Raw genomic sequence first — 110805 nt, forward strand, 5'->3', positions numbered from 1 at the left:
CCGCACCGGCCAACTCAGGCACGGACTCGTGCTCGATCGTCATCTCACTCACTTGGCGTCTCCATGATCAACAGATCCGCCGTTTATTAGACACTCCCAGTCGAGGTCCTGCTGGAAGGTGTCGATCCTCCGGGGGCTTGGGGTGCGTGAGTGCGTGGCGAGTTGTTGAAGGTTGATGGCGATGGCGGTGAGGACCTGCTGAAGGTGGGTCTTCGCGTGTGGTGTAGGGGGCCATGGCGGGTGCGGAGCCCCAGGTGCGGGTGGGGTGGCCTCTCCGGCAGGGCAGGTGACGGTACGGGCGTCGAAGTCGATGGTGAAGTCGTCGCGGGCGAAGCCGGTAGCGGCCTTCTTCTGCCAGGCGCCCCTGGCTTCCACCGGACCGACAAGGTCGATGCCGAATACGCTGTGCGAGTCCTGGAGTTGTTCAACAGACAGGTAGCCGTCGTTGAGGTGCTCGACGGGCAGGAGGCCGCGTCGGCCGAGCCGGGTGTGGATACCCGGCAGGGCCTGGGTGTCACGGACCGGTCCCGTGGTGGCGATGTTCGTGATCAGATTGACGGACTCGTCGTCGCAGGTCTCGGTCACATGCACGAGGTAGCCCGCCCAGCGGGTGTTGCCCCGGATGACCCGGCGGGCGTCAGCGTAGTAGGGCGAGGCGAGGCGCCGGCCTCCTTTCGGCACCCCGTCCGCAGGGCGCCGGGGACGCATCCGGTTGGCGGAGTCGACGAGGAAGTTCTGCACCAGGATGCGCCGCCGGACGTCCGCACGGGCACCGAGAGGGCCGATCGCGGCAAGGCGTTCGAGGAGGCGGCGAGAGTCCTGACCGGCATCACCCAGCCTGCCCGCGGGACAGCTGGGCTGGGCCGGAAGTCTGACCGGACGACCGTAACGGGACGCCCAGTCCTGGACCACCAGGCCGTCTAGCACCTCGGGAGCGAGTACGGCGGCCTCCTCCGGGGCTGCCCGCACCGTTTCCAGCACCATCTCCAGCCGAGTCAGGTCACGTGCGGCGGACCACACGTGGGTGGAGTCGGTTCGCTGCCTGCCCCGCTCGATGAACAGCCGGGCGGATCGCAAGCGGGCCAGTGCCAACGACAACAGCGCGTCGGCACGATCGTCCTCGCCGAGCCGCTCACGGAAATCCGACAGCAATCTGTGGTGGAAGCCCGGATCGTCCAACTCCATGGCCAGGGCGTACTTGAAGTCGATCCTGCACCGCACCGCCTCGCCAGCCTGACGGACCGACAGATGCAGCAAGAACTGGAGCAACGACGCCGTCGCCAACCGAGCTGGCGAGAACCCCGGACTCGGATACCAGGTAGCGAGGTCCTCGTCCTGCCACAGACCGTCCAGGCAGTCCCGCACCCACATCGCCGTCGTCCCCGCCGGATTGCTCGCCCTCGCCACCCGAGCCGTCAACTCGGGCACCACCACAGCCGTACTAGGACGAACCGACATGCCACCGCCAACGGGAACGAGAAGCTCAACTCGTTCCATCTTGACGACCTCTGATCTGCTACGTCACGAGAACACCAAGATCCCCGACAGAGGCGCTCACGGCTGAGATCTGACGCTGCATGCAACGTGGCCCGCCGAAGAAGACCCTGCAACTGCCCGAGCCACCGATGGGCAGACAGAGCGTGCACAAACTTTCGCGGGGACACACGTGGAACAGGCGGCTCGAGCTGCGGATCTGGGCGGCATCACCGGTGTGCCGTCGGCCGCGCGTGGCCCGAAACCGGACTCGCCCGCAACCGGCGAGCGGTGCGGACGAGTTGTCATCGATCGCCGTGGCGGTTGATCGGATCGCGGCGAACGACCAGGTCAGCCGTTGACGGCACGCACCAGGAGATTAGTCAGAAGACGAACGTCATTGGGGGTGTTCTGCAGGCCGTTCCAGCGGCGCTGTTCTCCGTCGGCGAAGCGCCACATGCCGGACGTCCAGGCGGTGATAGGCATAAGACCGAGGATGGCGTTGCGTACCTGGGGGCAGTCGACGTCTTCGGCGGGCATACCCTCAGTGAGGGTGTCCATGACAAAACCCATGGCCTGGATGCCGACGCCATGGGTGAGGCGGGACTGGCGCGGCGGGAGTTTCCAAGCGTCGCTATAGGTTTCTTTCACGATGGTCCAGTAGGACCGCAGGTGCACGAGCATGCGGTCGACGTCGCCAGTGCCGTCTTCGGGGTTGCGGTACTGATAAAGGGCACCCTCGAAGAGACTGTGCTCCAGCATGCGCAGGACGGTGGTGTCTTTGATGTTGCCGTCAGGTGAAGTGGGACTGGCGATGCGGCCGTAGAAAGGACCCTGACCGTCTGTGTTGAGGCGGGTCATCAGTTGAGCCGGCAGGCGCTTGCGGGCGTAGGCGGGCGGGAGATGGCCGCTGGTTTCGGGAAGTAGTTCGTGGATGAGGCCCTTGGGTAGTGGCTTAGTCGAGTTGACCAGGATGAATTGGGAGCGCTGGTCTTCGTGGTTGTCGGCGATGAATCCGACTGCAGCGACGGGGAACTCGACTAGGTCCGCATCACGGATCGCCGCGCTGCGCTGCTGGCCGTCGACGATGAGGGCGGGCTTGTCTTCATCAGGCAGGGACTCGTCGACGGGGATGACCAGTTCCCCAGGGACGGAGTAGTCGACGCCTGAGACACGGCGTGCTGCGGTCTCGAACCTGACAGATTCGTCGAAAGCGAGGACCAGAGCGTTGGGGAGCATGGCGTTGTCGGACTCGAGGTAGCGGCGAATGCCTCGAATGTGGCTGAGGACTTCGGGCCGCTGGTAACCCTTCAGATTGCTGTTGTCGTCTCGACGGACGCGAGAGACGGCTGCGAAACTGTGGATTCTCTTCCCGTCGACGGCAAAGCAGTAGATCTTTCTGTCGCCCTGACGTACTTCGATTGCCGGGAGCCTGAGTTCGTATCGGTCGGCCATCGCATCTCCTAGCATGTTCAAAAAATAAGAGTGACGTGGTTAATTGAAGGCGAGAGAGCGCATTTTGGCCTCGAGGACCGTCAGGTTATGGAACCCTCGGCGCTTATTGCGCTCGGTTCCCCGGAATATCGCAATCTCAATACCGTGCGTGCCGCACAGGGCACAGGGGCAGGCCCGCCAGGGGGCGTCACTCAGTGTGCGTTCGTAGTAGCTGAGGTAACTTTTCTTTTTCGGCCCGAGGACGAGGGACTCGTAAGTCTCAAGGGCGGCGAGTACATCCTCGAGCGGCGTTCCTTCGTGATCGAATTCCCGTAGGGCGCGCAGGCAGGTTCGTTCGGCGGTGATGGCTTGAGCCTGGGAGACGCTGCCGGACAGAATGAGCCGTTTGAGGGCGGGGTTACCGTCGACCTGGGGGACTCTGATGGCCGTGTAGGAGTCGGTGGCGGTGTGATAGTTGTTGCGGTCGTCCATGAAGGCCTGGCGAAAGACCGAGGTGCTGTCGAAACTGGTCACGCCGTGGCGGGCGAACTGCTCCATGCTGTCGACTCTGTTGATGCCGAGCAGGTGCAACTGGGTGCCTGGGGCGCGGATGGCGTCGATAGCGCGAAGGCAGGCGAGGATTTCGTGTGATTTGAGGGGAACCATACCTCCCAGGGCGATACGCCGATAGCCCATCTTCTGCAGTTCCTGGACGCTGTGCGCGTAACTGCGCGGACCCCACCCTTGGGCTGCGCCGACCGGTTCGAAGCGCGCGCCCGACGCGGGGGCGGCGGTGATGAAATCTTCGGCAAGTTCGAGGGAAATCTGCTGGCGGTTGATCCACGCCTCTTCGGGTTCCGCGTCGGATTCTTCTGGAATGTAACCGAAGATGATGTGGTCGATGCTGATGCCCGCGTCGAATCCGCACCGGCCATAGAAGTCGAGGACTTCGTCTACCTCATAGGGGGGGCGTTCCTCATCGATGTAGTTGAAGGCGCCGCAGTCACCGATGGTAGAGCATGTCTCAGGGAGGCGGAAGAAATTCTTCACACCCAGGCGATAGAAACGCTCGCGCTGGGGGGCGGAATACTTTCCCGCACCGTTCATGGATCCGTCGACTACCGCTTTGCTGACGAGGATCCCGTCGTAGGGGATCGGTGTCACGACCTGGTGGGCGTAGACGTCATCACGCTGCCGTACTCGGTAGGGCGAGTACTCGTCGTTGATGAAGTCGTAAGTCGGGCTTACCAGATCCTGACTGTCAGGGAAATAGAATTTCACGCGGCTTTCGCCTTTTCCTGCACATAGATACGGAGGAGATAGTTCGACAGAGTACTGATGTGGCGAGGGTTGTTTTGGAGTTCGTTCCAGGGAATGTTCAGGTCGGGCCAGCGCCCTTTGGTCCAGTGGCAGTGCGGGGCGATTAGGGCGAGTTCGGCCCGTGCCTGTTCAAGGGCGTGGGGGGAGGCGGGGTCGATGGCCATCATCACGCGATCCATCAGGCGTCCCATGGAGCGGATGCCCACGCCGTGCATCAGCCGACTCCGTGTCGCGGGCAGTCCCCATGCTTCAGGGAAGGTGTCGCGCACAGCGCTCCAGTAGACGACCAGGATCTGACGGATAGTGGTCGTATCCACGGTGCCGCTGGACAGGTTCTTGTAAGGGAAGAAGGCGCCCGATGGGGAATTGAGGGATTCCTGGATGGCTGTGGTAAGGCTGTTGTCGGTGACGACAGCGTCCGCTTTTTGCTCGGCGGTGGTGGAGGGGCGGCGCACCAGTCCGCGAAAGGGCGAGTCCTTGTCCTGGTTGAGGGCTTCAACTAGGACGGACGGGAGTTTTCGGGCGGAGAGTTTGGTCGGCAGGGCCGTGCCGACCTCCGGGAGGAGCTCCGTGACGAGGTTGGTGGGCAGAGGGGAGACCGTGTTCACGCGCAAGAACTGGTCTCGTTGGGTTTCCAGGTCCTCGGCGACAAAGCCGGCGATAGTGACTGCCAGGCGAGTGTTGTGGGTGCGGGCCAGGGCGAGGCTCCGCTGCTGGCCGTCGACGATCCAGGCCGGCCGAGCGGCGTCGGGTGAATCAGGCAAGGGGATTTCCAGCGTGCCCGAGGTGCACAGGCCATCGCTGCTGCCCGGGCCGGGACTGGACTTGAACCGCACGGTGGAGGGCAGCGCCAGGATCAGACCGTTGGGGAAGAGGACCTCATCGCTGTCGAGGTACTGCAGGATCTGCCTCACGTGCTGTTTTTTCTCGGGGCGCTGATAGCCGATCAGCTTGCCGGCCTCGTCCCGGGAGATCCGTGCGACGTCGGCGACCTGAGCCACCTCCTCGGCCGCCAGCGTGAAGACATACAGCGGGATCGTGGGGTGCTGCTCGATCCGCAGTGCACGGCGCTTAAGCACAGTTGAAGTCATCAGCGGCCAATCGTTGCCATGTAAAGGTCCGCGAAGCGTTTTTGTTCGCAGGCCATCCCCTTGTCTCGCAGCAGGCGCAACAGACGGGTGCGGGAGGAGTCGGGGTGGAGGCGTTTCATCTCCTTGATGAAGGAGATCACCGTCTCGTCCGGCACTGGTGTGCGGGCGTAGCGTTCGCGGTGTGCCGCCTCGGCGGCCCAGGCGGTCCACCGCGCCTGCGCGGTGGGTGTGATGAGGTGGCCCGGTGTGCAGTGTTCCAACCAGGACGCTGCCGTGCGAACGTTCAGACTGGTCAAAGTGCCCCCCAGCGCGCGCCGCAGGGCGGCGTTGGCCGGCACTCGCAGTATCCCCTCCACCGCGCAGGCGCCCCCGATCAGCACTGTCTCGGCGCCGGTGGCGGCAAGGCGGTGCAAGTCGTGTTGCATGGCCTGGGCGTAGGTCTCCGACAACACCACCAGCGCCCGTCCGGCAGCGGCCGCGATATGGGACAGATCGCCGGTACCGTCCAACTGCTGTAGGTGGTCCCACCACTGGGTGGCTTCAGGGCTGGAGGAAGCCACGGAATCTGTGTGTCGTGGCAGGAAAGTCGCGGCATACGGAGGCGCGAGGCTAGAGACTGGCCGTAGGCCCAGGCCGGCCGAGGCGGCGTAGAGGCGGGGGATGAAGCCCGCGCGGGTTGCGGCTTCCGTGAGAGCGAGGGCGCGCCGCCACTGATCCCCTTGGTAGAGGTCCTGCAGCGCCGTGGGTCGGGTGCCGGCTGTCTGCAGGCGGCGTGCCCACTCTGCGGCTCGCTGCGGCAGGTCGCCGGTGGGCAGGGTGCGCGCCTGCAGGGCCGCGGAAGGCTGTGAGGTCTTTCGGTCCGTGCACGTGACCACGATGGGCAACTCGTTCACTGCGACTCGACCCCTGACTTCCGTAACTCGCGCGTTGTTGTGGTTACTGTAGCCGGTAGTTAGGGGGGTAGGCTGCATCTGTCTCGGATGAAGAAACTGGACTGCAGATAGGGGAGTGACAGCATGGACCGTCCCGCGATCGTGCTGCTGAGCGGCGGCCTGGACTCGACCACGGTGCTGGCCATAGCCAAGGACCAGGGATTCACCCCCTACGCCCTTAGCTTCCGCTACGGCCAGCGACACAGCATCGAGTTGGAGGCCGCCCAGCGAGTGGCGCAGGTCCAGGGTGTGGCTCGGCACGTCATTGCCGACATCGATCTTCGCGTCTTCGGCGGCTCGGCCCTGACATCCGACATCGAGGTGCCCAAGCACGAGGCGCTCGAAGATCTCCAGGACGGCGGGGTGCCGATCACATACGTGCCGGCCCGAAACACGATCTTCCTGTCCTTCGCGCTGGCGTTCGCCGAGACGGTTGGCGCCAGCGACATCTTCACCGGGGTCACGGCCGTGGACTACAGCGGCTACCCCGACTGCCGCCCCGAGTACATGGAGGCCTTCGCCACGATGGCCAACCTGGCCACCCGGGCAGGGGTGGAAGGAACCTCCAAGATGACCCTGCACTCCCCCTTGATCGCGCTGTCCAAAGCCGACATCGTCCGCGAGGGACTGCGCCTGGGGGTGGACTACTCCCTCACCTCCTCTTGCTACGACCCTGACGAGCAGGGACGAGCCTGCGGCAAGTGCGACACCTGCCTGCTGCGCCTGAAGGGCTTCGCTGAAGCAGGCGTGAAGGACCCCGTTCGATACCAGAGCGCCTGAGCATGACCTATCTGATCAAGGAGATTTTTTACACCCTGCAGGGCGAAGGTAGCCATGCAGGACGACCGGCAGTCTTTTGCCGCTTCTCCCGCTGCAACCTGTGGACGGGCCGCGAAGAGGACCGCTCTCGCGCCATCTGCCAGTTCTGCGACACAGATTTCGTCGGCACCGACGGCGAAGGCGGAGGCCGCTTTACCACCGCCGACGATCTGGCCGATGCGGTGGAGGCTGCCTGGCCCACCAACGATTCGGCCCACCGGTTCGTGGTGTGCACCGGCGGAGAGCCCCTGCTGCAGTTGGATGAGGATCTCATCGACGCCCTCCACGGCCGCGGCTTCGAGATCGCGGTGGAGACCAACGGCACCCGACCGGCCCCGCACGGAATCGACTGGCTGTGCGTCAGCCCGAAGATCGGCTCCACGCTGGTCCTCACCCGCGGCGATGAACTGAAGTTGGTCTATCCTCAAGCCGGCGGCGAGCCAGCGCAGTTCGAAGATCTCGACTTCCGCCACTTCAGACTGCAACCGCTGGATGACGCCCACCGCGAGAATCACACCCGCGCCGCTGTCGAATACTGCATGAAGAACCCGCGCTGGACGCTTTCTCTCCAGACGCACAAGTATCTGGGAATTCAGTAATGGAAATCTTTCGCGAGTTCACCTTCGAAGCAGCCCACCGCCTGCCCCGGGTGCCCGAGGGGCACAAATGCGCGCGTTTGCATGGCCACTCCTATAAGGTGATCGTGCATGTCGAAGCCCCGGTCGATACAGAATTCGGCTGGGTGATGGACTTCGGTGACGTAAAACGCGCATTCATGCCCATCGATGAACAACTCGATCACTATTACCTGAATGATATCCAAGGACTGGAAAATCCCACCAGTGAGAACCTGGCCCGCTGGATCTGGGACCAGATGATCACCGAATTCCCCATTCTGTCCGCGATCACCGTGCGCGAAACCTGCACCTCCGGCTGCACCTACCGAGGAGAGTAGGCCGTATGCACGACATTCAAAACGAACCTGACAACCGTGGCATTGCTATCGATGAGGTTGGCATCAGCGGCCTGCGCTACCCCATTACCTTCGACGACGGCCACATCCGCCAGCAAGGCATCGCCGACATCAGCGTCACCGTTGCCCTTCAAGCCGACCGGCGCGGCACTCACATGAGCCGCATGATCGCGCTCGTGCACGAGGAAGTCGCGACCCTTACTCCGCAGGAACTGCCCCTCGCCCTCAAGCGGGGCCTCAGCCTGCTGGACGCCCCAGTTCTGACGCTCACGCTTGTGCTGCCCCTCGCCACCTCGGTGACCGCTCCCGCTAGTCGGCAGGAATCCTGGCAGACCCACGACGTCACCATCAGCGGTCGCATCACCCCGGATGGCTGCACGGTCACCACATCGGTCACCACCGATGTCACCAGTCTGTGTCCCTGCTCCAAGGCCATCTCTGACTACGGCGCGCACAACCAGCGGAGCCAGATCACCCTCCAGGTCAGCGGCAGTGCCGACGCCCCCTACCCACTGCCCGTCCATGAGATCGTCGAGCTGCTTCGCGCCACTGGCTCCGCCCCCGTTATCCCCCTTATCAAACGGCCCGACGAACGTGTCGTCACCATGCAGGCCTACGACCATCCCGTGTTCGTCGAAGACATCATCCGCGAAATAAGCCTCGCTTGTCGCAGAAAGGGTCTCCCCCACGCCGTCAAGGCAAAGAACCTGGAGAGCATTCACAGTCACGACGCCATTGCCGCCCTGACCTACACCTCTTGAATCAGGGCCTGACCAGCGGCCAGTGCAACTCGGACGTCATCGCTGTTCGCCGAGGATGAGTATGCCGCCGATGGCGACGCAGAAGGCCCCCTTCGTATGCTACGGCACCCCGAAGGCGCCCCTGCAAAGCAAGACATGCCACTCGTCGCTCCGCCAGCAGGTCATGCCTGATCCGAAGACCAAGTCCTGCGGCAGGAATCCCAGCGGATCCCCGTGTACGCCACGAACAGGATCCCGCATATCACTTTGCGATGGTCAAGCGGTATTCGTCCGGGATATCGGAAGCACCGCTCCACCACCGGCAGCAGCGGTTCGATCCGTCTCCACAACCCGTCCTCGATATCTGCGGAGCGGTCGGGGGGCGACACGGACGGACGAGCTGAACTAGTGGGTGGGGGATTTGATGGCCTACTGGGAATCTTGCCGCTCTGCCCTCCCTGGCCAGCTATGCTCAGTATCAACGCGTTGAAGGAGACAAGTAGCGGCGGGATCCGCGAGCAGAGAGAGCTGCTGGCAGCTGTGAAGGCGGCCTCGCGCCCCACGTGAAGACCCTCCTGAGCGCGGGGAGGAACGGCCGGTCACCTGGCCCAATGCCCCGCCGGCCGGCCCCCGTGACCGGGCCTGAATGAGGCCGTCGCCGTCTGGTGGCGGCAAAGGCGTGGTGGCACCGCGAGTCCCCTTCTCGCCCACGCCCCCAAGGGATCATGACGATGCCCCTGGAGGGCCGAGATGATCCGCACGACCACCCGCGTATTGGTGTCCGACCTGCGAGAACACGTCGGCGAGACCGTTTCCGTCTGCGGCTGGGTGAACACCTTCCGGCTGCAGCGCAAGATGCAGTTCGTCATCGTCCGCGACCACACGGGCATGGTGCAGGTCACCCACAAACGCGGCGGCGAGGGCGACAGCACCGAAGCCGTTCTGGAGAGATTGACCACCGAGTCCGCAGTCAGGATCACCGGCCGCGTGGTCGACAACCCGATCGTCAACCTCGGCGGCCTGGAGCTCGTGCCCGAGCAGGTCGAGGTGCTGAACCGGGCCGAGACGCCCCTGCCGATCGACGAGAACACCGGCTTGGAGCACCGCCTCGACTGGCGGTTCCTTGACGTTCGGATGCGTCCGCAGACGCAGCTGCTGTTCGCCGTGCAGACCACCCTCGAACAAGGCATGCGCGAGTATGCGTACGGCCAGGGCTGCACCGAGATGCACACCCCGAAGCTGATGGGAACCGCGAGCGAGTCCGGGGCCGAGGTGTTCAAGCTCGGCTACTTCGACCGCTCCGCGTACCTGGCGCAGAGCCCGCAGTTCTACAAGCAGATGGCGATCTCGGCCGGCATCGACAAGGTCTTCGAGATCGGTCCCGTCTTCCGCGCCGAGCCGTCGTTCACATCGCGGCATGCCACGGAGTTCACCGGCGTCGACGTGGAGCTCGCCTGGATCAACGATGTCGAGGACGTCATGGTCTTCGAGGAGCAGATGCTCACCCACGCCATCGCCAAGGTCGCCGACATCCACGGTGAGGCGATCCGCGAGACCTTCGGCGTCGACGTCACGGTCCCCACGACGCCGTTTCCCCAGGTGACCATGGCCGAAGCCCAGAAGATCCTTCGGGCCGACGGCTGGGACCCTGCCGGCGAGAAGGAGGACCTGGACCCGGAGGGCGAGCGCGGCATCTCCGCGCACTTCAAAGAGAAGACCGGGCACGAGTGGGTGTTCATCACCCACTACCCGACAAGCATTCGCCCCTTTTACCACATGCGCCCCGAGGGCGACCCGGGCTCGACGCTGAGCTTCGACCTGCTCTGGAAGGGCCTGGAGGTCACCACCGGCGCCCAGCGTGAGCACCGGTACGACGTGCTGCTCAAGCAGGCCGCCGAGAAGGGCATGAGCACCGAGCCGCTGCAGGACTACCTGAACGCCTTCCGCTTCGGCTGCCCGCCGCACGGAGGTCTCGGCATGGGCCTGGGCCGGGTACTGATGGTCCTGCTCGGACTCGACTCCATCCGCGAGGCCGCGTTCCTGTTCCGCGGACCGAACCGCCTCACCCCGTAGAAGCCCTGCCGCTTCACGCGATCGGGGCGGCCGGCACTTCTGCCGACCGCCCCGAAGAGCAGCTGTCCGGATGGTCAGTAGCGGACGTTGCGGTGATCGTGCGTCCAGGCTTCGCCGGGATGATCGGGCTCGGGCGGACTGCTATTCATCTGGTGGCCACCACGTAGATGCTCGCCCACTCCCGCTTCGGGTTGGCGATCGTCGCGTCGAATGGCCACGGTTCGATATGGGTGAACCCGGCCTCGGCGAAGAGCTGGGTGAGCTTCTCGGCGTCGTAGGCCCAGTAGTGGGGGTTGTAGGTGGGGTCGTCGTCCTGGTCGCGGAAGACGTAGTTGATCAGGTCGAGGTAGGTGTTGATGTCCCCGCGGCAGGTGCGGTTGGCGTACCAGCGGTCGATCATCTCGGCGGCCTGGGTGGGAGGGGCCGGGTACTGGTTCAGGACGTGGGCGGCGTCGGGGACGCCGGTGATCACCTGTCCGCCCGGGGACAGGACGCGGTGGGCCTCGCGGGCGTAGTGCTTGGCCGAGTGCGGGTAGTCGATGTGCTCCAGGAAGTGCTCGGAGAAGAGGACCTGGACGGAGGCGTCGTGGAGGGGGATGCCCTCGCGGACGTCCCAGAGGAGGTCGGCCGGCGGGACGGCGTCGATGTTGAAGAAGCCGTCGATGTGGTGGGTGCCGCCGCCGATCTGGACGTGGGTGGGCGTCTCGTCGATGTGGCCGTTCGGCCACGCCTTCTGACTGGCCTGGTGATCGCGGGCGAGGGCGATCTCCTTCGCTGTGGCGCGGAGCGTGCGGGCGAGGCCGTGGGGGGTGGACGGGTCCGCCAGGAGGGCGGTGACGTGATCGGTGAAGGCGTCGAGCTGGGAACGCTGGTTTGCCTCGGAAACGGGCATGGCAGGGCTCCGTACATGGTGGGTGTGGGACGCGAAGGCAGGGCGCCGTCGCAGGTCGTGGGCGTTCTCGACGGAGGACGTCAGGCCGGAGTCGGCGTCGTTGAGGGCTGGGCCCACTTGTTGTTGCGCATGAGCGTGTACTTGATATCGACCAGTCGCGGGGCGATGGTCAGGTTCAGCTCTTCGGCGGGGTGGAGGTAGCCGGCGCCGTCGCGTTCGGCTCGCCAGACGCGGTACTGCAGGTCGGGGTAGGCGGGGTTGATGCCGACCTCGCCCTTCGGGAAGGTGCCATTGAAAGGAACCACGATGTCCATGTGGTTCCAGTAGTTCCAGGCCTGAAGCGCCTTGTGCTGGTCGTAGTAGAAGTAGAAGTCGGGGTAGCGGCCGAAGGTGCGCAGCTCGCGGTGGATCAGGTGGCCCAGGAGCGGGCCGAGCTCGTCGGCGAGGCTGTCGAACTCCCATCGCCGGTGGTGCCAGGCCGAGGGTGCTTTGCCCGGTGTGAACAGCCGGGCTGCGACGAGGTGGCTGATTCGCTCGGTGAGGTACGTGCGCGCGTGCTCCGGATCCGTGGTGTCGTCGATGCGGGTGAGCAGCGCGTCCAGTTCCGCAGGGGAGGGGCGGAACTTCGCCAGGTCGAAGCGGCCGGCCATGTGGGGGAAGGTCGCGAAGAGCATCTCCTTGTAGAGCCAGTTGTTGAACTCGCCGACGGCCGCTCTCTCGCGGGTGGGCGCGCTCGTCGAGTGCAGCATCAGGTACTCCGCCAGAGCCTCGAAGTAGACGTAGCCGAGGATGGGCAGGCGGGGGATGGCCTCGTCCAGCAGGCGCAGGAAGGGCTCGGGCTGCACGCGGGTGCCTTCGTAGGCGACGCTGGCGGCGAGCGCGAGGAAGGCCGTGGAGTTCTTGGCGCGGCTGACGACGGTCTCGCGCAGGCGGTGTCGCTCGGCCTTGGACAGCAGGTATTCGAGTCGGCTGTAGATCTGCAGGTGGATCGATCCGAGCCGCAGGTAGTCGATGCCGGCCAGACCGCGGTAGGCCTGTGCGGGGAGGGTCACCTCGAAGATGAGGGGGGTCGGCTTGTGCCCGGTCAGGTTCATCCGGGCGACGAAGGCCGGTGCCTCCTTGTCGAGCACGTAGGCGCCGAGGTTGTGCATGCGGAATCCGGTGCCCGACGCGGCGAGCGGGGCGCAGTAGATCGCTCCCACCAGGCAACCGCCCGAGGGATACAGAACACCGTGCTCGGTGATCTGTTCCAGTGCGTGGGTGACGTGGAGCAGGTGCAGGGTCTGGCCGCTGCTGAGGGAGTCGAAGAGGGCGTTGCCGCGCAGCAGCGCCCCGTTGGGAGTCGCCTGGGTCAGACGGTGTTCCCAGGCGCGGGTCTGCTCGGCGAGCGGATCGACCGAACGGAGCCCGGGGCCGGGTATGAGCGCGGTGTCGAAGAAGGCGTGCGCGTCGGCCCACTCCTCGTAGGTGTCGAGGAAGTCCATCAGGACAGCAGTCCCTTCTCGCGTAACGCCACCTCAACGGCCTCCGCGCCTCCCAGACCTTCCAGGTGCGCGTTTTCGGAACGCACGACGAGGTCGAAGACCGTCGCGCGGAATCCCTCGAAGCTGCCCAGGCGGACGTGTGCGGCGTCCGGCCACCAGCTGAGCTTCGGCAGGCGGTACCGGTCGAGGGCGTCGGCCGCCTTGACCATGTCGCAGAGCTGCTCCGCCTCCGCGTAGTCGGCCTCGTCGGCCGCGGAGAAGGAGGAGTACGGAACGTCGTGCAGCCGCACCGCGACGGCGGCCCGGTGCGTACGGGCCGTCGTCGCGGTCAGGCCGAAGTGCTGCCAGACGGTGTCCGCGTTCTGAGCGAGCCAGGAGGAAGCACGGGCGCCGTGGCCCCGGTCGTCCTGGTCATGGACTCTGCGGCAGTCGTGCACCGCGGCGGCCACGACGAGATCACCGGTCTCAGCCTCGTCCATGCCGGCATCCCGGGCCAGCAGCGCGGCGATCGCCACCGTACGCATCCCGTGCCGGATGCCGTGGATGGAACCGGTGACCTGGCTCTCGAGCCACCATCCCGCCGGAACCGCGGCCCGGTGAAGCAGCCGCTGGGACGCTTCCGGCAACGGCTCCACTGTGATCTCGCTCAGATCCGGCCGGTTGGCCGCGATCCAGCGCACGGTGTCACGGTCCATGTACTGGTGCCGCGGAAGCTGCTTGCGTGCGGCCAGCTCGACCAGACTCTCTGTCTGCGGCGTCGCGCCCATCACGCCTATCCCTCCCCCTCTGTGATTCCGGTGCGGTGGCCGCTCAGCGAGCGGTGGCTGGCTGAGCGCCTGCGGTTTTCCGTTCGCGCTCCGCCGCTTCGAAGGCCGCAGTGAAGTCGGCGAGCTCCTGCTCGCTCATCAGCGGCACGCTCAGTTCCTGGGCTACGGTCCGGATACGCTCCTCGGCCTCCTCGCGCTCCGCCACCGTCGGCTGGTCGCCGAGCAGGACCTCGAACTCGGCGTGGTGCCCCCACGCCTCGCTCCACTTCACGGCGATCTCGACGCCGCGGAAGCGGAAGTTGTGACGGCGGTTGAACGCCTCGTGCCTGACGTCGCCGAATCCGAGCGCGTTGAACACCCGCACCGCCGCGACCACGTCCTGCCGGGCGATCTGGATCTCCGTCTCGGGGAACGCGGATCCCTGGCCGATCCTGCTGTCCTTGAGCGTGATCTTCGCCGTGCCCGCGGCGGTGTTGTCGGTGACCTTCAGGAGCTTGTCGGGCAGCACGTAGAAGTGGATGAGCTTGTCGTCGCAGCCCAGGTCCTCGCCCTCGGCTTCGAGGCGGGAGACGAGCCGGTGGTGCGCTGCCTCGTCGAAGCGGGCTCGCATTTCGATCTCGATGGCCAACGGTCTGAGTCCTTTCGTGGACATGGGGGTGCCGGCCGAGACAGGTGAAGTGGTCCTCGGTTGGCCCGGATGCGGTGGTGCGGGATGGTGACAGGAGGGCTCGGTCGCTGCTCACCGCCCAGTGAGCAGCGACCGAACCGATGGCGGCGGGCAGCCGCCGGCGTGCGTCAGGCGAGCTGGCCGAAGCGGTCGCGGACGACCCCTTCGTGGAGGTAGTTGGGGAGCAGCACCCCGCCCACCGAAACGCGGGTGGTGGCGACCTGCTCCTCGGTCTCGCCGGGGAAGCCTTCGAGCAGACGCAGGCACTGCGCGACCCAGTCGCGGGACTGGTCCCAGTCGCCTGCGTCACGGGTCCGTACGGCCAGCGCGTATGCCGTCTCCGCGGCTGCCCAGCGGTCCGTGGCCAGCTCCCGCTGGAAGCTCGTCTCCAGCTCGGTGACGGAGGCAGCGCGGGTCGGGTTGGTCATCGTGCTCTCTCTCGTAGGTGGTGCCCCAGTAGTGATCAACGCGTCGACGCCGCGTTGGTGACGTCGCCCCGCCGTTCAGTAGGTGAAGATCTCCGCGAGCGTGCGGTAGTCGTGGAGCTCGTCCTCGGCGAACCACAGCTCGACTTCCTGGGCCGCTTCCTCCTTGTTGCCGGACGCGTGCACGAGGTTCGCGACGGCCTTGCCCGAGACGGTGCTCGCAGCGCGGCTGTAGTGCGAGAAGTCGCCCCGGATCGTCCCGGCCGGCGCCTCGTTCGGGTACGTGCTCCCGACGATCTTGCGGACGGTCGCGACCGCGTCGAAGCCCTCCAGGACCAACGCGATCACCGGCCCCTGCTGCATGAAGGTGGCGGTGAGGTTGTAGACCTCGGCGCCGAGGCGCTCCTCCAGGTCGAAGTAGTGCCGTCGCGTGAAGTCGGCGTCCATCTGCTTCATCTTGACGCCGATGATCTTGAGCGCGGCGTCCTCGAAGCGGGTGATGATCTTCCCGGCGAAACCGCGGACGACGGCGTCGGGCTTGAGAAGTACGAGGGTGCGCTCCACCGTCGGGTCCTGGTCCTGCGGCATGGTTTCCCTTTCAGCGTCCGGACAGGCAAAAATGACGAGCATTCAGCTTCTCGTTTCGCCCGAGGTTACCCGCGGCGGGAGGGGAGTCCGTGCACGAGACTTCCGGAGCGTGACTGCCCCGCCGGTCGGATCGCGCGCGCCCCGTGGACCTGCCCAGCTCAGCGCTCAGAACGCCCGGGTCGCGGCAGTTCCGACGACGGCGGAGCTATCCTTTCGGCGCCCACGGCACCACTCAAGGACTTCCAGAGGTCGTCGAGAGGACGCTGGGGGGTCGTGAGGCTCTGTGCCCGGCTACCGAGCCAGAAGGGCCGTCCGGCTCCTACGCTGCCGGTTACGCTGCCTTGCATGATTCGCGCTGTGGTGTTCGACGTCGGTGAGTGCCTGGTGGACGAGACCAGGGAGTACGGCACGTGGGCGGACTGGCTGGGGGTCCCCAGGCACACGTTCGCGGCGGTGTTCGGCGCGGTCATCGCGCAGGGACGGGACTACCGCGAGACCTTCCAGGTCTTCCGACCCGGCTTCGACCTCACCGCGGAACGCGAGCGCCGGGCGCAGGCCGGGAAGCCCGAATGGTTCGGAGAGGACGACCTGTACCCCGACGTTCGGCCGACGCTGTCGGCCCTGCGGGCGGCCGGGCTGTGGGTGGGGGTTGCCGGCAACCAGACGGTGCGCGCCGGCGGACTGCTCCGCGGGCTCGACCTGCCTGCCGACCTCATCGCGACCAGCGACGACTGGGGTGCCTCGAAGCCGGACGTCGCCTTCTTCGAGCACGTCATCCAGGCGACGCCGGCCCGCCCCAAGGAGATCCTCTATGTCGGTGACCGGCTGGACAACGACATCCGGCCGGCGGCGGAGGCGGGGCTGCTGACCGCACTCATCCGCCGCGGGCCGTGGGGAACCATCCAGCAGAACGACCCGGACGCGGACGCCGTCGCGACGATGCGCATCGACTCCCTCGCCGAGCTGCCGGACCTCATCGCCAAACTCAATGCTGAAGGGCGCTGACGGTCGTCCCCCACGCGTAGAGGCGGTCGTCGAGGTCGCGGACGCAGTCGTCGTTCTGCCACTTGGCCAGCCCGCGGCGGACCTCGCGCACCCGCTCCATGCCCGTGGCGTACCAGGTGAGGGCGAGCTGCTCCAAGGCGCGGATCGCGTACGCGCAGGCGGCCTGCGGGTCGCCGGCAGCGGCCTCGACGGCGGCCAGATCGCCGAGTAGGACGCTGCGCTGCTTCTCCGCCTCCGGGAGAAGGTCCTCAAGAGCCGCGCCGAGCGTGGACCGCGCCTGCGGCAGATGGCCGGCCTTCAGCTGGACGTTGCCCTTGAAGGCGGCCAACCGGGCCGGGCTGAACCAGTCCATCCACGGCGGTGTGGCGTTCTCGGAGCCGGTGGCGAGCACGTCCTCGGCGTGGGCGATGAGATTAAGCGCGGTCCGGGTGTCGCCGCAGCGGGTCTCGCACTCGGCCTCGACCGCGTCCAGCCACGCCACGAACTCCGCCGAGGCCGGGCCGCGGCGTGCGTACGTCCGTGCCGCGATCATCCGCTCGGCGGCGCCGTCGCGGTCCCCGGCCCATCCGGGGATGAAGGCTGTGTGGGCCAGGACCGCCGACCCGAGCAGCGGGTCGTCGGCCTCGCCGGCCGCTTGCAGCGCACGCAGCAGGGTCTCGCCGGCTCGGTCCGGCTGGCGGAGGTCGAAGAACTCGATACGGCCGGCGAGGAGGTAGGACTCGGCCAGGGCCGCCGCGAGAGTGCGCCGGGTCGGGTCCGCCAGAGCCGGAAGCAGGGCGATGCCCAGGCGGGCGTGTTCGAGGATGGCGGGGTGCAGGTCGGTTGGGGTGACCGACCAGTAGAGGTGGCGGTGGGCCCTTGTCACGGCCTCGAAGTCGCGGCCGACACTGGCGGGTTGTGTCCTGGCGATGGTCTGGTTCGGGACGTTCGCCAGCCGGGGGGCGGAAGAGGGGCCGATCGTCTGCGTGCGCGGTGCCGACTCGGCGGACCGCCCGCTCTCCTCCCATGGCGGAGTGAACCCCAGGTCCTCCATGGACTGGCCGAGCAGGTGGGTGAGGACGCGGTGGACGTCGGGCTGCGGCCACGGAGGTGTCGCGGACTCCCAGCGCCTGACCTGCCGGACCCCCACGGCCAGTCCGCGGATGCCGAACCTGGGCGCCGCGGCGGTGATGGCGTCCGCGAGCGCCTGCTGTGAGTTGTAACCGGCCGCGACACGGGCGGACTTCAACCGGGTGTTTCCTGCGGGACGCGACATCGCTGCCTCCGGAGTGAGAGCTCTGCCCTGAGCCTGCCAGCCATGTCCCCATCGCGGCGGGCCTTCACTCGTTTTAGGTCGACTGAGCCCTGTCTGCGACCTCTTGACGTCCTGTCGGAGTCCTCGAAACAGGACTCGCGTGTCGTCACTATGGCTGCTCCACTGCCCCCAACGGCAAGGAGCCGTTGCCATGTCCGTCGATGTCCTTCGGGTACCCGCGGTACAGAGCATCACCGGTTACCAGATCCAGGCGGCCGGGCACGGATGGGACGCCGTGCGGGTGCACGCGCCCATGGCCCGGACCGTGCTGCTCGCTTTGGGGGACCGCAGCGGAGCCGTCATCGAGGACTCACGCGAACCGGCGCTTTACTGGTTCGTCGCCGCCGGTGCCACGGCCGGTTGGGATGTCCCGGGGACCCGACCCCTCGGCCTGCACCAGCATCTGGTCGTCCCCGACAGCAGGCGTAGGCAGGGACCCGGGCCGTGGTGGCGTATCCGCCCGGAGGGCGGCGCGCTGCTGACGGACGCGGGCGCGTTGCTCCAGGCGCTGCGGATGGCGGCGGGCTCGTGCGCCGGTCGCGACGGAGGATCGCGATGAGGACGGGGCGGACGGGCTGCGACCTCGGGGACGGTGGGCACCGCGCCATCTGCGCATTCCGCGCGACGGATCGCGAACGCTTGCGGGGTTGCTGGTGAGCGCCCAGGCGTCGGAGTTCCGGCCCTCCTTCCACCCGGCGGCGCACGACGCTGCCCTGCGGAGGGCCGTGGAGGAAGTGCGCGTGGGCAGGTGGATGCCCATGCGTGACCTGCTCGCACGCACAGGAACCGCTTGGGCATTGCGCACGGCTCGCTCGCAGGTGCTTGGGGCTGCCGCCGCCCGGTCGCATGTCGTCAGGACGTGGCTGGCCGAAGAGCCGACGAGCCCGGACGCCCTGATGATGCGGGCCAGGGTGGACGTGGAGCGGGCCTTGCATGCCCACCAATCCGGCCACGAGTCGGTGTCCGGCCTGGCGGAAAGGGCGAGGGAGTCGGCGCACCTGGCGATGTGGGCAGCCCCTGCCGACCCGGTTCCGTGGGTGTGCCTCCTTGCCCTCGCGCAACTCGATCTGGAGCAGCGGCGGCCCGAACACCACCTCCGGGGGCCGGACCGGCTCCTGCCGCCGGGGCCGTGGGGCCTGCTCCGCGAGGTGCAGCGCCGCGATCCGTTCAACCGGGAGGGCCATCACCGCGTTCTCCGCACCCTCCTCGCGCAGCCGCTCGGTGGTCCGGCAGCCTCACTCCACTTCACGCACTGGGTGAAGTCGTGGGTGCCGTGGCAGTCCGGTTCGGCCCTGCTGGTGCTGCCGCTGTACGCGTACGCCCAGCACTACCGGGACAAGCGCCAGCGCGGGCGCTACGACGCCATCGGACGAGCCCAGTGGACCCGGGAGCCCGTCACCGATGACGTACAACGAGCCCTCAAGGGCTGGTTCGACCTTTCCCCGCCTCTCGAACGCTCTCCACTCGATCTGAACCACCTCGCGCACGCCCTGTGGGCCGGCCACCGGTACGTGGAAGCGGCGGGCGTCTTCACCGCCATCGGTCCCTTCGTGACCACCCAGCCGTGGGGCTTCGTGGCGTCCGAGCCCCGCGACCCGCAGTCCGGTGTCGACGAGTTCCTACGGGCGCGGGGCCAGTGCCTGGCCCTCGCCGGACCACCGCGGGCCCGCCCTGCTCAGAGCACCCGCTGACGATCACCGCAGCCCACCCGGCTGCCTGCCCACACTTTCCCTTCCTCTACAGAGCCCTGTGATGTCGCATGCCCACAACGAGGCCAAGCCATCGGCCCTGGACGACGACCAGCTCTTACGCGAACTGGGCTACGAGCCCGAGCTGAGCCGCCGGATGAACGGCTTCGGGAACTTCGCGATCAGCTTCTCGGTCATCTCCGTGCTGTCCGGCTGCATGACGCTGTACGGCTTCGGCCTGGCCACCGGCGGCCCCGCGGTCATGCTGTGGGGTTGGCTCGTGGTCGGGGCGATGGTGCTCTTCGTCGGCGCCGCCCTGGCCGAGGTCACCTCCGCGTACCCGACCTCCGGCGCGCTCTTCGACATGGCCAACCGGCTCGGCGGCCCGCGCTGGGGCTGGTACACCGGCTGGCTGAACCTGCTCGGCCTGCTCGGCGCGATCGCCGGCATCGACTACGGGGCCGCGCTCTTCGCCGGAGCCTTCGCCAACCTGCAGTGGGGCTTCCAGCCGACGCCCGGCCGCACGATGCTGATCTACCTCGGCATCCTCCTCCTGCACGCGGTCCTGAACCTCTTCGGGGTCCGCCTGGTCACCCTGCTCAACTCGGTGTCGGTGTGGTGGCACCTTGCCGGTGTCGCCGTCATCGTGGGCGCGCTCGTCCTGGTGCCCTCCCACCACCAGTCGCCGCACTTCATGTTCACCACCTTCGTCAACGACACCGGCTGGTCGCACAGCTGGTACGTGGTGCTCGTCGGACTGCTGCTGGCGCAGTACACCTTCTGCGGCTACGACGCCTCCGCCCACCTCAGCGAGGAGACCACCCGGGCCCAGGTCAGCGCACCGCGCGGCATCGTGCGCGCCATCGGATGGTCCTGGCTCGCCGGCTTCGTCCTGCTGGCCGGGCTGACGTACGCCATCCAGGACTACGCGGGCACGCAGGCCACCGCCACCGGTGTGCCCCCGGCCCAGATCTTCCTCGACGCCCTCGGCTCCGGCGGCGCGAAGGCGCTCCTGCTGGTGGTGATCGTCGCCCAGCTCTTCTGCGGCAACGCCGAGGTCGCCGCCTGCTCGCGGATGGTCTTCGCCTTCTCCCGCGACGGCGCCCTGCCCGGCTCGACCCTGTGGCGCCGGGTCTCCGGACGGACAGGAACACCGGTCCTCGCTGTATGGCTGGCGGTCGGTGTGGCGGCTGTCCTCGCGTTCCCGGCGTTGTACAGCACGGTCGCCTACGGTGCGGTCACCGCGATCAACGTCATCGGCATCACTCCGGCGTACGCCATCCCCATCTACCTGCGTCTGCGCGCCGGTCGGCGTTTCCAACGCGGGCCGTGGCACCTCGGCCGCTGGAGCACACTGGTGGGCTGGGTCGCGGTTGTCTGGGTCGGCTTCGTCACCGTCCTGTTCTGCCTGCCCCAGACCCGCCCCGAGCACCACCTGATCACCGTCGCCTCCTTCAACTACGCGCCAGCCGCCCTCGCGGTGGTGCTCGTGTTGGCCGCGATCTGGTGGCGTGTCGCAGGTCGCCGCACCTACGACGCGGCCCAGATCACCGGCGAGGCGGAACTGGCCCAGTACGCCGAGGGGATCGTGTGATGAGCGATATCGGCACGAAGGTCCCCGGCGGGCCGATCACACCAGCCGGACTGCGCAGGCTGGTCGAGACCGGTGAGGTCGACAAGGTGATGCTGGCCCTCGCGGACATGCACGGCCGTCTCGTCGGAAAACGCCACCACGCCCCCGGCTTCGTCCAGCAGCTCCTGGCCGGCGGCGGCACGGAGGCATGCGCGTACCTGCTGGCCACTGACACCCAAATGCGCCCGGTACCGGGCTTCGACCTCGCCTCGTGGGATAGCGGCTACGGGGATATCCGCCTCGTCCCGAACCTCCGCACCCTGCGCCGTATGCCGTGGCCCGGCGGCGGCGTACTCGTCCTCTCGGACGCCGAGCACGCGGACGGTCGCCCTGTGGCAGTCGCACCCCGGCAGGTCCTGTACGAGCAGGTATCCGCGCTGTCGGAGCTGGGCGTCAGCGCGAAGGTCGGGCTGGAGACGGAGTTCACCGTCTACCGCGGTGTCGGCGACGAGGCCCTGGGCCGGCTGCAGCCGTTGAGCACCCGGAACCTCGACTACGCCCTTGTCCACCCGCCCCGGGTGCGCGAGTACGTCCACGAGCTTGAGCAGGTCCTGGTCGGCGCGGGGTTGCCGCTGGAAGCGATGAAGACGGAGGCGGCCCCCGGCCAGATCGAAGCCACCTTCCGTTACGGCGACGCACTGAGCGCCGCGGACGAGCACGTCGTCTTCAAGCACATCGTCAAGACGGTCACGCCGTGGACGGACAGCACCGCGACCTTCATGGCCGCGCCGGACACCGGCATCGGCAACGGGATGCACATCCACGTGTCGCTGTGGCGGGAGGACGAGCCCGTATTTCCCTCCGAGGGCGGCGGCCTGTCGGCGGCCGGAGCACAGGCGGTCGCCGGGCTCCTCTACCTCCTGCCGGACGCCATGCCGCTGCTGCTGCCGACCCCCAACTCGTACAAGCGCCTGCGACCGGACTCCTTCGCGCCCACGCGGGTTGCCTGGGGCTGGGACAACCGGACCGCGGCCGTGCGGGTCACAGGCCACGGCGCCGGCCTGCACCTGGAGATTCGGATCCCCGGCGCCGACGCCAACCCGTACCTCGCGGTCGCGGCGGTGCTGGCCGCCTGCCGCCGGGGCATGGCGCAAGAGATGCAGCCGCCCTCCGCGGCCAACGGGAGCACCTATTCCCAGAGCGACCTGCCGCTGCTGCCGGCAGACCTGCCGACCGCTCTGTCTGCCTTCCAGGACAGCGCCGCCTGGTCCGACCTCCTCGGAAAGGACGTCGTCCGGCACTACGCCACGGCGGCACGAATCGAATGCGAGGTCGCGGCAACCGAGGTTACGGACGTCGAACGCATCAGGGGGTTCCACGATGCGTGATGACGGGGCACCGCTCCCGACCACCGAAGGCAGGTCACCCACGGTCGGGCGTCGGCTGGCCCCCGTCGAGGCCGCGACGTTGAGGCTCGTCGCCGCCGGGCTGACCACCAAGGAGATCGCGGGTCGTCGCGGGATCAGCGTGGACGGGGTGCGGTCGGCACTGCGCCGGTGCCAGGCCAAGATCGGCGTCATCGACTACGCCGCCCTGGTCCACAACGCCTACCGCACCAGACAGTTGCCCACCCCCCGGGGGTGGGCAACTGTCCGGCGTCCGGTTCTCAACGCGGAGCAGCAGCGTCTTCTGAGTCTTCTGTCCGTGGGCGCGACCGCCCGTCAGATCGCCTCTGCCGTCTACCGTTCGCGGTCGACTGTCCAAACGCGGCTGAGGTCTCTCCGCGCGGCATTGGGCGCCGCTACCTCGGCTCAGGCGGTTCACCTGGGCTGGCAGTACGGATACCTCGGCGACGAGCCGAATCAGTACCAAGGGACGGGAGGCGGGGACGCATGACCGGGCAGGGGCCGCCCATACTCGGGCGGCCCACCGACTGGTGCCCGTTCAACGGCTCGGATGGTGGTTGGTTGCGGCCGGGAGGTTCGGTTGGACGGGCGCTTGAGTAGGGGTGCCGTTATGCGTCTGCGACGGGGATGCACTGCGGGCGAGGGCGGCTTGGGTACGGGGGGTCGGGGCGGAGCGGAGAGAGAGGCGCTGGACGCGCCAGAGCAGGACCCTGGCAGGGGAGCGGGCATCGGTGAGGGCGCGGTGGTCTGCTGCCTTGTGGAGGAGGCGTGCCAGGGTGTGGCCGCTGGCCTGGGCATCGGTGAGGGTGGTGGCGAGTGCCGGCCAGGCTGGATCGGCGATGATCTGGTCGGCGTAGGCGGGGACGGCCTGGCGGATTGCCGCTTCGTGCTCGCGCAATGTCGTCGCAGATTGCGGGCGTGTGGCCAGGGCGGCCAGTGGAGCTGCGGCTGCTTGGTCGTAGGCGGTTTGCAGGTGGTTGAGGGTTCGGCGGGTGGCTTCGACTTGCTGGTCGAGGTGGCGGGTCGAGTACCAGCGGCGGATGGCGATGGCGGCCAGGACCGCAGCATCGAGGAGCATCGCAAGGGCGGCCCCATCACCGGTTGGGGGCTGTCGGGCGATGGCGCGGACGGCTCCCCGGAGGGCGCGGGCGTGCTGGTGGTCGGCTTGGATGCGGGAGCGACTGGCGCGTTCGAAGTCGAGGGCGGCTTGGCGGAGGAGAGGGCGTAGCTCCTGCGGCGCGGTGAGCGGGAGCACGTCCAGGGCTTCGGCGAAGACGGTGATGTAGGCCTGGGAGGAGGCGTCATCCCTCTGGTCGAGGTGGTGGGGGATGCGTTCCGTCGCAGCGGTGGCCTGGTGCCAGGGGTTGGTCTGTCGGGGTTCGAGGGCGGTCAGCCGTGCGCGGATCTTGGGGAAGGACAGGTCGGGGGCGAGGGTGGAGCCGGCGAACCAGACCGGCTCGCCCGCAGCGTTGGTATCGCCAGCGAGGGCGACTTTGTAGCCCCGGATGTCCCCGGAAGGCATGCGCAAGATCTCGGTCTTGATGCCGCTGGCAGCGAGGAGGCGGAGAAACTCCTCCGGGCTGGCGGCAGCAGCAACCGTGGTGCGTAGGGCGGTGCGGAGCTGCTCGCGCGCGGTGAGTGAGGAGCCGGTGCGGTGGGCCTTCTCGGTTTCGGCGCGGGTGGGGCGTTTGGCGGCGGTGCCGTCGCCAGCGGTGACGCGGCGCAGGCCGTAGTCGGCCTCGATCCGGCGGGCTTCGGTCTGGGCGCGCTTGTAGGAGTAGGAGTCGCGGGGCTTGGTCCCGTCCTGGCGGACCTTGGTGGCGAGGATGTGGATGTGGTCGTCGGCGTGCCGGACGGCGATCCACCGGCAGGCACCGTCGTCGCCTTCGGGCGCGATGCCGGTGGCGGCGACCATGCGTCGGGCGATGTCAGCCCACTGGTTGTCGGTCAGGATCGGGTCTTCCGGAGCGGCGCGGACTGAGCAGTGCCAGACGGGTTTGTCGGGGCGTTCCGCCGGATCGATGGCGTTGACGGGCAGGTCGAGGTAGGCGGCCAGTTGCTTGAAGGTCGCGTCGGGATTCCGGCCGGGGTCGGGAGCCAGGCCGTCGAGGGAGGCGACGAGGTGCGGGTCCGTGTGGGTCTCGTGGCCGCGGCCGGTTCGGTAGAGGTAGCCGATCGCACCGGCTGTGTTCGAGCCCGGTTTATGGATGGAGGGGATCACGCGCGTTCGGCCAGGACCTGTGCGGCCGCTTCGACGCGGGCGGCGGCGCGTCGTACGGCAACGAGCGTGGCCTCCGCACCGACCGGATCACCGCCAGCGTTGAGCGCTCGCGCGATCTGGTTGACGTTGTTGCCGATGCGGGCCAGTTCGGTGCGGGCGGCGACGAGTTCGCGGATGGTTCCGCGCAGGTCGAGGAGGTTCGCCGCGACGCGGTTGATGTCGTGGGCTGCAGCCAGGGACGCCTGGGCCATGAATTTGGCAAGGCTGGCACCGGTGTGGTCGGCGGCGGCTTTCACCTGAGCGCGCTCGGTGGTGCTGAGTCGGACGCTGACGGCGGCGCGCTGCTTGTTCTGACGCGTACGGGTACGGCGCTGCGGGCGCGTACGTGTCGTGCTTGTCCTTGGTGCGGGGCCGCCCTCGGCCCCGCAGCCTTCATCGGCCGCCCCCCGGCGGCCGGTGTCCTGCGCCACCCCCGGGGCGCAGGACCGCGTGCAGGACGCTCCCCCGACGGGGGAGTGTCCCAGCGCACAACTTGCTCCGCTGGGGGCTGGGGTCGTCTGTATGGGGTCGGAGTGGGTGGGGGCGGTGTGGCGTTGGTCGTGCACGGGTCGCGGTTCCGTTCGGAGGTGGGGCGTTGGTAGGGCGGGGTGTTGTCGGTGGTGTCGGTTACGGTGCGGGGTAGTGGGCCGGACGGAGATCGTGAGGGACTCGCGGCCATAGGGGGTGGGTGGGAAGGTCCCCGGCAGCCAGCTCGGGACTGGATTTAGGTATCCGTGACCCCACCCCCTTTTCCTCAGTCCGGTGATTCCGCGTGTGGACTGGTGGGTGTGTTTCGTGGGGTGGTCCGCGCTGGCTGCGGGGGTGACCGGAGGGGCGGACCAGGACGGGTGGTCCGCCCGTGGCCTGGGGTGACTTCCGGTCAGTGGCCGCTTTGGTCGCGGCGCAAGGTGGTCATGATCTGGGTGAGGCGGTCTTCCGCGATGGTGTGGCCGGCGGCGCGGATGTGGTCGCGGACCGCGTTCCGGGTGGGGTTTTCGTGCGCGGCGAAGGCGGGGCGGACCAGGGTGAGGAGTTCGTCGAGTTCGGCGCTGGGCGGGCGGCCGATCCGGCGGACCGGTTCGCCGGGCGCTCGGGTGGCGTGGTCCCGGACGCGGGCGTGTTCGGTGGGCGGTTCGGCGGGCGGCCGGTCTGCCTCGGGTATCGGGTCGTGCTCGGTCGCTTCGACGCTCGTGGGTTCTGCCGCCGGGGGCTGCGGGGTTTCGGGTGGGCGGATCACCGAGACGGGGGTGGTGGGTGTTTCGTGGCGGGTGATGAGGATGTGGAGGTGGACGGCTCCGGCGAGGGCGAGCGGGGCGATGGTGGACAGGGCACCGACGGTGGTGTCGCCGAGGTGCAGGCCGGAGGTCGGGGATTGCTGGTTGAGGCGGACGGCGTGGAGGGCGTTGGCCCAGATGCTGGCGGCCGTGGCGGTGGCGAAGAGGGTCCATACGTAGAGGCGGGCGCGGAAGGGCGCCGTGCGCAGGACGAGCAGGGCGCGGACGCCATAGGCGATGAAGCCGTCGATGACGGCGGGGAAGAGGTACGTCAGGGCCGGGCGGACGTGGATGGCGATGGCCATCTGCTGCAGCGCGTCGTATGAGAGCGCGCAGCCGGAGCCGCCGAGGACGGTGATGGCGGCGCGGTCCCACGCGGTCGCCCGGTGGGCGGTGGCAGGGGTGTTCGGGGGCATGCGGGAATCTCCGGTGTGGGTCTGCTTCCGCGCGCGGGCAGGCGTCGGCGGACGAGCAAGGTGAGGGGAACTGGGGTGGAAGGCGGCGGGTGGGCCCGGTTATCCGGCGGGGTGCCTTCTGCGGTCGTGGCCGGTGAGGATGACGCGGTCGGTCATCTCGGCGAGGCGGGAGGCGACGCGGTCGCCGACGGCGTCGCGGAGTTCGGCGACGGGCAGGTTGGTGGTGACCAGAGTCGGGAGGAGCTGGTTGTAGCGGTGGTTGACCAGGCGGTAGGTCAGCTCTTCCGTCCACGGGGACTGCTTGGCCGCGCCGAGGTCGTCCAGCAGCAGGAGCGGGCAGCGGGCCAGCGCCCAGAGCTGCCGTTCGGGGTCGTTGCCCTGCTGGGGGCGTTGTGCGGCGTACAGGTCGGCTGCGGTGGTGGCCTCCCAGCGCAGCCGCACACCGGCGGTGAGGAGGGCACGGACGGCCCCGTACGCCTGGTGGGTCTTGCCGGTGCCGGTGGGGCCGGCGATCAGCAGCGACGGGCCGGTGGCGATCCCGCGGGTGCCGCCGGGGCCGGGCCTGCCCGCGGCGGTCGTCTCGGCGACCCAGGCGGTGACGCGGGGGTGGCCGGCCACCGCGGCCCGGTAGCGGGGCGGGATGCGGGCGTCGGCCAGCTCCAGCGCGGTCACCTGTGCCGGGATCGGTGGTGCGGGAGCGGTGTCCGGGTCGATGCCGCGGGCGGTGAGGATCGCGGCGAGGCGGTTGACCGCGCCTGCGGCGGTGCTCGGTTCGCGGGTGGCGGTGGTCACAGGTCACCGCCGTAGGCGGCTTCGACGTCGGCGGGGTTGGTCCACGCGCGGTGCGGCGGCCGCGGGTTGTCCTTCGCAGGCGCGGCGTTCATGGCCTCGTTGACCAGGCTCGGCAGCACGCTCGGGCTCAGGCCTTTGACCCGGAGGCGTTCCAGGGCCGGGCGGAGGTAGTCCGGGGAGATGCCTTCGCCGAGGAGCTGGTTGACGGTCCGGCCCAGGCGTCCGAGGAACTGCCCCGGCGGGCGGTGCGCGCAGGCGGCGACGTACTCGTCGAGGAGCTGCTTCGCCGAGACGGAGGGGCCGGGCGCGGGGGCGTTCGCGCGCCCCGAAGGGACTGATCCTAGATCCACGATCCTAGGTCCTAGATCCGGACGACGAGGACTCGCCGAGGGTTCGGTGACTCCTCCGTGAGTCCTCGGTGAAGCCTCACTGAACGTGTCCTGACCTGGGATTTCGTGGTTCGGTGAGGGTTCGATGGTCTTTCGCGAGTCCTCGGTGTGGCCTCCGTGAGGGCTCACCGCACCCTCATAGAGGGCTCCCTGCGTGCGCGGTGAGGGCTCGCGGACACCGGTGGTGTCGTCGTGGTGGGGGCAGGCGGGGGCGCGGACGCCGCTGGGGCGGTTGATCTTCTGGTGGCGGTGCCAGGTGACGACGTGGAGGTAGCGCTTGCCGTCGTTGCCTTCGTAGCGGCAGATCAGGTCGGCGGTGGCGAGCTGGGTGAGGTCTTCCTCGACGCCGATCGGGCCGTGGTCGGGGCGCAGCGACCACAGCAGTCCGGCGATGACGGCGGGCTGGTCGCGGAAGCGGCCGTGGTCGTCGGCCTGGGTGAGCAGGCCGAAGAAGGTCCGCTCGGCCGACAGGGACACCGCGGCCAGGGACTCCGAGGCGAACGCCTCGGGCTTGATCGTGCGTATCCGGGCCATGCCTCAGCACCCCGCCTTCGCAACAGGCTGCGGGGACGAGGGTGCGGGAACGGCTGGCGAGGCCGTACGCTGGTTCACGGAAGTTCCTCTCCTGGCGGGCTTCGGGACGGCAATCCCGGGGCCGAATGCCGGTCATGGTCGTTCAGGGATGGGCGGTCGTTGAGGTTCTGCTTCAGCCCCCGGCGTGTCAGCGCCGGGGGTTTTGTCGTGTCCGGGGGTCGGTGGGCAGGGTGCGGGGATGGTAAGACGATACCACGCCTCTGCGGATCGCAGCAACTATTTGCAATCCGCATAACGGCGTGTATCCTAGTAGTCTTCCTGCGGATTGCAGCGAGGTACTACGAACGGAAGGACTGGTGGTGGGCGGCAACGAGGAGGACCTGCCGGGCCCGAGCATCAACCAGCTCGCCGGCGAGGAGAACGTCGCGGTCCGCATCAAGCTCGAACGGGACACCCGAGGCTGGAGCACCAACGCGCTGTCCGACCGCCTCAACGCCGCTGGCTACGAGATGAACCCCTCGGCGGTCTGGCGGATCGAGAACGGTCAGCGCCGGGTCACCGTCGATGACGCCCTCGGCTTCGCCGAGGTCTTCGGCATCTCCCTGGCCAACCTCGTCGGCCCCCCGAGGCTCGCCGCCCACGCTCGCGCGATGGAACTGGTCGAGGACATCAGACGTGCCTACCGGACCAGCCACTTGGCCAACCTCGCCGCCGCCGAGGCTCGGGACGTCCTCGACGCCTACCTCGACGAACACCCTGACGTCCGCGAAGAAGCCGAAGCCGCTGCCTCTCTCGCCGTCGCCGAAGAACTCACGGGCCTGCCTCAGCCCTACCAACTGCGCCGCCCTGCCGCCAACCAGAAGGACAGCGAATAACCCCGGTCCACCGAACAAGCACCGCACCGCCCATCCCTGAGCACCACACCGGCGAGCCCGTGGAGTTGCCGCTCCAAGCGCCCGCCAGAAGAGGACTTCCCGTGCGTCACCCCGCCATGCCCCCCACCCCTTCCGCCCGCGCCCTGGCGGAGGAGGTGGCCGCCCATGTCTGAACGTCCACACCGCGAAGCCCCCGTGCCGCGTCTCTACCGCCCCGAGGACATAGCCGACGTCCTCGGCTGCTCCGCCTGGTGGGTCCAGGACCGTGCCCGCCGACGCCTCATCCCCTTCACGCGGGTCGGCCGGGCGTACCGCTTCACCGCCGAACACCTCGCCGAGATCATTCGCCTCAACGAGGAGCGCCCGGCGCGGAAGCCGGAGCCCGGCGTGGCTGCTCCGAGGCCGGTTTCCCGGCGACCCGTGTGTCCTCCCGTTCAGCCCGAACGCCTTCGCGCGCGCTCTCCCCGTCGGCTACGCCGTGACCAGTTCGATACGGCCGCGTAGAGCGACACTGGAGAGGAGGACACATGGGTTTCGCGGAGAAGCGGGGAAGCTACTGGCGCGGCCGGTTCAAAACCGCTCCAGGCAAGCACAGCACTGTCGTTGACACGACAGGTGCGGTGATCAAGTACCCCAACCGCCGGGAAGCGAAGCGGGCCGCAGACGAGGCAGAGTTCGCGTTTCGGCGCGGCAAGTGGCACGACCCGGCGCTCGGCCAGGAGACGTTCGGCGAGTACGCCAGTCGCTGGTACGCCGCCCAGGACCTGGCTGCCTCGACCATGCAGAACTACCGGCGTCACATCGAGGAGCACCTGCTCCCCGACTTCGAGGACAAGGCACTCGGCGGCATCCTCCGGACCGACGTCGCCCTGTGGGAGAAGAAGGAGAAGGCGCTCTACGCCGCCACCAGCGTGAAGACCTGGCGGGCGGTGCTCCACCTCATCCTGGCCGACGCCGTCGATGAAGGCCTCATCGAAGCCAACCCGGCCACGACACGGCGCGGGCGGGGCAAGCGCGCTGGCCGCTCCCGCAACCGCGGGCCGGAGAAGGCCATCACCGATCCGCTCGGCGCCCTTCTCCTCGCCGAGCGGGCCGCCCTCCTGTCCGGGCGCGACGACGAGTTCGTCGCCGTGATCCTCATGGCCTTCACCGGCATGCGTTGGGGTGAAGTCGTCGGCCTGGAGACCAGCTTCGTACGCCCCGGTGCCATCCGCGTCGAATGGCAGCTGTACCAGCTCGACGACGGCGAAATGGTGCGCTGCCCGCCCAAGGACGACAGCTACCGCACCATCGACCTGCCACCCTGGCTGAGGGCACTACTGGCCGACCACATCGCCCGGACCAAGCCGACCCCGTGCTCCTGCCACGACAAGACGTACGTCTTCCGTGGGCAGCGCGCGGCACGCACCGGTGGCCACCACGGCGCGAAACTCGTCGACGTCGCCCGACGGGCCGGCACCTCAGCTGGCACCGTGTCCAACGTCCTCAACCACCCGGACCGCGTCACCGAGGCGACCCGCACCCGCGTGCAGAAGGCCATCGCCGACCTCGGCTTCGTACGGGGCGGCACCATCGTCGGGCACACCCCGCACTGGCGCCGCAGCAGCTTCGCCACGTGGCTGTTCGCCCCGGCCGTCTCGGGGTCGTACCCGGCGAGGGGTGGGTCCCGACCAGTGCCGCTCGTCGGCGAGCCGTGGCCCGGCATCCCGGTGCGGGGACGCAACTCCCAGGGCCGAGCCGATACCTGCTGGGCCCCGATTGCCAAGGGGCTCACCCCGCATGGCCTGCGGCACACCCACCGGACGGTGATGGAGGGCCTGGGCACGGAAAAGGTCCTCATGGACGACCGCATGGGCCACTTCGACGGCTCGGTCTCGGCCCGATATGCCCACGTCACCGCGAACATGCGCCAGCGCCTCGTGCTCGGGTTGACCGAGCGGTGGGAAGCAGCTCTCGACGACCGGCTGGCGATGTGCCCCACGTCGCCGGTGCGTGTGCTCAACGATCTCCTGCGCGCACGCAGGGAGGCGCGCAGCCTGGCGATGCCTGAATGAAGTGCGACACCTGTGTCCCACGCGATCTGCGCGGGGCACAGGTGCTTCCGCCGTGTAACGGCTACTTCGATTGCTGGGGATCAGACAGCGAAGGCTTGACCGCATACGAGGCAGTGATACGGGCCCGCACTGCCTTCAGGGACCTTCACCGGCTCGTATGAGTGGCATGGCGATGTCACGATGACCATGTCGTCGGGCTCGGTGAGCGGAGCCGGCACGTCCGGCGCGTCGGTGCCGCCTTTGAAGTCGAACCTCACGTGCCTGGTGCTGGCGCTCTTGAACGCGTCCCGCAGTCCTTGCTCGATCTCTCGCGTCGCTGCAGGAACAGCCACGCCTTGGGCGTATTCGAGTTGCTCCTGCGTCCACCAGGAGCCCATCCCAGCTGGCTGCCCGCACAGGGGGCAGTGATAGGCCGCCGGAGCGGGCTGCCCCTCTGCTTCCTCGTTCGCTGGACCGTGATGCCACTTGAACTGGCGTACGCAGTTCGGGCATTCCCGGCGGAGGAACCCATCGTGATCCAGAGGCAAGGTCACCTGGATGTCCATGTCACGCTCCGCTCACGAACTCGTCGATCTCGAGTGGTGTCCCATCGACCGTCTTGGCGGTGATGGTGATGTTGAAATATGAGTTCGAGCGTGACGCGAGAGAGTCCGACGACACGCGCCCCACGCGCACAGACTTGCCTTCAGGCAGCTTCGGGACGGGGAACTCATCGGCGTTTCGCGTGACGAGTCCAACCTTGGCATCCGCGTCTACGTTTAGCTCATACACGTCGCCGGGACCGTGGTTAGTGATCTCGACCGCGTCGATCTTGCCGCGCCCATTGTCGATGTACCGGGCCTTCAGCCGGGGTGCGCCCGATGCCTGCGATGACGGCAGTTTCCGGCCCATCGGGAGCCCGCCGCCTGGAGTAACGGGTGGGGTCAAGTCTCCAGCCTCGTGCCAGTCCGTTCCTGCCAGTCGGGTAGCGCACCCTGCGGTTTCTAGACGGGTCGCGAGTTCCTGCCGCTTCTTGACGCTGTTGTCGAGTCGGACGACATGCCGGCCGTGGATGTCGCTGAAGACCTTCACCTGCCCGAGTTCCACGATCACAGTGCGATCCGCGTCGCGGCCCATGGCCATGCCTGCCTCGAAGAGCACATTCGGGCGGGCCTGCATCTGCGGGTTGCACTCTGGGTCGCCTGGGTGAGTCAGGCTCTCGTGCAGATAGGTGACGTCGTCCGGGGTCTGTAGGACGACGACGGCCTGGGCATTGCCGAATGCCGCATCAAGGATCTCACCGATATACGGGGAGCCCTTTCCCGTCATGCGACCTGCTTCCGACCACTCGATCGGGTCCAGCCCGATGGCCCGCAGGAAGTCAAACAGTCCTCGGCGTGCACGCTCGTTGCGTCCGTGGATCACGAACACTCTGCGGCGGTCCACCCCACGCCCGTCTTCTGCTGCGGTCGGCATGCCTTGCTCCCTGCTGATGTACGAGAGACCTGCGCCACTCGACACTAGCGGCAGGGTCTGACAACAAACCCCGGTGGCGAGAGCGACGGTCGGTACGCGGGGTCGGCTCCCAATCGGCTCCCAAGACGGCCACGGGAACGACTCAGGGCCCCGATCCTTGGAAGGATCAAGGCCCTGACCTGCTGCTTTGGAGTCGGGGTGGCGGGATTTGAACCCACGGCCTCTTCGTCCCGAACGAAGCGCGCTACCAAGCTGCGCCACACCCCGGTGCAACGGGGTTAACTTTAGCGGACGCGGGGCTGAGGGCGAAATCCGGTTTCGGGGGTGGGGGTCAGGGTCAGGAGGGTGGCTTCGGGGGGGCAGGCGAAGCGGAGGGGGGTGTAGCGGTTGGTGCCGCAGCCTGCGGAGACGTGGAGGTAGGCGGTGGAGCCGGTCGCGGTGTGGGTGGAGAGGCCCTTCACGCGGTCGGTGTCGAGGTCGCAGTTGGTGACCAGGGCGCCGTAGAAGGGGATGCAGAGCTGGCCGCCGTGGGTGTGGCCCGCCAGGATGAGGGGGTAGCGGTCGGACGTGAAGGCGTCCAGGACGCGCAGGTAGGGGGCGTGGACCAGGGCCAGGGTGAAGTCGTCGGCCGGGTCGGGGCCGCCGGCCACCGCGGAGTAGCGGTCGCGCTTGATGTGCGGGTCGTCCAGGCCGGTCAGGCCCAGCACCGGGCCGCTTTCGAGCTTCACCTGGCCGCGGCTGTTGCTCAGGCCCACCCAGCCCGCCGCGTCGAAGGCGTCGCGCAGATCGCCCCAGGGGTTGCGGATCACGCCGTGCGCGCTGTGGCTCTTGCCGTTCAGGCCGTGCTGGCCGCGGGCCTTCTCGGCCAGGTAGCGCCCGGGGTTGCGGAACTTCGGGCCGTAGTAGTCGTTCGAGCCGAAGACGTACGCGCCCGGGAAGCGCAGCAGCGGGCCCAGTGCGTCCAGCACCTCCGGCACCGCAGTCGGGTCCGACAGGTTGTCGCCGGTGTTCACGACCAGGTCCGGGCGCAGACCCGCGAGGGACTGGAGCCAGCGGGCCTTCTTGCGCTGGCCGGACACCATGTGGATGTCGGAGAGCTGCAGGATGCGGATCGGCCGCATCCCCCGCGGGAGCACCGGCACCTCCACCCGGCGCAGCCGGAAGGACCTCACCTCGAAACCCGCCGCATAGGCCAGGCAGGCCGCGCCTGCCGCCGTCACACCCAGGGGTACTCCGTATCGCGCGCGCATGCCCCCATCGTGTCAGAGTCGCCGTGCCTCTTAATACGGGGCGGCGCCCGTCCCGGGGTGCGAAAATCGACGGCATGACCACGACCCTCAAGCAGCGGCTCAAGGACGACCTCACTTCGGCGATCAAGGGCCGTGACGAGCTGCGCTCCGCGACTCTCCGGCTCACCCTCACCGCCATCACCAAGGAGGAGGTCGCGGGCACCACCGCCCGCGAGCTCTCCGACGACGAGGTCCTGACGGTGATCGGCCGCGAGGCGAAGAAGCGGCGGGAGGCCGCGGAGGCGTTCGAGCAGGGCGGCCGCGCGGAGTCCGCGCAGCGCGAGCGGGCCGAGGGCGAGGTGCTCGCCGGGTATCTGCCGCAGCAGCTCACGGACGACGAGATCGCCGCCATCGTGCGGGACGCCATCGCCGAGTCCGGTGCGCAGGGGCCGAAGGGCATGGGCGCCGTCATGAAGCTCGTCAACCCCAAGGTCGCCAAGCGCGCGGAGGGCGGCCGCGTCGCCGCCGAGGTCAAGCGTCAGCTCGCCGGCTGAGCGGCTCCCGGGACGATCCGCCGAACGCTACCGATCGTCGGGCGGTAACGACTGCCGGACGGTAACGACTGCCGGACGGTAACGACTGCCGGACGGTAACGACCGTCGGACGGCACCGGTCCGCCGATCGTCGGGCGGTGACGATCGTCGGGCGGCCCCGGTCCGCCGGGTGCACCGGTCCGTCGAGCGATGCCCGCGGCGGTCCGCTGGGCTACACCGGTCCGCGGCCCGCCCCCGCCGCCCGCCGAGCGGCACCGTCCGCCGAGCCGCACCGGCCCGCCCGGCGATCCCCGCGGCCGCCCGCCGCGCTCCGCTCCGTACGCGTAAGGGGCGCCCTCCCAGGGAGGGCGCCCCTTACCTATGGCTCATTCACCCGTGTCACGGGCCGGTCCCGCCGGGGCCGCCCTTTCCTCCGCCGCCCTTGTTGTTGCCGCCGCCGTTGTTGAACGGCGGGAAGCTCAAGGTCGGGAAGGGGTTGGGCAGGCCGCCGCCGTTGGCCGGGGGCTGCTGGCCCTGGCCCTGGCCGGGGTTGCGGGGGGCCGAGCCGGGCAGCTGCACGGTCACGAAGTGCTCGTTGGGCGTGCCGTCCAGGGCGCCGGTCATCGCGTCCTTCCAGATCGGCGCGGGGCCGGTCGCACCCTCGACCTTTTGGAAGGTCTTCGGGCCGATCTTGACCGGTATCCCGCCGCGGCCGTCCTTGCCGCCGTTGTCGTCGGCGCCCGCGAACATCGACAGGCGCTTGCCGCCCTTGCCCTTGTTGAAGGGGTCGCCGAGCCACACCGCGGAGGCGAGCGAGGGGACGTAGCCGGCGAACCACGCGTCCTTGCGGTCGTCGGTCGTACCGGTCTTGCCGGCCGTGTCCCGGCCCTGCAGGTCGGCCGCCGTACCCGTACCGTCGTCGACGACGCCCTTGAGCATGCTGTTGATGGTGTCCGCGGTGTTCTGCGACATCGCGCGGCTGCACAGGCTCTTGGGCACCGCCATCCCCTTGCCGTCCGGGCCCTTCACGGCCTTGATCGCGATCGGGGTGCAGTAGACGCCCCGGTTGGCGAAGGCGGCGTAGGCCGAGGCGACGGCCAGCGGCGAGACCTCGTTCGTGCCCAGGGTGACCGACGCGCCCTCCCGCATCTTCGTACCGTCGGCGCGGACGATGCCCAGCTTGCCGGCCATGTTGAGGACCGGGCACAGGCCGACGTCGGCCTCCAGCGCCACGAAGTAGGTGTTGATCGAGTGCTTGAGCGCGTCGGGCATCGAGTACGGCCCGACCTCGGTCGGCATCTCGTTCTGCGTGCCCTCGTCCGCTCCGGCGTGGATGGTCTGGCCCGAACAGGTGGTGACGTCGGGGTAGCGGTCCATGTGGTACGGCGACGGGTACGTCTGGTCGGGCTTGAAACCGGCTTCCAGGGCCGCGGCGGCGGTTATCGGCTTGAAGGTCGAGCCCTGCTGGAAGCCGCCGCTGCTGCCCATGCTCTTGTCGACCGACAGGTTGATCTGGGTCTGGTTCTTGCCGACGCCGTAGGGCTTGCTCTGGCCCATGGCGACGATCTCGCCGGTGCCGGGGCGCACCATCGTGTCGGCGGCGACGAAGTTGTCACCCTGGTACACGTGCTCGCTGATCCCGTTGAGCAGCGACTTCTGCGCCTTGGGGTCGAGCGTCGTGGTGATGGTCAGACCGCCGGTGTCCCACGCCTTCTTCCGGTCGGTCTTGGTCTTGCCGAAGGCGGCGTTCGTCAGGAACGTGTTGCGCACGTAGTCGCAGAAGAATCCGGCGCCGTTGACGGCGGTGATGCATCCGTTCTTCGACGCCTTGTACTTCAGGCCGAGCGGCTGCTTCTGCGCGGCGGCCGCCTGCGCCGGGGTGATGTCCTTGAGCTGGGCCATCCGCATGAGCACCGTGTTGCGCCGGGCGAGGGCGGCCTCGGGGTTGCTGACCGGGTCGTAGACGCTGGGCGACTGCACCATGCCGGCCAGCATCGCGGCCTGCGGCAGGGTGAGCTTGCTCGCGGAGGTGCTGAAGTAGCGCTGGGAGGCGGCCTCGACGCCGTAGGCCTGCTCGCCGAAGAAGGTGATGTTGAGGTAGTTCTCCAGGATCTTCTTCTTGCCGAGCTCCTTCTCGACCTGGATCGCGTACTTCATCTCCTTGATCTTGCGGCCGATCGTCTGCTGCGTGGCCTGGGCGACCTTGTCCGGGTCGTCGCCGGCCTCCTCCACGAAGACGTTCTTGACGTACTGCTGGGTCAGCGTGGACGCGCCCTGCGTGCCGCCGTCGGAGGCGTTGTTGCTGAGGGCGCGCAGGATGCCCTTCAGGTCGAGCGCGCCGTGCTCGTAGAACCGCGCGTCCTCGATGTCGACGATGGCGTTCAGGATGTTCGGGCTCATCTTGTCGATCGGGACGACCGTGCGGTCACGCGAGTAGACGGTGGCGATGAGGCCGCCGTTGCGGTCGAGGATCTTGGACGCCTGGCTGAGCGGCGGTGCCTTCAGCTCTCCGGGCAGGTCGTCGAAGCCGCTCGCCGTGCCCTTGGCGGACAGGCCTATCGCGCCGACCGCGGGCAGTGCGATGCCCGCCAGGACGGCGCCGGCCAGAACACTGACGCCGAGGAACTTGGCGGCTTGCTGGGCCGCGGTCAGCCCCCCGCCCGAACGCTTGTGAGCCATGAAGGCAGCCTACGTGGCGAATCCCCGGACGTACGCCCAGGTGTTCGCCTAGTCTGTAACAGACAGGGTGCGAACGTCGGCGTGCCCATGTCCAGAGTTTGCCTTCCGTCCCCACTCTTGTGGGTGATGAGAGGTGCCCGAATTTCGTCATATGCCGGCGGGCGCCGCACAACGTCGTCCGCCCGGCCGGTGACGGCTGCCGACGTGCCGCCGGCGAGACTGTCGGCGTATGCATGCATATGGGGTAAGTAGTCCTGTATGCCTGGAACGCACCCCGCGGATCACTCCGTTGGGTGATCTGCCGCGCACACATAGTCCATTCGGGCCATGCAAGATTGGGCCTGAAAGGGCTGTTGCGCCGCGCCTACCTTCCGTAACGTCCTCATCTGGCAGCGGTGAATATGCCGCGTGCCGCCGTGGGGGAGCCTCGAATTCGGGAGAGGACGGCGCCAGCATGAGCAACTGGGTTACCGACTGGAGCACGCAGGCGGCTTGCAGGACGACAGACCCGGACGAACTCTTCGTCCAGGGCGCGGCGCAGAACCGGGCCAAGGCGGTGTGCACCGGATGCCCGGTACGCACCGAGTGCCTCGCCGACGCGCTCGACAACCGGGTCGAGTTCGGGGTGTGGGGGGGCATGACCGAGCGCGAGCGCCGGGCACTGCTGCGCCGCCGCCCGACCGTCACGTCCTGGCGCAGACTGCTGGAGACGGCGCGGACCGAGTACGAGCGCAGCACCGGCCTGCTGCCACTCGGCGACGAGGACGACTACGCCGCGGCGGGCTGACTTCCGCGGCTTCGCGGCCCCGGGGCTTCCTGTCTCTGCGTCCTCGCGCCTCCCGGGCCCCGTGAGCTGCCGGGCCCTCGTGAGCTGCCGGGCCGCGCCCGGTTACGCCGCGGCCGGGCCCTCCGCGAGTTCGTGTCCGATCGCCCGCAGGCCCTCCAGGTCGTGCACATCGCCCGGCAGGGCGGTGACCTCCACCATCGGCACCTCCGGATGGACGGACACGAAGCGGTCGCGGGTGCGTCGTTCCCGCGCGACCACCTGCATGCGTTCGGCATGGAGGCGCAGCAGACCCGCAGCGAGTCGTTCCGTACCAGTAGTCGCGGAGGCGTCGCTTGCGCCATCGGTCGCGCCGGCCGTACCGGCGTCGTCCGGTCGGTCCTGCCGGGAATCAGCATGCCCGGCCCCGTGATCCACAATGCGGCCGTCCGGATTTTTTTCGGTGAGAGCCACGTCACGCTCCCCCGTGTCCGGCCCCGCCGCGCTCCCCTCCGCGGCTTCCGCCGCCGCGTCCTCCAGCGCCTCCGCCGCCGCGAGCGCCCGCTCCGCCGTCAACTGGGCCGCGCCGCTGCCGTGCACCCGGTTGAGGACGAGCCCGGCGAGCGGCATGTCCTCGTCGGCGAGCCGCTCCACGAAATACGCCGCCTCGCGCAGCGCGTCCCGCTCCGGCGCCGCGACGACGAGGAAGGCCGTGCCGGGCGCCTGGAGCAGCCGGTACGTGGCGTCCGCGCGGGTGCGGAAGCCGCCGAACATGGTGTCCATCGCGGCCACGAAGGTCTGGATGTCGCGCAGCAGGTTCGCGCCCATGACCTTGCTGAGGGTGCCGGTCATCATCGACATCCCGATGTTCAGGAACTTCACCCCGGCCCGGCCGCCGACCTTCGCGGGCGCCATCAGCAGTTTGATGAAGCGGCCGTCGAGGAAGGAGCCGAGCCGCTTGGGGGCGTCCAGGAAGTCCAGCGCGCTGCGGCTCGGCGGGGTGTCGACGATGATCAGGTCCCAGGCGTCCTGCGCGCGCAGCTGGCCCAGCTTCTCCATCGCCATGTACTCCTGCGTACCGGCGAATCCGGCCGACAGCGACTGGTAGAACGGGTTCTCCAGGATGGCCCGGGCGCGCTCCGGATCGGAGTGCTGGACCACGACCTCGTCGAACGTCCGTTTCATGTCCAGCATCATCGCGTGCAGCGAGCCGCCGGCCGACCGATCGATTCCAGCCACCTCGCGCGGAGTGTTGTCCAGCTCGGTCAGCCCCATCGACTGCGCGAGCCGCCGCGCCGGGTCGATGGTCAGCACCACCGCCGTACGGCCGCGCTCGGCGGCCCGCACGCCCAGCGCCGCGGCGGTCGTGGTCTTGCCGACGCCGCCGGAGCCGCAGCACACCACGATCCGGGTCCTCCGGTCGTCGAGCAGCGGGTCGATCTCCAGCTCGGGGCTCTCCAGGCTCATGTCACCACTCGCTTCACGCGTCGTCGTCGGCCGTGGCGCCGTCGTCGTCCGGCACGCCCTCGGTTACGTCGTCGGTTACGTCCTCGGGTACGCCGCCGGCCGCGGGTACTCCGGGCACCGCCTGCTTGCGCAGGCTGTCGGCCAGCCGGTAGAGGCCGCCGAGGTCCACGCCGTCACCCATCAGCTCCAGCTCGCGCACCGGCAGGCCCAGCGCGGCGATCTCGGCGCGCTGCTCGCGCTCCAGCACCACTCGCTGGGCGTGCTCGTGGGCCTGCGCGAGCAGTGGGTCGACCAGCCGCTCGGCCACCCCGCCGCGCCGCGCGCCGCCCAGGCCCGCCTGCGACAGGGCCTTGGCCACGGCCGTGCGCCGCTTGCCCGCGGCCACCGAGCCGCTGTCGGCGGCGGCCTTGGCGATGTCGCCGTCGGCCAGCAGCACCGGCCGCACCATGTTGACGATCACCGCGCCGACCGGCAGCCCGGCGGCGCGCAGCTCGGCGACGCCGTCCATGGTCTCCTGGACCGGCATCTCCTCCAGCAGCGTCACCAGGTGGATCGCGGTCTGCGGGGACTTCAGCACCCGCATCACGGACTGCGCCTGGTTGTATATCGGGCCCATCCGCGCGAGCCCCGCGACCTCGTCGTTGACGTTCAGGAAGCGGGTGATGCGGCCGGTCGGCGGGGCGTCCAGCACCACGGCGTCGTAGACGGGCCAGCCCGCCTTGTCCTTGCGCCGCACCGCCTCGCACACCTTGCCGGTGAGCAGCACGTCCCGGATGCCGGGGGCCACCGTGGTGGCGAAGTCGATCGCCCCGAGCTTGCGCAGGGCGCGGCCCGCGCGGCCCAGCTTGTAGAACATGTCCAGGTAGTCGAGCATCGCCAGCTCGGCGTCGATGGCGAGGGCGTTGACCTCGCCGCCGCCGGACACCGAGGCGATCCTGCGCTCCTCGTACGGCAGCGCCTCCGTCTCGAAGAGCTGCGCGATGCCCTGCCGCTCCTCGACCTCCACCAGCAGCACCCGCCGGCCCTCCGCCGCGAGGGCGAGCGCCAGCGCGGCGGCGACCGTGGTCTTACCCGTGCCGCCCTTGCCCGTCACGATGTGGAGCCTGACGGCGGATGACTGTTGAGCGCTCACCTGGCGAGCCTAATTCCTTCCCCGCGGCAGGGTGGTGCTGGGTGAGATGCTCGTGGCGGTTTCGCGTGCGACGGACGTCACGTTTCCGGGGCGCCGCCCCGCCCCCGCCCCGGCGCCCGACCCGGCGGCGGGCGAGGCGATAAAGTCGCGCCATGGCGAAGAAGTGGGAATACGCGACCGTGCCGCTGCTCGTGCACGCGACGAAGCAGATCCTCGACACCTGGGGCGAGGACGGCTGGGAACTGGTCCAGGTCGTGCCCGGCCCCAACAACCCCGAGCAGCTCGTGGCCTACTTCAAGCGGGAGAAGGACGCGTGAGCGGCGCCGTCGCCACCCGGCTCGCCGAGCTGGGCCTGACGCTGCCCGAGGTCGTCCCGCCGCTGGCCTCGTACCAGCCGGCCGTACGGTCCGGGGCGTACGTGTACACGTCGGGCCAGCTGCCCATGGTGGACGGCAAGCTGCCGGCCACCGGCAAGGTCGGGGCCGAGGTCACGCCCGAGCAGGCGAAGGAGCTGGCGCGGACGTGCGCGCTCAACGCTCTCGCGGCGGTCAAGTCGGTCGTCGGCGACCTCGACCGCATCGCGCGGGTCGTCAAGGTCGTGGGCTTCGTCGCGTCCGCCCCCGCCTTCACCGGCCAGCCCGCCGTGGTCAACGGCGCGAGCGAGCTTCTGGGGGAGGTGCTCGGGGAGAAGGGCGTGCACGCGCGTAGTGCGGTGGGAGTCGCCGTCCTCCCGCTGGACGCGCCGGTAGAGGTCGAGATCCAGGTCGAGCTCATTCCCTGACGGGGTCTTGCCGGTAGGGGCTCGCCCTCCGCGGAGGGCGGTGCGCTTCTCCTGCGGAGGGCGGTGCGCGTTTTGCGCTGCTGCGCGGGGTGAGCGTTTCTCCTGCGGAGGGCGGTGGGCGTTTTCGCGGGTGCGGCTGCGCCGCCGGGCGGGCGTTTTCGGGCTGCGCCCGGCGGTGGGGGGCACGCGTTTTTGGGGCTGCGGCTGCGCCGCGGGGCGAGTGTTTTCGGGCTGCGCCCGGCGGTGGGGGGCACGCGTTTTTGGGGCTGCGGCTGCGCCGCCGGGCGGGCGTTTTCGGGCTGCGCCCGGCGGTGGGGGGGCACGCGTTTTTCAGGCTGCAGCTGGGCCGCCGGGCGAGCGTTTTCGGGCTGCGCCCGGCGCTGGGGGATGAGCGTTTTCAGGGGCGCGGGGAACTGCGCGGCCCGCCCCCACCGGGGCGCGGGTCGTCACCGGCCCGAAGGGGCAGTTCGGTTCGTACCGGACCACCGGCCGGTGGTCGGTTGCTCGCGCAGTTCCCCGCGCCCCTGAAGCACCCGGCGTGGCAGGCGCGCCCCTGAAGCACCCGGCGTGGCAGGCGCGGCCCTGAAGCACCCGGCGTGGCAGGCGCGGCCCTGGTGTGCCCGGCGTGGCAGGCGCGGCCTGGAACGCTCACCCAGCAGAGGGAAGGCTCACCCCGCAGCGCAGGCGGAGCCGGAAAAACGGTGGCCCGGCGCGGCAGGCGCAGCCTGAAACGCCCACCCGCGCGGCAGGCGCAGCCTGAAAACGCCCACCCCGCGCGGCAGCGCACAGCGCACCCTCGTACAAAGTGGCCCCGCCACGTAGAGTCCGGCTCATGACGGTGATGAGCGGCGGGGCGGGAGGTGCGGCGGGCCGGCCGCCGGGGTGGCCCGAGCGGGTGCGGGCCCTGGCCCGGGGTGAGCTGGCCCCCGTGACACCGCGCCGCGCGGCCACCGTGCTGCTGCTCAGGGACGACGCCTCCGGCGGGCCGCCCGCCGTGCACCTGCTGCGGCGGCGGACGTCGATGGCCTTCGCCGCCGGCGTGTACGCCTTCCCCGGCGGCGGCGTGGACCCGAGGGACGAGCGCCCGGTGCGCTGGGCCGGGCCGGACCTCACGGAGTGGTCCGCGCTGCTCGGCGTGGAGCCGGCCGCTGCCCAGGCGGTCGTGTGCGCGGCGGTGCGCGAGACGTTCGAGGAGTCCGGCGTGCTGCTCGCCGGCCCGGCGGACGGGACGGGCCTGGTCGAGGACACGACCGGCGCGGACTGGGAGGCCGACCGCAATGCCCTGGTCCGCCACGACGTGGCCTTCGCCGAGATCCTGGACCGCCGCGGACTCGCCCTGCGCAGCGACCTGCTGCGGCCGTGCGCCCGCTGGGTCACCCCGGAGTTCGAGGAGCGCCGGTACGACACCTGGTTCTTCCTCGCCGCCCTCCCCGCGGGCCAGCGCACGCGGGACGTGTCCGGAGAGGCGGACCGTACGGTGTGGCTCACGGCCCCCGACGCGGTCGCCGCGTTCGACCGGGGCGAGCTCACGATGCTGCCGCCGACGATCACGATGCTGCGCGACCTGCTGCCGTACGGACGAGCGGCGGACGCGCTCGCCGCGGCGGGCGGCCGGGACCTGGGCCCGGTCATGGCGACGGCCACCCTGGACGAGGCAGGCGCCGTGCTGCTGAGCTGGCCCGACCACGTACAGGCGCATCCGGAGCCAGGCCCCGTACCGGCGCGCCCGAAGGCGGAACGGTGAGCGCGGGTACCGCCCCGGGGGCGCCGCGGGCGGTCGTCGGCGGGTGGGCGACGCCCCGCGCGCTGTGCGTGCTCGCCCCGAACCCCTCGCCGATGACGCTGGACGGCACCAACACCTGGATCGTCGCCGAGCCGGACTCCGAGCTGGCCGTCGTCGTCGATCCGGGCCCGCTGGACGAGGGCCACCTCGCCGCGGTCGTCGCGGCCGCCGAGCAGGCCGGCAAGCGCGTCGCGCTGACGCTGCTCACGCACGGCCATCCGGACCACGCCGAGGGCGCCGCGCGCTTCGCCGAGCTGACCGGCACCGCGGTGCGGGCGCTGGACCCGGCGCTGCGGCTGGGCGACGAGGGCCTGGCCGAGGGCGACACGGTGACGACCGGCGGCCTCGAGCTGCGGGTCGTCGCGACCCCCGGGCACACCTCGGACTCACTGTCGTTCCTGCTGCCCGCCGACGCCGCCGTGCTCACCGGGGACACGGTGCTGGGCCGCGGTACGACGATGGTGGCGTATCCCGACGGGCGGCTCGGCGACTACCTCGACTCGCTGCGCCGCCTCCAGGCGCTCACCGTCGCGGGCGAGGCGGACACCGTGCTGCCGGGCCACGGGCCGGTGCTGGGCGACGCGCGCGGCGCGGTCGAGTTCTACCTCGCGCACCGCGCCCACCGGCTCGCCCAGGTCGAGACCGCCGTCGAGGCGGGCCTGCGCACGCCCGCGGACGTCGTCGCCCGCGTCTACGCCGACGTCGACCCGCTGCTGTGGCCCGCGGCCGAGCTGTCGGTGCGCGCCCAACTGGACTACCTGCGAGAGCACGGACTGATCGAACAGCCATGAGCACCTTCACCCCGACCGACGTCTTCACCCCGCGCGACCCCGACTTCGTCGCCGACCCCTATCCCGCCTACCAGGAGCTGCGCGCGGCCGGCCGCGCCCTGTGGTTCGAGCCGACCCGGCAGTGGCTGATCCCGAACCACGACGACGTCAGCGCCCTGCTGCGGGACCGCCGGCTGGGCCGTACGTATCTGCACCGCTACAGCCACGAGGACTTCGGCCGCACCCCGCCGCCGCCCGAGCTGGAGCCCTTCACCGTCCTCAACGACAACGGGCTGCTGGACCTGGAGGCGCCCGCGCACACCCGGATCCGGCGGCTCGTCGCCAAGGCCTTCACCCCGCGGCGGGTGGAGGAGCTGGCGCCGGTCGTGCAGCGGCTCGCGGACGAGCTGGTCGGCGCGCTGCGCGCGGAGGGCGGCGGCGATCTCCACGCGGCCGTGGCCGAGCCGCTGCCGGTGGCCGTCATCGCCGAGATGCTGGGCATACCGGCCGCCGACCGCCCGCTGCTGCGGCCCTGGTCGGCGGGTATGACGGCGATGTACGAGCTGAACCCCGGCCCGGACGCGGCCCGTGCGGCGGTGACGGCGAGCGAGGAGTTCTCCGCCTACCTGCGCGAGCTGATCGCGGCCCGCCGCACCGAACCCGGCGACGACCTGATCAGCGCCCTCATCGCGGTGCACGACGACGGCGACGTGCTGAGCGAGCAGGAGATGGTCTCCACCTGCGCGCTGCTGCTCAACGCCGGGCACGAGGCGACCGTCAACACCACCGCGCTGGGCTGGCTGCACCTCTTCCGGCACCCCGGCCAGCTGCGGCTGATGGCGCAGGCCGCGGCCGCGCCCTCGCCCGCGGGGCTCGCGGACGGCGTCGAGGAGATCCTGCGCTACGACACCCCGCTGCAGCTCTTCGAGCGATGGGTGCTGGACGACATCGAGGTCGGCGGCACGGTGATCCCGCGCGGCTCCGAGGTGGCCCTGCTCTTCGGCTCGGCCAACCGCGACCCGGCCCGCTTCGACGACCCCGAGCGCTTCGACGTCACCCGCCCGGCGGCCGGCAACAAGCACGTCAGCTTCGGCGCCGGCATCCACTACTGCCTGGGCGCCCCGCTGGCCCGCCTGGAACTCGCCGCCTCCTTCGGCGCCTTCCTGCGCGACGCCCCCGGGATGACGCTGGTGGCCGAGCCGTCCTGGCGCCCGAACTACGTCATCCGAGGGGTGCGCGAGCTGCTCGTCAGCTGGTGAGCCGGTCATCCGCCGAGGTCGCGGCGCCGCAGCCCCGCCAGGCCCGCGCCGACCGCGGCGGCGGCAGGCGGTGACGGACCTGTCGCCGTTCACCCATCTGCCCGACCTGCCCGACCTGCCCGATCTGCCCGACCTGCCCGACCTGCCCGGCGGCCACGCGAGCGCGGCCCCGTACAGCACGGTCGCCCCGCGCTCGCGGGCCTCGCGCACGCAGCCGCGGAAGACCTCCTCCATCAGCGGATCCAGGCCGGACGTCGGCTCGTCGAGGATCAGCAGCTCGGCGTCCTAGGCGAATGCGGCGACCAGGGTGACCTTGAACTGCACGGTTCATGCCTCGGTATCTACGTTGACTTCAGAAATTTGTGAAGTTCAAGAAAGAGTTAAACTTTCGTAGCGGAGCCCGAGCGGGAGGCGGACGGTGCAGCAGGAACCAGTACGGACTTTTGACGGCGCGCAGGACGCGGCAGATGCGGTGGGCCCGGTGGTGCCTCAGCGGGAGCAGCAGGAGGAGGCGGCGGGCGGCGCCGGGCTGGAGCCGGACGCCGCGGCCTTCGTGGAGCGTTTCGCGGGCCAGCTCGCCGACGCCGGGATGCCGCGTATGCCCGCCCGTATCTTCGCCGCCCTGCTGGCCTCGCCGGACGGCGCGCTCAGCTCGGCCGAGCTGTCCGACCGGCTGCTGGTCAGCCCGGCGGCCGTGTCCGGCGCGGTGCGCTACCTCGCGCAGACCGGGCTGATCGGGCGCGAGCGGCACCCCGGCTCGCGGCGCGAGCTCTACCGGCTGCACAGCGACCAGTGGTTCGAGACGTTCACCAGCCGCGAGCAGATGCTCGGCCGCTGGGAGACCACCCTGCGCTCGGGCGCCTTCAGCCTCGGCGAGCAGAGCCCGGCGGGCCGGCGGCTCGCCGAGACCGCCGACTTCTTCGTCTTCCTGCAGCGCGAACTCGTCGCCCTGCTGGACCGCTGGCACGAGCAGCACGAGCAGCGTCACGGGCCGCGCGACGACGCGTCCTGACGCCCGTTCCCGCCGCCCCCGCGGCCCCGCCGCTCAGTGTCTGGGCACCGTCAGCCGCCACGCCGCCGGCTCGACCGTCCAGGTGCGGGTGCGGACCGGGCCGGTCACGGCGGAGTCGGCGCGGTAGCGGAAGTCGCGGCCCGAGACGGTGACGGTGCGCGCCCGCGCCCGGACCGGCCCCGCGCCTTCCGGGCGGCGTACGCAGACCTCGGCGAGGCCGGCGGGCGCCGGGCGGACGGACACCTCCTGCACCGGCTGGTCCAGGTCGGCCAGCAGCACCCCGTCGGCCTCGACGCGCAGCCGCTGCCGCGGGTGGTGGCCGCCGGCGGGTATCGGCGCGGTCAGGGTGCGGACGAGCTGCCGCGCGGTCTTCTCGACGGGCGTCCACCAGCGCGCGGTGGTCTGCGGCAGCGGTGCGCCGCACGGGATGCTGAGGGCGCCCAGGACGATGCCGCCGCTCTCGTCGACCAGCAGGTCGAGCTCGCGGTGGGCGCCGTCCAGCACCGCGCGGGCCGCGGCCGGGACGTCGCCGGGCACGCCGAGGCCGCGGGCGAGCGACGAGATCTGGCCGATCGGCACCAGGCCGAGCGGCGCCTCGTGCAGCGTGCGGTCGCGGTGCAGGGCCCGTACCGTACGCAGCAGGGCCAGGTCGTCACCGAGCAGGACGGGGCGGCGCCGGCCGCGGTGGGCGAGGGCGCGCTCGGCCTCCTCGTCGGACTCCGGGAAGACGATCTTCACCGACCTGGCTCCCGCGCACAGGACATCCTTCGCAATTCGGACGGACTCGCCATCGGCTGCCCGTGCTGCCGGATCGACGACCAGCAGCAGGTCCGACCTCCGGACGGAGTCCGGCAGGGGATGCCCAGGAGGGTGAGCCGACACCTTGGTCCTTCCTCAGGTAAAATCTCGGTGCAAGAGCCCCTTGCGCCGTTGCGTCAGGGGCTTCGTCTATTCCGGGGCAGGTTTCGACGGCTCTGCACGTTGGACATGCCCCGCCCGGAAGGGGTGTACGCCTGTGCCCGCACTTGTGCTGCTCGGTGCTCAGTGGGGTGACGAGGGCAAGGGGAAGGCCACCGACCTGCTCGGCGGCTCCGTCGACTACGTAGTCCGCTACCAGGGCGGCAACAACGCAGGACACACCGTCGTCGTCGGCGACCAGAAATACGCACTGCATCTCCTCCCCTCCGGCATCCTCTCGCCCGGGTGCACCCCGGTGATCGGCAACGGAGTGGTCGTCGACCCGGCCGTCCTGCTCTCCGAGCTGAGCGGGCTCAACGAGCGCGGTGTCGACACCTCCAAACTGCTGATCAGCGGTAACGCCCATCTGATCACGCCCTATCACCAGACCATCGACAAGGTGACGGAGCGCTTCCTGGGCACGCGCAAGATCGGCACCACCGGGCGCGGCATCGGCCCGGCGTACGCGGACAAGATCAACCGCGTCGGCATCCGCGTGCAGGACCTGTTCGACGAATCGATCCTCCAGCAGAAGGTCGACGCGGCGCTCCAGGACAAGAACCAGATCCTGGTGAAGATCTTCAACCGGCGCGCGATCAGCACCGAGCAGGTCGTCGAGGAATACCTCGGCTACGCCGAACTGCTCAAGGACTACGTCGCGGACACCGCGCTGATCCTGAACCAGGCGCTCGACGAGGGCAAGGTCGTGCTCATGGAGGGCGGCCAGGGCACGCTCCTCGACGTCGACCACGGCACTTACCCCTTCGTCACCTCGTCCAACCCGACGTCCGGCGGCGCCTGCACCGGCAGCGGTGTGGGTCCGACGAAGATCACCCGGGTCATCGGCATCCTCAAGGCGTACACAACGCGTGTGGGCTCGGGACCGTTCCCCACGGAGCTGTTCGACGAGGACGGCGAGCGGCTGCGCACGGTGGGCCACGAGTTCGGCGTCACCACCGGACGCAACCGGCGCTGCGGCTGGTTCGACGCGGTGATCGCGCGCTACGCCACCCGCGTCAACGGCCTGACCGACTTCTTCCTCACCAAGCTGGACATCCTCACCGGCTGGGAGCAGATCCCGGTCTGCGTCGCCTACGAGATCGACGGCCGCCGTGTCGAGGAACTGCCCTACAGCCAGACCGACTTCCACCACGCCAAGCCGGTCTACGAGTACCTGCCGGGCTGGTCGGAGGACATCACCAAGGCGAAGACCTTCGCCGACCTGCCCAAGAACGCGCAGGGCTACGTCAAGGCGCTGGAGGAGATGTCCGGGGCGCCGATCTCCGCGATCGGTGTCGGCCCCGGCCGGACCGAGACGATCGAGATCAACTCGTTCCTGTGAGGGGCTCTCCCGTGAGCGGCTGACCCCCGCTCACGGACCCTTCCGGTAAGCCCCGCCCACCTGGTGAGCGGGGCTTACCGCTGCCCGGGGGCGGTCTACTCGTCCGGCTGCTTCTCGTAGACCGGCGGCTGCTTCTCGCCGGCGACGCCGACGCGCCTGAGGTGCGTGGCGTCGACCAGGACGAGGGTCGTGGCGCTGCCGGGGGAGCAGGAGGCGGCGGGCTTGCCGGACACCACCGACGACGGGCTCAGCCGGACCGGCGAGCCCGCGTCCGTCACCCACATCAGCCACTGGCACCGGTAGAGGGTGCGGGTGCCGTCCGTGCGGTCGCCGCTGAGCGTCACCGTGCCGTCCGGGCCGACGACCAGCGTGCGGTCGTCCGTCACGCCCGCCGCGGTGCCGTAGGACGTCTCCCACGTGCCGACCAGCTCCGCGGGCGGCTCGACGGGCGAGGGCGTGGCGTCCTTGCCGTCCTCCGCGGCCGTAGGCGCCGGGGGCTGCGTGCCGGTGGCGTCCGGCGCCGGGTCCTGTGACGCGCTCGGCGTGGCAGTGGGCGACGGCGTGGCAATGTGCGCCGCCGAAGACGTGCCGGCGGGCGGCGTGGCGGTCGCCGGCGGCGAGCCCTGCGAGCCGTGCCCGCTCTGCCGGACCAGGACGTACGCCGTGCCGCCGCCCGCGGCGACCGCGAGCAGCGCCAGGGCGGCCACCAGCGCGCCGCGGCTGCCCCGCCGCCGCACGGGCCCGGGCGGCGGGGCCTGTGCCGTGGTCGGGGCCACGGCGGGCGGTACGGGGGGCTGCGCCGTGGTCGGGGCCACGGCGGGCGGTACGGGGGGCTGCGCCGCCTCCGGCTCCTCCGCGGGCCGCGGGTCCTGCGGCGCCGGCGTCCGCGCCGCACCGGCCCCGCCCGTACGCCCCGCGCCGCCGCTCTCCGTCGTCGTGGCGCCCGGGTCCGCCGCCCCGGACTCCGCCTCGGCCTCCAGCTCCAGCAGCTGGACGGCGTGCCGCCCGAGCTGCGCGACGATCGCGCCCGGCAGCCACGGCTCGGCCCTTCCCACGTCGGCCTCCTGCGCCGCCGCCCCGCCCCGTATGCCGTCGATCAGGTCCAAAACCTCGGTGAGGGAGGGGCGTTCCGCCGGGTCCTTGGTCAGGCAGGCGGCGACCAGGCCGCGCAGGCCCCCCGGGACGGCGTCCAGGTCCGGCGGCTCCTGCACGATGCGGAACATCTGGGCGTGCACCCCGCTGCTCGCCGCCCCGAAGGGCTGCAGCCCGGTCGCCGCGTAGGCCAGGACGGAGCCGAGGCAGAAGACGTCGCAGGCCGGGGTGACGCGGTCGCCGCGCACCTGCTCGGGCGACATGAAGGCGGGGGAGCCCACCATGGCGCCGGTGTGGGTGATCGAGCCGCTGCCGTCGGCGACGGTCTCCAGGGCGCGGGCGATGCCGAAGTCGATGACCCGGGGGCCGTCGATCGTGATCATCACGTTGGAGGGCTTGAGGTCGCGGTGCACCAGACCCGCGGTGTGGATGTCGGTCAGCGCGTGCGCGAGCCCCGCGGCCAGGACCGCGACCGAGCGCTCCGGCAGCGGCCCGTAGTCCTTGACGACCTGCTGGAGCGAGGGACCCGGCACATAGCCGGTGGCCACCCAGGGGATCTCCGCCTCGGTGTCCGCGTCCAGCACCGGCGCGGTCCACTTGCCGCCGACCCGCAGCGCCGCGCGCACCTCGCGGCGGAATCGGCCGCGGAATTCCTCCTGCGCGGCCAGTTCCGCGCGCACGAGCTTCACCGCGACCGTGCGGCCGCGCTCCGAGCGCGCGAGGAAGACCCGGCCCATGCCGCCGGTGCCCAGCCTGCCGAGCAGCCGGTAGGCCCCGATCCGCTGCGGATCCTCCGCTCTGAGCTGCTCGAGCATGCGTACTCCCCCGTCCCCGCGCCCGTGACGGGCGCGCCGCCCCCTGCCAGAGCGAAGAATATGCGTACGAAACTTCGTACGGAGGTCCGGAGGCCGGGCGCACCACCCCCGGACCTCGCCTATCGTGTCCGGCGGCGGGATTCCACCCTCCCCGCCGCGAAACGGAACGAGCACGGCGCGCGGCCAGTGAGGAGGCGGGGATGCCGGAGACCGGCGGCCCGGCCGCACCGGTACGGCGCAGCAGCCTGCGCCAGCAGATCGCCGACGCCCTGCGCGACGAGGTCCTCACCGGCCGCCTGCAGGCCGGGCGGCACTTCACCGTCAAGGAGATCGCCGAGCTGTACGGGGTCTCCGCGACCCCGGTGCGCGAGGCGCTCGTCGACCTGGCCGCGCAGGGCCTGCTCGACGTCGAGCAGCACCGCGGCTTCCAGGTGCGGCAGTTCAGCGCCGCCGACTTCCGCTCCCTCACCGAGGCCCACGCCTTCGTCGTCGAGGCCTTCTTCCGCGAACTGGCCGGCCAGGGCCGCGGCATGGGCCAGGTCCCCGCCGACGTCCTGGCCTCCGTACGCCGCCGCGCCGAGGCCGCCGCGCACGCCGCCCGGGCCGGCAGCCTCGACGTCCTGGTGGGCTGCGACCTGCGCTTCTGGCGCGAGCTGTCCGCGATCCGCGGCAACCCGCACATCTGCGACTTCCTCGACCGCATCCGCACCCAGACGTGGATCTACGCCGTCCCCCACCTGCGCGCCCTGGCCGACCCCTCGGGCGTCTGCTGGTCCGGCCACGTCGCGCTCGTCGACGCCGTAGCCGAGGGCGACACCGCCGCCGCCCACGCCCTCACCGCCGAGTCCACCGCCCACACCCGCGCCCTGCTCGAAAAGCTGGCCCCCGCACGCTCCTGACGCGACCGGCGCGGGCGACTTAGGCTGTACGCCCCCGACCGGATGGAGTTCGTACGTGGCCTGCGACCTGTGGCTGGTGCCGCTGGTGGACGTCCTCTGCCACAGCCCGGAAAACCCCTTCTCCGAGGAACTCGCCCGCTACGACAAGGCGCTCGGCGACGCCGGGCAGCCGCCCGTACCCGTCTACGCCTACATGCCCGGACTGTCCGGGGACGTCGCCCCCATCGCCTGCTTCGACTACGACGCCCTGCACTTCCTGCGCCGCGCCTACCTGCTGAGCCTGCAAGGCCTCGAAGTCTCGCCCGTCGACGAACTCGGCGGGGACTACGAGCAGCTGCTGGAGATGTTCGAAAGCACCGCGCAGGCCTCCCACCTGGTGTGGCACTACGACCACGCGGGCGCGTACGTGCCGCTGGACTTCCCGCACCCGGTCGTCAACGACGAGCTGCTGGAGAGCGGCGGCCCGCTGGGCTCCAGCCACGGGCTGCTGCGCGAGCTGGAGTTCGTCGCGCCCGCCATCGGCATCGATCCCGCCAACCCGCCGCAGGCCCCGGCTCCGCCCGACCGCCACACCACCCTCGAAGAGCCCGCCCTCCCCGCCACGGACCCGCCGGCCGGCCCCTTCGCGCGCGAGCACCACGTCTGGCGCGGCCTGCACGCTGCGGCGACGCGCTCGCTGGGCCAGGGCTCGATGATCGTCTTCAGCTGAGCGGTTGGTCGTACCGGCTCGGCAATATGCCGGGCCGGTACGGCCGTGCGGCTAGGGGCGCGGATTTTCCGGGGGTCGCTGGCGCGGCATGTTCGGGCGGGCGCTCGGGTGGGGGACGCGCGGGGGCGGCGGAGGCTCGGTACGGGCCGGGGTCCACGCGGGGAACTGCATACGCAGCGGCGTCCCGGCCGAGCCGGGGCCGAAGTCCACCATCCAGTCCGCCGTCTCCATGCGGACCAGGTCCGCGACGTCGTCGCAGAAGCGCCGCAGGATCGCCAGGCAGCGCTCGGCGGCCTCCCCCGCGGTGCCCTCCGCCGGGCCCAGCACCTCCCGCACGTTCTCCGACGCCCAGTCGAAGCGCAGCTGCTCAAGACGCCGCTCCACACCCTGCGCGGTGCCCACGTCCCGCATCCAACCCGCCGTCAGCCCGAGCACGCGGTCCGCGGCCACGCACACCGTGGCCAGCAGCAGCGCCAGATAGCCCCACGCCACCGGAGAGCCGCCCGCACCCGCAAGCTCCGCGAGCGGCAGCGCGGCGCCCACCGCCGCGAACGCCGCCGCTCCGCAGCGCAGCGTGCGCGCCCCGCGGCGCTTCCACACCCGATCCCGCAGATACCAGTCCGCGGTGCGCAGCGCCCCGCACTCCGCCCACCGGTACAGCTCGTCCAGCCGCTGCGCGGGCTCGCCCCAGTCGCCGTGCGGGAAGGGCAGCGCCCGCAGATCCGCCCGCCCCGCCCGCCCGGGGCCGGCCGACGGCCCGTACGGCGCGCCGTCCGCCGCGTCGTACGACTCCTCGTGCCGCTGGTCGCACGGCTCCTCGGACGGCCGGTCCTGCTGTCGGCCGTGCTGCTCGTGCCGGGGGTGCAGCGCCCGCCGCTCAGGCTCCTCCCGAGGGGATTCCTCGGGAAAACTGTCCTGCTGGCCCACCGCACGCTCCCTCGCTCCGCTCCGTGACCTGAAGTGACGAAGTTCTCTTCTTAGCGCCCCACCGCGGGGCCCGGCGGGGGTGATCCGGGCTTTCCGCCCGCACCGGCCGCGTGATCAGGTGTGGGACACGGACGGCGGTCGCCCGAAAGAGTGAGGTCGGCGGTGCCGGTGCGGGCCACTACCCTGGTGCGCGTGAAGGTCCTTGTCATCGGCGGCGGCGCCCGCGAACACGCCCTGTGCCGTTCCCTGTCCCTCGACCCCGACGTGACGTCGCTGCACTGCGCCCCCGGCAACGCGGGCATCGCGGACGTGGCGGAGCTGCACCCGGTCGACGTCCTCGACGGCGCCGCCGTCGCCGCACTCGCCGTGAACCTCGGCGCCGACTTCGTCGTCGTCGGCCCCGAGGCGCCGCTCGTCGCCGGTGTCGCCGACGCGGTCCGCGCCCGCGGCATCGACTGCTTCGGCCCCTCCGGGGACGCCGCGCAGCTCGAAGGGTCCAAGGCCTTCGCCAAGGACGTCATGGCCGCGGCCGGCGTGCCCACCGCGCGCTCGTACGTCTGCGCCACCGCCGAGGAGATCGACCGGGCGCTCGACGCGTTCGGCGCGCCCTACGTCGTCAAGGACGACGGGCTCGCCGCCGGCAAGGGCGTCGTCGTCACCGACGACGCCACCGCCGCGCGCGAGCACGCGCTCGCCTGCGTGGCCGCGCCCTCCGGGCGGGTCGTCATCGAGGAATACCTCGACGGTCCCGAGGTCTCGCTCTTCGCCGTCACCGACGGCCACACCGTCGTCCCCCTCCAGCCCGCGCAGGACTTCAAGCGCGCCCTCGACGGCGACGAAGGCCCCAACACCGGCGGCATGGGCGCCTACTCGCCGCTGCCGTGGGCCGACCCCAAGCTCGTCGACGAGGTCGAGCGGACCGTCCTCCAGCCGACCGTCGACGAGATGCGCCGCCGCGGCACGCCCTTCGCCGGCCTCCTCTACGCGGGCCTCGCGATCACCTCCCGCGGGGTGCGGGTCATCGAGTTCAACGCGCGCTTCGGCGACCCCGAGACACAGGTCGTCCTCGCCCGCCTCCGCAGCCCCCTCGCCGGACTCCTCCGCGCCGCCGCCACCGGCCAGCTCGCCGCGTACCCCGCACTCCGCTGGAGCGACGACGCGGCCGTGACCGTCGTCGTCGCCTCCCACAACTACCCCGGCACGCCCCGCACCGGCGACCCCATCACCGGCCTCGCCGAGGCCACGAGCGACTCCGCGTACGTCCTGCACGCCGGGACCCGCCTCGACGAGGCCGGCCGCGTCGTCAGCGCGGGCGGCCGCGTCCTCTCGGTGACCGCGACCGGCACCGACCTCGCCGCCGCGCGCACCGCCGCGTACGCGGCTCTCGCCGCGATCCGTCTCGACGGCGCCCACCACCGCTCCGACATCGCCGCGACCGCCGCGGGTCGCTCCGCGGGCTGAGCCCTGGGGGGTGCCGCTTGCGGCGGGGCTGCGGCTTTCCCACCGCGGGTCGCTCCGCGGGCTGGGGGCTTGGGGTGCTGCTTGCGGCTTCCCGCCGCGGGGGGTGCCCGCGCCTGCGGCGCGGGGTTGTTTCCCACCCCCACCACCCGTGCGGGTGGGACGTCGGCTTTCTGTCCGCCTGCGGGGGTGACCCGCTGTCGGGGGCTGCCCGCCGTGCGCGGCTGCCGTCCCAGCGGCGGTGGCCCCGTGCGGGTGGGGCGTCGGCTTTCTGTCCACCTGTGGGGGTGACCTGCCGTCGGGGGCTGCCCGCTGTGCGCGGCTGGCGCCCCAGCGGCGGTGGCCCCGTGCGGGTGGGACGTCGGCATTCTGTCCACCTGCGGGGTGAGCGCTGTCAGGGGCTGATCCGCGGTCCCTCGCACGCTCACCCCCACCGGCGGGCAGCCGCCGACGAGACGCCGGGAGGGGGACGATCCGGGGGTGCCCCCGCAGGAATGCGCTTGCCAGTCCGGCACCGGACACGGGTGAGGGTGAACGCGCATTCCGAGGAGGTACCCCCGGAGTGGCCCCCGACCCCACCCCCGCACGGAGTGCGCGATGCCCCGCCGGGCAACACCAGGGGGCTGCGTGGGGGCACCCCCAGGCGGAGCCCTGGGGGAGAACGGCGCGACCAGCCCCCACGGCGGGAAGATCGCGCAGCTAACCGCAAGCCCCGCTTCGGAGCGAAGAAAGTTCGGGGGAAGCCACTCCAAGGAGTGATGGGTCGGCCGTATGGCTGACCCGCTCCGGAGGGGCGAACTAGGGTGCCGCGGAGGCGCACCGCAGGACATTGCGGCAAACAGCGGTACGGCCATTGCGATGTCGGTGGGCGGTGCGACAGTGGGGGGAGGCCGTCACCGGGGCGGTCGCCGACGCGCAGGGGGTGAGCCGCCCGATGGCCGGAGAAGCAGGCGAGGCATTCGCGCGGGCCCGCGCCCTCGCGGTCCTGCGGGTGCGCGGCGCCGCGCTCACCGCGGCCCTGCTCCCCGCAGCCGCCGCCGTGCTGCTGCACGCCGCCGCGGCGACGGGCCGCCTCACCGGCGACGGGTGGGAGGCCGCCCGCTGGGGCGTGACGGGCGCCGCGCTCGCCGTGCTGGCGGTGTCCGCGGCCGTGGCCGCGGTGATCGCCCGGGCGAGGCCCGCCGTGAGCCCGGCCGTCCCCGTTCCGGAGGCCGCCGCTCCGGACCTGCACCGTATGGTCGCCGACCTGGCGGAGACGCTCCAGGTGCCGGCCCCGTCCGGCATAGAGCTGACGCCGGACTGCGACAGTTGGCTGGAGGATCGCAGGCCCGTCCCCGGCGCGGTGGAGCGGCGCCCCGCTCCCGTGCTGGTGATCGGCTCGCCGTTCCTGTGGTGGATGCGGGTCGCCGAGCTGCGCGCGCTGCTCGCGCCGGTGGTCGCGGGCACGGGCGCGGCGGCCGACCCGGAGATATTCGCCGCCCGGCGCTTCGTCCGCGGCCTGGACGCTGCCCTCGCGGTCGCCACGCAGGGCCGCCGCGAGCGGTCGGTGCTGCTGCGGCCCGCGTACGGCGTGCTCGGCTGGTCCGCGCGGCTGCTGCTGCGCGGGTGCCGCGCGCACGTCGCGGAGATGGAGCGCGGGGTGGCCGCGGGCGCGTCCGAGCGGGCGCAGGCCGTGGACTACGGCCTGCGGATCGTCGCCCAGGAGCAGGTCGGGCTCGCGTACGCGGGCTGGGACCGGCTGCTGACCCGGGTCGCGCTGCCCGCGTGGCGGATGGGCCGCTGGCCCTCCCGGCTGGACGCCGGGGTGGTCGCCGCCCTCACCGACCTCTCCCGCCGGGACCGGCTCGCCGACGGCTTCGAGAGCAGGCTCGGCGAGCGGCCCGCGTGCGATCTGCTGGAGGAGCCCGGCGTGGTGGACGAGGCGGTGTCGCTCCTCGCGGCCCGGCTCTTCCACGGCGGCGCGCGGTGCGCAGGCCCCGACTGGGCGCCGGTGAGCTGGGCGCGGTACCCCGACGAGGTCGTCGACCGCATCTGGCGGGCGGAGGCTGCGCGGCTGATACGGGTGCTGGACGAGGTGCGGCCGGGGCGGAGGGCGGCGCCCGCCGCCGCGCCGGAGTACGGGCCTTCGGCCCGGGGGCGCGGGGTGCTCCTCGATGCGGAGCCGGGCAATGCGACGCTGGCCCGCGTGATCGACCGGCTCGCCGCCGGGGGCAGTGAGGAGCTGGCCGCGCGGATCGGGGCGCTCGTGGCCGCGGACGAGCGGCCCGCGGAGCCCGCCGGTCCCGGGGCCGCGGCCGTGTACGAGCTGATGCCGCCGCGGACGGGGCGGGAGCTCTTGACGGAGCACGTCACGGCGATCGTGTGCTGTGCCGCGGTGGATACGGCGGGGGCCGGGGCGGGGCTGGACTGGCTCGACGGGCCGGCGCTCGTGGTCGACGGGGCTCGCCGGGGCGATCTGGGGTGGCCGGTTCTTCGCCTCGTGGAGAACGGTGACGCCGCCCCCCTCCGGGCGTGGCTCTCGGCGCTTGGGGTTCGGCCGGAGGAGTCTTTGCGTCTGACGTGACGCTCCGGGGTGGGGCTTGCGGTTGTTTTCGCGACCTTCCCTTGGTGGGGGTTGTTCGCGCCGTTCTCCCCCAGGGCTCCGCCTGGGAGGTGCCCCCACGCGCCCCTGGTGTCACCCGGCGGGGCATCGCGCTGTCCGTGCGGTGGGTGGGGTCGGGTGCCACTCCGGGGGTACCTCCTCGGAATGCGCGTCTGACGTCATGACGTGTCCGGTGCCGGACGGGGTGCGCATTCCTGCGGGGGCTGCGCAGAGAGCTGACGTCCCACCCGCACGGCCCCCTCGCCGCTGCGACGGCAGCGCGCACGGCAGGTCAGCCCCCGACGGCGGGTCACCCCCGCAGGTGCGCAGAGAGCTGACGTCCCACCCGCACGGCCCCCTCGCCGCTGCGACGGCAGCCGCGCACAGCGGGCAGCCCCTGACAGCGCTCACCCCGCAGGTGCGCAGAGAGCTGACGTCCCACCCGCACGGCCCCCTCGCCGCTGCGACGGCAGCCGCGCACAGCGGGCAGCCCCCGACGGCGGGTCACCCCCCAGGCGGACAGAATGCCGACGCCCCACCCGTACGGGCCCTCGCCGCTGGGGCGCCAGCCGCGCACGGCGGGCAGCCCCCGACGGCGCTCACCCCCACAGGTGCGCAGAAAACTGACGTCCCACCCCCGCACCGCAGGCGCGGGCACCCCCCGCGGCGGGAAAGTCGCCGATGTACGGCAAGGGGGTGCGGGGAGGTGCGCGGTCAGCCCCCGCCGGGGGCAAGTGCGCTGAGCCCCCGCCGGGAGAAGGCCGCGGTCCTACCGCGTGAGGCACGACGAGTGCGTACCCCGGAGAGCGAAATTCAGCACGAAACGTGACCGCAGCACCGCATTCTGTGATGTGCTGGTCAGAGCACACCGCACCATTGCCCCAGCCTCCGCATGGGGTGGGGAGCGCGGGGAGGACGGGATGCCCGGCGGAGGAGAGGGCGACCGGCGGGGACGGAGGGTCGGGTATGGGGGCGGATCGGATCAGGCGGTGGGAGTCGGGGGCGCTGGCGCACGGGGTGTCGGACCCCTTCGGGCAGGGGCCGCTGCCGTGGTTGCGCGGGGAGTCGGAGTACGCGGACGGTGGGGAGGGCGGCGAGCCGTCGGTGCCGTGGTACGTGGATCTGGCCGCGAGCAGCGGGGAGGCGCCGCGGCGGCCGCATCTGCCGGGGCCGCGGATGGCGGACGACGTGCGGCGGCAGATCAAGGGCTTCGCGTCGCCGGGGGGAGTGGCGCCGGGCGGGGCGATCGACTTCCGGATCACGGTGGATCCGCCGCAGGAGTTCACCGTGGACGTCTACCGGATCGGCCACTACGGCGGTGACGGCGCCGCGCTGGTGAGCGCGAGCCCGCGGCTGTCGGGGATCGTGCAGCCCGCGCCGCTCGCGGCGGGGCGGACGGTGTCGTGCCACCACTGGTGGCAGTCGTGGCGGCTGCAGGTCCCGCCGAGCTGGCGGACGGGCGCGTATGTCGCCGTCCTCACGACCGCGGACGGCTATCGCAGCCATGTGCCGTTCACGGTGCGGGATCCCGCGGCCGCCGCGGATCTGCTGCTGCTGCTCCCGGACGTGACGTGGCAGGCGTACAACCTGTATCCGGAGGACGGCCGGACGGGCGCGAGCCTCTACCACGCGTGGGACGGCGAGGGCCGGCTGCTGGGGGAGGCGGACGCGGCCGGGACGGTGTCCTTCGACCGCCCCTACGCCGGTGCGGGCCTGCCGCTGCACATCGGGCACGCCTACGACTTCGTGCGCTTCGCGGAGCGGCACGGCTACGACCTGGCGTACGCGGACGCCCGCGACCTGCACGCCGGCCGGGTGGACCCGGCGCTCTACCGGGGGCTGGTCTTCCCGGGGCACGACGAGTACTGGTCGGCGCCGATGCGGCGGGCCGTCGAGCGCGCGCGGGACATGGGCACGTCGCTGGTCTTCCTGTCGGCGAACACCATGTACTGGCAGGTGGAGCTGTCCGCGTCGGCGTCCGGCGAGCCGGACCGGCTGCTGAGCTGCCGCAAGCACCGCGGGGAGGGGCGCGGCGGCAAGGTCAGCCTGTGGCGGGAGCTGGGCGAGCCGGAGCAGCTGGTGCTCGGGGTGCAGTACGCGGGCCGGGTGCCGCAGCCGTCGCCGCTGGTGGTGCGGAACGCCTCGCACTGGCTGTGGGAGGCGACCGGCGCGGGCGAGGGCGACGCGATCGAGGGCCTCGTCGCGGGCGAGGCGGACCGTTACTTCCCGCGCACCGCACTGCCGGAGTCGACCGAGCGCATCCTCCTCGCGCACTCCCCGTACGAGTCGGCGGACGGGCGGCGGCAGCACCAGGAGACGTCCCTCTACCGGGCGCCCAGCGGCGCGTACGTCTTCGCGTCGGGCACCTTCGCGTGGTCGCCGGCGCTGGACCGGCCGGGCCATGTGGACGCGCGCGTCCAGCGCGCGACGGCCAATCTGCTGGACCGTATCTGCAAGCGGGAGTGACACCCGGCGTGCCGCGTCCTTCCAGGTAGGCGAGAATCGGGGGCTGAACCACCTATTTGGGGAGGACGACCGATGCCCGGATTCGTCGACAAGCCGGAGCCCGTGCAGGTGCCCGGACTGGTCCATCTGCACACCGGGAAGGTGCGCGAGCTGTACCGGGACGCCGACGGGAATCTGGTGATGGTCGCCAGCGACCGCACCTCGGCGTACGACTGGGTGCTGCCCACCGACATCCCGGACAAGGGGCGGGTGCTGACCCAGCTGTCCCTGTGGTGGTTCGACCAGCTCGCCGACCTGGTGCCCAACCATGTGATCTCCACCGACCTGCCCGCGGGCGCGCCCGCGGAGTGGGAGGGGCGGACGATGGTGTGCCGCGCGCTGGACATGGTGCCGGTCGAGGCGGTCGCCCGCGGGTATCTGACGGGGTCGGGTCTGCGCGAGTACGCCGAGCACCGCACGGTGTGCGGACTGGCCCTGCCCGAGGGCCTGGTGGACGGCTCGGAGCTGCCCGCGCCGATCTTCACCCCGGCGACCAAGGCCGAGGTCGGCGAGCACGACGAGAACGTGTCGTACGAGGAGGTCGCCCGCCAGGTCGGTGCCGAGACGGCGGCCCGGATGCGGCAGACCACCCTCGCGGTCTACGGCCGCGCGCGCGACATCGCCAGGGAGCGCGGACTGATCCTGGCCGACACGAAGTTCGAGTTCGGGTACGCGGCGGGCGCGGACGACCACGACCTCGTCATCGCCGACGAGGTCCTGACCCCGGACTCCTCCCGCTACTGGCCGGCCGACCTGTGGGAGCCGGGCCACCCGCAGCCGTCCTTCGACAAGCAGTTCATCCGCGACTGGCTGACCTCGCCCGCGTCCGGCTGGGACCACACGGGCCACACCCCGCCGCCGCAGCTCCCGGCCGAGGTGGTCGAGCAGTCCCGGGCCCGTTACGTCGAGGCGTACGAGCGGCTGACCGGCACCCCCTGGACGTAGCAGCAGGGCATGCAGAAGGCCCCGGTCGTGGTGACCGGGGCCTTCGCTTCACTGGAGCGGACGACGAGATTCGAACTCGCGACCCTCACCTTGGCAAGGTGATGCTCTACCAACTGAGCCACGTCCGCAGGTCGTGCAGATACTGTACCCGATCGGTCCAGCGGACCGGAAACGCCTTTCCGCCGGACCCCGGGCGGGCATGCAGAAGGCCCCGGTCATGGTGACCGGGGCCTTCGCCTGACTGGAGCGGACGACGAGATTCGAACTCGCGACCCTCACCTTGGCAAGGTGATGCTCTACCAACTGAGCCACGTCCGCAGGTCGTGCAGATCACTCTACCCGATGGCCCGGTAGGCGATCCGAGCGGGCGACAGGAATTGCACACTGCCCCTCCCCCCTGGAAGGGGGGCGCTCTACTGCTGAGCTACACCCGCATGATGTCCGCTGACCTGGGCTTTTCCGGCCCCGCCCTCGGCGTGATCTACACACTAGCGGAAGGGTGGGGGTGGATGTCCAATCAGTGGTGCCCGGCCGCGTCGCCGCCGCGGGCCGGGCACCCCGATCCCGGCGGAGCCTCAGCTCGCTTTGCTGAACGCCTCGTAGACCTTCTTCGGGATGCGCCCGCGCGCCGGCACCTCGAAACCGTTCGACTGCGCCCAGGCCCGGACGGTGGCCGGGGTGGGCGCGATCGGCGTGCGCTTGTAGGCGCGGCCGGAGAGCGTGCGGCGGCGGCCGGCCTCCACGTACGGGGCGAGGTCGGTGCGCAGTTTGTCGGCGTTCGCCGCCGAAAGGTCGATCTCGTACCACTGCCCGTCGACGCCGAATGCGATCGTTTCCGCGGCCTCGCCTCCGTCGAGATCGTCGGCGAGGGTGACCAGTACGCGTTGCGCCATAGGAATCGGTCCTTTCGTGCGGCGTCGGCGTGCGGCAACGGGTCCGCGCCGCTGGGGCCTTGGGCGGTCCGCGCGGCGGCGGGCCGCGGACCGGCCCCGCCGGTGCGGGCACACCGACGCGCAGGGTGTCGACAAATGTGCATTCGGGGCGGTGCTGTGCGGTGTCACGGAATGGGCGGTGCTGGGACGGCAGATGTTACTGATAATTCCCGGCCCTGTGTCATCCCAAGCCTGTTCGTCATCGGGACCCTATGTTTTTCCGCCGGGTTTCCCCAGGCATTTCGGCAGCCGATACATAAACGTGATGCATGATCAGCGGCTCATCCGAAGGCAGCGGAGCGGCAACCCTCATATCTACTCGCGTAGAATTTCTCACCGGGTACGCTGGGGGACACCTCACGTACCACACCACCGGGAGTGCCAGTGGCACGCGTCGTAGTCGACGTCATGCTCAAGCCGGAGATCCTCGACCCGCAGGGCCAGGCTGTGCAGCGCGCGCTGCCCAGGCTCGGCTTCGCCGGGATCTCCGACGTCCGTCAGGGAAAGCGCTTTGAACTCGAGGTGGAGGGGCCGGTCGACGACGCCGCGCTCGCCCGCATTCGGGAGATGGCGGAAACCTTTCTCGCCAACACCGTGATCGAGGACTTCGACGTAAAGGTCGAGTCGTGACTGCCCGCATTGGTGTCGTCACATTCCCCGGCACGCTCGACGACCGCGACACCCAGCGCGCGGTCACCCTCGCGGGCGCCGAAGCCGTACCGCTGTGGCACCGCGACAAGGATGTCGGGCAGGTCGACGCGGTCGTTCTGCCGGGCGGCTTCTCCTACGGCGACTATCTGCGGGCCGGCGCGATCTCCCGCTTCTCGCCGGTGATGGCGACGGTTATCGAACAGGCGCACGCGGGAATGCCGGTGCTTGGCATCTGCAACGGATTCCAGGTGCTGTGCGAGGCGCACCTGCTGCCGGGCGCGATGCTCCGCAACACCGGGCTGCACTTCGTGTGCCGCGACCAGAAGCTGCGCGTCGAGACCTCCGCGACCGCCTGGACGGCCGATTACGCCGCCGGCGAGGAGATCTCCATCCCGCTCAAGAACATCGACGGCCGCTACACCGCCGACGAGCGCACCCTCGACGAGCTGGAGGCCGAGGGCCGGGTGGTCTTCCGCTACCTGGCCGACGGCGAAGCCGCCGAGGGATACGGCAACCCGAACGGCTCGCTGCGGGACATCGCCGGCATCAGCAACGCCGCCGGGAACGTCGTCGGCCTCATGCCGCACCCCGAGCACGCCGTGGAGCCGCTCATCGGCACCGGGCGCACCGACGGGCTGGCGTTCTTCACCTCGGTCATCAAGAAGTTGGTCAGCGCATGAGCCTCGACACCGTCAAGCACGCGGCTGAGACGCCGGACGCGGCGCAGCCCTGGAAGGAGCTCGGCCTCAAGGAGGACGAGTACGAGCGCATCCGGGAGATCCTGGACCGCCGCCCGACCGGCGCCGAGCTGGCCATGTACTCGGTCATGTGGTCCGAGCACTGCTCGTACAAGTCGAGCAAGGTGCACCTGAAGCAGTTCGGCGAGAAGGCCCCGCAGACGGACGCGCTGCTCGTCGGCATCGGCGAGAACGCCGGTGTGGTGGACGTCGGGCAGGGCTACGCCGTGACGTTCAAGATCGAGTCGCACAACCACCCGTCGTACATCGAGCCCTACCAGGGCGCGGCCACCGGCGTCGGCGGCATCGTCCGCGACATCCTCGCGATGGGCGCGCGGCCGGTCGCCGTCATGGACCCGCTGCGCTTCGGCGCCGCCGACCACCCCGACACCAAGCGCGTGCTCCCGGGCGTCGTCGCGGGCGTCGGCGGCTACGGCAACTGCCTGGGCCTGCCCAACATCGGCGGCGAGGTCGTCTTCGACCCCTGCTACCAGGGCAACCCGCTGGTCAACGCGCTGTGCGTGGGCGTCATGAAGCACGAGGACATCCACCTGGCCAAGGCGTCCGGCGCCGGCAACAAGGTGATCCTGTACGGCGCCCGGACCGGCGGCGACGGCATCGGCGGCGTGTCCGTGCTGGCCAGTGAGACCTTCGACGCCACCGGCCCCTCCCGGCGCCCCGCCGTCCAGGTCGGCGACCCCTTCCAGGAGAAGCTGCTCATCGAGTGCACCCTGAAGCTCTTCGCGGAGAAGCTGGTCACGGGCATCCAGGACCTCGGCGGCGCGGGCCTGTCCTGCGCGACCTCCGAACTGGCCTCGGCCGGCTCCGGCGGGATGCGCGTCGAGCTGGACACCGTGCCGCTGCGCGACGCGACGCTCTCGCCGGAGGAGATCCTCATGAGCGAGTCGCAGGAGCGCATGTGCGCGATCGTCGAGCCGGACAAGGTCGACCGCTTCCTGGAGATCTGCGAGAAGTGGGACGTCATCGCGACCGTCATCGGTGAGGTGACGGAGGGCACGCGGCTGGAGATCTTCTGGCACGGCGAGCAGATCGTGGACGTCCCCCCGCGGTCGGTCGCGCACGAGGGCCCGACGTACCACCGCCCGTACGCCCGCCCCGACTGGCAGGACGCGCTCCAGGCCGACAGCGCCGACAAGCTGGCGCGGCCGGCGGACGGCGACGAGCTGCGCGCACAGGTGCTGCGGGTCGTGTCCTCGCCCAACCAGGCGTCCAAGGCGTGGGTCACCGACCAGTACGACCGCTTCGTGCAGGGCAACACGGTGCTGGCGCAGCCGGAGGACTCCGGCGTCGTCCGCATCGACCCCGGGACCAACCTCGGTGTCGCCCTCGCCACCGACGGCAACGGCCGCTTCGCGAAGCTCGACCCGTACACGGGCGCGCAGCTCGCGCTCGCGGAGGCGTACCGCAACGTGGCCGCGACCGGTGCGAAGCCGCTCGCCGTCTCGGACTGCCTCAACTTCGGCTCGCCCGAGGACCCGGCGGTCATGTGGCAGTTCGCCGAGGCCACCCGCGGTCTCGCGGACGGCTGCCTGGCGCTCGGCACGCCGGTGACCGGTGGCAACGTCTCCCTCTACAACCAGACCGGGGACGCTGCGATCCACCCGACGCCGGTCGTCGCCGTGCTCGGCGTGATCGACGACGTCACGCGCCGCACGCCCATGGCGTTCGCGGAGCAGGGGCAGCTCCTGCTGCTGCTCGGCGACACCCGTCCGGAGTTCGGCGGCTCGGCGTGGTCGCAGGTCGTCCACGACCACCTCGGCGGGCTGCCGCCCGTGGTGGACCTGGAGCGCGAGCGGCTGCTCGCCGAGATCCTGATCTCCGGCTCGCGGGACGGCATGATCGACGCCGCCCACGACCTGTCGGACGGCGGCCTCGTCCAGGCCGTCACCGAGTCCTGCCTGCGCGGCGGCCACGGTGCCCGGCTCGTCGTGCCGGACGGCCTGGACGCCTTCACCTTCCTCTTCTCCGAGTCCGCGGGCCGCGCGGTCGTCGCCGTCCCGCGCTCGGAGGAGCTGCGCTTCACCGACATGTGCGGCGCGCGCGGCCTGCCCGTGGCGCGTATCGGCGTCGTCGACGGCGACGCGGTCGAGGTGCAGGGCGAGTTCGCGATCCCGCTGGCCGAGCTGCGGGCCGGGTACGAGGGGACGATCCCCGGCCTGCTCGCCTGAGCCTGCGCACGTCACGCGGCGGTGTGCCCCTCACGGGGGTGCGCCGCCGCGTTTCGTACGCCCCCGGTCCCCCGGGAGGGTTCGGCGCTGCCCGCCGTCCGGGTGGCGGGCGGCCTGCCTGCGACGATCCGGCTCTCTCAGGGACAAGTCTCTGCTGCCCGGCCGGTCGGCGAAGAGGAGACTCACATGGCAGGGATCCAGCAGCAGCGCGCGGGGAGCGAGCAGGACCGGCCCGGGACACCCGGGGACCGGTCCGGGACGCCCCGGGCCCGGCCCACCGTGTGCCTGTGCATGATCGTCAGGAACGAGGCGAAGGTCATCGAGCGGTGCCTTGCGGCGGCGCGCCCGCTCATCGACTCGTGGGTCATCGACGACACCGGCTCCACCGACGGCACCCAGGACCTCGTCCGCCGCGCCCTCCACGGCATCCCCGGCGAGCTCCACGCCTCCGAGTGGCAGGACTTCGGCCACAACCGCACCCGCAACATCCGCCGCGCCCTCGGCCGCGCGGACTTCCTGCTGCTCCTCGACGCGGACATGGTCGTACGCGTCGAGCCCGCGGGCGGCGCCCAGGCCGCGTTCGACGCGAGCGGACTCACCGCCGACGCGTACATGCTCCGGCACGCGGGCGACGTCGAGTACCGCATCAAGCGGCTGGTGCGCGGCGCGCTGCCGTGGCGGTACGAGGGCGCCACGCACGAGTACCTGACCGCCGACGTGCACCACACCGTCGCCGACCTCGACACGCTCGTGATCGACCACCACGCGGACGGGGGCTCGCGGGCCGACAAGTTCACCCGCGACGCCGCCCTGCTGCGCGCGGACCTCGCCCGCGACCCCGGCAACCCGCGCACCGTCTTCTACCTCGCCCAGACCCTCCGCGACCTCGGCGAGACGCAGGAGGCGATCACCCTCTACGAGCGGCGCGCGACGATGGGCGGCTGGGAGGAGGAGGTCTACTACGCCCTCCTCCAGGCCGGCGTCCTGCGCGCCGCCACCGGCGCCTGGCCGCTCGCCATGGACACCCTGGTCCGCGCCTGGCAGTCCCGCCCGCAACGCCTGGAGGCCGTCTACGAACTGGTGACCCGCCTGCGCGGCATGGGCCACCACGCCGCCGCCCACGCCTTCGCCACCGCCGCCCTCGACCGCCCCGCCCCCGCGGACTGGCTCTTCGTCCAGCCCTGGATCTACCGCTGGGGCCTGCTCTTCGAATACTCGATCACCGCCTACTGGACGGGTGACCTGCCCGCTTCCCTCCACGCCTGCGACCGCCTGCTGGCCCTGCCCGACCTCCCGCCCCGCTACCGCGAGCAGACGGCCCGCAACCGGGAGTTCGCGGCGCGGGGGGCGGTGGGGGTCGGCTGACCTCAGCCCCGACCGGCGACCTTCGCGAGCTTGGCGGCCTGGGCGGTGACGACGGCCGTCGGGACCTCGGGGGTGGCGACGTCGGCGGGGATCGTCTCGCCGAAGGACGCGACCGTCGTGCCGCAGCGCACGACCACGATGTGGGCGGGGTTGAGCATGGGGTTCGCGGGGTCGCCGAGGTCCGCGGCGCGCGGGGTCTTGGTGATCCGGTAGGCGAGCGCGTCGTCCCCCGCCGCCGGGTCGGCAAACTGCCGGGCGGCGCCGAACTTCATCCGCGGCTCGCGCGGGGAGTCGAACTCCTGCCGGCAGGCGGCCAGCGAGGTCCGCAGATCCGTCACGACCCGCTCGGCGCCGGCGGCGGTGGCGTAGGACCGCAGGTTGAGCAGTACCAGGTGTATGCCGAGATCCGGCGCGTCCGCCCGCAGCCACTCCGCCGCGACCCCCGTGAACGGCTCCCGGCCGCCCAGCAGCCCGTCCGACATCGCGTACAGCGGCTGGCACGCGCCGGGCGTCGCCTGCGGCATCGTGGCCGGGTCGTGCACGACGGGCGCCTGCCCGCCCTTCCCGATCACGGCCTCCGTCGTCCACCCCGGCAATTCCGCGGCCCCCACCTCGGCGTTCTCCAGCTGCGCCTGCGTGAGCGTCGGCGCGTCCACGACGGGGCGGGCGCTGCGCGTGGCCGGGGCTTTCCCCTTCGCAGGCGCAGCCTTTCCGCCCCCGCCCCCGCCTCCGCAGCCCGCCGTCACGACCAGCGCGGCCGTGATCGCGGCCGCTGCCGCGGCTTTCGACGCCGTGGCGCCCATGGTGCCCCCCTTGTGCCTTGCACGTGCTGTGCGGGGGCCATGAAAACACGCGGGGGATCGTGAGGTGACCTTCGTCTTCGGGGACACCGTCGCGGTCGGTCCGTGGAAGCTCGACACGAAAGTGCTGCTCCCGTACGGGTCCGGCGTGGTCGTCGACGACGAGGAAGCGGGCGCCGCCGACGCTGCCAGCGCCTAGCCACCCGAAGAAAACCGCTGGCCCGGGGGTCCGGGGGGCTGGTTGGGTGCGGGGATGGGAAATGGTGAACTTCCGGGCGGGTACGAGATATCCGCCGACCCCGCGCGGATCGATGCCGCGCGCGTGCACGCGTGGCTGTCGGAGGATACGTACTGGGCGCGCGGGCGGACGCGCGAGAAGCAGGACGCGGCGATCGCCGGGTCGCTGAACTTCGGGGTGTACGACAGCGCGTCCGGTGAGCAGTGCGCGTACGCGCGGGTCATCACGGACAAGACCACCTTCGCGTGGCTCTGCGACGTCTACGTGGCCCCCGCCGCCCGCGGCAAGGGCCTCGGCACCGCCCTGGTCGCCGCGATCCGCGACCACCTCGCCCCGCACGGCCTGCGCCGCATCCTCCTGGCCACGGCCGACGCGCAGGGCGTCTACGCGAAGGTCGGCTTCACGCCGATCGAGAAGCCGGAGCAGTGGATGGTCCTCGGCCTCCAGATGTAGCGGCCTGCCGCTGTCACCCCTCCTCGGCGGCCCAGCCCAGCAGCTGCTGGGTGTCCAGCTCGAACCCCACGGGCTCGGGGAGGGGGACCGCCTTGCCGAAGGGGACGGTCAACCGCAGGGCGTACGCGCCCTCTTCGGGCCTGCTGTGGACGGTGACCTCGCGGGTGTCGCGGTCGACGAGCAGGTAGACGGGGATCTCCGACTCGGCGTACGCACGCGGCTTCTCGACGCGGTCGCGCTGCGTCTCGGCGGTTGCCGGGTCCCCTCTCAGTGCGCGGCACGCGACGTCTCGCGGGACCAGGTCGCCAGCAGGCGGAGGGCCGTCGCGGAGGGGGAGTCCGCCTCCGCGGTGTGGATGACGAGGGCCTGGTCGGGGGCGTCGGGGAGGCGGAAGGTCTCGAAGGCGAGGTCGAGGGGGCCGACGAGCGGGTGGTGGTAGCGGTAGCCGCCGTGGGTCTTGTCGCGGAGGCGGTGTTCGGCCCAGACCTCGCGGAAGTCGGGGCCGGACGCGTCGAGTTCGGCGAGGAGGGCGGCGAGGGCGGGGTCGTCGGGGTGGCGGGCCGCGTCGAGGCGGAGGTAGGCGGCGACGTCGTGGGCCTTCGCGCGCCAGTCGGCGTAGAGGCTGCGCGTCGCGTCGTCGAGGAAGACCAGGCGGGCCATGTTGCGCTCGCGCGGCGGGAGCGCGCCGAAGTCGGTGAGCAGGGCGGCGGCGAGCGCGTTCCAGGCCAGCACCTGCGTGCCGCGGCCGATGACGTACGCGGGGACGTCGGCGGCGGAGTCCAGCAGGCGGCGCAGGCCGGGGCGTACGTCGTCCGGGTACGGGGACGGGTCGGAGGCCGGCGCGGGGCGGGCCAGGCGGTAGAGGTGCTCGCGCTCGACCGCGTCGAGCCGCAGCGCGCGGGCGACCGCGTCGAGGACGGCCTCCGAGAAGTGCAGGGTGCGGCCCTGCTCCAGCCGGACGTAGTGGTCGACGCTCACCCCGGCGAGCTGCGCCAACTCCTCCCGGCGCAGGCCGGGTACGCGGCGCAGGCCGCCGTGCCGGGGCAGGCCGAGGTCCTCGGGGCGCAGCCGGGCGCGGCGCGAGCGCAGGAAGTCGCCCAGTTCGGTCCGTCTGTCCATCGGCATACGCCAAGTATCGCGGGCCGTACGGGAGATGGGCGGACGGTGCCTGGTCACGCCGTGCCCAGGCACGGGAGGGCCGTGGCTGCGCGGGGCGTGCCGGGTGAGGGTGGAGGCACCGGAAGGGTTCCGGGGCCCGGCGCCGACCGGGCCGCGTACACGGGGAGTTCACCGTCATGAGCACCACGGACACCGTCCCGCTCGGCCGCACCGGTCTGCACATCTCCCGCCTGGGCTTCGGCTCCTGGGCGGTCTCCGGCTCCAACTGGTCCTACGGGTGGGGCGACACGGACGACACCGAGTCGGTCGAGGCGATACGGCACGCGGTGCGCTCGGGCGTCAACTGGATCGACACCGCCGCGGTGTACGGCCACGGCCACTCCGAGGAGCTGGTCGGCAAGGCGGTCGCGGGCCTCGCCGCGGACGAACGCCCGTACCTCTTCACGAAGGTGGGCCTGGTGTGGGACCCGGCCGACCCCTCGGCCGCGCCCCTGCGGACGATGCGGCCGGACAGCGTACGGCGCGAGGTCGAGGACTCGCTGCGGCGGCTCGGCGCCGAGCACATCGACCTCTACCAGGTGCACTGGCCCGACACCGGAGAGGTGCTGGGCGGTGTCGGGGACGCGGGCGGCGGGGTGTCGCCGGACGCGACGCCGCTGGAGGTCTACTGGCAGGTCATGGCCGACCTGAAGGCCGAGGGCAAGGTGCGCGCGATCGGCCTGTCCAACCACACGCCCGAACTGCTGGACGCGGCCGAGCAGATCGCGCACGTGGACGTGATCCAGCCGCCCTTCTCGGCGATCACCCGCTCCGCGGCGGACGAGGTCGCCTGGGCCCGCGCCCACGGCACCGGCGTGATCGCGTACTCGCCGCTCCAGTCCGGCCTGCTGACCGGCACGTTCTCCGCGGAGCGGGTGGCGGGTCTGCCGGACGGCGACTGGCGCCGCTCCCACCCGGACTTCACCACCGCCCTCCCCGCCAACCTCGCCCTCGCCGACGCCCTGCGCCCGATCGCCGCCCGCCACGCCGTGAGCGTCACCGAGGTCGCCCTCGCCTGGGTCCTCGCCTGGCCCGGCGTGACCGGCGCGATCGTCGGAGCCCGCACCCCCGCCCAGGTCGACGGCTGGCGCGACGCGGCCGCGCTGGCGCTGACCCCGGAGGACCTGGAGGAGGTGGCCGCCGCGATCGCCGCCACGGGCGCGGGTACGGGGCCGGCCCGGCCGTGAGAGGCCCAGTTGTCGGTGGCCGCTGTTAGCGTCCGGCCGTCAGCACAGGACCGAGGGGGAGGACGCCGTGGGCGCGTCGGGCTGGGAATACTCCGTGCCGTACCGGGAGGACCTCGCGGGGGCCTTCGAAGCACTGAAGCGCAAGGTCTTCGAGGAGCGGGACTACTACTGGGGTCCGGGCGCCGACTGGCGGCCGGAGGAGGAGCGGCTGCCGTGGCCGCGGACCGTCGAGGAGCTGTGGGAGGACGAGTACGTCCGGGAGTGCGGGACGCATTCGATCCTCGACATCTTCCGGATCGTCGGCCCGGACGAGGAGCGGGACTACTTCACGATGCAGCCGGTGTCCGAGGACGAGGCGCTGCACGTCCTGGGCACGCGCAGGCCCACCAGGGCCCACATGCCGGAGTTCGAGAACTTCCCGCACTCGCGCTGGCAGGGCCGGTGCGTCGTGCTCCACGACGACGCGGGAGAGCCCCGGGAGCTCCACTTCTTCGGCTACTCCGGCGACTGAGCCGTACCCGGGGCGGGGACGCCCGCGAGGTCGGGGGCCAGGTCCAGGACGAACCACACGACCTTGCCGACGTGGCGGCGCGGGTACGTGCCCCAGTGCGCGGACAGCGCCTCCACCAGCAGCAGGCCGCGGCCGCCCTCCGCGTCGGGGGCCTCCGCCGGGCGGGGCACCGGCGGGGCCGAGCAGGCGTCGGCGACCTCGACGCGGAGGAGCCGCCCCGGGGCCAGCTCGACGTCCACCGCGACGAGGCGGCCGGTCGGGCGGATGGCGTGGCGTACGGCGTTGGTGACCAGCTCGCTCAGCAGCAGCTCGGCGGTGGCGCTCACCGCGCCGTCCACGCCCCACTCCGCGAGCTGCTGCACCAGCAGCCGCCGCGCCCGCTTCGGGGACCTCGCGCTCCGGGTGAACGTCCACCCCGTGCACACGCCCGGGCCCTGCATCGTGCTCATGCCTTCCCCACCACTTTCCGTCACGCCGGACATCACCGTCTGTCCTCCAAGCGTCGCGGTGTGCAGCTAGGCTCGACAACTGACGCGAACTCAGCTCTTGCGCTGTCAGGAAAGGCCGGTCCGCCATGGTGCAACCCAAGGACCTCAACCCGTTCGAATCCCCCCAGGCCTTCTACGGCTCCGAACTCCGCCGCCTGCGCGAGGCCGCGCTCCTCTCGCAGGAGGGCCTGGGCGATCTGGTCTTCTGCTCCGGCGCGTACGTGGGGCAGCTCGAATCCGCCAACCGCCGACCGCAGATCGACCTCTCGCAGCGCTTCGACGCGGTCCTGAAGTCGGACGGCCACCTGGAGCGGCTGTGCAAGATGGTCCTCAAGGCGACCAAGCACGCCGAATACTTCGCGGGTGTCATCGACTTGATGACAAGCGCCCTGACCATCGGCCAGGTTTCGTCGGTACTCATTCCGGGCCTGTTCCAGACCGAGGCGTATGCCCGCGCGCTGTTCGAGTCGGCGGACCCGTCGCGCCCCGCGGACAAGGTGGCGGAGATGGTCGCCGCCAGGGTGGCCCGCAGGTGGCTGCTGGACGACCCAACAACGCCCAAGTTCTGGGTCGTTCTGCACGAAAACGTCCTGCGGATGCCCGTCTGCGACAGCGAAGGGATGTACGAGCAGCTCACGTACATTGCGCAGATCGCCCGTTCCCGGCGTGTGACGTTCCAGGTCGTGCCGCTGTCGGTGGGTGCGCACCCGCTGATGGGCAGCGAAGTCACCTTGATGACCTTCCCCGAGGCCCCGCCAGCCGTTTACGTCGAAGTTGCCCGGTCAGGGCACTTGTTGGATTCGCCGGAGATGGTTAGTGGCTATGTCGAGGCATACGATTTCGTGCGAGCGGTCGCCCTCTCGCCGACCGCGTCCCTGCACATGATCGAGTCAGTGGCCAAGGAGTACAGCGCGCAATGAGCACAGCAGGAGACCTCGGCACGGCGCAGTGGCGTAAGTCGTCGTACAGCAACTCAGACGGCGGCGAATGCGTCGAGGTCGCCGACGGGGTCACCGGCCTCGTGCCCGTCCGCGACTCGAAGGACCCCGAGGGCCCCGCCCTTCTCTTCGGCGCCGACGCGTGGGTCGCCTTCGTCGGGGCCGTCAAGGCGGGGGAGTTCGCGGGCTGACGTCTCAGCTTCCCGATACGAGTCGCCGGGAAAGCTGCTACGGGGCGCCCGTGGGCGCCCCGCCCGCAGGCAACGGTGCCTCGCGCGGCTCATGGCCCATGTCCGCAAGCTGGGCAGGCCGCGGGGCAATCACGACCTGATCACCGCGGCTACCCCGCCGCGACGGCACGGGAAAACGCGACCCACGACGGCAGGGCCTCATTCGCCGGGCTTCCCGGCGTGTGTGTGGTCGAGGTGTGCGGGCGGGGCCTGTGGACGGCGAGGTGCGGGCTGTGCCTTGGGGAGGCCGACGCAGCCGGGAGGGCATGGGTCCCTCTCTCGGTCGGTCAGCAGGATGTCCAGCGGTGAGAGTGCGCCGGTGGCGTCCCGGACCGGCACGCGGTCGAGGTCGGCGGTCGTTGCGGCCACGAGGCGGATCTGCCCCCGGGCCACGAGGTGCGCGTAGCGCTCGGAGTGGGGTGCGGCAGTACGCACGGTGCCTCCTCGGTTGTGCGGCGGAGCCGTTCCGCCTCGCGCGCCATTGGAGCAGAGCCACGAACGGGTCCGGAGGCTACGCTCGGAATCCGAGCGTGGGGGCACAACAAACGTCGAGTGTGATCATCCGGTCACGTTACGTTCCGCTGAGCCGATAGGGTGAGGGCGGAGCGTGAAGATCCGGGCACAGGGAGGTACGGGTGACCGCTGTGGACGACCGGCCGCAGGCGCAGGATCACGCGCAGATGGAGACGGAGGACTTCGAGAGCCTGGCGTCCGACGCGGCGCGCCGGTCCGAAGGCCTCCGCCTGGAACTCATCGGCGGAAGGATGGGGGTCAAAGCTGTGCCCGACGTGATCCACACGGCGATGACGATGTGGCTGGTGCGGCAGTGCATGCAGCAGAAGCCGCAGTGGGACCTTCACGTCGGGCAGGGCCTGAAGGTGGAGAGCTACCGCAGGGGGCGGGCGATCCCGGACGGTGTTCTCGCCCCGGTCGGCCACCTCGTCGAGACCTCGACGGGCGAGTGGGCCGAGACGGACGGGGTGCTGATGACGGTCGAGATCACCTCGTTCGACCGTGACACCACACAGCGCGACCGCGTCGACAAGCCCCGTGCCTATGCCGAGTCGGGCATCCCGGTCTACCTGCTGATCGACCGGGACACCCGGGAGGTCACCGTCTTCAGCGAGCCGGAGCACGGGTCGTACCAGCAGCGCGTGACGGTTTCCTTCGGCAAGGAGGTCGGCCTCCCCGCCCCTGTCGGTATCCAGCTCGACACGCAGCAGCTGCTGGCCTGGGTGAATGCCGAAGATGCCTGAGATGCCTGAGCGTCCCGCGCCCGCAGGCAACGGTGCCGCGCTCGACGGCGTACTCGCCGTTCACCGGCCGGACGATCGTTTCGCCCGCGACGTCCAGGAGGTGCGGGACCTCCTCACCGTGGACAGGCCCGAGCCGACGGTGCCAGCATCGGGACGGTGACCGTCGAGGGGAAGAGCCTGCTCAGGCATCGGAATTTCGTGCTGCTGTGGGCCGGGCAGACCGTCAGCGAGGTCGGGTCGCAGGTGTCCGTGCTCGCGCTGCCGCTCGTGGCGGTCGTCGTGCTCGGGGCGAGTGCGTGGCAGGTGGGGCTGCTGTCGGCGGCCGGGACGTGCGCGTACCTGCTGGTCGCGCTGCCCGCGGGGGCGGTCGTGGACCGGGTGCGGAAGCGGCCGCTCATGCTGGGGTGCAACCTCGGGCTGCTGGCCGTGATGGGGTCGGTACCGGTCGCGCACGCGCTGGGGGTGCTCACGCTCGGACAGCTCTACGCCGTCGAGTTCGTCGACGGCGTGCTGTCCGTCTTCTTCGTCGTCGCCTACCAGAGCCTGCTGCCGCACCTGCTGCGCGACGAGCAGCTCATGGACGGCAACGGCAAGCTCGCCGCGTCGCAGTCGGGCGCACAGATCGCCGGGCCGGGGCTCGGGGCCGGCCTCGTCTCGGCCTTCGGGGCCGCGGCCGCGGTCCTCGCCGACGCGGCCTCCTTCGCCGTCTCCGCCCTCACCCTCGCCGGGATCCGCACGAAGGAGCCCGAGCCGGTGAAGGCGGCGGGCGGGCCCTCGCTGCGTGCCCAGATCGCCGAAGGCCTGCGGCACGTGCTGCGGGACCCGATCCTGCGCAACTCCGTCGCCTTCAACGGCACCGCCAACTTCTTCGTCGTCATGGTCGAGACCCTCGGCCCCGTCTTCCTCATCCGCACCCGGCACGTCGACCCCGGCCTGGTCGGACTGCTGCTCGCGCTCGGCGCGGTCGGCGGGGTCGCGGGCGGCGCGGCGGCGAAGGCGCTTTCCCGGCGGGTGGGGTCGGCGCGCATCAGCTGGATCGCGATGACCGTGCTCGCCCTGCCGGGGCTGCTCATCCCGCTCGCGGGCAGCGGGCCGCGGGCGGTGCTCTACGGGGTCGGGTGGAGCGCCTGGACCTTCTCCGCCGTCGTCACCGGCATCTCGCTGACCAGCTACCGGCAGGCGACCTGCCCGCCGGGCATGATCGGCCGGGTGAGCGCCGCCGCCCGCTGGATCACCTGGGGCACGCTGCCGCTCGGCGGGCTCGCGGGGGGCGCGCTCGCGAGCGTGCTGGGGGTGCGGGCCACGCTGTGGATAGCCGTCGTCGGGGGCTGCTCCTCGGGGCTGTGGCTCTTCTTCTCGCCGCTGCGCCGGATGCGCGACATCCCGCTGGGCGCGGTGCCGGTGGGGGCCTGACCCGGCAGCGGCCAAGGCCCCTGACACCGCGCGGCTGTTCGTGGTTGGCTGGGCCGGTCACGTGCGCCGCGCACGACGCAACCGAGCCGGACCGAGCCGAAGGCAGAGCATGTACGAGTACAAGGTCGTCACCTTCCGCGAGTCGTTGATAGGCGACGCGCTCGACAGCGACAAGCTGGAGAAGACCCTCAACAAGCACGCCGAGGAGGGCTGGGCGCTGAAGGACATCACGTCCGGTGATGTGAAGGGGCGGGTCGGGCCCGGGGCCGTCGAGGGGCTGCTGCTGACGTTCGAGCGGCCTCGCCAGGGCTGAGCTTCGCCCTCCCGGCGGGGCCGCGCCTTGCGCGCCGGGGTGCCTTTTGCGGTGGCCCGCGCGAGCTTCCGCCGGTGGGTGGGCTGGGCGCGCGGTTCCCCGCGCCCGTTGGCGCTTCGGGGTGCCTTTTGCGGTGGCCCGCGCGAGCTTCCGCCGGTGGGTGGGCTGGGCGCGCGGTTCCCCGCGCCCGTTGGCGCTTCGGGGTGCCGCTTGCGGTGGTCGCGCAGCCGTCCCGCCGTGGGGGTTGAGCGCGCGGTTCCCCCCCAGGGCTTCGCCCGGGAGGCACCCCTCCGCGCCCCTGGTTTGTTGCCCCGCGCCGCAGGCGTGAGCCCCCCCGCGCCCGTGGTTTGTCGCCCTGCGCCGCAGGCGTGAGCCCCGGGGGGCTTGGCCACGCCCCTGGGGTGTGCCCTGCGGGGCAGACGCAGGCCCCGTGCTGTCGTACCCCCGGGCTACGCTCGGCGCATGCCGACCGCCAGCCGACGACGCGCCCGTACGTACGATCCGGACCGCACGTGGAGTGCGCTGCTCGCGCAGAGCGGGCTCGTGGCGGACGCGGTGCGGGGGCTCTCCGCGGAGGCGTACGCGCTGCCCTCCGGGCTGCCGGGGTGGGACGTGCGGCTGCTGGTCGCGCACGTCGTGCGGCAGATCGACGCGCTCGGGGAGCTGCTCGCCGCCCCGGAGCCGGTGGGCGGCGGGCGGCTGACCGGGCTGGACGCCTGGACGCAGGCCACCGGGCCGGTCGCGGCGCAGCTGGACGCCGGGACGAAGGAGACGGCCGCCGCGATGGGCGATCCGGTCGCCGCGGTCGAGGCGGCCGTGGAGCGGCTGCCGGGGCTGCGCGCGGAGGCGCTGCGGCCGGGGCGGCTGCTGCCCGAGCCGTTCGGCGGGATGCGGGCGCTGGAATTCACGGTGACGCGGCTGGTGGAGCTGGTCGTGCACACCGACGACCTGGCCCGCGCCACGGGCGCCGAGCCCGCGTTCGACCGGCAGGCGCTGGCCGCCGTCGTGCGGGTGCTCGCGGACGGGCTCGCCGCGAAGGCGCCGGGCAACGCGGTGGAGGTGCGGGTGCCGCCGTACGCGGCGGTGCAGTGCGTCGAGGGGCCCCGGCACACCCGCGGCACCCCGCCCAACGTCGTCGAGACCGACCCGCTGACCTGGCTGCGGCTGGCGACCGGCCGTACGGCGTGGGCCGCGGCGGTCGAAGCGGCCGCCGTCTCCGCGAGCGGCGAGCGCGCGGACCTGGCCGCGTACCTCCCGGTGATGCGCTGAGGCACTCTCCCGAGGCATCCGCCCCCGGACGGCGTACGCCCGGCGTACGACACGGCCCGTGACGGTCAGCCGCTGACATCCGAGTCACCCCATGGCGCGCCCGTCATGCACTGCCATATCCGTATCGTCCTGGAATCCACCCCGGCCGAGGTGGCGTAATTACGCCGCCAGTCAGGTGTTCCCTAGGTGCGGTCCGGCTCGCGCTCCTACTATCGACCCGGCGAGACCGGCCGCTGAGAACGATTTCCGGCCGGGATCGCCCCGGAAGACGCGCCCGCCGGAACCCCCGTACCGGCGGGCGTTTCCGTGCCCGGACGCCGCCCGCGGCCCGCAAGATCATCCCGGCCGTCGTACCGATGGGTTCCGGCCACGGGGAGCGGGAGCTTCACGCGCGTTTCCCGATACGCCCCCGGGGTGAACACCTGAGCCCTATGATGCGGGCGCAGTCTCGTCGGCCGTGTGAGGACCCCATGAGCGGTCGGCGGCCCGCCTTGGGGGGTACGTCACACCCCCGTGCCCCCCAAGGCGCTACGCGCATAGAAGCCCTGCTCGGCAGCACTCCGTGACCGTCCCCCGTTCGGACGACGGGCGATCCTGCCCTAGACTCGACAACGTGCCACGTGGTGACGGACGACTCAGCCACGACCTGCTCCCCGGCGAGAAGGGCCCCCAGGACGCGTGTGGCGTCTTCGGTGTCTGGGCCCCCGGCGAAGAGGTCGCGAAGCTCACCTATTTCGGGCTGTACGCCCTGCAGCACCGCGGACAGGAGTCCGCGGGCATCGCAGTGAGCAACGGCTCGCAGATCCTGGTCTTCAAGGACATGGGCCTGGTCTCCCAGGTCTTCGACGAGACCTCTCTCGGCTCGCTGACCGGCCATATCGCCGTCGGCCACGCCCGCTACTCGACCACCGGCGCCTCGGTGTGGGAGAACGCGCAGCCGACCTTCCGGGCCACCAGCAACGGCTCGATCGCGCTCGGCCACAACGGCAACCTGGTCAACACCGCCGAGCTGGCCGAGATGGTCGCCGAGCTGCCGCAGGCCCCGGGCCGGGCCACCAAGGTCGCCGCGACCAACGACACCGACCTGGTCACGGCCCTGCTCGCCGGGCAGAGCGACGCCGAGGGCAACCCGCTGTCGGTGGAGGACGCCGCCCCGCAGGTGCTGCCGAAGATCAAGGGCGCCTTCAGCCTCGTCTACATGGACGAGCACACCCTCTACGCCGCCCGCGACCCGCAGGGCATCCGCCCGCTGGTGCTGGGCCGGCTGGAGCGCGGCTGGGTCGTCGCGTCCGAGACCGCGGCCCTCGACATCTGCGGTGCGAGCTTCGTCCGCGAGATCGAGCCCGGTGAGCTGGTCGCGATCGACGAGCAGGGCGTGCGCACCTCGCGCTTCGCGCCCGCCCGCCCCAAGGGCTGCGTGTTCGAATACGTCTACCTGGCGCGCCCCGACACCGAGATCGCCGGCCGCAGCGTCTACCTCTCGCGCGTCGAGATGGGCCGCAAGCTCGCCGCCGAGTCGCCCGTCGAGGCCGACCTGGTCATAGCCACGCCGGAGTCGGGTACGCCCGCCGCGATCGGCTACGCCGAGGCCAGCGGCATCCCGTACGGCTCCGGCCTGGTCAAGAACTCCTACGTCGGCCGGACGTTCATCCAGCCCTCGCAGACCATCCGGCAGCTCGGCATCCGGCTCAAGCTCAACCCGCTCAAGGAGGTCGTCCGCGGCAAGCGGCTCGTGGTGGTGGACGACTCGATCGTCCGCGGCAACACCCAGCGGGCCCTGGTGCGGATGCTGCGCGAGGCGGGCGCGGCCGAGGTCCACGTGCGGATCTCGTCGCCGCCGGTGAAGTGGCCGTGCTTCTTCGGCATCGACTTCGCCACCCGCGCCGAGCTGATCGCCAACGGCATGAGCGTCGACGAGATCGGCGCCTCGCTGGGCGCGGACTCGCTCGCGTACATCTCGCTGGACGCGATGGTCGAGGCGACCACGATCGCCAAGCCGAACCTGTGCCGTGCGTGCTTCGACGGCGAGTACCCCATGGAGCTGCCCGACCCCGAGCTGCTGGGCAAGCAGCTGCTGGAGGTCGAGCTGGCGGGCGGCGCGGACGCCGCCGACGCCCTGCGCAGGCCGTGAGCCCGGCCGCTTCCGCGATCCCCCGACACGAAAGTGCCTGCAATGCCTGAGACAAACGGTGCGAGCTACGCCGCCGCCGGCGTCGACATCGAGGCCGGCGACCGGGCCGTCACGCTCATGAAGGAGTGGGTGCGCAAGGCGTCCCGCCCGGAGGTCGTCGGCAGCATCGGCGGCTTCGCCGGACTCTTCGACGCCTCCGCCCTCAAGCGCTACGAGCGCCCGCTGCTGGCCTCGGCGACCGACGGCGTCGGCACCAAGGTCGACATCGCCCGCCGGATGGGCGTCTACGACACCATCGGCCACGACCTGGTCGGCATGGTCGTCGACGACCTGGTGGTGTGCGGCGCCGAGCCGCTGTTCATGACCGACTACATCTGCGTCGGCAAGGTCCACCCCGAGCGGGTCGCGGCCATCGTCAAGGGCATCGCCGAGGGCTGCGTCCTGGCCGGCTGCGCGCTGGTCGGCGGCGAGACCGCCGAGCACCCTGGGCTGCTGGGCGCCGACGACTTCGACGTGGCGGGCGCCGGCACCGGCGTCGTCGAGGCGGACGCGATCCTCGGCGCGGACCGCATCCGTACGGGTGACGCGGTGCTCGCGATCGAGTCCTCCGGACTTCACTCGAACGGGTACAGCCTGGTACGCCATGTGCTGAGCGAGGCGAACGGCTGGGCGCTGGACCGCGAGGTCGCCGAGCTGGGCCGCACCCTCGGCGAGGAGCTGCTGGAGCCGACGAAGATCTACGCGCTGGACTGCCTGGCCCTCACCCGTACGACCGAGGTGCACGCCTTCGCGCACATCACCGGCGGCGGGCTCGCGAACAACCTGGCCCGGGTCGTCCCGGACGGGCTGAACGCCACCGTCGACCGCTCCACCTGGGTGCCCGCGCCGATCTTCGGCCTGGTCGGGGTGGAGGGCCGGGTCGAGCGGTCGGAGCTGGAGCGCACCCTCAACATGGGCGTCGGCATGATCGCGGTCCTGCCGCAGACCGGCGTCGAGGTCGCGCTGAGCGTGCTGGCCGACCGCGGGGTGGACGCCTGGGTCGCCGGCGAGGTCGGCGAGCGGGAGGACGGCGACGGGGCCGTGCGGATGATCGGCGACTACGCGGGGTGACGGCCTAGGCCGCGGGTACGACGAAACCCGGTCGGAGGCTGACCGCCCCTGACCGGGTCACCGCAGGTGGTGTCGTTGCGGGTGTCGTTATCGCGTCAAGCGCGACGGCGTTGCGACGACGCGGATGACGAACCCGAGGACTCGTCGCCCTCGCCCTCGTCGTCATCGTTGTAGAGATCCGCGTACTGAGCGTACGGATCGTCGTCGTCCAGCTCGTCGTCATCATCGTCGACAGACTCCGGATTCACCGGCCTCGACGACGATGCGCCCAGCTCGTCAGCCAGACGGGCAAGATCAGTGCCGCCAGAGTTGTACTTCAACTGGCGGGCGACCTTCGTCTGCTTGGCCTTGGCCCGGCCGCGCCCCATGGCTCGACCCCCTTAACGGCGGGGCTCATCGGCCCCGAGTCTTGACACGCGTTCATGATGCGGAAGGCCTCCTGCACGGAGAACCTGCCCGTAGGGCCTCAACGGTACCTGCTTCCGACGCCGCACGGTACGTCGCCCGCACGACGCGCGTCGGAACAGGGGCCTTTCAAGGCCCTGTCCTGCCTGGTCAGGCCCGATTTTACCTTCTTCTAGCACCAACTTGCTATCGGGTCGTGCATTCGGTCACGTGCGTCACTCCCGGCTACTGGCGAATACTCGCGAGTACCCCGGGCGCGTTCACGGACGCAGCCACTCCTCGGCCGGGGTCCGCTCCGCCATCCGCTGCTCGGCGAGCCGGTCGGCGGCGACCGCGGGCGGCACCCCGTCGGCGCTCGCGCGCTCGAAAATGGCCAGCGTCGTGTCGTAGATCCGCGTCGCCTTGGCCTTGGCCCGGTCGAAATCGAAACCGTGCAGTTCGTCCGCGACCTGGATGACGCCCCCGGCGTTCACCACGTAGTCGGGCGCGTACAGGATGCCGCGGTCGGCCAGGTCCTTCTCGACGCCCGGGTGGGCGAGCTGGTTGTTGGCCGCGCCGCACACCACGCTCGCCGTCAGGGCGGCCACCGTCTTGTCGTCGAGCGCGCCGCCGAGGGCGCAGGGCGCGTACACGTCCAGCGGGGTGCGGACCAGCACCTCCGCGTCGCTCACGACCGAGACCTCGGGGTGCCGGGCGGTGACCGCGGCGACCGCGGCGTCCCGCACGTCGGTCAGCACGACCTCGGCGCCGTCCTCCAGCAGGTGCTCGACGAGGTGCTTGCCGACCTTGCCGACGCCCGCGATGCCGACCCGGCGGCCGCTCAGCGAGGCCGCGCCCCACTGCACGCGGGCGGCGGCGCGCATGCCCTGGTAGACGCCCCACGCGGTGAGTACCGAGGAGTCGCCCGCCCCGCCGTTCTCCGGGGAGCGGCCGGTGGTCCAGCGGTTCTCGCGCGCGACCACGTCCATGTCGGCGACGTAGGTGCCGACGTCGCACGCCGTCACGTACCGGCCGCCGAGCGAGGCGACCGCGCGCCCGTAGGCGAGCAGCAGGGCCTCGGTCTTGTCGGTGTCCGGGTCGCCGATGATCACGGCCTTGCCGCCGCCGTGGTCGAGGCCGGCCAGCGCGTTCTTGTACGACATGCCGCGGGCGAGGTTCAGCGCGTCGGCGACGGCCTCCTCGTCGGAGGCGTAGGGGAAGAAGCGGGTTCCGCCCAGGCCGGGGCCCAGCGCGGTGGAGTGGAGCGCGATCACGGCCTTGAGGCCGGATGCGCGGTCCTGGCAGAGAACGACCTGCTCGTGCCCGCCCTGCTCCGATCGGAACAGCGTGGCGATGACACTCCCGGTGTCGGTTACGTCGGTCACGGTGGTGACTCCCATAGTCCGGTGTCCCAGTGCTGCGGATGGCTCTCGCCCCCGTGCGGGTGGCGGAGGCGCGATGCTGCGCACAGCGTAGGCCCTCCCGGCGGACGAGGGGTGGTGCCGGGCCCCCACACCACCCCCTACGGGCGCGTCGCCCGTGGGCGTGACCAGTGGCCGGGATCACGTCCCGGGGGTGCGGGCGCGTGGGACGATCGACGGGGACGCCGCGGACGGCCGACGGGGACGACGTGGCGGCACGGCGGCGCGAGGGAGCGGGCGTGAGCGGTTCACCGGTAGTGGTCCCGTACGCGGCTTATTTGCGCGTCTACGAGCCGCTGGCGGCCTTTCCCGAGCCCGAACGCACCCACTGGTACCGCTATGCCGCGTCCGGCACCTGCCGGACCGCACAGGACGAGCTGCGGCAGTCGCTCGCGGGCCTCGTGCCCGTCCCGCCGATCGCCGTGCCCGTGCACGAGAGCGCCGACGCCTTCGTCGCCGACATCGGCGGGGTCACCCACATCTGCCCCTGGCGCACCCGGCTGCGCGGCTGGCTCGCGCTGGAGACCTTCGGGCAGCAGCTGCCGCCGCCGGTGCTGGACGCGATGCTGCCGCCGGTCGTCCGCCGGCAGGCCGCCGCCGACCACGACTCCTGGCGCGAGCGCAACCCGGACGCGCGGCCCTGGATCCGTACCGCGACGTGGCACGTGCCCGTGCGCTGGTTCGTCCTCGTCGGCGACGACGAGCGGGAGTACGAGCCGGCGGGTGAGGGGGAGCGCAAGGAGCCGCTGCTGCGCTACCGCACCCCGATGGTGCAGGCCCGCCGCCGGGTGGCGCGGGGCCTGCGGGTGCTCAAGGACGCGCTGGACGACGGCGGCCCGCTGATCGACGGGCTCGTCGACGTCGGCCGCTGGCTGGAGGAATTCCACCCGCGCTCGCTCGTCGAGCTGGACTACGGGGGCCTGGTGCACATCATGGGCCCCGAGCGGCTGGCCGAGGACCGCTCGGCCGCGGACGTCGCCGAGGGGCTCGCCTCGCTGCGGGAGGGCGACTCGGCGGCGGCGAGCGTCGCGTACGAGCGGCTGACCGACCGCTGGCGGGCGGTGCGGGAGCTCCAGTTCTCGAACTGATCTTCCGGTCCGGACACGGGGGCAACCTCCTTGCGGGCGGGGACGTTTCAGGCGTCCGACCGGGGGGCGATTCGGATTTTCGGGTCAAGCGTGATGGAGAGCACGTACCTGGAGTCTTGCCTGGATCACCATCTGTCATGCCAAAATGGGACAACGGGTCCGCCTCGGGCTCGATTCGAAGGTGGGGATGTTGCAGTTGATCGTCCTGTGACTGATCGTCACGCTCGCGTGACTGTCCGTTATGACACGGTCCATCGGCTTCCGCCGAGCTTGAACACCTGAGAGGGCAAATCCATCGGTTTGGCCGACGCGGCTGGACGGATGGTGTAGTTGTAGTGCCGAGGACAAGCCGTTCGTCCTATTACCGACTCGGCCCGCGCCTGCCATTTCGGGCAACGCGGGTCAAGGTGCAGAATTCAGAGGAAAGAACCGCGCTGGTTCGGTTCTCTCAAGGAGGCCGCTCATGACCGCTCGCACCCCTGATGCCGAGCCGTTGCTCACCCCTGCCGAGGTCGCGACCATGTTCCGCGTCGACCCCAAGACGGTCACGCGCTGGGCCAAGGCAGGCAAGCTCACGTCCATCCGCACGCTGGGCGGCCACCGCCGCTACCGCGAGGCGGAGGTACGTGCGCTGCTCGCGGGCATTCCGCAGCAGCGCAGCGAGGCCTGACCGGCACTTTTGGACGCCGTCCCCCTTGGCGGCGCCCGGTTCCGGCGGATCGCCTGCCCCCATCAGGCATCCGAAGGGACCCAGCTCCACCGGCTCCGTCAGCAGTGCCTCGGCAGTTGTTCCGTATGACGGGGATCCCGCCGGATCCGCGTCGGGAGCACAGCAGGACCACAGCAGCACCACAGCTTCACCGTGATCGCATCGGACTCCGCCGGGTCCGGTGCGATCCGTTTTTGTGCCGTGTTCGTGCCCTCTTTCGTGCCTTGGCACCACGTCTTGGACGTAGTGCCATTGCACATATTAAATCGACGGCCCTGCGGAGGGCGTCAGGTTCCGTGATTCCGGAACGAGTTCACGTGACTCCCGTCACATGCCGCGGGCTTGTGGATCTTGTGCGCGGTGCGGTAGGGAACTCCCGCGCCGGAAGGGAGTGTCGGGAGAAGTGCGTGCGTGACCGGTGGCACACCCCGTCGCCTGCCCCGCAAATGGGCGGCGCGAACACGAAGAGCCCCGGCTCCTTGCGGAACCGGGTCTTCGGGCTGAACGCGTGTGGTCCTGACGGGTTTTGCTGTGTCCGATCGCGGCCGGCGCCGCGGGCGCGGCCTCGACAGGGCCGGCGGCCGGACATGGCGAAGGCCCGCTCCCGGAGGGATGCGGGCCTTCGCCAACTTGTGCGGTCCTGACGGGATTTGAACCCGCGGCCTCCACCTTGACAGGGTGGCGAGCACTCCAAACTGCTCCACAGGACCTCGCTGCGGAACAGACTCTACAGCAGGTCAGGGGGTGCGGTCGAACTCGAACGCGAAGGGGGCCGCGGTCAGGCCCAGGCGGCGTCCAGGGCCTTGAAGACGCGCTTGTCGGAGACGGGGAAAGCCGTGCCCAGGGCGTGGGCGAAGTAGCTCACGCGCAGCTCCTCGATCATCCAGCGGATGTCGCGGACGGACGCCGGGACGGGGCGGCCCGCGGGCTGGGCGGCCAGCAGCTCGGCGTACTCGGCCTGGATCTCGCGGACCTTCTCCATGCGGGTGGCGTCGCGCTGCGCGCCCGTCGGCATCTGCTGGAGGCGGCGGTCGGCGGCGACCAGGTAGCGCATGACGTCGGGGAGCCGCTTGAGGCCCGCCTCCGTCACGAAGCCCGGGCGGACGAGGGCGGCGAGCTGTTCGCGGACGTCGGCGGTGTTGGCCAGCAGCGCGGGGCTCGTGGTGTCCTTCAGACGGCGCTCGCAGGAGTGCCAGGCGGCCAGCACCTGCTGGACCTGGCGAACCGTGCGGACGGTCAGCTCGACCAGGTCCGCGCGCACCGCGTCGTAGAGCTTGCGGTAGCCCTCCTCGTCCCACGCCGGGCCGCCGTGGTCGGCGATCAGGCGGTCGGCGGCGGCCGTGGCGCAGTCCTCGAAGAGGGCCTGGATGCTGCCGTGCGGGTTGCGGGACAGGTTCAGCTTCTGCTGGTTGGAGAGCTGGTCGGCGACGAACTTCGCGGGGTTGACCGGGACGTTCAGCAGGATCAGCCGGCGGGTGCCGCGCCACATCGCGGCGGCCTGCTCCGGCTCGGTGTCGAAGAGCTTCACCGCCACCGAGGCGCCCTCGTCCACGAGCGCCGGATACGCCTTGACCGGCTGCCCGGCCCGCCTGGTCTCGAAGGTGCGGGGGAGCGCGCCGACCGTCCAGTCCTTCAGGCCCGTGCGCTGCTCCACGGAGGCCAGGGCGGGGTCCGAGGCGCTCTCGAAGGCCTTGGTGATGGCCGCGCGCGTCCGGGGCTTCAGACGCAGCTTGAGCGCTTCCAGGTCCTTGTCCTCGGCGACGGTGCGGCGCCGCTCGTCGACGACCCGGAAGGTGACCTTGAGGTGGTCCGGCACCTTCGCCAGGTCGAAGTCCTCGGCGGCGACGGGCACGCCCACCATCCGCTGCAGCTCCCTCGCCAGCACGGACGGCAGGGGATCGGGCCCGGCCACCGCGCGGTCCAGGAACGCCTTCGCGTAGTTCGGCGCGGGCACGTAATGCCGGCGGATCGGCTTCGGCAGCGAGCGGATCAGCTCGGTGACGACCTGCTCGCGCAGGCCCGGGATCTGCCAGTCGAAGCCGTCCGGCACCGCCTGGTTGAGGACCTGGAGCGGGACGTGGACGGTCACGCCGTCGGCGTCCGCGCCCGGCTCGAACTGGTACGTGACGCGGAACTTGAGCGAGCCCTGCCGCCACGAGTCCGGGTAGTCGGCCTTGGTGACCGCCTCCGCGTTCTCGTTGATCAGCATCGAGTGCTCGAACGTCAGCAGTTCCGGCTCGTCGCGCCGCCGGTGCTTCCACCAGGAGTCGAAGTGCGCGCCGGACACGACGTGTTCGGGGATGCGGGTGTCGTAGAAGTCGTAGAGCGTCTCGTCGTCGACGAGGATGTCGCGGCGCCGGGCGCGGTGTTCGAGTTCCTCGACCTCGCCGAGCAGCTTGCGGTTGTCGTGGAAGAACTGGTGGTGGGTGCGCCAGTCGCCCTCGACCAGGGCGTTGCGGATGAACAGCTCGCGGGAGACCTCGGGGTCGATGCGCCCGTAGTTGACCTTGCGCTGCGCGACGAGCGGGACGCCGTACAGCGTCACCTTCTCGTACGCCATCACCGCCGCCTGGTCCTTCTCCCAGTGCGGCTCGCTGTAGCTGCGCTTGACCAGGTGCTCGGCGAGCGGCTCGACCCACTCCGGCTCGATCTTCGCGTTGACCCGCGCCCACAGCCGGGACGTCTCCACCAGCTCCGCCGACATGATCCACCGCGGCGGCTTCTTGAACAGCGCCGAGCCCGGGAAGACCGCGAACTTCGCGCTGCGGGCGCCCAGGTACTCGTTCTTCGCGTCGGTGTCCTTGAGCCCGATGTGCGACAGCAGCCCCGCCAGCAGCGACTGGTGGACACGCACCGGATCGGCCGCGTCGTCGTCCGACTTCGGCTCGGCCACGGTGATGCCCATGGACTTCGCGACCTGCTTCAACTGGCTGTAGATGTCCTGCCATTCGCGGATGCGCAGGTAGTTCAGGAACTCCCCGCGGCACATCCGGCGGAAGGCCGACGACGACAACTCCCGCTGCCGGCCGCGGATGTACGTCCACAGATGCAGGAAGGACAGGAAGTCGCTGCCCTCGTCGCGGAAGCGGGCGTGGCTCTGGTCGGACTGCTGCTGCTTGTCCGCGGGCCGCTCGCGCGGGTCCTGGATCGACAGCGCCGCCGCGATCACCATCACCTCGCGCACGCAGCCGTTGCGCTCCGCCTCCAGCACCATGCGGGCCAGCCGCGGGTCCACGGGAAGCTGCGCGAGCTTGCGGCCGGTCTGCGTGAGCCGCTTGCGCGGGTCCTTCTGGGCGGCGTCCAGCGCGCCCAGCTCCTCCAGCAGCTGGACGCCGTCCTTGATGTTGCGGCTGTCCGGCGGGTCGATGAAGGGGAAACGCGCGATGTCGCCGAGCCCGGCCGCGGTCATCTGCAGGATGACTGAGGCCAGGTTCGTCCGCAGGATCTCGGCGTCGGTGAACTCCGGGCGGGAGAGGAAGTCCTCCTCGTCGTACAGCCGGATGCAGATGCCGTCCGACGTACGGCCGCAGCGCCCCTTGCGCTGGTTGGCGCTCGCCTGGCTGACCGGCTCGATCGGCAGCCGCTGCACCTTCGTGCGGTGGCTGTAGCGCGAGATGCGGGCCGTGCCCGGGTCGATCACGTACCGGATGCCGGGGACGGTCAGCGAGGTCTCCGCGACGTTCGTCGCCAGCACCACCCGGCGCCCCGCGTGCTGCTGGAAGACCCGGTGCTGCTCCGCCGACGACAGCCGCGCGTACAGCGGCAGCACCTCGGTGTGCCGCAGGTTCTTCTTGCCCAGCGCGTCCGCCGTGTCGCGGATCTCCCGTTCGCCGGACAGGAAGACCAGGATGTCGCCCGGGCCCTCCGCCTGCAGCTCGTCCACCGCGTCGCAGATCGCCGTGATCTGGTCGCGGTCCGCGTCCTCGCCACCCTCTTCGAGCAGCGGGCGGTACCGCACCTCCACCGGGTACGTCCGGCCGCTGACCTCGACGATCGGGGCGTTCCCGAAATGCCGCGAGAAGCGCTCCGGGTCGATCGTCGCCGACGTGATGACGACCTTCAGGTCCGGGCGGCGGGGCAGGAGCTGGGCCAGGTAGCCGAGGATGAAGTCGATGTTGAGGCTGCGCTCGTGCGCCTCGTCGATGATGATCGTGTCGTACGCGCGCAGCTCGCGGTCCGTCTGGATCTCCGCGAGCATGATGCCGTCCGTCATCAGCTTGACCAGGGTCTGCTCGCCGACCTGGTCGGTGAAGCGGACCTTCCAGCCGACCGCTTCGCCCAGCGGCGTCCGCAGCTCCTCCGCCACGCGCTCGGCGACCGTGCGGGCCGCGATGCGGCGGGGCTGCGTGTGCCCGATCAGGCCGCGCACACCGCGGCCCAGCTCCAGGCAGATCTTCGGGATCTGCGTCGTCTTGCCCGAGCCCGTCTCGCCCGCGACGATCACCACCTGGTGGTCGCGGATCGCCGCCAGGATCTCGTCGCGCTTCTGGCTCACCGGAAGCGCCGCCGGATACGTGATCTCCGGCACATTCGCCCTGCGGGCCGCTATACGCTGCTCCCCGCGGTCGACCTCCCGGCCGATCTCGGCGAGCACGGCGTCGCGCGCCTCGGCCTTCCTGATCCGCCGGACGCCTTCCAGCCGCCGCCCGAGCCGCTGCTCGTCGCGCAGCGAAAGCGCCGGGAGGCGGCGGGCCAGGTCGTTGGTTGCGTAAGTAGACATACGGTCCTCATGCTCGCACCTGCGGCGGGCCGGGGGCGAACCCATTTCGCCGGGCGGCGGGCAACGAGCTTGCGGCTGCGCCGCGGGGTACGCGTTTTCAGGGGCGCGGCCCCGAGGCGACGGTCGCCCGGTGGGCGTATCAGCGGGGGCGCGGTGCCGGGCCGCGGGCTAGCGTGCGGGTATGAGGGCGAGGGCGGCGGCGGGGTGGAGGCGGCTGCGGCACTCACCCTTCTGGCCCGCCTGCGTGCTGGTCGTACTGATCGCCGCCGCGGCGGGGCTGTTCGCCGGGTCGTACACATACGCCATGGCGAATCCGACCCCGCGGGAGATTCCGACGGCCGTCACCGGGATCCCGACCTCGCAGGTCAAGAGGGCGGAGTTCGTCGCGGGGATGGAGGAGGCGCTGGGCGCGTCGCTGGAGCTGCACCACTACGACACCTTCGCGCAGGCGAAGGGCGCGGTCGAGGAGCAGCGGGTCTTCGCGATCCTGCGCGAGCCGGGGCCCGCCGTCGTGGGGGAGGCGATGGGCACGCCGCGGCTGTACGTGTCGTCGGCGTCCGGCGCGAGCGTCGCCGAACTGCTCGCGCGGACCGCGCCCGCGGTGGGCGGCTCGATCGGCGTACCGGTGACCGTCAGCGACATCAACCCGCTGCAGAAGGGCGACCCGCGCGGCCTGGCGATCTTCTACATCTCGCTGGCCGCCGTGATCCTCGGCTTCGTCGGCGCGATCCAGCTCAGCGTGCACGCCCGCGCCCTCAACCCCGCGGAGCGGATCGCCTTCATCGTCGCGTACGCGATGCTCGGCGGCTTCGCGATCGCCGCGGTCGTCGACTGGGGGCTCGGCGCGCTGCGGCTGCCCTTCGCGGAGTCGTGGGCGATCCTGGCGTTCACGATGTTCACGTCCGGCATGGTCTTCACGATGTTCAACACGCTGGTCGGGCGGTGGGCGATGCTGCCGACGTGGGGTCTGATGGTGCTGCTCGGCAACCCCTCGTCCGGCGGCGCGGTGTCATGGCCGCTGCTGCCCTCGCTGCTGGGGCGGATCGGGCGGTGGCTGCCGCCGGGCGGATCGGTGAACGCGCAGCACACCGCCGTCTACTTCGGGGGACATCAGCACGCCTTCCCGTTCCTGGTGCTCGCGGGGTGGGCGGCGGTGTCGACCGCGGTCTTCGTGGGGTGGCGGCACCGGCACCCGGGCGGGCGCTGACACGTACGGCGGGAAAACGGTGGAGGCCCCGCTCCACAAGGGAACGGGGCCTCCACCGTGCGGTGGCTGGGGCCGGGGTCGAACCGGCGACCTACCGCTTTTCAGGCGGTCGCTCGTACCAACTGAGCTACCCAGCCGCAGCGGTCCTGACGGGATTTGAACCCGCGGCCTCCACCTTGACAGGGTGGCGAGCACTCCAAACTGCTCCACAGGACCTTGCTGTACTGCATTTACTGCTCTGCACTGCTTCGTACTGCTTGCGTGCGGGACAATTCTGACACATCAGATGCCATGCTCTCGCACTGGTTTTTTGCGACCCTCCGGAGGACCTTGCCCTCTGTGACCGCCCTCCGTAACCGGCCGGGCACCGCCCGCAGGCCGTTGTCGCTGGATCAGCGTATCAGACCTGCGAGGGCCTCCCGAAACGCGCGCCGCGCCCGCCGCGCGAGGCTGGTTCCCACCGTCCGCCCGGGCGGTGCCGGGTGCACGATGGGAAGGACGGGGCGACAGGTGGCGGGGGTGCTGCGGATGTTCGACGTGGTTCTGGACAGTGCGGATCTGCCGGCCGCCGACCGCTTCGAGTGGTGGCTCGACGTGACGGCGAGCACGCTCACCCCGACCGTCCTCACCTGCGACGACACCGACGACTTCCGGGCCGGCATCCGCGCGCTCCGCCTCGGTGACGTACAGGTCGCCTCGGTGACCTACTCGTCGCTGCGCTCGCGCCGCACCCCGGCCCTGGTGCGGCGGGCGGACGCCGAGACGTACTACCTGGCCGTCACCCTGAAGGGCGCGCAGAGCATCAGCCAGGTCCGGCGCGACGCGACCCTGGAGGCGGGCGAACTGCTGCTCTACGACAGCTCCCACCCCTTCGACGCGCACGCCCACCGCGGGGCAGCCGGCGACGGGGTCGAGGCGATCATCGTGAGCGTGGCCCGGACCGTCCTGCCGCTCCCCGCGGCGCGGGCCGAGCGGCTGCTCGCGGTGCCGCTGCCCGGGGGCGCCGGGATGGGGCGGCTGCTGCGGGAGTTCCTGACCGGTGTCGTCTCGGAGCCTGCGTGCAGCGGTGAGCAGGACGCGTTACGGCTGGGCACCGCGGCGGTGGACCTCGTCACCGCCTGCCTCGCCCACTACGCGGACGCCGCCGACGCCGTGCCGCCGGAGAGCCGCACCCACGCGCTCACCGCCGGCATCCACGCCTTCATCGAGCACAACCTGGGCGACCGGCAGCTGTCGCCCACCGCGGTCGCCGCCGCGCACCACATCTCGCTGCGCTACCTGCACCTGCTCTTCCAGCGGCAGGGCACGTCCGTGGCGGCCTGGATCAAGCAGCGCCGGCTGGACCGCTGCCGCCGCGACCTCGGCGACCCGAGCCTGGCGCACGTACCCATCGCAGCCATCGCCTCCCGCTGGGGACTGACGCTGCCCGCGGAGTTCAGCCGGGCCTTCCGCGCGGCCTACGGCATGACGCCGAGCGACTACCGGTACGCCGCCCGGCGGTAGTGCGCGCAGCCACAACGGCACTGCGCTCAGCCCCAACGACCGCGCCGCCGCCCGCTGCGAAAGTCGGACGCGTCAACTCGGCGGGCCGGCGGGACGCGCCACCGGCGCCACGCCCGCCCGCACATCAGCCGTCGGCCGCACCCCGGGGGAGAGCGGCCGGCCGGACGGGAGAGGCGGTTCCGCACATGAGGATGTCCGGGAAGAGCGCGGCGCAGGGCGGTACGTCCCGCGCAGGCGGCCGGCGCGCACGCACAGTGGCCCTGCTCGCGGGGGCGGGGACGCTGGCGGCGGTGACGGTGCTGGGGGCGCAGACCGCGTCGGCCGACAGCAGCACGAACATCACCGGCGGCGGCGCGAGTTACCAGTCGTACGGGGAGGTGTTCACCGTCCACGACTACTCCGCGGACGGCTACGCCGTGGTCGGCTACCTCTACAGCTACGACGACGGGCTCACGCACACCTGCCTGAACACCAACGGCGAGGCCGGGGCGGCGAAGGTGTGCAACTACTCCTTCGCGGAGGGCACCGCGGTCGAGTGGCAGGTGTGCCGGCGCAAGAGCGGGGTCGACTACAACTGCAGCGCCGTGCGCCTCGACTACTCCTGACGCCATCCGTGCCCGCCGGCGACCGCGGCCGCCGGCGGGCACGTCCGACCGGGACGGGGGCCGGGGGTCAGCCCGCCCCGTAGTACGCCTCGACGGGCGCGCGGGCCTCGTCGAAGAGGGCGGGGCCGCCCAGCGGGACGGTCGGCCAGGCGCCCGACTCCGGGTGGAGCGAGACGAGCTGGCCGGTGGACAGGGCGTACACGACGCGGCCGAGCCCCGAGCGCATGATCGCGCCCGCGCACATCGAGCAGGGCTGGCAGCTGGTGTACATGGTCGTGCGGCCGGCCTCCTCCGCGCCCAGCTCGCGGGCGGCCCAGCGGGCGAGCTTCAGCTCCGGGTGGGCGGTGATGTCGCCGTCCCGCCGTACGGTGTTGTGCTCCTCGGCGAGCACGGTGCCGTCCGGGCCGGCCAGGAGGGAGCCGAAGGGCGCGTCGCCGATCTCGACGGCACGGGCCGCGAGCGCGATGGCCCGGCGGAGCAGCGCCTCGTCGGCGGGGGTGAGCGCGGTGCCGGTGCCGGGGTCGGAGCCCGTGCCGGGGTCCTGGGCGGACGAGGGGTCCGGGGTGGGTGCGGGCTGCTGGGCGGGCGAGGGGTCGGTCACGGTGCGGTCCTCCGGTGGGCGGCGAGGGCGGCGAGGGCCTGCCAGGCCGGTTCGGGCGTGCGGGTCTGCTGCGGGTCCCCTTGGTAGGGGTCGAGGACGACTGCGGCGGCGCCGAGGCGTTCCAGCTCGGCGAGGTCGCCGGCTATCTGGTCGAGCGTGCCGACGCCGGCGGGGCGGTCGGGGCCGGTCGCGGGGGTGCCGGTGACGTCGAGGGCGATGCGCGGCGCGAACGCGGGCAGGTCGTCGTGCGCGGCGAGGGTCGCGCGCAGCCAGGGCAGGGTGGCGCGCAGCGGGTGCCACGCGTCGCCGTGCCGGACGGCCCGCCGGATCGCCGCCCGGCTGCTGCCGCCCACCCACAGGGGCACGGGCGTCTCCCCGCCGGGCCGTGCGCCGTGCAGCGCGGCCAGGTGCTCGTCGGTGAGCCGGCCGCGGTCGGCGAAGGGCACACCCAGGGCGTCGAACTCCTGGCGGGACCAGCCCGCCCCGACGCCGAGCACGAACCGCCCGCCGCTGAGCTGCTGCAGCCCCTCCGCCATACGGGCGACCAGCAGCGGGTGGCGGTAGGGCAGGACGGTCACGGTGGTGCCGAGCCGTACGGTGCGGGTGAGGCCGGCCAGCCACGCGAGGGTGGTGAAGGGCTCGTAGAACGGCTCGGGGTAGCGCTCCGCGACGTCCGGGGTGACGGTCACGTGGTCGGACATCATGAGCAGGTCGTAGCCCAGCTCCTCGATCCGGCTCGCCCATTCGCGCAGCACGCCCGGGTCGGTGCCCGGCCCGAAGTTCGGGACGTTGACGCCTAGTTGCATGGCGTCGAGGCTATCCCGGCGAATGCGGCGCAATGAAGGGACTTCTCCCCGTGACGAGCGCCTGTTGCGGTGAATCTGCCGGTAGTATCGCCGTATGGCCGTGAATCCCGATGAACTGGACGACGTCGACTGGGCGATCATCGGGCAGCTGCAGCAGGAGGCGCGGATCTCGCTCAGCGAGCTGGGGCGGCGGGTCGGGCTGAGCGCCTCGGCCACCACCGAGCGGGTGCGGCAGCTCGAGTCGCTCGGCGTCGTCACCGGCTACCACGCGGCGGTGGACCTCGCGAAGGTCGGCTACCCGGTGCTCGCCGTGGTCCGCCTCAAATATCCCGGCAATCGCCACCAGCCGCTGCACCGGCTGCTCGCCGACCGCCGGGAGATCCTGGAGTGCCTGCGCATGACGGGCGACGACTGCTACACGCTCAAGGTCGCGGCGACGTCGATGGAGCATCTGGAGACGCTCGTGGACGAGCTCGCCGGGTTCGGCAGCACGTCCACGAGCGTCGTCTACCGGCAGACGCTGCCCTTCCGCGGCCCGGCGCGGCCGTCGTCCCGGGGACTGTTCTGAGTTCGGATCATGTGACGGGCGGCCCGGCGAAGGAGCTTCCGCTCGCGCTCTCGCTCAGGTATCTCGGCGAGGCCCCGCCGCCGGAGCCCGACGAGATCGCCCGGGTGATCGCCCGTGTGACGCCGGCCAGGGTGAACAGCTTCTCGGTCCAGGGTTCGGTATCACGCCGTCCGGCCGGGATGCGCCCATCTCGTCACCGTCGTGCCGATCGGCCGATGCCCATCACTCGGTCGGATCCGAAGAACGCTGCTGCTGAGTCGGGCGTGGAGACTGCGGCGGCTGAGGAGACTCGATACCCGGGTTCTGCGGGGTCTGTGGCAACTGCTGTGTCGGCTGCTGGGTGCGGGCGATGTCCTCGCCGATGAGGGCGGCGAGGTCGAAGTAGGCTTTGCGGGTCTTGGGCCGCATCATGTCGAGGTCCACCTCTGCGCCCGCGGCGAGGTGCTCGTCGAAGGGGATCACGACGACGCCCCGGCAGCGGGTCTCGAAGTGCGCGACGAGGTCCTCCACCTTGATCATCCTGCCCGTCTCGCGGACACCGGAGATCACGGTGACCGATCGCTGCGCGAGATCGGCGAAGCCGTGCGCCGACAGCCAGTCGAGCGTGGTCGAGGCACTGCTCGCAACGTCCACCGACGGGGTTGAGACGATGATCAACTGGTCGGCCAGTGTGAGGACCCCGGGCCTCGCGCTGGAGAGCAGGTCGGCGCCCGAGTCGGTGAGGATGATCGGGTACTGGCGGCCCAGCACGTCGATCGCGCGCCGGTAGTCCTCGTCGTTGACGTCCGTGGAGTCGGCTGGGCCCACGTCGTTGGCGAGGATCTCCAGACCGGAGGGCGCCTGCGAGGTGAAGCGGCGGAGGTCCGTGTACGACGAGTTGAGGTACGGGATCGCCTGGACCAGGTCGCGGATGGTTGCGGTGGTCTCAAGGTGCACCCGGCGGCCGAGCGCGCCAGGAGCCGGGTCGGCGTCGATCGCCAGGATCTTGTCCTGGCGCTCGGTGGCGAGCGTGGCACCCAAAGACACCGTCGTCGTCGTCCTGCCGGTACCGCCCGTGAGGCTGATGACCGCAATCCGGTAGCAGGACGTCACCGGCGTGCGGATCAGACCCAGCTTCCGCTCCCGCTCCATCGACTCCTTCGCGGCGGCGAGCTTGAAGCGCGACGCGCCCTGGTTCTTCTCGAGCCCCTTCGGCTGGTTGCGGAGCAGCCGGTCGGAAAAGAGCTCGACGGCGGCCGGGTAGCCGTGCGCTGTGGCGGCGGCATTGCCTCGGTATCCGGGGACCGGCGGCACAAAATGGCTTCCCGTCGCCCCCCGGGACTTGCCCGGTCGCGGATCCGCCCGCCCAGGCGCCGTAGACGCGGCAGGCATCACGGGCGGCTCGACGCCAGGCGCTTTGGGCAGTGTCACCCCCAAGAGCCCCGCAAGGACACGACGGGTCAGCGAGTGGGAAGTATCGACCGGCTCGCGGTCAGGCAGGGCAGGCGGGGTGAGCAGACCGGTGAGAACGCGGTAGCGCAGCGGGCGGGGCATCAAGAGACCGCCTCCTGGCCAGGCTGGCCCGCGGAGGAAGCCTGCACACCTCCGGGCGCGACGGGGGTGCCTGGCGGCGCTTCCGACGAGGAAGACGGCAGACCGATCACCGCCGTGGACACCTGCGGGATGCTTCCCAATCGGGCAAGCATGGAGGGCGCCGAAAAGCCTAGAACGACGGCCGCATAGGCGCCGCTGATCTGCCCACTGGCCCCAAAAAGGGTGGCCACAGCAGCGCCAAGCCCACTGCGGAAGACAGCGATCCATGCGTGGGCGGGGACGTCGATGAAGTTGCGCAAAGGTGGGCGATTGACCCGTACGCGACCGGTACGCGTAGTGCGGGCCGCCTGCCAAGCCGTACACCGCCCGAAGAGCGCGAGGACTTCCACTGACAGGCCTCCTCCAGCGCCCAGTAACGCGAACTGCCACCACGACACGGGACATCCCCTACCAGTAGTTCACCCAGCACCACCCAGTGTCGCTTCACCGAGGTCCAGGCGGAAGTGCAACCATGGCCGGCGCCCGCCGACAAGCCGTCTCAGCGGCGGGTGTTGCCGGCCGTGGCCCTGTACGTTCCTGGCCGATGCGCGCTGCGGCGGCCGAGCGGCGCCTGGACGACGTCGGCGATCGGCGTCTTGCCCGCCCCGGGCTGACTGCCACCACCACCACCACGACCACCACGACCACCGGCCGCCGCCGGCGCACCGCCCCGCGTGTCGCCGTCGGCGCCAGTTCCTCTAGCCGGTGGAGCCGTGGCGAGATGGAGTCGGACCCGGACCGGGCCGCCTTGGCGCAGGCGTTGACCGTGCTGCAGGGGGTCGAGCAGGTGGCCCGGGGTACCGGCGGTGCGCGCTGGCAATGCCGGCCCGCATCCCGGAAGCCGAAGTCGAGGCGGAGCGGGCAAACGCGACCGAGCTGCGCCGCCGTTGGCTCCGCGCCAACCCCGAAGCGGCGCGTCCTGGCCAGCGGTGCGGCGCGACATCCACGCCGCTGTCGCGCCGGAGCTCGCCTGCCACGTGGCGGCGGTGGCGTTCGACGCAGGGGGGCGACGCCTCGCCGGTCAGTGGCGACCGCCGGCACAGGGGCGACCGGCCGTACCTGTCCGAGGCCCTGGTCTCTCCCGGGGAGCGGTGTGGTTGTCGGTGGTGGCGACTACGTTCGCCGGTGTGACACATAAGCTTCGGGAAGCGTTGACCCCCTTTCGTACGCGAGCCGTTGAGGTGGGGAGTCCGTACGAACCCAAGGGCCCGATACCGGCCGAGGAGGTGGACCGGTGGATCGGCCACGTCCGTCCTTGCGCGGTCCTCAGGCCTGACGGAGAGGGGCCGGTCGCGGGGAGGTTCGGCGGGCCACTGCTGCTGCCCGCCGAGGTCCCGGACCCCTGGCACCCGTACGTCGGGTATGTCGACTTCGCCGCGTTGCCGAAGGACTCGACGGACCTCCCTCTGCCGCCGGACGGACGCCTGCTGCTCTTCGCCGGGATCTGGGAGCTGTGGGACGGCTGCAACCGCGGCCGTGCCGTCTATGTCCCGGCCGACGCCCCGGTGGCAGAGCGCGACAGCCTTACCTGGACGGCCTACGAGGGCAACGGCATCGACGAGTTCCGGGAGATCTTCGACCATTTCCCGCAGGGCGAGTTGAGAGTGGCAGCCGAACCGGACCTGCCGGGCGAATCACCCGGAGGTTTCCCGCACGGCGACAGGCTCCAGGCCGTCTGGGGAGACGTCGTGCGCAGGAGGCGGCACCTGCAGATCGGCGGATACCCGGCGAACTCGGAGCTGCAGATGGAGACCATCGCGAGTTGCGCCGTGGAGGAGGCCGAGCAGGGGCGGTGGGGTGGCGGTGAGCCGGTGTCGGGCGCCGGTGAGGACTGGGTCATGCTGGCCTTCTGGGACGCGGATGTCGCAGACCGGGAAGGCACGGAAATGCAGTGGTCCATCCAGCGCGCGGACCTGGAGGCCCGTCGCTTCGACCGCACCTACGTGACCGGCTACTACAACCCCTGACCCCGTCGGGCGAACTGGCCACCCGCCACGGCAAACACCGTCGCACTACCGGGGCTTCCTCAGCGGCGGGCGGTCACCGTCATGGCGGCGTAGCCGACGATGTGGCCCGACATGGTGAACGTGGTGACGGTGGCGGGCGTCCCGGCGGGCAGCTCCAGGCTCGGCACGTCCAGCGCGTAGACGGTGATCCGGTAGTGGTGCGCGACGTCGCCGGCCGGCGGGCACGGCCCCAGATAGCCCTTCGCCCCCGCGTCGTTGGTGCCGACGACGCTGCCCGCGGGCGGGGTCGCGCCCAGGGCGCGGGCGGACGCGGGGATGTCCCAGGTCTCCCAGTGCCAGAAGCCGGCACCCGAGGGCGCGTCCGGGTCGTACATCGTGACGGCGTAGCTGCGGGTGCCCGCGGGCGCGCCGTGCCAGGCCAGCCGGACCTGCTTGTTGCCGCCCGCGCAGCCGAAGGCGTTCGCCCAGGTGCCGGCGGGGAAGGTGCCGTGGTCGCGGACGTCGGGGCTGGTGACGGCGAAGCGCGCCGCGCCCTGCGGGATGCCCGAGCGGATCTGCTGGTGGCCGTACGCCGGCTGCTGCGGGGCGCTGCCCCGCGCGGTGACGGCGCCGGCCGCGGTCGCCGCGAAGGCGACGGCGGCCGCCGCGACGGCGGTGGCGGCGCGGGGGGTGGTCCTGGTCCTCATGGCGTCCTCCGGTGTCCTCGTAGGGGGTGGGCTCCACGATCGGGCGGCGGGGGAAGGGCGGGGAAGGCCGTGCGGAACCTGGCATCCGCAGTGCCAGGTTCCCGGGCGTATCCCGGTGGACGGGCGCTGGCGGTGCCGCCGATCATGGGCTGCATGGGCACGGGCGTGGGCAGTACGGCGGAGGGTGCGCGGCGGCGGGGCGCGGGTGGCGGCCCGCGGCGGCCCGAACTGGCGCAATTCCTGCGGGCGATGCGGGCCCGGCTCGCCCCGCGGGACGTGGGCCTGCCGGCCGGCGGCCGGCGCCGTACCCCCGGGCTGCGGCGGCAGGAGGTCGCGCAGCTCGCCGCCGTCAGCATCGACTGGTACATCCGGCTGGAGCAGGGCCGGGTGGGCGTGCCGGGCACCGCCGTGCTGGACGCCCTCGCCGAGGCGCTGCGGCTGTCGCCCAGCGAGCGCCAGCACCTGCACCTGGTGGCGCGGGGCGAGGCGCCGCCGATCGCGTACGCGCCCGTGCCCGTCGCCGACTCGCTGCGGGTCCTGCTGGACGGCATGCCGCTGTGGCCCGCGTACGTCGTCGACTTCAGGATGGACGTCCTCGCGTGGAACGCCGCCGCAGTGGCCCTCTTCGGCGAGGACTTCGGCACGGGTGAGGCCGCGAACACCGCGTGGCTGCTCTTCGCGCCGGGTTCGCGGCTGCGCGCCGCGCAGCTCGACTGGAAGCGCGTGGCCCGCGAGACGGTGGGCAACCTGCGGGCCCAGTCCGCGCGCCACCCCGACGACCCGCGCCTGGCGGCGCTGGTGGCCGAACTGCACGGTGTCAGCGCGGAGTTCGCCGCCTGGTGGGACGACCACACCGTCCGCACCCGCAGCCACGGCACGAAGCGTCTGCGGCACGCGGCGGCCGGTGACCTGACCGTCCGCTACGACGTGCTGGCGACGTGCGACGGCTCCGAGCAGTACCTCGTCGCGCTCACCCCGGGCGACCAGGCCACCGAACGCGGCCTGCGCCGCCTGCTGTCCGGCCGCGGGGAGCTGCACGGGGCGTCCAACGTGCGGGCGATCGGGGCGTAGGGCATACCGGGGGTGCGCCGGGGGGCACTGGGGCGCACGCGCACCACCCGTGCGGCCGGCCGCGGCTGCGTCGCCCCGGGTGGTGCGGGTCGGCTCTCGGGTGTGGCCTTCGGCCCGGGTGGCGAGTTGCCGCCGGGCAGGGCTGGTTGCGGCGTTGCGCGCCGAACCCGGCAGCGGGCGGCGGCAGTTCGCGACCGCGAGCCGGGCAGGGTCTCAAGGCCTGACCGAGTCCCCGCCGGGCGGCGCCGTGTGAGCTACCCCTTGCGGGCGGCGAGCAGCGCGGCCATCTGGCGCAGCGGTTCGGGGCCGAAGACGCGGAGGATGACGGTCTCGGCGCCCGCCTCCACCAACTCGTCGACGCGCGCGGCAGCTTGCGCGGCCGTACCGGAGACGCTGAACAGCTCGTCCGGGGTCCGGCCCAGCCAGGAGGCCTGGCCCGCCAGGAAGTCCCGCAGTGCGGCAGCCGCGCGGGCGGGGTCGTCGTCGATCGCGCCCGCCGCGTACGCGATGACGCCGAAGCCGTCCCCGGCGCCACCCTTGCGGGCCAGCTCCCACGCCGTACGGACGGCGTCCGGGCCGTGCCCCTCGGCGAGCAGCGTGCCGTCCGCGACCCGCCCCGCCAGCTCCAGCGACCGCGGCTGCACCACCCCGGCCACGACCGGCGGCGCGACCTCCGGCGGGTGCACCAACTGCACCCCGTCCAGCCGCACCTCGCGCCCGTCCAGTTTCACCTTCTCGCCGCGCAGCAGCGCACGCACCGCTGTGACCGTCTCGTCCAGCATCGCCAGCGGCGACCGCGGGGCGACACCCACCTGCGCCATCCAGTTCGACGCGCCGTGCCCGATCCCGGCGACCAGCCGACCCGGGAACGCACGCTCCAGCGTGGCCAGTTCCATCGCCAGCAGGGCGGGGCTGCGCAGCGGGGCGGGCGCGATCCCGATCCCGACCCGCAGCCGCGTCGTCGCGCCGAGCGCGATCGCGGCGGCGGAGACACCGCCGTTCCAGCCCAGGTCCTCGACGACCCACAGGTCGTCGAGCCCGGTCTCCTCCGCCTGCCGCGCGAAGCCGGCGAGCCCGGCCGGATCCCAGTCGCGGTCGTACATCACGCCGATGCGTACGTTCGTCATGCCCGGAACCTACGTCCCGACTCCGCCCGCGATCAACGCCTTTCGCGGAGCAGCCGGGCAAGCGGTTCGCGCACGTCGGCGGGGTACAGGCCGAGCGCCTCGAAGTCGCCGGGCTCGGCCCAGAGCAGCTCGAAGCGGTTCTCCGCGCAGTCCTCCTCGGCCTCCGGCCCGGACAGGACGGGCTCGCCGGTGACGTCCGCCATGAGGAAGTAGGAAGCGGGCCGCCCGTTGTGCAGCCCCGCCCGGAGCAGCTCTCCCGCCCGGGCCCGCAGTGTCGTCTCCTCCGCCAACTCCCGTACGGCGGCGTCCTCGTGCCTCTCCCCGTCCTCCACGTGCCCGCCGGGCAGCACGGCGTAGTGGTGCCCCGGACACTGCGGCCCCTCGGCCCCGGTGCCCGCGCACATGGCGCATTCGTCCGCGAACTCCCGCAGCAGATACCGCTTGATGACCAACACGCGGCCGTCACGTACGACGACGGCAACTCCCCGCGGGATCGGCTTCGTCACGCCGCCACACTAAGCTCTGGCCGACTGCCGGCAGCAGCAAACGGGGGACGGGGACGGCGCCATGGCGGGAACGGGCAGAGGACGCGGCAATCTGTCGGGCGGGTGGATCGCGGTCCTGGTGGCGGTGACGCTGGTCGTCTTCGCCGTCGCCATCTACGCGACCCGCGACGACAAGCCGCCCGCGGGCTGCCACTACGACGGCCCGATCCACCGCTGCACCCCGCCGGCGAACACGGACCCGGAAGCGTCGGACTCCGACGGCTCCTGACTCAGCCCGCCGCGGGCGTGACGTCCCCCGCGGGCACGTACAACTGCACGTCCCGCTCCGTGGTGAGCGGCATGACCCGCCCGAGCCCGACCTCCCGGAAGTGCTCCGACGCCCGGTGCGCCGCGAAGGCGGCCGCATCCACGTACCGCTCGATGCTCACGAACCGCCCGGGCGTCCCGTCGGACCGCAGCACCTCGAACGACAGGCACCCGTCCTCCTCCCGGCAGGCGGCCCCGAACTCGCCGAGGACCCGCGCGAAGTCGTCCGCGTCCTCGGGCTCGCAGACCATCGTGGCGACGAGAAGCACATGCGCGTCCATGCCCTCACCCTAGCCCGCGCCCCTGCCTGCGGCCCCGGCGGATCAGTAGCCGGGGTGCGCGGCGTACGCGGTGGGGTCGCCCTGCTTGGGGTCCAGCCCGTAGGCGTTCCGTCTGCGGTCGCCCTCGGTGGTCATGAGGGCCAGCATGATGACGGTCCCGATCAGCGGGATGAAGCCGAGCAGGACGAACCAGCCCGATTTGCCGATGTCGTGAAGGCGCCGGCAGGTCACCGCGAGGGACGGCGTCAAGACCGCGAGCAGATAGGCGTAGTAGGGGATTTCGGTGCCCGCCTTGAACTTGACGTACTCGACCAGCGCGAAACCGATGAACGTGAACAGGAAGTACATCCAGTACTCCTTGCGACGCGCCCGCCCGCCGAAGTCGGCGTACCGTCTGAGCGCACGGATGTACCACCGCACCGTTCGTCCCCCCAAGGACCCGTTGCCCGCCCGGCCGCCCGGTCCACGCCGGTCCCGGCGGGGCCAGCAGACACTAGGCGTGACCAGGGGCGACGGTCAAGATCCTGCCCCCGTCCCGCCCGAGTAGCCGGTCACTCCCCCCGCGCCGACCCCGCACCCCGGCCGCCCCCTTCCTCACCCCCGACCCGCAGCCCGGCGACAACAGCTTTGCCGCACACCGGCCGCGGGACGACACCCCACGCGGCGGCGTAGGCGTCCACGAGCAGCAGCCCGCGTCCGCTCTCCGCGCCCGGCGCGGGGCGGACGGCGATGGGGACGCTGTGTCCCGGGTCGGAGACGGCGAGCCAGTAGTGCCCGTCGGCGGACCACAGCACTACTTCGACGACCTCGTCGGCGCGCGGGTCGGCGCCGTGCCGGACGGCGTTGGTGCCAGCTCGCTGGTCACGAGCCCGAGGTCGCACCGCAGCTGCGACGTCAGGCTGGCCGGGAGGGCCTCTGCGACCGCGCGACGGGCGCGGGGGACGGAGGCCGGTTCGGCGGGGAAGCGCCATAGGCGCGGGACGGCGGGGATGTCGGGCATGGCCAACTCCGTTGGGCTGAGGGTGGATTACCGCAGACGGATGGTGAGCCGGTGGCATGCCGCCCTGGTCGCGGGCGCACCCTCCCCAGGGCAGGAGGGCGCGCTCACGCGGTGCGCTTCCGGAGTTGCGGTGCGTCGCCTGCGCGTAACGCAACGCTAGCGAAGTTCGGGGCACCGCGCCATCAAGTCTGTGGCAAATTGCCTCAGAAGGTTGGACCGGCAGTGGTGCAGCACGGCAGACTGAGGCGGAAAACCGGCGAAAGGACGGCAACGGCGATGCGCGAACCCACCGCGCGGCAGCAGCGGCTCGGCGCGGAGCTGCGCAAGCTCCGTCTCGCGGCGGGGCAGAGCACCGAGTACGCGGCCCGGCTGCTCGGTCTGGACAGAGCCAAGATCTCCAACATGGAGGCGGGTACACGTGCGGCCAGCCCTGAGCGGGTCCGCACGCTGGCCAGCAATTACGACTGCGTCGACACTGTCTACATCGAAGCTCTCGCGGAGATGGCCGAGCCCGAGGAACGCGGCTGGTGGGAGGAATACCGTGGAAAGCTCCCCTCGGGCATCCTCGACATCGCGGAGCTCGAATGGCACGCCACCCGCCTGCTGACCGGCCAGATCGTCCATGTGCCCGGGCTGCTGCACACCGAGGACTACGCTCGCGCGGTATTCAACGCCGGGCTTCCGCCGATGTCCCGCCTCGAAGTCGAACTGCGCGTCCAACACCGCCTCGAACGCCAGCGCGTGCTGGAAGCACCGCGGTCCGTCCCGTACGTGGGATACGTTCACGAGGCCGCATTGCGCATGCGCTTCGGCGGCCGCAAGACCGCGCAACAGCAACTCGACCACCTGAGCGCAATGTCCGAACACCGTCACATCACTGTGCGCGTCATCCCGGTGACCAGCGACGGCTTCCCCGGCGCGGGACACGCACTGCTCTACGCAGAAGGTCCTGCACCGCAGCTCGACACCGTGCAACTCGACTCCACGCACGGAGCGGAGTTCGCCCACGCCGAAGCGCAACTGGCCAAGTACCGCGCCCACCTGGCGTGGATGGACGAGCACTCGCTGAGCCCCGGGAAGTCCCGCGACCTCATCCACGCCATCGCCCGCGAGCTGTAGGGAAAGTCATGCCTCACATCACCTGGGAAGCCCCCTTCTGCGCGGAGGGCAACAACTGCTTCCGCCTCGGCACGGACGCCGCCGGGAACGGCTACATCGCTGTGGCCGGCGCCGAGGACCGGCCCATCACCGATTCCGTGGCCGCCTTGCGGGCCCTGATCCTGGAGATCAAGGCCGGCAAGGCCGACCACCTGCTCTAGCCGCAGATCACGTGGCCGGGGGCGGGACCACGAAGCCGCGCGCCGGGCCGGGAGGGCGCCCGCCGTCGGGGAAGCGGGTGGCGAGCGACGCAAGGGCGTCGGGCGTGATGTCGCGGCGGGTGGCGGGGGCGGCGGAGTCGTAGACGCGCCACGGGCCTTCCGGTCGTACCGGGTCCTCGGGGGCGACGACGCCGGGGATGCCCAGGCGTCGCAGCAAGTCTTCGACCCTGCGGGCCTGTTCGGCGTTCATGCGTACCCTCCTCGCTTGCCTGACGGCGACCGCCAGACTACTCACCGTCCCCTCCTCCGCCCGAGCAGTGAGACGCGCAGTTGCCGGGATTGATCGGCCCGCAGCCGCCCGGCTTCGGGGTGTGCGAGCAGTTCGCGGCCACGGGAACCAGCGTGCCGGACGGCCCGGTCCACAGGGCGCTGTCCACCGTGTGGCCGGCTTCTTCGATCACCTCGATGGTGCGGGTAAGGGCCTGGGAGTCGTGGCGTCCGGCGTCGGGCCGCTCAGGCCAGTGGTGCACGAAGCGTCCCAGTCGGCCGCACAGTGCCTCGTAGAGGTTGGTGTGCAGGATCAGGGCGTGCCATCCCTCGTCCACGACGTTGGACGGGGTGATCCGCGTGTTCGGGAACTGCGCGGCCGCGTCCACGAACTTGAGCGCTTCCGTGACGATGCGCTCCGCGGTGCCCTCCTCCATGCCGTCGTTGTTGCCGATAACGGTTGCCACGACACCCTGGAACGCTGCCGGGGTGAGTAACGTGTGGACATCTGTCATGGCTGACCTCCAGATTTCGCCTCGCGAACGGTGGGCGTACCGATGGTCCATCGATTTGCGGGTGGCATCGACGACGATTCGCGTTCTCGACTAAAGATCAGCTTCGGCATTCCCCTGCCCAGGCGGCAAGGTGCTCCCGGGCCAGGTCGCCGAAGAGTGCGTGGGATTCATAGCCGGTGAAGCGGCGGATCAATTCCTCGACATCCCTCCTGTCGCGGAACACGATCGCGCCAAGATCCAGTTCCGCGGTGGCCAGCGACTCGTCGTAAACGGTGAAGGTGTTCAGTGCGCCGGACGTGTAATGGGTGCCTGAAGGAATGACGCCGATCCGAATGTTCGGCTGATGGGACAGAGAGGCGAGTCTGTCGATCTGGAGGGCGAGCAGGTCCGGCGGCACGAGCGGGTAGCGGACCGCGTGCTCGGTCAGCAGGAACGTGAACCGTTTGGAGCGGTCGAAGAGTACGTGCTGCCGCTCAAGTTTCATGGCCACCGCCTTGGCCTGCTGCTCGGCAGGGGCCTGGGAGAGGCTGGCGCGAACGTATTCGGGTGTCGCCAGCAGGCCTGTGGTCATGGAGAGCATGAAATACCGGAACGTCGAGGAGGAGGCTTCGAGCGCCGCAAGCTGCAGTTGCTTCTTGTCGATTCCCTTTCGGCGCAGTGCCCTCCCGTCCTGCCACTCCGTCTGAGTGACGCGGGCCAGCTCCATCACTCTGGCGGCGACCTCGGCGGGCGCGTCCAGCCCGCGCAACAGCTGCTCGACGTCCACGAGGGACGGGCGGCTCTTGTTCCCCTCGATCCGGCTGATCTTTGACTGGGACATGTTGCAGCGCACGGCGAGCCGGACTCCGGAGAGCCCGGCTTGCTTGCGGAGCTGCTTGAGCGTGGCGGCCAGTTCGCGCCCCGACCGGTCCAGATGCTCAGGCTCGATGGCCACCGTTCACGTACTCCTGGAAGGGCACCGACTCCGCGACCGCGATGCGCTGGTATTCGAGGTAGGGCTCCGGGTCGGCGTCGATCAGCTCGCGGTCGATCTGCGTGCCGTCCGCCGCGTAGTTCATGAGGACGACGTGCTGCCCGTCGAAGATCCAGAAATCCTGTACGCCGTCGAGCGGGTTTTCGCGGTCGGTCACGTCGAGAATCCGGATGTCGTCACCGGCACGCGAATGGGCCTCGTAGTACATGAACTCGAAGCGGAGGTAGTTCGTGAGGGGGCGAGTGACGACGTGGACTCGGCCCTTCGTCTTTCCGGCTGCCCGGACCCTCGCCAGGCCGTCGGTGTAGGGGGAGGAGTAGGTGAGCGGATCGATGCGGTGTCCCGTTAGGAAGTCCCGGAGGTCTCCGTCCTCGCTGGGGACCCGGTAGAAAGGCAGCGTTTCGAGACGCCACGCCTCGCTCGTGAAATCCCGGACCATGGACCTCCAGGATTCACCATCCAAGAGCACGGACGGCCTCCCTCAGCACGCTCTCCGGGATCTCGACCAGACCCTCGCCTTCCGGCAGAACGAACGCCGAGGACGCCTCTCCCTGGAAGAGGAACGAGCCGCTCGCCGTCCGGTAGACATTCGGGCAGTCGTCGTTGTTGCAGTTGCCACTTCCGTTGCCGGTGAGGCGGGTCAATTGCTCACGGGTCATAGGGGCCACCTTCTGTGCCGGGTTTCACCGCTGGCGGCACGACGTTACGGCGTCGCCGTCCCGACCGTCCATGCCGGAACGCGACTATGCGCGTCTTTGCATAAGCACGCTCGGGCGGCCGTGTCGAGGTAGCAACGGAGTCAGAGGGGCGCCGCGTACCGGTCGATGACGTGGTCCGCGCGGGGCATGGTGGCTGCGGGTGGGGCTACTTGCAGAGCTGGTTCTCCAGCTGCGCCTGGTAGACCTCCATCGTGCTGTCGGGGGTCGGAGGCCCGTAGAAGCTGTTCTCGGTCTGGGATTCGAGGGGCTCGAGGCTGGCGATCAGGGTGTCCATGGCCTTGCGGAGCTCGGGGGTGATGTCCTTCGCTTCCAACTCGGACGTGTGCAGGCGCCATTGGTTGACGTCGGCGTGGACCTGTGCGATGTACGTGGCCTGCATGGGGTCGGTGAAGGGCCCGCTCCTGCTGTTGAGCGGGCGGGCCAGTTCGAGGTTGGAGCGGATGTCCGGGACGTAGCGCTGGGCGTCGAGGGTGGCGTCCAGGCAGACCTGGATCTGGTCGGCGGGCTTGTCCTTGCCGCTGGAACCGCCGGAACCGCCGCCGCATGCGGTCAGGCCGGCCGTGGTGACGAGCAGGGCGGCGATGGCCGCGGGTGCAGCGCGCATGGTGGATTCCCCCGTGTCCCCCGAGATTTCGGGGACAGTATGGCCGAACGGGCGGTGCGGCGGGGGGCGAACGCGTCAGGCGGAGAGGAAGGTCGGGGGCGATCTCCGGTACGTGGGCGCGGAGTTGGCGCAGGGCCCCGGCGGGGGTGCGCGTCGTACGGGGATGCTGTCAACCGCTGGGTGGGGCGCGGGCCAAGGGCCGGCTCAGCAGGTTCGCCGCGGCCGCCCGCGCCTCCGGACAACGCACCCCGCGCGGGGACCGGCGCACCGCCCCGGCGTGGGTCGGGGCGGTGCGCCGGCCGGTCAGGAGGACCCGGGAGAGTCCTGGCGGAGGATCGCCGTGCCGCCCGGGGGGAGGGTGAGGCCGGCCGGGGGGATGGCGCGGGCGGTCAGGAGGTCGTGGCCCGAGGCGGGGACGGTGATCGGGGCGGCGGTGTGGTTGATCAGGAAGAGCCAGCTGCGGTCGCCGGACGGGGCGTGGCGGCGGACCGCCTCGACGCCCGGGGGGACGGCGGTCTCCGGGCGGACGCCGGATTCGGTGAGCAGCCGGGCGACGAGGGCCGCGTACGAGGGGTCGTCGAGGCGGGTGGAGTCGTACCAGGCCGTGCCGGAGCCGTACGCGTGGCGGGTCAGCGCGGGCTCGCCCGCGAGCGCGCCCTCGGTGTAGGAGGCGACGGCGTCGGCCGGGTCGGTGAGGCGGAGCAGCTCGCTCCATTCGGTGGCGTGCGAGCCGTCGGAAAGAGGTGTGGTCAACTCCGCGTCCAGCGGGCGGTATTCCTCGACCCGCACACCCAGCGCGACGCGCAGCGGCTCCGCCGGGTAGCCGCCGAGCCGCGCGTGGTGGCGCTCGTCGACAACGCCCGCGAAGTGCTGGACGAGGAGCGTGCCGCCGCCGTGGACGTACGCCCGCAGGCGCTCGGCGGCGGCGTCGGAGAGCAGGAACAGCGCGGGGGCGACGAGGAGTCGGTAGCGCCCGAGGTCCGGGTCGTCCGGGTGGGCGAAGTCCGCGGTGACCCCGGCGTCCCACAACGCGCGGTGCGCCCGGCGCAGTTCGCGGTGGTAGTCAAGTGACGCGGACGGCAGCCCCTGCCCGTCGAGCGCCCACCAGCTGTCGGAGTCGTGCAGCACCGCAACGCGCGCCCGTACGACAGAGCCGGCCAGCTCGCCGAGCCGGGCCACCACCGTGCCGGCGTCGGTCACTTCGCGGAAGACCCGGGAGTCGGGCCCGGCGTGCGGGACCATCGCGGAGTGCCAGATCTCGGCTCCGGCGCGGGACTGGCGCCACTGGAAGAAGAGTGCGCCCTCCGAGCCGCGGGCAATGTGCGCGAGGGTGAGGCGCAGCAGATCGCCGGGCTCCTTGGGCAGCGTGCGGTCCGCGGTGTAGACGGTGTTGGCGCCCTGCTCGATCAGCAGCCACGGCTTGCCGCCGCCGAAGGAGCGGGCGCGGTCGGCGCCGAAGGCGGTGTCGGCGGCGGCGTCGATCCCGGGCGCGACGGGGTAGTGGTCGATGCCGACGACGTCGACCTCGCGGCCGAACGCCCACAGGTCCAGCACCTGGTAGCCGGGCACCATCAGGTTGGTGGTGACGGGGCGGTCCGGCGTGGTGTGCGCGCGGATCGCGTCGCGCTGCTCGCGGTACGCGTCGAGCGCGAGGTCGGACCAGAACCGCCGGTAGTCCAGGGCGAGTCCGGGGTTGCGGTGCCATTGGGTGGCGCGCGGCGGCAGGATCTGCTCCCAGGAGCCGTAGCGCTGGCTCCAGAAGGCCGTGCCCCAGGCGTCGTTGAGCGCGTCGAGGGTGCCGTGCCGGGCGCGCAGCCAGACCCGGAAGGCCGCGGCGGCGTGGTCGCAGTGGCAGACGGTGGCGTATTCGTTGTGGACGTGCCACATCGCCACGGCCGGGTGGTCGCCGTACCGCTCCGCCAGCGCGGTGGCGATCCGCACGCAGGCCTGCCGGTAGGCGGGCGCGGCCAGGCAGTAGGTGTCCCGGCTGCCGTGCGTGAGGCGTACGCCCTCCGGGGTGACGGGCATCGCGTCGGGGTGCGCGAGGGTGAACCACGGCGGCGGCGAAGCGGTGGGCGTGGCGAGGTCGACGCTGACGCCCCCGGCGTGCAGCCGGTCCAGGTGGGCGTCGAGCCAGCCGAAGTCGTAGCGGCCCTCCTCCGGTTCGATCAGCGCCCAGGAGAAGACGCCGACCGTGGCGAGGTTGACGTGCGCCCAGCGCATCAGGAGGTCGTCCTCCTTCCACACGGCCTCGTCCCACTGCTCGGGGTTGTAGTCGCCGCCGAAGGCCAGCCGCCCGCCGAGCCGCCGCACCACGCCGCCCATTCCGCCGGAGGCCAGGTCGGAGGTCCCGCGCCCGGTCCCGCCGCCGGTTCCCCGCCCGGCTGCGCCGGAGGTCCCGCCGGAGGTCCCGCCGCCGGTTCCCCGCCCGGCTGCGCCGGAGGTCCCGCCGGAGGTCCCGTCGTTCGTCCCGTTGCTGGTCATGACGTCGACTCCGGTTCTCCGAGGGCGGGTTCCGCGCCGGGGCGGCGGAAAGTGGGCATGGCGAGGCCTTTCGGGGACGTGGGGAGCACCGGAGTCGTAGGAAGGGACTTCAGCGCACGGGCGCCGGGCCCGTGCTCTCGCGCGGGGTGAGCACCGGGGTGAGCAGGCTGACCTCGGCGGTGGACCGGTCCTCCAGCCGGTTCATCACCAACTGCACCGCCTGCCGCCCGAGCTCGTGCGCGGGCCCGGTCACCGCGGTGAGCCGCGGCGAGTACTGCTCGGCCAGCGGCTCGGGGCACAGCGCCACGACCGACGCGTCCTCCGGCACGACCCGGCCGCTGGTGCGCAGCAGGCTCAGCAGCGGACCGATGGCGCCCTCGTTCTGCACCACGAAGCCCGTGGTGTCGGGCCGGTCGGCGAGGATGCGGGACAGCGCTCCCGCGGTGCTCTCGTAACTTCCCTCGCAGGGGCGGTGCAGCACCCGCAGCCCGCGTTCGGCCGCGCGCTCGCGGAAGCCGCTGAGGGTGCGCTCGGCGTATCCGGCGTGCCGCTGGTAGACGCCGGGGGCGTAGCCGATGAAGGCGATGTCCTGGTGCCCGAGGTCGGCGAGGTGCTCGGCGCACAGTGCGCCCGCTCCCGCGAAGTCGTGGTCCACGCAGGCCAGTCCGGTGGTGTCGGCGGGCAGCCCGATGAGGGCGGCGTGCGTGCCGGTCTCGCGCAGGACGGGGATGCGGGCGTCGTCGAGTTCGACGTCCATCAGGATCACCCCGTCGGCGAGCCCGCTCGCGGCGACCCGGCGCAGCCCCTCCGGGCCCTCGTCGTTGGTGATGAGCAGCACGTCGTAGCCGAAGCTGCGGGCCGCGACCGTCACGGAGATCGCTATCTCCATCATCACCGGTACGTAGACGTCGGTACGCAGCGGCACGACCAGCGCGATGATGTGCGAGCGCTTCCCGGCCAGCGCGCGGGCACCCGCGTTGGGGTGGTACCCCAGGTCGCTGATCGCCTTCTCCACGCGCTGCCTGGTCGGGCCGGAGATGGAGCGCTTGCCGCTGAGGACGTAGCTGACGGTGCTCGCGGAGACGCCCGCGTGCTTGGCCACCTCGGCCAAAGTCACCATGCTGGTGAACCCTTCGTGTCGTGCCGCTGGTTGTCCATGGTGTCGCCCGGGGGCCGGTCCCGTCACGCAGCGGGGGAGGGGCGCGCGGGACCGGCCCTGTCTGGGGTGGGCGGCATCAGCCCTTGATCGCTCCGGTGAGCATGCCCTTGGCGAAGTGCTTCTGCATGAAGGGGAAGACGACGGTGATGGGGAGCAGGGTGAGGACCACGACCGCCATCTGCAGCGACAGCGGTGCCGTCTGGGAGTGGCCGGCGACGCCGAAGCCGCTGTTCACCTGGCCCGGCATGTTCATACCCCGGTTGACGTACTCGTAGAGCACCATCTGCAGCGGCCACTTCTCGTGGTCGGCCGGCATGTAGAGCATGGCGTTGAAGAAGGTGTTCCAGTAACCGACCGCGTAGAAGAGGGAGATGACGGCGGTGACCGCCCGGGAGGTGGGCAGCACCACCGACCACAGGATGCGCCACTCGTTCGCGCCGTCCATCCGCGCCGCGTCGATGAGTTCGCCCGCGGTGTTGGAGTAGAAGCTGCGCAGCACCAGGATGTTGAAGACGCTCACCGCGCTCGGCAGGATCAGCGCCCAGTACTGCCCGAGGCCCCCGAGCCCGTTGACCACCAGGAAGGTCGGGATCAGGCCGCCGTTGACGAACATCGTGACGACGAGCAGCAGCAGCAGGAAGCGGTGGCCGAGCGAGCGCGCGCGGGACAGGCCGTACGCGCACAGGATCGACACGACCATCGAGATCGCGGTGCCGACGACGGTGATGCCCAGCGTCACGACCAGCGACTGGCGGACGGTGCTGTCGCGCAGCATCGTGGTGTACGCGTCGAGGGTCAGCCCGTCGGGCACGATGACCAGGCCGCCGGCCCGGTTGATCGCGCCCGGCGTGGAGAAGCTGGTGAGGATCACGCAGTAGAGCGGCAGCAGGATGAGCAGGACCACGGCGCCCAGGGTGAGGCCCTTGACGCCCTGGCC

The 110805-nt window shown here is 71.2% G+C and carries 109 protein-coding genes, 7 tRNA genes and 3 pseudogenes (1 of these 119 only partly in view); 57 read left to right on the plus strand and 62 right to left on the minus strand.

The window, feature by feature from the left end:
• Positions 1-48: 48 nt before the first annotated feature.
• The 5 genes from IH54_RS0113900 to IH54_RS46790 form a co-directional block, all read right to left on the minus strand.
• Entirely contained in the window at positions 49-1428 is a 1380-nt protein-coding gene (locus IH54_RS0113900; protein WP_159011822.1) for a transposase, read from the minus strand.
• Positions 1429-1824: 396 nt separating this feature from the next.
• Complete coding sequence (gene dbpB / locus IH54_RS0113905) at positions 1825-2928, minus strand: DGQHR domain-containing protein DpdB (RefSeq protein ID WP_031516509.1); 1104 nt, start codon at positions 2926-2928, stop codon at positions 1825-1827.
• 39 nt (positions 2929-2967) lie between these two features.
• Positions 2968-4188, minus strand: a complete 1221-nt coding sequence (gene dpdA / locus IH54_RS0113910) for a tRNA-guanine transglycosylase DpdA (RefSeq protein ID WP_031516510.1) — start codon at positions 4186-4188, stop codon at positions 2968-2970.
• The gene (gene dbpB / locus IH54_RS0113915; protein ID WP_031516511.1) at positions 4185-5318 is read right to left on the minus strand and encodes a DGQHR domain-containing protein DpdB; all 1134 of its coding nucleotides are present in this window, start codon (positions 5316-5318) and stop codon (positions 4185-4187) included. Before dbpB (IH54_RS0113915) ends, dpdA begins: the two co-directional genes overlap by 4 nt.
• Complete coding sequence (locus IH54_RS46790) at positions 5318-5878, minus strand: hypothetical protein (RefSeq protein WP_234343513.1); 561 nt, start codon at positions 5876-5878, stop codon at positions 5318-5320. The genes dbpB (IH54_RS0113915) and IH54_RS46790 overlap by 1 nt, the downstream gene beginning before the upstream one ends.
• 456 nt (positions 5879-6334) lie before the next feature.
• Here IH54_RS46790 and queC point away from each other — a divergent pair, with 456 nt between their 5' ends.
• From queC to IH54_RS0113940, 4 genes are read left to right on the plus strand one after another with little or no spacing between them, the layout of a single operon-like run.
• Positions 6335-7030, plus strand: a complete 696-nt coding sequence (queC, locus tag IH54_RS0113925; protein WP_031516513.1) for a 7-cyano-7-deazaguanine synthase QueC — start codon at positions 6335-6337, stop codon at positions 7028-7030.
• Positions 7031-7032: 2 nt separating this feature from the next.
• The gene (queE, locus tag IH54_RS0113930; protein ID WP_031516514.1) at positions 7033-7668 is read left to right on the plus strand and encodes a 7-carboxy-7-deazaguanine synthase; all 636 of its coding nucleotides are present in this window, start codon (positions 7033-7035) and stop codon (positions 7666-7668) included.
• On the plus strand, positions 7668-8024 hold the full coding sequence (gene queD / locus IH54_RS0113935) for a 6-carboxytetrahydropterin synthase QueD (protein WP_031516515.1): 357 nt from the start codon (positions 7668-7670) through the stop codon (positions 8022-8024). The genes queE and queD overlap by 1 nt, the downstream gene beginning before the upstream one ends.
• A gap of 5 nt (positions 8025-8029) precedes the next feature.
• On the plus strand, positions 8030-8803 hold the full coding sequence (locus tag IH54_RS0113940) for a GTP cyclohydrolase I FolE2 (protein WP_031516516.1): 774 nt from the start codon (positions 8030-8032) through the stop codon (positions 8801-8803).
• A 138-nt stretch (positions 8804-8941) separates the two neighbouring features.
• Here the strand turns inward: IH54_RS0113940 and IH54_RS45485 are convergent.
• Positions 8942-9171 (minus strand): annotated as a pseudogene (locus IH54_RS45485) (transposase); the annotation flags it as partial.
• 361 nt (positions 9172-9532) lie between these two features.
• Between IH54_RS45485 and aspS the strand changes: the two are divergent.
• Positions 9533-10855 carry an aspartate--tRNA(Asn) ligase gene (gene aspS / locus IH54_RS0113945; RefSeq protein ID WP_031516517.1) on the plus strand — a complete coding sequence of 441 codons (1323 nt, stop codon included), beginning with the start codon at positions 9533-9535 and terminating at the stop codon, positions 10853-10855.
• 145 nt (positions 10856-11000) lie between these two features.
• On the opposite strand, the gene IH54_RS0113950 is transcribed toward aspS, so the two are convergent.
• From IH54_RS0113950 to IH54_RS0113975, 6 genes are all read right to left on the minus strand, one after another.
• Positions 11001-11747: a class I SAM-dependent methyltransferase gene (locus IH54_RS0113950; protein ID WP_031516518.1), complete on the minus strand. Its 747-nt coding sequence runs from the start codon at positions 11745-11747 to the stop codon at positions 11001-11003.
• An 80-nt stretch (positions 11748-11827) separates the two neighbouring features.
• Positions 11828-13231: a hypothetical protein gene (locus IH54_RS0113955; RefSeq protein WP_031516519.1), complete on the minus strand. Its 1404-nt coding sequence runs from the start codon at positions 13229-13231 to the stop codon at positions 11828-11830.
• Positions 13231-13998 carry a hypothetical protein gene (locus IH54_RS0113960; protein WP_031516520.1) on the minus strand — a complete coding sequence of 256 codons (768 nt, stop codon included), beginning with the start codon at positions 13996-13998 and terminating at the stop codon, positions 13231-13233. The genes IH54_RS0113955 and IH54_RS0113960 overlap by 1 nt, the downstream gene beginning before the upstream one ends.
• 43 nt (positions 13999-14041) lie before the next feature.
• Entirely contained in the window at positions 14042-14626 is a 585-nt protein-coding gene (locus IH54_RS0113965) for a hypothetical protein (protein ID WP_031516521.1), read from the minus strand.
• Between the two features lie 167 nt (positions 14627-14793).
• Positions 14794-15093, minus strand: a complete 300-nt coding sequence (locus IH54_RS0113970) for a hypothetical protein (protein WP_031516522.1) — start codon at positions 15091-15093, stop codon at positions 14794-14796.
• A gap of 75 nt (positions 15094-15168) precedes the next feature.
• Complete coding sequence (locus IH54_RS0113975; RefSeq protein ID WP_031516523.1) at positions 15169-15678, minus strand: nucleoside-diphosphate kinase; 510 nt, start codon at positions 15676-15678, stop codon at positions 15169-15171.
• Positions 15679-16023: 345 nt separating this feature from the next.
• Here IH54_RS0113975 and IH54_RS0113980 point away from each other — a divergent pair, with 345 nt between their 5' ends.
• Positions 16024-16683, plus strand: a complete 660-nt coding sequence (locus IH54_RS0113980) for an HAD family hydrolase (protein ID WP_031516524.1) — start codon at positions 16024-16026, stop codon at positions 16681-16683.
• On the opposite strand, the gene IH54_RS0113985 is transcribed toward IH54_RS0113980, so the two are convergent.
• On the minus strand, positions 16664-17938 hold the full coding sequence (locus tag IH54_RS0113985) for a hypothetical protein (protein WP_031516525.1): 1275 nt from the start codon (positions 17936-17938) through the stop codon (positions 16664-16666). The genes IH54_RS0113980 and IH54_RS0113985 overlap by 20 nt on opposite strands.
• Positions 17939-18128: 190 nt before the next feature.
• Here IH54_RS0113985 and IH54_RS0113990 point away from each other — a divergent pair, with 190 nt between their 5' ends.
• From IH54_RS0113990 to IH54_RS41575, 5 genes are all read left to right on the plus strand, one after another.
• Complete coding sequence (locus IH54_RS0113990) at positions 18129-18536, plus strand: hypothetical protein (RefSeq protein WP_063762295.1); 408 nt, start codon at positions 18129-18131, stop codon at positions 18534-18536.
• A gap of 238 nt (positions 18537-18774) precedes the next feature.
• Entirely contained in the window at positions 18775-19668 is an 894-nt protein-coding gene (locus IH54_RS0113995) for a hypothetical protein (protein ID WP_234343515.1), read from the plus strand.
• A 61-nt stretch (positions 19669-19729) separates the two neighbouring features.
• On the plus strand, positions 19730-21259 hold the full coding sequence (locus IH54_RS0114000; RefSeq protein WP_031516528.1) for an amino acid permease: 1530 nt from the start codon (positions 19730-19732) through the stop codon (positions 21257-21259).
• Positions 21259-22626 carry a glutamine synthetase family protein gene (locus IH54_RS0114005; protein ID WP_031516529.1) on the plus strand — a complete coding sequence of 456 codons (1368 nt, stop codon included), beginning with the start codon at positions 21259-21261 and terminating at the stop codon, positions 22624-22626. Before IH54_RS0114000 ends, IH54_RS0114005 begins: the two co-directional genes overlap by 1 nt.
• A complete protein-coding gene (locus tag IH54_RS41575; protein WP_031516530.1) occupies positions 22619-23134 on the plus strand; it encodes a LuxR C-terminal-related transcriptional regulator in 516 nt (171 codons plus the stop codon). The genes IH54_RS0114005 and IH54_RS41575 overlap by 8 nt, the downstream gene beginning before the upstream one ends.
• 48 nt (positions 23135-23182) lie before the next feature.
• Here the strand turns inward: IH54_RS41575 and IH54_RS0114015 are convergent, their stop codons facing one another.
• The 5 genes from IH54_RS0114015 to IH54_RS0114035 form a co-directional block, all read right to left on the minus strand.
• Positions 23183-24865 (minus strand): relaxase/mobilization nuclease domain-containing protein, encoded by a 1683-nt coding sequence (locus tag IH54_RS0114015; RefSeq protein WP_031516531.1) that lies wholly within the window; start codon positions 24863-24865, stop codon positions 23183-23185.
• Positions 24862-25335: a plasmid mobilization protein gene (locus tag IH54_RS45490; protein WP_031516532.1), complete on the minus strand. Its 474-nt coding sequence runs from the start codon at positions 25333-25335 to the stop codon at positions 24862-24864. The genes IH54_RS0114015 and IH54_RS45490 overlap by 4 nt, the downstream gene beginning before the upstream one ends.
• Before the next feature lie 449 nt (positions 25336-25784).
• Complete coding sequence (locus IH54_RS45495) at positions 25785-26594, minus strand: DUF2637 domain-containing protein (protein WP_031516533.1); 810 nt, start codon at positions 26592-26594, stop codon at positions 25785-25787.
• 99 nt (positions 26595-26693) lie between these two features.
• Complete coding sequence (locus IH54_RS0114030) at positions 26694-27386, minus strand: ATP-binding protein (protein ID WP_031516534.1); 693 nt, start codon at positions 27384-27386, stop codon at positions 26694-26696.
• Entirely contained in the window at positions 27383-28309 is a 927-nt protein-coding gene (locus tag IH54_RS0114035; RefSeq protein WP_031516535.1) for a hypothetical protein, read from the minus strand. Before IH54_RS0114035 ends, IH54_RS0114030 begins: the two co-directional genes overlap by 4 nt.
• 359 nt (positions 28310-28668) lie before the next feature.
• Between IH54_RS0114035 and IH54_RS0114040 the strand changes: the two genes are divergently transcribed.
• The 3 genes from IH54_RS0114040 to IH54_RS0114045 all read left to right on the plus strand — a co-directional run bounded on the left by IH54_RS0114040 (position 28669) and on the right by IH54_RS0114045 (position 31238).
• Complete coding sequence (locus IH54_RS0114040; protein ID WP_052397451.1) at positions 28669-29184, plus strand: helix-turn-helix domain-containing protein; 516 nt, start codon at positions 28669-28671, stop codon at positions 29182-29184.
• Positions 29185-29349: 165 nt separating this feature from the next.
• Positions 29350-29688, plus strand: a complete 339-nt coding sequence (locus tag IH54_RS46795; RefSeq protein WP_078862194.1) for a helix-turn-helix domain-containing protein — start codon at positions 29350-29352, stop codon at positions 29686-29688.
• A gap of 23 nt (positions 29689-29711) precedes the next feature.
• Positions 29712-31238, plus strand: a complete 1527-nt coding sequence (locus tag IH54_RS0114045; protein WP_031516537.1) for a LacI family DNA-binding transcriptional regulator — start codon at positions 29712-29714, stop codon at positions 31236-31238.
• 80 nt (positions 31239-31318) lie between these two features.
• Here IH54_RS0114045 and IH54_RS0114050 read toward each other — a convergent pair whose 3' ends face one another.
• The 4 genes from IH54_RS0114050 to IH54_RS0114065 all read right to left on the minus strand — a co-directional run bounded on the left by IH54_RS0114050 (position 31319) and on the right by IH54_RS0114065 (position 33943).
• Positions 31319-31783, minus strand: coding sequence for a hypothetical protein (locus IH54_RS0114050; protein ID WP_031516538.1), 465 nt, complete (start codon positions 31781-31783; stop codon positions 31319-31321).
• A gap of 1 nt (position 31784) precedes the next feature.
• Positions 31785-32693 (minus strand): TIR domain-containing protein, encoded by a 909-nt coding sequence (locus tag IH54_RS0114055; protein ID WP_031516540.1) that lies wholly within the window; start codon positions 32691-32693, stop codon positions 31785-31787.
• Positions 32694-32886: 193 nt separating this feature from the next.
• A tRNA-Pro gene (locus tag IH54_RS0114060) sits at positions 32887-32960 on the minus strand.
• 17 nt (positions 32961-32977) lie between these two features.
• Positions 32978-33943 (minus strand): metallophosphoesterase, encoded by a 966-nt coding sequence (locus IH54_RS0114065; protein ID WP_031516542.1) that lies wholly within the window; start codon positions 33941-33943, stop codon positions 32978-32980.
• A 74-nt stretch (positions 33944-34017) separates the two neighbouring features.
• Here IH54_RS0114065 and IH54_RS0114070 point away from each other — a divergent pair, with 74 nt between their 5' ends.
• Positions 34018-34476 (plus strand): GatB/YqeY domain-containing protein, encoded by a 459-nt coding sequence (locus IH54_RS0114070; protein WP_031516544.1) that lies wholly within the window; start codon positions 34018-34020, stop codon positions 34474-34476.
• Between the two features lie 378 nt (positions 34477-34854).
• On the opposite strand, the gene IH54_RS0114075 is transcribed toward IH54_RS0114070, so the two are convergent.
• Positions 34855-37134 carry a transglycosylase domain-containing protein gene (locus IH54_RS0114075; RefSeq protein ID WP_031516545.1) on the minus strand — a complete coding sequence of 760 codons (2280 nt, stop codon included), beginning with the start codon at positions 37132-37134 and terminating at the stop codon, positions 34855-34857.
• Positions 37135-37588: 454 nt separating this feature from the next.
• On the opposite strand from IH54_RS0114075, the gene IH54_RS0114080 reads away from it, so the two are divergent.
• A complete protein-coding gene (locus IH54_RS0114080; RefSeq protein WP_031516547.1) occupies positions 37589-37921 on the plus strand; it encodes a WhiB family transcriptional regulator in 333 nt (110 codons plus the stop codon).
• Positions 37922-38023: 102 nt separating this feature from the next.
• Here IH54_RS0114080 and IH54_RS0114085 read toward each other — a convergent pair whose 3' ends face one another.
• Together IH54_RS0114085 and IH54_RS0114090 are read right to left on the minus strand one after the other, a co-directional pair.
• Positions 38024-39364, minus strand: coding sequence for an ArsA family ATPase (locus IH54_RS0114085; RefSeq protein WP_031516549.1), 1341 nt, complete (start codon positions 39362-39364; stop codon positions 38024-38026).
• Between the two features lie 13 nt (positions 39365-39377).
• A complete protein-coding gene (locus tag IH54_RS0114090; RefSeq protein ID WP_078862195.1) occupies positions 39378-40496 on the minus strand; it encodes an ArsA-related P-loop ATPase in 1119 nt (372 codons plus the stop codon).
• A 152-nt stretch (positions 40497-40648) separates the two neighbouring features.
• Between IH54_RS0114090 and IH54_RS43105 the strand changes: the two genes are divergently transcribed.
• The 5 genes from IH54_RS43105 (at position 40649) to IH54_RS0114115 (ending at position 45089) form a co-directional block, all read left to right on the plus strand.
• On the plus strand, positions 40649-40813 hold the full coding sequence (locus IH54_RS43105; protein WP_078862196.1) for a DUF4177 domain-containing protein: 165 nt from the start codon (positions 40649-40651) through the stop codon (positions 40811-40813).
• A complete protein-coding gene (locus IH54_RS0114100; RefSeq protein ID WP_031516554.1) occupies positions 40810-41277 on the plus strand; it encodes a RidA family protein in 468 nt (155 codons plus the stop codon). The genes IH54_RS43105 and IH54_RS0114100 overlap by 4 nt, the downstream gene beginning before the upstream one ends.
• An 841-nt stretch (positions 41278-42118) precedes the next feature.
• The gene (locus IH54_RS0114105; RefSeq protein ID WP_031516556.1) at positions 42119-43021 is read left to right on the plus strand and encodes an NUDIX hydrolase; all 903 of its coding nucleotides are present in this window, start codon (positions 42119-42121) and stop codon (positions 43019-43021) included.
• Complete coding sequence (locus tag IH54_RS0114110; RefSeq protein ID WP_031516558.1) at positions 43018-43851, plus strand: MBL fold metallo-hydrolase; 834 nt, start codon at positions 43018-43020, stop codon at positions 43849-43851. Before IH54_RS0114105 ends, IH54_RS0114110 begins: the two co-directional genes overlap by 4 nt.
• Positions 43848-45089, plus strand: coding sequence for a cytochrome P450 (locus tag IH54_RS0114115; protein WP_031516560.1), 1242 nt, complete (start codon positions 43848-43850; stop codon positions 45087-45089). Before IH54_RS0114110 ends, IH54_RS0114115 begins: the two co-directional genes overlap by 4 nt.
• A gap of 174 nt (positions 45090-45263) precedes the next feature.
• Here the strand turns inward: IH54_RS0114115 and IH54_RS46800 are convergent.
• Positions 45264-45404: pseudogene (locus IH54_RS46800) on the minus strand (ABC transporter ATP-binding protein); the annotation flags it as partial.
• Positions 45405-45570: 166 nt separating this feature from the next.
• On the opposite strand from IH54_RS46800, the gene IH54_RS0114125 reads away from it, so the two are divergent.
• Entirely contained in the window at positions 45571-46101 is a 531-nt protein-coding gene (locus IH54_RS0114125) for a GbsR/MarR family transcriptional regulator (RefSeq protein WP_420711747.1), read from the plus strand.
• Between the two features lie 33 nt (positions 46102-46134).
• On the opposite strand, the gene IH54_RS0114130 is transcribed toward IH54_RS0114125, so the two are convergent.
• Entirely contained in the window at positions 46135-46923 is a 789-nt protein-coding gene (locus tag IH54_RS0114130; RefSeq protein ID WP_031516567.1) for a diacylglycerol kinase family protein, read from the minus strand.
• Between the two features lie 193 nt (positions 46924-47116).
• Between IH54_RS0114130 and IH54_RS0114135 the strand changes: the two genes are divergently transcribed.
• A complete protein-coding gene (locus IH54_RS0114135) occupies positions 47117-48400 on the plus strand; it encodes an adenylosuccinate synthase (RefSeq protein WP_031516570.1) in 1284 nt (427 codons plus the stop codon).
• Between the two features lie 95 nt (positions 48401-48495).
• Here IH54_RS0114135 and IH54_RS0114140 read toward each other — a convergent pair whose 3' ends face one another.
• A complete protein-coding gene (locus IH54_RS0114140; protein ID WP_031516572.1) occupies positions 48496-50307 on the minus strand; it encodes a serine/threonine-protein kinase in 1812 nt (603 codons plus the stop codon).
• A 200-nt stretch (positions 50308-50507) separates the two neighbouring features.
• On the opposite strand from IH54_RS0114140, the gene IH54_RS0114145 reads away from it, so the two are divergent.
• Both IH54_RS0114145 and IH54_RS0114150 read left to right on the plus strand, forming a co-directional pair.
• The gene (locus IH54_RS0114145) at positions 50508-51206 is read left to right on the plus strand and encodes a GntR family transcriptional regulator (protein ID WP_031516574.1); all 699 of its coding nucleotides are present in this window, start codon (positions 50508-50510) and stop codon (positions 51204-51206) included.
• A 55-nt stretch (positions 51207-51261) separates the two neighbouring features.
• On the plus strand, positions 51262-51915 hold the full coding sequence (locus IH54_RS0114150; protein ID WP_031516576.1) for a hypothetical protein: 654 nt from the start codon (positions 51262-51264) through the stop codon (positions 51913-51915).
• 51 nt (positions 51916-51966) lie between these two features.
• Here the strand turns inward: IH54_RS0114150 and IH54_RS0114155 are convergent, their stop codons facing one another.
• Positions 51967-52842, minus strand: coding sequence for an SLATT domain-containing protein (locus IH54_RS0114155; RefSeq protein WP_420711748.1), 876 nt, complete (start codon positions 52840-52842; stop codon positions 51967-51969).
• Positions 52843-53034: 192 nt separating this feature from the next.
• On the opposite strand from IH54_RS0114155, the gene purD reads away from it, so the two are divergent.
• The 4 genes from purD (at position 53035) to IH54_RS0114175 (ending at position 60331) form a co-directional block, all read left to right on the plus strand.
• Positions 53035-54303, plus strand: coding sequence for a phosphoribosylamine--glycine ligase (purD, locus tag IH54_RS0114160; protein ID WP_031516580.1), 1269 nt, complete (start codon positions 53035-53037; stop codon positions 54301-54303).
• 931 nt (positions 54304-55234) lie between these two features.
• Complete coding sequence (locus tag IH54_RS0114165; RefSeq protein WP_031516582.1) at positions 55235-56863, plus strand: hypothetical protein; 1629 nt, start codon at positions 55235-55237, stop codon at positions 56861-56863.
• Between the two features lie 984 nt (positions 56864-57847).
• Positions 57848-59347, plus strand: a complete 1500-nt coding sequence (locus IH54_RS0114170; protein WP_031516584.1) for a N,N-dimethylformamidase beta subunit family domain-containing protein — start codon at positions 57848-57850, stop codon at positions 59345-59347.
• Between the two features lie 72 nt (positions 59348-59419).
• Positions 59420-60331: a phosphoribosylaminoimidazolesuccinocarboxamide synthase gene (locus tag IH54_RS0114175; protein ID WP_031516585.1), complete on the plus strand. Its 912-nt coding sequence runs from the start codon at positions 59420-59422 to the stop codon at positions 60329-60331.
• Between the two features lie 52 nt (positions 60332-60383).
• Here the strand turns inward: IH54_RS0114175 and IH54_RS0114180 are convergent.
• From IH54_RS0114180 to IH54_RS0114195, 4 genes are all read right to left on the minus strand, one after another.
• Positions 60384-60459 (minus strand) — tRNA-Gly (locus tag IH54_RS0114180).
• 114 nt (positions 60460-60573) lie between these two features.
• Positions 60574-60649 (minus strand) — tRNA-Gly (locus IH54_RS0114185).
• A 44-nt stretch (positions 60650-60693) separates the two neighbouring features.
• Positions 60694-60765 (minus strand) — tRNA-Gly (locus tag IH54_RS0114190).
• 141 nt (positions 60766-60906) lie between these two features.
• The gene (locus IH54_RS0114195; RefSeq protein ID WP_031516587.1) at positions 60907-61224 is read right to left on the minus strand and encodes a histone-like nucleoid-structuring protein Lsr2; all 318 of its coding nucleotides are present in this window, start codon (positions 61222-61224) and stop codon (positions 60907-60909) included.
• A 423-nt stretch (positions 61225-61647) separates the two neighbouring features.
• Between IH54_RS0114195 and purS the strand changes: the two genes are divergently transcribed.
• The 4 genes from purS to IH54_RS0114215 all read left to right on the plus strand — a co-directional run bounded on the left by purS (position 61648) and on the right by IH54_RS0114215 (position 66205).
• Positions 61648-61893: a phosphoribosylformylglycinamidine synthase subunit PurS gene (gene purS / locus IH54_RS0114200; protein WP_031516589.1), complete on the plus strand. Its 246-nt coding sequence runs from the start codon at positions 61648-61650 to the stop codon at positions 61891-61893.
• On the plus strand, positions 61890-62594 hold the full coding sequence (purQ, locus tag IH54_RS0114205; RefSeq protein WP_031516591.1) for a phosphoribosylformylglycinamidine synthase subunit PurQ: 705 nt from the start codon (positions 61890-61892) through the stop codon (positions 62592-62594). The genes purS and purQ overlap by 4 nt, the downstream gene beginning before the upstream one ends.
• Positions 62591-64840, plus strand: a complete 2250-nt coding sequence (gene purL / locus IH54_RS0114210; protein ID WP_031516593.1) for a phosphoribosylformylglycinamidine synthase subunit PurL — start codon at positions 62591-62593, stop codon at positions 64838-64840. Before purQ ends, purL begins: the two co-directional genes overlap by 4 nt.
• A 186-nt stretch (positions 64841-65026) precedes the next feature.
• Positions 65027-66205 (plus strand): glycosyltransferase, encoded by a 1179-nt coding sequence (locus IH54_RS0114215; protein ID WP_324607792.1) that lies wholly within the window; start codon positions 65027-65029, stop codon positions 66203-66205.
• Positions 66206-66207: 2 nt separating this feature from the next.
• On the opposite strand, the gene IH54_RS0114220 is transcribed toward IH54_RS0114215, so the two are convergent.
• Positions 66208-67008 carry a hypothetical protein gene (locus tag IH54_RS0114220; RefSeq protein WP_159011826.1) on the minus strand — a complete coding sequence of 267 codons (801 nt, stop codon included), beginning with the start codon at positions 67006-67008 and terminating at the stop codon, positions 66208-66210.
• Between the two features lie 64 nt (positions 67009-67072).
• Here IH54_RS0114220 and IH54_RS47665 point away from each other — a divergent pair, with 64 nt between their 5' ends.
• Together IH54_RS47665 and IH54_RS0114230 are read left to right on the plus strand one after the other, a co-directional pair.
• Positions 67073-67204, plus strand: coding sequence for a hypothetical protein (locus tag IH54_RS47665; protein ID WP_267965184.1), 132 nt, complete (start codon positions 67073-67075; stop codon positions 67202-67204).
• Positions 67205-67258: 54 nt separating this feature from the next.
• Positions 67259-67696: a GNAT family N-acetyltransferase gene (locus IH54_RS0114230; RefSeq protein ID WP_031516600.1), complete on the plus strand. Its 438-nt coding sequence runs from the start codon at positions 67259-67261 to the stop codon at positions 67694-67696.
• A gap of 13 nt (positions 67697-67709) precedes the next feature.
• Here the strand turns inward: IH54_RS0114230 and IH54_RS43110 are convergent, their stop codons facing one another.
• Positions 67710-67997: a Uma2 family endonuclease gene (locus tag IH54_RS43110; RefSeq protein ID WP_078862209.1), complete on the minus strand. Its 288-nt coding sequence runs from the start codon at positions 67995-67997 to the stop codon at positions 67710-67712.
• The gene (locus tag IH54_RS0114240; RefSeq protein WP_031516602.1) at positions 67964-68821 is read right to left on the minus strand and encodes a helix-turn-helix transcriptional regulator; all 858 of its coding nucleotides are present in this window, start codon (positions 68819-68821) and stop codon (positions 67964-67966) included. The genes IH54_RS43110 and IH54_RS0114240 overlap by 34 nt, the downstream gene beginning before the upstream one ends.
• A gap of 170 nt (positions 68822-68991) precedes the next feature.
• Here IH54_RS0114240 and IH54_RS0114245 point away from each other — a divergent pair, with 170 nt between their 5' ends.
• Positions 68992-70041, plus strand: a complete 1050-nt coding sequence (locus tag IH54_RS0114245) for an aldo/keto reductase (protein WP_031516604.1) — start codon at positions 68992-68994, stop codon at positions 70039-70041.
• A gap of 67 nt (positions 70042-70108) precedes the next feature.
• Positions 70109-70552, plus strand: a complete 444-nt coding sequence (locus IH54_RS0114250; protein WP_031516606.1) for a hypothetical protein — start codon at positions 70109-70111, stop codon at positions 70550-70552.
• Here the strand turns inward: IH54_RS0114250 and IH54_RS0114255 are convergent.
• Positions 70537-71001 carry an ATP-binding protein gene (locus tag IH54_RS0114255; RefSeq protein WP_063762296.1) on the minus strand — a complete coding sequence of 155 codons (465 nt, stop codon included), beginning with the start codon at positions 70999-71001 and terminating at the stop codon, positions 70537-70539. The genes IH54_RS0114250 and IH54_RS0114255 overlap by 16 nt on opposite strands.
• Positions 71002-71126: 125 nt before the next feature.
• On the opposite strand from IH54_RS0114255, the gene IH54_RS0114260 reads away from it, so the two are divergent.
• The gene (locus IH54_RS0114260) at positions 71127-71960 is read left to right on the plus strand and encodes a helix-turn-helix domain-containing protein (RefSeq protein WP_031516610.1); all 834 of its coding nucleotides are present in this window, start codon (positions 71127-71129) and stop codon (positions 71958-71960) included.
• Positions 71957-72169 (plus strand): DUF397 domain-containing protein, encoded by a 213-nt coding sequence (locus IH54_RS0114265; protein WP_031516612.1) that lies wholly within the window; start codon positions 71957-71959, stop codon positions 72167-72169. Before IH54_RS0114260 ends, IH54_RS0114265 begins: the two co-directional genes overlap by 4 nt.
• Positions 72170-72367: 198 nt before the next feature.
• On the opposite strand, the gene IH54_RS45500 is transcribed toward IH54_RS0114265, so the two are convergent.
• The gene (locus IH54_RS45500; protein ID WP_159011828.1) at positions 72368-72643 is read right to left on the minus strand and encodes a hypothetical protein; all 276 of its coding nucleotides are present in this window, start codon (positions 72641-72643) and stop codon (positions 72368-72370) included.
• 200 nt (positions 72644-72843) lie between these two features.
• Between IH54_RS45500 and IH54_RS0114270 the strand changes: the two genes are divergently transcribed.
• The 7 genes from IH54_RS0114270 (at position 72844) to purM (ending at position 79700) form a co-directional block, all read left to right on the plus strand.
• Positions 72844-73464 carry a Uma2 family endonuclease gene (locus IH54_RS0114270; RefSeq protein WP_324607793.1) on the plus strand — a complete coding sequence of 207 codons (621 nt, stop codon included), beginning with the start codon at positions 72844-72846 and terminating at the stop codon, positions 73462-73464.
• A 1-nt stretch (position 73465) separates the two neighbouring features.
• On the plus strand, positions 73466-73624 hold the full coding sequence (locus tag IH54_RS45505) for a hypothetical protein (RefSeq protein WP_159011830.1): 159 nt from the start codon (positions 73466-73468) through the stop codon (positions 73622-73624).
• Positions 73621-74877 (plus strand): MFS transporter, encoded by a 1257-nt coding sequence (locus IH54_RS0114275; RefSeq protein ID WP_234343519.1) that lies wholly within the window; start codon positions 73621-73623, stop codon positions 74875-74877. Before IH54_RS45505 ends, IH54_RS0114275 begins: the two co-directional genes overlap by 4 nt.
• Before the next feature lie 109 nt (positions 74878-74986).
• Positions 74987-75190 (plus strand): DUF4177 domain-containing protein, encoded by a 204-nt coding sequence (locus IH54_RS0114280; protein WP_031516618.1) that lies wholly within the window; start codon positions 74987-74989, stop codon positions 75188-75190.
• A gap of 462 nt (positions 75191-75652) precedes the next feature.
• Positions 75653-76459 (plus strand): maleylpyruvate isomerase family mycothiol-dependent enzyme, encoded by an 807-nt coding sequence (locus tag IH54_RS0114285; RefSeq protein ID WP_031516620.1) that lies wholly within the window; start codon positions 75653-75655, stop codon positions 76457-76459.
• 613 nt (positions 76460-77072) lie between these two features.
• Positions 77073-78590: an amidophosphoribosyltransferase gene (purF, locus tag IH54_RS0114290; protein ID WP_031516622.1), complete on the plus strand. Its 1518-nt coding sequence runs from the start codon at positions 77073-77075 to the stop codon at positions 78588-78590.
• A gap of 42 nt (positions 78591-78632) precedes the next feature.
• A complete protein-coding gene (gene purM, locus IH54_RS0114295; protein ID WP_031516624.1) occupies positions 78633-79700 on the plus strand; it encodes a phosphoribosylformylglycinamidine cyclo-ligase in 1068 nt (355 codons plus the stop codon).
• Between the two features lie 95 nt (positions 79701-79795).
• Here purM and IH54_RS0114300 read toward each other — a convergent pair whose 3' ends face one another.
• Positions 79796-80068: a DUF3073 domain-containing protein gene (locus IH54_RS0114300; RefSeq protein WP_031516626.1), complete on the minus strand. Its 273-nt coding sequence runs from the start codon at positions 80066-80068 to the stop codon at positions 79796-79798.
• A 297-nt stretch (positions 80069-80365) separates the two neighbouring features.
• Entirely contained in the window at positions 80366-81484 is a 1119-nt protein-coding gene (locus IH54_RS0114305; RefSeq protein WP_199923389.1) for a Glu/Leu/Phe/Val dehydrogenase, read from the minus strand.
• Positions 81485-81744: 260 nt separating this feature from the next.
• Between IH54_RS0114305 and IH54_RS0114310 the strand changes: the two genes are divergently transcribed.
• Both IH54_RS0114310 and bldC read left to right on the plus strand, forming a co-directional pair.
• Positions 81745-82593 carry a hypothetical protein gene (locus IH54_RS0114310; protein WP_031516630.1) on the plus strand — a complete coding sequence of 283 codons (849 nt, stop codon included), beginning with the start codon at positions 81745-81747 and terminating at the stop codon, positions 82591-82593.
• A 463-nt stretch (positions 82594-83056) separates the two neighbouring features.
• The gene (gene bldC / locus IH54_RS0114315; RefSeq protein WP_003949541.1) at positions 83057-83263 is read left to right on the plus strand and encodes a developmental transcriptional regulator BldC; all 207 of its coding nucleotides are present in this window, start codon (positions 83057-83059) and stop codon (positions 83261-83263) included.
• Positions 83264-83937: 674 nt separating this feature from the next.
• On the opposite strand, the gene IH54_RS0114320 is transcribed toward bldC, so the two are convergent.
• A tRNA-Asp gene (locus IH54_RS0114320) sits at positions 83938-84012 on the minus strand.
• Between the two features lie 68 nt (positions 84013-84080).
• Complete coding sequence (hrpA, locus tag IH54_RS0114325; RefSeq protein ID WP_031516632.1) at positions 84081-88022, minus strand: ATP-dependent RNA helicase HrpA; 3942 nt, start codon at positions 88020-88022, stop codon at positions 84081-84083.
• 181 nt (positions 88023-88203) lie between these two features.
• Here hrpA and IH54_RS0114330 point away from each other — a divergent pair, with 181 nt between their 5' ends.
• On the plus strand, positions 88204-89229 hold the full coding sequence (locus IH54_RS0114330) for a hypothetical protein (protein WP_052397423.1): 1026 nt from the start codon (positions 88204-88206) through the stop codon (positions 89227-89229).
• 63 nt (positions 89230-89292) lie between these two features.
• On the opposite strand, the gene IH54_RS0114335 is transcribed toward IH54_RS0114330, so the two are convergent.
• Both IH54_RS0114335 and IH54_RS0114340 read right to left on the minus strand, forming a co-directional pair.
• Positions 89293-89366, minus strand: a tRNA-Phe gene (locus tag IH54_RS0114335).
• Positions 89367-89370: 4 nt separating this feature from the next.
• A tRNA-Asp gene (locus IH54_RS0114340) sits at positions 89371-89445 on the minus strand.
• Between the two features lie 312 nt (positions 89446-89757).
• Here IH54_RS0114340 and IH54_RS0114345 point away from each other — a divergent pair.
• Together IH54_RS0114345 and IH54_RS0114350 are read left to right on the plus strand one after the other, a co-directional pair.
• Positions 89758-90732, plus strand: coding sequence for a helix-turn-helix domain-containing protein (locus IH54_RS0114345; RefSeq protein ID WP_031516637.1), 975 nt, complete (start codon positions 89758-89760; stop codon positions 90730-90732).
• A gap of 185 nt (positions 90733-90917) precedes the next feature.
• Complete coding sequence (locus IH54_RS0114350) at positions 90918-91337, plus strand: hypothetical protein (protein WP_159011832.1); 420 nt, start codon at positions 90918-90920, stop codon at positions 91335-91337.
• A gap of 67 nt (positions 91338-91404) precedes the next feature.
• Here the strand turns inward: IH54_RS0114350 and IH54_RS46805 are convergent, their stop codons facing one another.
• Positions 91405-91818 carry a nucleoside deaminase gene (locus IH54_RS46805; protein WP_031516641.1) on the minus strand — a complete coding sequence of 138 codons (414 nt, stop codon included), beginning with the start codon at positions 91816-91818 and terminating at the stop codon, positions 91405-91407.
• Between the two features lie 116 nt (positions 91819-91934).
• Positions 91935-92744, minus strand: coding sequence for an LLM class flavin-dependent oxidoreductase (locus IH54_RS46810; protein WP_031516643.1), 810 nt, complete (start codon positions 92742-92744; stop codon positions 91935-91937).
• 94 nt (positions 92745-92838) lie between these two features.
• Here IH54_RS46810 and IH54_RS0114365 point away from each other — a divergent pair, with 94 nt between their 5' ends.
• The gene (locus tag IH54_RS0114365) at positions 92839-93312 is read left to right on the plus strand and encodes an Lrp/AsnC family transcriptional regulator (protein ID WP_031516645.1); all 474 of its coding nucleotides are present in this window, start codon (positions 92839-92841) and stop codon (positions 93310-93312) included.
• A gap of 231 nt (positions 93313-93543) precedes the next feature.
• Here the strand turns inward: IH54_RS0114365 and IH54_RS39695 are convergent.
• Positions 93544-94557 (minus strand): annotated as a pseudogene (locus IH54_RS39695) (MinD/ParA family ATP-binding protein); the annotation flags it as partial.
• 1553 nt (positions 94558-96110) lie between these two features.
• Here IH54_RS39695 and IH54_RS0114375 point away from each other — a divergent pair.
• Entirely contained in the window at positions 96111-96851 is a 741-nt protein-coding gene (locus IH54_RS0114375; protein WP_052397425.1) for a DUF1963 domain-containing protein, read from the plus strand.
• A 59-nt stretch (positions 96852-96910) separates the two neighbouring features.
• Here the strand turns inward: IH54_RS0114375 and IH54_RS0114380 are convergent, their stop codons facing one another.
• Positions 96911-97537, minus strand: coding sequence for a YbhB/YbcL family Raf kinase inhibitor-like protein (locus IH54_RS0114380; protein ID WP_078862200.1), 627 nt, complete (start codon positions 97535-97537; stop codon positions 96911-96913).
• 153 nt (positions 97538-97690) lie between these two features.
• Here IH54_RS0114380 and IH54_RS0114385 point away from each other — a divergent pair, with 153 nt between their 5' ends.
• A complete protein-coding gene (locus tag IH54_RS0114385; RefSeq protein WP_078862211.1) occupies positions 97691-98608 on the plus strand; it encodes a helix-turn-helix transcriptional regulator in 918 nt (305 codons plus the stop codon).
• Positions 98609-98862: 254 nt separating this feature from the next.
• On the opposite strand, the gene IH54_RS0114390 is transcribed toward IH54_RS0114385, so the two are convergent.
• The gene (locus IH54_RS0114390; RefSeq protein ID WP_031516653.1) at positions 98863-99735 is read right to left on the minus strand and encodes an LLM class flavin-dependent oxidoreductase; all 873 of its coding nucleotides are present in this window, start codon (positions 99733-99735) and stop codon (positions 98863-98865) included.
• 32 nt (positions 99736-99767) lie between these two features.
• Positions 99768-100241 carry an NUDIX domain-containing protein gene (locus IH54_RS0114395; RefSeq protein WP_031516654.1) on the minus strand — a complete coding sequence of 158 codons (474 nt, stop codon included), beginning with the start codon at positions 100239-100241 and terminating at the stop codon, positions 99768-99770.
• A gap of 61 nt (positions 100242-100302) precedes the next feature.
• On the opposite strand from IH54_RS0114395, the gene IH54_RS0114400 reads away from it, so the two are divergent.
• The gene (locus tag IH54_RS0114400) at positions 100303-100509 is read left to right on the plus strand and encodes a hypothetical protein (protein ID WP_031516656.1); all 207 of its coding nucleotides are present in this window, start codon (positions 100303-100305) and stop codon (positions 100507-100509) included.
• 1 nt (position 100510) lies between these two features.
• Here IH54_RS0114400 and IH54_RS0114405 read toward each other — a convergent pair whose 3' ends face one another.
• The 3 genes from IH54_RS0114405 to IH54_RS39700 all read right to left on the minus strand — a co-directional run bounded on the left by IH54_RS0114405 (position 100511) and on the right by IH54_RS39700 (position 101709).
• Positions 100511-100828, minus strand: coding sequence for a putative quinol monooxygenase (locus IH54_RS0114405; RefSeq protein WP_052397426.1), 318 nt, complete (start codon positions 100826-100828; stop codon positions 100511-100513).
• Between the two features lie 42 nt (positions 100829-100870).
• Entirely contained in the window at positions 100871-101248 is a 378-nt protein-coding gene (locus tag IH54_RS0114410; RefSeq protein ID WP_031516660.1) for a DUF805 domain-containing protein, read from the minus strand.
• A 131-nt stretch (positions 101249-101379) separates the two neighbouring features.
• Positions 101380-101709, minus strand: coding sequence for an ATP-binding protein (locus IH54_RS39700; protein WP_324607794.1), 330 nt, complete (start codon positions 101707-101709; stop codon positions 101380-101382).
• 395 nt (positions 101710-102104) lie between these two features.
• Here IH54_RS39700 and IH54_RS0114420 point away from each other — a divergent pair, with 395 nt between their 5' ends.
• Together IH54_RS0114420 and IH54_RS0114425 are read left to right on the plus strand one after the other, a co-directional pair.
• Positions 102105-102947, plus strand: a complete 843-nt coding sequence (locus IH54_RS0114420; RefSeq protein WP_031516662.1) for a helix-turn-helix domain-containing protein — start codon at positions 102105-102107, stop codon at positions 102945-102947.
• A gap of 8 nt (positions 102948-102955) precedes the next feature.
• The gene (locus IH54_RS0114425; RefSeq protein WP_031516664.1) at positions 102956-103147 is read left to right on the plus strand and encodes a hypothetical protein; all 192 of its coding nucleotides are present in this window, start codon (positions 102956-102958) and stop codon (positions 103145-103147) included.
• 7 nt (positions 103148-103154) lie between these two features.
• Here the strand turns inward: IH54_RS0114425 and IH54_RS0114430 are convergent, their stop codons facing one another.
• From IH54_RS0114430 to IH54_RS0114470, 9 genes are all read right to left on the minus strand, one after another.
• Positions 103155-103397, minus strand: a complete 243-nt coding sequence (locus tag IH54_RS0114430; RefSeq protein WP_031516666.1) for a hypothetical protein — start codon at positions 103395-103397, stop codon at positions 103155-103157.
• Positions 103398-103434: 37 nt separating this feature from the next.
• A complete protein-coding gene (locus tag IH54_RS39705) occupies positions 103435-103929 on the minus strand; it encodes a glycine-rich domain-containing protein (RefSeq protein ID WP_052397427.1) in 495 nt (164 codons plus the stop codon).
• Between the two features lie 97 nt (positions 103930-104026).
• Complete coding sequence (locus IH54_RS0114440; RefSeq protein WP_031516669.1) at positions 104027-104863, minus strand: helix-turn-helix domain-containing protein; 837 nt, start codon at positions 104861-104863, stop codon at positions 104027-104029.
• Positions 104847-105371 (minus strand): DUF6879 family protein, encoded by a 525-nt coding sequence (locus IH54_RS0114445; RefSeq protein ID WP_031516671.1) that lies wholly within the window; start codon positions 105369-105371, stop codon positions 104847-104849. The genes IH54_RS0114440 and IH54_RS0114445 overlap by 17 nt, the downstream gene beginning before the upstream one ends.
• The gene (locus IH54_RS0114450) at positions 105355-105561 is read right to left on the minus strand and encodes a hypothetical protein (RefSeq protein ID WP_031516673.1); all 207 of its coding nucleotides are present in this window, start codon (positions 105559-105561) and stop codon (positions 105355-105357) included. The genes IH54_RS0114445 and IH54_RS0114450 overlap by 17 nt, the downstream gene beginning before the upstream one ends.
• A 205-nt stretch (positions 105562-105766) precedes the next feature.
• Positions 105767-106225 (minus strand): hypothetical protein, encoded by a 459-nt coding sequence (locus tag IH54_RS0114455; RefSeq protein ID WP_031516675.1) that lies wholly within the window; start codon positions 106223-106225, stop codon positions 105767-105769.
• A gap of 303 nt (positions 106226-106528) precedes the next feature.
• Positions 106529-108709 carry a beta-galactosidase gene (locus tag IH54_RS0114460; RefSeq protein WP_420711749.1) on the minus strand — a complete coding sequence of 727 codons (2181 nt, stop codon included), beginning with the start codon at positions 108707-108709 and terminating at the stop codon, positions 106529-106531.
• A gap of 109 nt (positions 108710-108818) precedes the next feature.
• Entirely contained in the window at positions 108819-109829 is a 1011-nt protein-coding gene (locus tag IH54_RS0114465) for a LacI family DNA-binding transcriptional regulator (RefSeq protein ID WP_031516678.1), read from the minus strand.
• A 115-nt stretch (positions 109830-109944) separates the two neighbouring features.
• Positions 109945-110805: the 3' portion of a carbohydrate ABC transporter permease gene (locus IH54_RS0114470; protein WP_031516680.1), read on the minus strand. Its footprint extends 90 nt past the window's final position; 861 of the gene's 951 nt are visible here — the last part of the coding sequence; its start codon lies beyond the right edge, outside the window; the stop codon is at positions 109945-109947.

The sequence above is a fragment of the Streptomyces sp. NRRL F-5123 genome, from assembly GCF_000721495.1.
In the GTDB taxonomy this organism is placed as follows: Bacteria; Actinomycetota; Actinomycetes; order Streptomycetales; family Streptomycetaceae; genus Actinacidiphila.

What these genes read in the sequence shown, in the direction of transcription:
- IH54_RS0114365 (WP_031516645.1), top strand. Translation starts at nt 92,839, where the DNA reads ATGGCCGTGAATCCCGATGAACTGGACGACGTCGACTGGGCGATCATC.
- IH54_RS0114455 (WP_031516675.1), bottom strand. Translation starts at nt 106,225, where the DNA reads ATGCGCGCTGCACCCGCGGCCATCGCCGCCCTGCTCGTCACCACGGCC.
- IH54_RS45505 (WP_159011830.1), top strand. Translation starts at nt 73,466, where the DNA reads ATGCCTGAGCGTCCCGCGCCCGCAGGCAACGGTGCCGCGCTCGACGGC.
- IH54_RS0114080 (WP_031516547.1), top strand. Translation starts at nt 37,589, where the DNA reads ATGAGCAACTGGGTTACCGACTGGAGCACGCAGGCGGCTTGCAGGACG.
- IH54_RS0114400 (WP_031516656.1), top strand. Translation starts at nt 100,303, where the DNA reads ATGGCGGGAACGGGCAGAGGACGCGGCAATCTGTCGGGCGGGTGGATC.
- IH54_RS0113955 (WP_031516519.1), bottom strand. Translation starts at nt 13,231, where the DNA reads ATGGACTTCCTCGACACCTACGAGGAGTGGGCCGACGCGCACGCCTTC.
- IH54_RS0114215 (WP_324607792.1), top strand. Translation starts at nt 65,027, where the DNA reads ATGGCAGGGATCCAGCAGCAGCGCGCGGGGAGCGAGCAGGACCGGCCC.
- IH54_RS0114005 (WP_031516529.1), top strand. Translation starts at nt 21,259, where the DNA reads ATGAGCGATATCGGCACGAAGGTCCCCGGCGGGCCGATCACACCAGCC.
- IH54_RS0113950 (WP_031516518.1), bottom strand. Translation starts at nt 11,747, where the DNA reads ATGCCCGTTTCCGAGGCAAACCAGCGTTCCCAGCTCGACGCCTTCACC.
- IH54_RS0114170 (WP_031516584.1), top strand. Translation starts at nt 57,848, where the DNA reads ATGGGGGCGGATCGGATCAGGCGGTGGGAGTCGGGGGCGCTGGCGCAC.
- IH54_RS41575 (WP_031516530.1), top strand. Translation starts at nt 22,619, where the DNA reads ATGCGTGATGACGGGGCACCGCTCCCGACCACCGAAGGCAGGTCACCC.
- dbpB (WP_031516511.1), bottom strand. Translation starts at nt 5,318, where the DNA reads ATGACTTCAACTGTGCTTAAGCGCCGTGCACTGCGGATCGAGCAGCAC.
- queE (WP_031516514.1), top strand. Translation starts at nt 7,033, where the DNA reads ATGACCTATCTGATCAAGGAGATTTTTTACACCCTGCAGGGCGAAGGT.
- hrpA (WP_031516632.1), bottom strand. Translation starts at nt 88,022, where the DNA reads ATGTCTACTTACGCAACCAACGACCTGGCCCGCCGCCTCCCGGCGCTT.
- IH54_RS0114425 (WP_031516664.1), top strand. Translation starts at nt 102,956, where the DNA reads ATGCCTCACATCACCTGGGAAGCCCCCTTCTGCGCGGAGGGCAACAAC.
- IH54_RS0114220 (WP_159011826.1), bottom strand. Translation starts at nt 67,008, where the DNA reads ATGGGCGCCACGGCGTCGAAAGCCGCGGCAGCGGCCGCGATCACGGCC.
- queD (WP_031516515.1), top strand. Translation starts at nt 7,668, where the DNA reads ATGGAAATCTTTCGCGAGTTCACCTTCGAAGCAGCCCACCGCCTGCCC.
- IH54_RS0113980 (WP_031516524.1), top strand. Translation starts at nt 16,024, where the DNA reads ATGATTCGCGCTGTGGTGTTCGACGTCGGTGAGTGCCTGGTGGACGAG.
- IH54_RS0114165 (WP_031516582.1), top strand. Translation starts at nt 55,235, where the DNA reads ATGGCCGGAGAAGCAGGCGAGGCATTCGCGCGGGCCCGCGCCCTCGCG.
- dbpB (WP_031516509.1), bottom strand. Translation starts at nt 2,928, where the DNA reads ATGGCCGACCGATACGAACTCAGGCTCCCGGCAATCGAAGTACGTCAG.
- IH54_RS0114070 (WP_031516544.1), top strand. Translation starts at nt 34,018, where the DNA reads ATGACCACGACCCTCAAGCAGCGGCTCAAGGACGACCTCACTTCGGCG.
- IH54_RS0113975 (WP_031516523.1), bottom strand. Translation starts at nt 15,678, where the DNA reads ATGCCGCAGGACCAGGACCCGACGGTGGAGCGCACCCTCGTACTTCTC.
- IH54_RS0114330 (WP_052397423.1), top strand. Translation starts at nt 88,204, where the DNA reads ATGAGGGCGAGGGCGGCGGCGGGGTGGAGGCGGCTGCGGCACTCACCC.
- IH54_RS46810 (WP_031516643.1), bottom strand. Translation starts at nt 92,744, where the DNA reads ATGCAACTAGGCGTCAACGTCCCGAACTTCGGGCCGGGCACCGACCCG.
- IH54_RS0114065 (WP_031516542.1), bottom strand. Translation starts at nt 33,943, where the DNA reads ATGCGCGCGCGATACGGAGTACCCCTGGGTGTGACGGCGGCAGGCGCG.
- IH54_RS0114115 (WP_031516560.1), top strand. Translation starts at nt 43,848, where the DNA reads ATGAGCACCTTCACCCCGACCGACGTCTTCACCCCGCGCGACCCCGAC.
- purM (WP_031516624.1), top strand. Translation starts at nt 78,633, where the DNA reads ATGCCTGAGACAAACGGTGCGAGCTACGCCGCCGCCGGCGTCGACATC.
- IH54_RS0114430 (WP_031516666.1), bottom strand. Translation starts at nt 103,397, where the DNA reads ATGAACGCCGAACAGGCCCGCAGGGTCGAAGACTTGCTGCGACGCCTG.
- IH54_RS0114145 (WP_031516574.1), top strand. Translation starts at nt 50,508, where the DNA reads ATGCCGGAGACCGGCGGCCCGGCCGCACCGGTACGGCGCAGCAGCCTG.
- IH54_RS0114035 (WP_031516535.1), bottom strand. Translation starts at nt 28,309, where the DNA reads ATGGCCCGGATACGCACGATCAAGCCCGAGGCGTTCGCCTCGGAGTCC.
- IH54_RS0114195 (WP_031516587.1), bottom strand. Translation starts at nt 61,224, where the DNA reads ATGGCGCAACGCGTACTGGTCACCCTCGCCGACGATCTCGACGGAGGC.
- aspS (WP_031516517.1), top strand. Translation starts at nt 9,533, where the DNA reads ATGATCCGCACGACCACCCGCGTATTGGTGTCCGACCTGCGAGAACAC.
- IH54_RS0114450 (WP_031516673.1), bottom strand. Translation starts at nt 105,561, where the DNA reads ATGACCCGTGAGCAATTGACCCGCCTCACCGGCAACGGAAGTGGCAAC.
- bldC (WP_003949541.1), top strand. Translation starts at nt 83,057, where the DNA reads ATGACCGCTCGCACCCCTGATGCCGAGCCGTTGCTCACCCCTGCCGAG.
- IH54_RS45495 (WP_031516533.1), bottom strand. Translation starts at nt 26,594, where the DNA reads ATGCCCCCGAACACCCCTGCCACCGCCCACCGGGCGACCGCGTGGGAC.
- IH54_RS0114000 (WP_031516528.1), top strand. Translation starts at nt 19,730, where the DNA reads ATGTCGCATGCCCACAACGAGGCCAAGCCATCGGCCCTGGACGACGAC.
- IH54_RS0114240 (WP_031516602.1), bottom strand. Translation starts at nt 68,821, where the DNA reads ATGCCGATGGACAGACGGACCGAACTGGGCGACTTCCTGCGCTCGCGC.
- IH54_RS0114260 (WP_031516610.1), top strand. Translation starts at nt 71,127, where the DNA reads ATGGTGCAACCCAAGGACCTCAACCCGTTCGAATCCCCCCAGGCCTTC.
- IH54_RS0114230 (WP_031516600.1), top strand. Translation starts at nt 67,259, where the DNA reads ATGGGAAATGGTGAACTTCCGGGCGGGTACGAGATATCCGCCGACCCC.
- IH54_RS0114280 (WP_031516618.1), top strand. Translation starts at nt 74,987, where the DNA reads ATGTACGAGTACAAGGTCGTCACCTTCCGCGAGTCGTTGATAGGCGAC.
- IH54_RS0114460 (WP_420711749.1), bottom strand. Translation starts at nt 108,709, where the DNA reads ATGACCAGCAACGGGACGAACGACGGGACCTCCGGCGGGACCTCCGGC.
- IH54_RS0114105 (WP_031516556.1), top strand. Translation starts at nt 42,119, where the DNA reads ATGAGCGGCGGGGCGGGAGGTGCGGCGGGCCGGCCGCCGGGGTGGCCC.
- IH54_RS0114055 (WP_031516540.1), bottom strand. Translation starts at nt 32,693, where the DNA reads ATGCCGACCGCAGCAGAAGACGGGCGTGGGGTGGACCGCCGCAGAGTG.
- IH54_RS0113960 (WP_031516520.1), bottom strand. Translation starts at nt 13,998, where the DNA reads ATGGGCGCGACGCCGCAGACAGAGAGTCTGGTCGAGCTGGCCGCACGC.
- IH54_RS0113985 (WP_031516525.1), bottom strand. Translation starts at nt 17,938, where the DNA reads ATGTCGCGTCCCGCAGGAAACACCCGGTTGAAGTCCGCCCGTGTCGCG.
- IH54_RS0114175 (WP_031516585.1), top strand. Translation starts at nt 59,420, where the DNA reads ATGCCCGGATTCGTCGACAAGCCGGAGCCCGTGCAGGTGCCCGGACTG.
- IH54_RS0114245 (WP_031516604.1), top strand. Translation starts at nt 68,992, where the DNA reads ATGAGCACCACGGACACCGTCCCGCTCGGCCGCACCGGTCTGCACATC.
- IH54_RS46795 (WP_078862194.1), top strand. Translation starts at nt 29,350, where the DNA reads ATGTCTGAACGTCCACACCGCGAAGCCCCCGTGCCGCGTCTCTACCGC.
- IH54_RS0113970 (WP_031516522.1), bottom strand. Translation starts at nt 15,093, where the DNA reads ATGACCAACCCGACCCGCGCTGCCTCCGTCACCGAGCTGGAGACGAGC.
- IH54_RS0114345 (WP_031516637.1), top strand. Translation starts at nt 89,758, where the DNA reads ATGTTCGACGTGGTTCTGGACAGTGCGGATCTGCCGGCCGCCGACCGC.
- IH54_RS0114420 (WP_031516662.1), top strand. Translation starts at nt 102,105, where the DNA reads ATGCGCGAACCCACCGCGCGGCAGCAGCGGCTCGGCGCGGAGCTGCGC.
- IH54_RS0114075 (WP_031516545.1), bottom strand. Translation starts at nt 37,134, where the DNA reads ATGGCTCACAAGCGTTCGGGCGGGGGGCTGACCGCGGCCCAGCAAGCC.
- IH54_RS0113990 (WP_063762295.1), top strand. Translation starts at nt 18,129, where the DNA reads ATGTCCGTCGATGTCCTTCGGGTACCCGCGGTACAGAGCATCACCGGT.
- IH54_RS0114050 (WP_031516538.1), bottom strand. Translation starts at nt 31,783, where the DNA reads ATGGACATCCAGGTGACCTTGCCTCTGGATCACGATGGGTTCCTCCGC.
- IH54_RS43105 (WP_078862196.1), top strand. Translation starts at nt 40,649, where the DNA reads ATGGCGAAGAAGTGGGAATACGCGACCGTGCCGCTGCTCGTGCACGCG.
- IH54_RS0113940 (WP_031516516.1), top strand. Translation starts at nt 8,030, where the DNA reads ATGCACGACATTCAAAACGAACCTGACAACCGTGGCATTGCTATCGAT.
- IH54_RS0114390 (WP_031516653.1), bottom strand. Translation starts at nt 99,735, where the DNA reads ATGACGAACGTACGCATCGGCGTGATGTACGACCGCGACTGGGATCCG.
- IH54_RS0114305 (WP_199923389.1), bottom strand. Translation starts at nt 81,484, where the DNA reads ATGGGAGTCACCACCGTGACCGACGTAACCGACACCGGGAGTGTCATC.
- IH54_RS0114085 (WP_031516549.1), bottom strand. Translation starts at nt 39,364, where the DNA reads ATGAGCCTGGAGAGCCCCGAGCTGGAGATCGACCCGCTGCTCGACGAC.
- queC (WP_031516513.1), top strand. Translation starts at nt 6,335, where the DNA reads ATGGACCGTCCCGCGATCGTGCTGCTGAGCGGCGGCCTGGACTCGACC.
- IH54_RS0114265 (WP_031516612.1), top strand. Translation starts at nt 71,957, where the DNA reads ATGAGCACAGCAGGAGACCTCGGCACGGCGCAGTGGCGTAAGTCGTCG.
- IH54_RS0114350 (WP_159011832.1), top strand. Translation starts at nt 90,918, where the DNA reads ATGAGGATGTCCGGGAAGAGCGCGGCGCAGGGCGGTACGTCCCGCGCA.
- IH54_RS0114380 (WP_078862200.1), bottom strand. Translation starts at nt 97,537, where the DNA reads ATGAGGACCAGGACCACCCCCCGCGCCGCCACCGCCGTCGCGGCGGCC.
- IH54_RS39705 (WP_052397427.1), bottom strand. Translation starts at nt 103,929, where the DNA reads ATGACAGATGTCCACACGTTACTCACCCCGGCAGCGTTCCAGGGTGTC.
- IH54_RS0114405 (WP_052397426.1), bottom strand. Translation starts at nt 100,828, where the DNA reads ATGGACGCGCATGTGCTTCTCGTCGCCACGATGGTCTGCGAGCCCGAG.
- IH54_RS0114465 (WP_031516678.1), bottom strand. Translation starts at nt 109,829, where the DNA reads ATGGTGACTTTGGCCGAGGTGGCCAAGCACGCGGGCGTCTCCGCGAGC.
- IH54_RS0114385 (WP_078862211.1), top strand. Translation starts at nt 97,691, where the DNA reads ATGGGCACGGGCGTGGGCAGTACGGCGGAGGGTGCGCGGCGGCGGGGC.
- IH54_RS0114255 (WP_063762296.1), bottom strand. Translation starts at nt 71,001, where the DNA reads ATGAGCACGATGCAGGGCCCGGGCGTGTGCACGGGGTGGACGTTCACC.
- purL (WP_031516593.1), top strand. Translation starts at nt 62,591, where the DNA reads ATGAGCCTCGACACCGTCAAGCACGCGGCTGAGACGCCGGACGCGGCG.
- IH54_RS0114285 (WP_031516620.1), top strand. Translation starts at nt 75,653, where the DNA reads ATGCCGACCGCCAGCCGACGACGCGCCCGTACGTACGATCCGGACCGC.
- IH54_RS0114300 (WP_031516626.1), bottom strand. Translation starts at nt 80,068, where the DNA reads ATGGGGCGCGGCCGGGCCAAGGCCAAGCAGACGAAGGTCGCCCGCCAG.
- IH54_RS0114140 (WP_031516572.1), bottom strand. Translation starts at nt 50,307, where the DNA reads ATGCTCGAGCAGCTCAGAGCGGAGGATCCGCAGCGGATCGGGGCCTAC.
- IH54_RS0114045 (WP_031516537.1), top strand. Translation starts at nt 29,712, where the DNA reads ATGGGTTTCGCGGAGAAGCGGGGAAGCTACTGGCGCGGCCGGTTCAAA.